Here is a 115343-nt window from a genome sequence, read left to right on the forward strand (position 1 = left end):
GAATTGCCACAGTAGAGCCGTAGGCATCATCCCCTTGGGGTTCATCCACAACCGCTAAAATCACGTACTGCGGCTGCTCAAGGGGAAACACCGCTGCAAAACTGGTAATACGCTGATTTCCGTAGGTGCCGCCAACGGCTTTTTGCGCTGTCCCTGTTTTGCCGCCTAAGCGATAACCAGGAATATGGGCAGGCTTGCCGGTGCCTGAGCGCACCACCTCCCCCAGCATGTTGATTACCTCAGTGCTAGTACGCTCAGAAAAGACTCGTCGGGGTTCGGCGCGCCTTGGCTGCCGTTGCAGATGACCATTTTCATCGTAAAGCCCCTCAATGACGTGGGGAACCACCAGTTCGCCGCCGTTGGCGATCGCCCCCAGTAATTGCACTAAATGCAGAGGGGTCAGGGATAATCCTTGGCCAAAGGCAGCCGTGGCCGACTCAATGGGATAGTGAATAAACTGCTCCGCTGGCTTGAGTTGGGCGGCAGTTTCAAAGGGGAGATCGCTGCCCACTTTTTGGGTTAACCCCAACCGATGCAGATAGCGATAGTAATGGCGCCTGGGAATGCGGTTCATCATGTGAACCATTGCCACATTGCTCGAATAGCCCAAGACTTGGCTAATCGTCAGCGCACCACGCCCCCCCCGCTGGCTAAAGTCACTATTTTGGATCGGCCACCCACCCACCATAATTCGCCCCTCATCCGGAAGCACAGTATTGGGGGTAATGGCATTGAGTTCAAGGGCGATCGCCGTATTGATGGGCTTAAAGGTCGATCCCGGCTCATACAAATCTGAAACCGCCCAATTACGGAATAACGCTGGATCCGCACGGTAGTACTGATTGGGGTTGTAGGAGGGTTCAGACACCAGTGCCCGCAGTGCCCCCGAGGCTACCTCTAGAACCAAAACAGTGCCCCGCTTGGCATTAAATTTCCGCAACTGTTGCCGCAGGGCTTGGCGAGCCGTCTGCTGTAAGCGGCTATCCACCGTCAGGCGCACATGATAGCCCTGAGTGAGCACCTGAGGATCCGTGGGGGCAAGGGCTGGTAACCACTGCCCCAAGCCATTCATGGAGAGCAACGGTTGGGGGTTGCGCACTTGTAAAAAGTCATTTTGGCTAAACTCAATCCCCGCTTGTCCCTTGTGCTCCCGATCCACATAGCCAACGATGCCTGCCATTAACTCTTGCTGGGGGTAAATGCGCTGCCATGCCTGATTCAGTTCTAAGCCGTCGTAATTGAGGGCGCGAATTTTAGCTGCAACCTCCTCGCTCACCTCGTAGGCAATAGGCACGCCGGTGGGATAGGTGCCAAACTTCGCCAGCAGTTGAGTGGGGGACTGTCCTAGGAGTGGGGCTAGGGCATGGGCGATCGCCGTTGGCTCCACCTTAAAGTGAGATGGATGGGCAAAAAGGGTAAAAACAGGTCGATCTAGGGCAACAACCGTATCCCGGCGATCGGTGATCGGGTAGCGTGCCAAAGTTGGGGGGGTGTAGTGTTGCTGTTGCTGGCGGGCTTTTTCTGCTAGGGTGTCTCGTTCGAGAACCTGTAGATAGACTAGCCGTGCTGCGACACCGGCCATGGCACCCAGTAAAAAGATCAGAATCAGCCAAATACGACCAGCGGCGATGGGCTTTGGCGTGGCAACTGCTTTGGCCGTCGTCATCGGCACCCTCCCAGCAACACAACCACTAGTAACTAACCCGACGGTGGGGAGCAACTGCGACAGAGGGAATCTGGACGGGGAGCGTTGCCCCTGTTGAGGCTTGATTGGGAACAAACAAGACGCGCTGCGGATTCTGGGGAACTAGACCCTGCGGGGCTTGCTGCACCTGCTGAGTAACGCGGTAGCGTAGCGTTTCATGACTGACCAACAATTCGCGTTCCTGACGCTTTAGCTGCTCCAGTTGATGGTAGGCACGGCTCCACTGCTGCTCGCAAAGCGCTAGCCAACCGTACAAAGGCAGTAGTGCCACCATTGAGCTGGCTGCCGCCACCCCAGAGACCCATTGCAGACCCACCAAGGTTTTTTGCCATAGAGGCATGTGAGTCTTGGGAAGAGGGCGAATTTCGGTGAGGATCGGGGATGAGCCACTGCGCGATCGCAGCGAGCCAATCGAAGACTTTAGTTTAGGAGCAGCAACCATACACTCAAGCACTCCTCAGCATGTTAACGCCATGAATGATAGATGCATTGTAAAGATACCCACAAATAAAGCACTAATGCGGCGGTTCATGCAAAAGTGCGCGCTGCAATTCGCAACTTTGCCGATCGTGAGCGGGGGTTGCTCGCAACTTCTGTATCGTCGGCAACAATAGGTTTACGATTCAGCGCCGTCAATAGGGGGGTCTGCCGCCATGCTTGCTTTACCCGCCGATCTTCCAGACTGTGGAAGCTAATGATTGCAAGGCGACCTTGGGGAACCAACCAGCGGGGAGACAGCGCTAAGAACTGATCCAGCACCTCCAATTCCCGATTTACGTAAATGCGCAGCGCCTGAAACACCCGCGTGGCCGGATGAATGCGTTGGCGGGGCGACGATTTCAGGGTTCGTGCCACCAATTGTGCCAGTTCTTGGGTGGTGTGGAGGGGACGACGTGCCACAATGTGGCGGGCAATACGGCGGGAAAAGCGCTCTTCGCCATACTCGTAGAAAATATCGGCTAGATCCTGCTCACTGTAGTGGTTAATCACAGTGGCTGCAGTAAGGGACTGATTCGGGTTCATGCGCATATCCAACGGAGCGTCAAAACGGAAACTAAAGCCGCGATCGCCACGATCTAGCTGGGCTGAACTCACCCCCAAATCCGCTAAAATGCCATCAAACATGGGTTCAGTCACCCTAAAATCGGCAAAATTCCCCTGCCAAAACTGGACGCGATCGCCAAACGGCCTGAGGAACTCCTGGGCTGCCGCCAAGGCCATGGGGTCTTGATCGATCGCCACTACCCGACAGGTTGGTGCAGCGCTCAGTAGTAGCGCAGTATGCCCACCTCCCCCCACCGTCGCATCTAGATATAACCCACCCGCCTTAGGTTGAAGGGCATCGAGCACCGCAGCGGCCAGTACTGGCTGATGATAGCCTGAAAACTCTAGATTTTGCATGGTTGTCTATCAGTCTGCGTAGGATTTACCACAGCGTATCCCCTTGGAGAGCAGCATCCGTGAACGATCATCCCCTGAGCGCCCCCTCCCTCAACGTAGCCGATGAACTGCTGGTACGGGATCAGCTAGTGCAGCAGCTTTCAGAGGAACTGTATCAGTTAATGGTGCAGCACCCTGAGTTGTTTGTGCGCTTTTATCAAGCTCGCAAAGCAGAAGCAGCCAATGCTGAAGCACTACAGCGCCTACAGCAGCAAATTCAAGACGTTGAAGCGCGTATTGCCACCTACCAAGAGCAAATCCTTGCCTATCAGCAGCAAGCCCAGGAGCGGGAGTCGGAAGTCACTGCTCTGAAACAGCAAGTCATTGAACTGGGCGATCGCAACCAAATGCTAGAGCGAGTGATTCAGGAGATGCCCGAAGTCTATCGTCAAAAATTCAGTGAACGCCTGAAGCAAGTCCAACTGAAAGTCGAGCATCTACAAAAAGAAAATGATCAACTGCGCAGTGAACTGCGGCATATGCAAGCACTACTTGCAGCACAATCGCGCCAGCAGCAGCAGGGTCTTCCCTCCTTACAACCAGCTCGCGTGAGCCTGATTCCCAGCTTTGGCAATGCCTGATCCTCAAGCGCCGCTATGAGTGAGGCTACCGATTTAACTCGAGATTTATCAATTTTTGGTCAAGCCACGTATCTGAACGTACCTCGTTGTCAGTCTTATTGTAGGGATTTCAGAGTTATTGTTTATTGATTTAGTGCAGCGATTGCCTCATTTGACTGTCTTTGGCGGCTGCTGTGGCACAGATCACCGTCATGTGGCAGAAATTTGTCGCTTAGTTTTGCCCACCCCACGACCAATCCCCACTCCTAAGGGTTGAGGGCTGGTTGACTGACAAAATGTTGCCCTCTCATCCCCTCTCCCCTTGTGACAGTAGGAAGGCAACAGAGGTAACGCTGGGTGCGAAGCCCCTCTCCCCCTCTGCCAGAGGGGTTGGGGTGAGGGGTCTGCTGGATGAGCCTTAGGGCAGACGTTGAATTTCTGCCCGAAAGCCATTGACTTCCATGTAGGCTCGCAGTTCGCTGGCTTGAATTTCATTTTGGAAGCTGCCAACTTGGAGTGCCCGCTGCTGACCTGTGTTAATAGGTAAGACTTCTGGCACGAGCGATCGCAACCGTTCTTGATTGGCGATATCCCCCTCCCGCACGTCAAAAACAATCACTCGGAAGCGTCCGCCGGTGGTTAAAGATTGCCCTGACGGGGCTGTATCTATGCCAGTTGTATCCGGTGGTGGCGGTAACTGGTTCATGGTGACATCTGCCCCCACATACCCTATGGGAATTGGGGTACTGGGGACGGGCAAGCGCTCTAGGCGAGTATCAACGCTTTGTGGCTCTGGCGGCGAAATTGGAGCCAGTGTTGTCACTTCTGGCGGGGGCACGGGAATCGGAATCGGCTCTGCTGCCTGCACGCTAGTGCCCCAACCCAGTAGGATCAAACATAGGGAGCCAGCCCATGGCCATTGCTGGCGACAGGAGGAATGGTGGATTGTGTTAGCCGACGGTTTCATTGTGATTCAGACAACGCGTAACGATGGGTGTTGCTTATCCCTTTCTGCGGGGATGTGACAGGGTATGCAAGATTTAGCTCCCATTCTTTGCCACGCTAGGGTGTGCCGGATTTTGGATGCCAACCTCGATCGCGCCCGCGAAGGCCTACGGGTGATTGAGGAATGGTGTCGCTTGGGGTGTGAAGATGCCGAACTCACCGCCACCTGTAAAGAGCTACGGCAAACGCTGGCGGGTTACCATACGCCGGAATTGCGCTCAGCACGGCAAACCGATCACGATCCGGGTACAGCGTTGACGCATCCCCAGGAGCGCGATCGCCAGACGCTACAGGACGTCCTCACTGCTAACTTTGCCCGGGTTCAAGAGGCGCTGCGCGTCATCGAAGAGTATGCCAAACTCACTCACGCTGACCTAAGTGCGGCAGCAAAAACATTGCGCTATCGGGTGTATATCCTTGAACAAGCGTTATCCCCCCAGTCTCGGCAGGGACGTTTGCGACGCTTGCACCACGCACGGCTATACCTAGTGACCTCCCCAAGCGATCGCCTGCTTGAGCGTGTTGAAGCTGCCCTCAAAGGTGGGTTGCGACTGGTGCAGTACCGCGATAAAACGAATGATGACCAAACCCGCTTGAAGATCGCACAGCAGCTACAGGCTCTGTGCCAGCGTTATGGTGCCCTGTTTCTGGTGAACGATCGCGTCGATATTGCCGTGGGTGCCAATGCCGATGGGGTGCATTTGGGACAAACGGATCTTCCTATTGCCCTTGCTCGACAGATTCTAGGGGGCGATCGCCTAGTGGGATGCTCCACCACCAACCCCCAAGAACTCGAGCGCGCCTTGCAGGAGGGTGCAGACTACGTCGGTGTTGGCCCCGTTTTTGCCACCCCTACTAAACCTGGAAAAGCTGCGGTGGGGTTTGACTATCTTCAGTACGCCCGCCACCACTGCTCGATCCCCCAGTTTGCCATTGGCGGTATCGATGCCAGTACTATTGGCGAGGTTATTGCGGCGGGTGCCACCCATGTCGCAGTGGTACGCGCCATTATGGACGCTGCTGATCCACAACAGGCCACCCAAGACCTACTTCAACACTTGCACGAGGGGAACCAACCATGACATCTGCCGCTGAGATTACCGCTGCGGTACGGCAATTGTATAACACCTATCCGTTTCCGCCGGAACCCATTCTCGATGAGCCACCTCCGGGCTACAACTGGCGGTGGTCATGGCCAGCTGCCTATAGCTTTTGTACAGGACGCTATCCCTCCCGCTTAGATGTAGCGATTTTGGATGCGGGATGTGGCACAGGAGTGGGAACGGAGTACTTGGCGCATTTGAACCCCCACGCCCAAGTTATGGCAATTGATCTGAGTGAAGGAGCACTGGAGATTGCTCAGGAGCGTTGTCGGCGATCGCGCGCCCACAACGTGCAGTTTCAGCACCGCAGTCTTTACGATGTGGCTCACTTGGGGCAAACCTTTGACATGATTAACTGTGTGGGGGTGCTGCACCACCTGCCAGACCCCGCAAGAGGAATTCAAGCCCTAGCGAACGTGCTGGCACCCGGTGGGATTCTCCATGTTTTTGTCTATGGCGAACTGGGACGCTGGGAAATTAAGCTGATGCAGCGTGCCATTGCCTTGCTCCAAGGGAGCGATCGCAGCAACTATCCCCAAGGGGTTGCCATTGGTCGGCAGATCTTTGCTGCCCTGCCGGAGGGGAACCGCCTCAAAAAACGCGAACAGGAACGCTGGAGCCTAGACAATCAGCGGGATGAATGCTTTGCAGATATGTACGTTCATCCGCAGGAAATTGACTACACCATTGCCAGTCTCTTTGAGCTGATTGCCGCGTCGGGGCTAGAATTTGTGGGGTTTTCTAACCCGCGTCTGTGGCAGTTGGAGCGACTGTTGGGCACTCAGCCGGACTTACTAGCGCGAGCACAACACCTATCCCCCCTGGAGCAGTACCAACTAATTGAAGCCCTTGATCCGGAGGCCATGACCCACTACGAATTCTTCTTGGCGAAGCCACCCCTCGTGCGTCAGGACTGGTCAGCCGATGCTCAGGTCTTGGCAGCAATTCCTTACCGTCACCCCTGCTTAGATGGCTGGCCGGGGGGCTGTGTGTTTAATTGCCACTACGATGTCATTTACCTGAATGCAGCGGAGCAGCAGTTTCTGGCAGCGGCTAATGGCCAAGCTACCGTTGCCGATCTGTTGGCACAGCAGCCTGAGGTTTCCCTTGAACAGGTGCGATCGCTCCTTGAGCAGCAGTTGATTCTCTTGGCACCCGGAGGGGCATCATGGCCGACCTATTAACGACACTCACTACCCAAGGTGCTGTTTATGACTGCTCCCACTGGGGGCGGCTGCGCTTAACGGGGGCGATCGCCTCAAATTTCTGCACAACCAAACCTCCAATAACTGCCTAATCCTCAAACCGGGTCAAGGGGCAGATACGGTCTTTCTCACGTCCACTGCGCGCACTCTAGACTTGGCAACCGTCTTGGTGCATCAGGAGTGGGTCGATCTACTCGTCTCCCCCCAACGGCGGGCGTTTTTACTGCAATGGTTGGATAAATACATCTTCTTTGGCGATGACGTCCAAGTGAGCGATCTGACCGCCAGTAGCTATTGCTATCGGCTGTTTGGGGAGGTTGCCCACACCATTCGGCACACCCTTGGCCTGCCTGAGTTCACCACCCCTTACCAACACGTTACTGTGGCGCAGGGGGGCCGTTCCCTAACGGTGGCCGCCACGAGTGGCCTTGCCCTGCCGGGGTTCACCCTCTGGAGCGATCGCCCCCTCACAGATTGGCTTGGCACCTATCCCCAACTGCAAGACCCTGAATGGGAGCACATCCGCATTCGCCAAGGCCGACCTGCGGCAGATGCCGAACTCACCGAAGACTACAACCCCCTTGAAGCTCGCCTCGGCCATACCCTGTCTTTTGACAAGGGCTGCTACATTGGCCAAGAAACCATTGCTCGCCTTAACACCTACCAAGGGGTGAAGCAACACCTGTGGGGACTCGACCTCAACGGTTGCGTGACGGTACCCACCCCTCTATTTCTTGCGGGGGAAAAGGTTGGCCTACTAACCAGTTGCACCCCCCTAGGGAGCGGTGCTTTTGGCTTGGGCTATGTCCGCACCAAAGTGGGAGGGGCTGGGTTGACCTTACAGGTGAGCAGTAACCGTCAGGCGCAGGTGGTCGAGGTGCCCTTCTTAAGAACTGTTGCTTAAAAATACTCTGAACAGAGAATGTTATAATCCAATCGGTTCGTCCAGATATTCTACTCACCTTAGTGATCGTAAGGAAGGGAGCCTATGGCAACGGCACAGGTATTAGCGTTTATGCAAAAAACTGCCGAGGATGCTTCATTGCGGGATGAGTTAGAAGCCCTTTTAGGGGTTGGCGACGGCAACATTAGTGGTGCTGCTGAACTCGATACCGAGGAATTAGCCGCCCTCAAAGGAGAACTGGCGCCCAAGGTCGTTGACTTTGCCAATCAGCATGGCTTTGAATTTTCGACAACCGAACTGATTGACGTTGTGGACTCCTTCGCCCAGCACCAAGCAGGAGAGCTCAGTGACGATGAATTTTCGGGTATTTTGGGAGTGCCGATCAACAGCAATAAAGCGGATCACAAGGCCAATATAGCAAACCCATTGCAACGGCTGACCCGCTATCTCAGCAAGACCTATCTTGGCATCGGTGCGGATGAGGAGAGCGAATAAGGCTCGTCAACTTTCGGCAACTCTGCGACCTGCTCGCCGTAAATTGCGCCTCTGGTCTCAATGGTTGCTGCCAGGGCTACTGGTAAAGCGTTGGCTGTTAATTAGTACGGTTGGGGTACTCCTAGCGAGCCTTGGCCTAGCCATTAGCGTTAACCTAACCCCTGTTTTTTACACGCTACAGTTTATCGAGCAACTGCTGCAAACCTTGGCACGCTTTGTGCCCAGCTATGTGAGTGGTCCCCTCCTCTTTTTGGGTGGCATTGCCCTAATTTGGTGGGGCTATGCCCGTACCCTTGGCTCCATTACCCAAGTGCTGCTGCCGGACGATGACAAAGCGCTTGTGGAACGATTGCTGACCCATCGGCGCCTAGAGCGCGGACCTAAAATTGTGGCCATTGGCGGTGGCACGGGGCTATCGACCCTATTGCGGGGCTTAAAAGTGTTTAGTGCCAACATTACGGCCATTGTGACGATGGCGGACGATGGTGGCTCTTCAGGGCGACTGCGGCGGGAAATTGGGGTCTTGCCGCCAGGGGATATTCGCAACTGTTTAGCCGCCTTGGCGGATGAAGAAAAGTTAGTGACAGAGCTATTCCAGTATCGTTTTGATGCGGGGGATGGGTTGGCAGGCCATAGCTTTGGCAATTTATTTTTAACGGCCATGACCAACATTACGGGGGATCTCGAGCGGGCGATCGCCACCAGTTCTGCTGTGCTCGCCATTCGCGGTCAGGTTCTACCGGCCACTCTGACGGACATGACCCTTTGGGCACGCCTTGCGGATGGTCGTTTAATCCATGGCGAATCGAACATCACCGCAGCCAAAGGACAAATTGTTGAAATTGGCTGCTCGCCGCCTGCGCCGACTGCACTGCCGCGTGCGCTCCAAGCGATTCGCGATGCCGACTACATCATCCTTGGTCCGGGCAGCCTCTATACCAGTGTTATCCCCAACTTGCTGGTGCCGGATATTGCCCAAGCTCTTGCCGAGCGTCGCTGTCCCTGTGTTTACGTGTGTAACATCATGACACAGCCGGGGGAAACCGATGGGTATCGGGTGAGCGATCACGTGCGAGCCTTAGATAAGGTAACGGGCGATCGCCTCTTTGATGCCATTCTCGTCCAAAAATATCCCCCCAGTTCCGCCCACCTTAGCCACTATAGGCAACAAGGCAGCGACGTTGTAGCCATCGATCGCGACGAACTGGCACGCCTCAACTGCCGCTTAATTTTGGCGGATGTGATGGATGAAACCACCCCCACAGTGCGCCATGACTCGCAAAAGCTAGCGACGATCTTGATGCGTTGGTATGGTCGGGTGCAATCCCTGTGACAAGTCCCGCGTTGTAGCTGCCGCTTGCTTCCCGAAGGGTAAGGTCAGCGTCGAGAAGAGGTCACGACTTGTGTCAGCCAAAGGACATCACAGATAATAGATACCGTCCTAGTGGTGTAAATTGGCTGCCATGCCCCTTGAACTTCTGCGATCGCTAGTATGGATGGATTATCGCCTTGCCGTGCTCTTTACCGTGGTGCTGCCCCTGCTGTTGCTGTTGTGGGCCACCATCCAGAATGTGCCGGCGATTAGCCATCTGCTAGTGATTTATTGGCGTGTGGCGAGTTTGCTAGCAATTACGGTGTATCTGATGATGCCGCAGTGGCCGGTGGCCTACGTTACTGGTTTCATGGCCTTGGTGCTCATTCCCATTAGCCTTTGGTTTTGGGTCGATCTCAACGAAGAAATTAACGATCGCCAAGACTTAATCGGTCAAGTCTTTAGTAGTTGGCGGTGGGCAGTCACGCTCTACTGTGTCTTAGCAGCAGTCGGTCAAGCCTTTTATCTGCCCTGCGCCTTCGTACCCGGAGCGGTGGCAACCCCCAGTTGTCACGTGTGGCTAGAAGCACCCCTCCTGTTCAAGGATATGTTCCATGCCCAAGCGCGGCCGGGCACCCTTGGTTTCTTTGCCGCAGTGGCCTTAGTGATTTATGTGCTGTACCTGAGCTATTTTGTCTTTGTGCGGTTACCTAAGCAGGGGCGATCAGCCACTGGCCTATGAAACGATCGCGACGGCGGCCTCAGCCACAGCAGCCCAGCCAAAACCTTGACTCGTTTCTGGATGTGCTCACCAATACGGTGGGGGTCATGATCTTCGTCTGTCTGTTCGCCAGCTTAACGGCGGCAGTGTCTCCTGCCCTTGTGCGCACCCCCATTGCCCGCGAAACCCGTAAACAGGGCTACTTCTTTGAGTGCCGCGGGAATCGAGCCATCCCCCTCGATGAAGACAATGCCAGCGCGGCAATTCAGCAGTTCTTTCGGCGGGTGAATGACAATCCATTTGTAGATCCACAGCACCTCCAGCGGCAGTTTAGGGACTTTTCCCATAACACTCGCTACTACACTGTGCGGCTTAGTTTAGTCAATTTTGGGGGGCAACCCATTATTCAAACTCTATTTCAGCCCCGCGATCGCTTTGGTGGCGAGTCCGTTGCCAGCCTTGATACCTCAACCTCCACCTTCCGCCAAACCCTCCGTCGTCTTTCCCCTAGTCGCCATTCCCTGATCTTTTTTGTCCGCCCCGATAGTTTTGATTGTTTTCGCGCCGCACGGGCGATCGCTTGGCGCAATGGCTTTGACGTGGGTTGGGAGCCAATGACTGAGGATCGCGCCATTATTTTTGTCAGCGGTGGCGGTCGCCGCGTCACTGTACAGTAAAGTCTAGTCAATTGCTGAGTCTCAACACTCACCCGAGCAGGCGCCAGTCGTGTTGCACCCAGCATATACCCTAAGGAGGACTCATGCTTGCCAAACGAATACTCCCCTGTCTTGATGTCAAGGCTGGACGGGTCGTCAAGGGAGTGAATTTTGTCAATCTGCGGGATGCAGGCGATCCAGTGGAGCTAGCCCAAGCCTATAATGCAGCGGGAGCTGATGAACTGGTGTTTCTGGATATTACGGCAACCCACGAAGAACGAAATATTCTCATTGATGTGGTGTACCGTACAGCGGATCAAGTGTTTATTCCTCTCACTGTGGGCGGTGGTATTCAGTCCCTCAGCATGATTAAGGATCTTCTGCGTGCCGGAGCCGACAAAGTCAGCCTCAACTCCGCAGCGGTGCGGCAGCCAGATTTAGTGAATCAGGCCAGCGATCGCTTTGGTGCCCAATGTATTGTGGTCGCCATTGATGCTCGCCGCGTGCCCGGCACAGATCAGCCCCGCTGGCAGGTCTATGTACGGGGTGGACGGGAAGCCACAGGGTTAGATGCAGTGGCATGGGCAGTGGAAATGGCACAGCGAGGAGCAGGCGAACTGCTGATCACAAGTATGGATGCCGATGGCACTCAAGCGGGCTATGATCTGGCGCTCACCCGTGCCATTGCCGAGCAAGTGGAAATCCCCGTCATTGCGTCCGGTGGAGCGGGCACCTGTGATCACATTCGGGCAGCCCTGACCGAGGGCAAAGCTGAAGCAGCGCTGCTGGCTTCCCTCCTTCACTATGGCCAACTAACCATCGCCGAAATCAAAGCCCATTTGGCTCGCCATCAAGTGCCCGTGCGGCAATGACTCAGCTGTGACCTATTCAGTCTATAGCTCGCAGCCAAGCAGAGAGCTTGACGCAGACGTTTGCGAAAATTTGGAAAAAATCCCTTCGGCATCAAAGACATCCATACCATTTTCTGAAGCGACGGCTGCAGGATCTTTGATTTGAGCATTACCCTTTCGGTGTAACTTACCTTTTCGGGGATTTGAGTAGGGCTATGCGGGGGATTGATAGCCCGAACTGTCTATACTATAGCTGAACGAGCTGACGATGGCAACGACGTTGCTCGCTGAAACGGTTAAAAACTATTACTAAACTAGCACTGGACTGGGCATAGTAACCGTGTTTGCTTACCTCAAAGGTTGTGTCGTTGACCAGCAGCAAGATGGCTCAAACCGCTCTTTTTTGGTGCTGGAGGTTCAGGGAATTGGCTACCGCCTGAGTGTGACCTCCCATCTCCTCAGAGCCTACCCTCCCAGCAGTAAAGTGGTGCAAATTTTTACCCATCTGATTGTCCGTGACGATCAGCTAAGTTTGTACGGCTTTGGCAGTGCCGCAGAGCGGGAGATGTTTTCACGGTTAATTCGGGTGAATGGGGTGGGGCCCCAACTTGCGCTTGCCCTGTTGGATACGCTTCCCCTGCCGGATTTAGTGCAGGCCATTGTGAGTGGCAATACCCAGCGGCTGAGCCGCACTCCGGGGGTTGGCCAAAAAACCGCTGAGCGGATTGCCCTTGAGCTAAAAGCCTCCTTGGCAGCATGGCGACAGCACACTGCCCCCGCTGGGGTGCCCACAGCCTCTCTACAGGAGGAGCTAGAACTAACCTTACTGGCCTTGGGCTATAGCGATCGCGAGATTCAAGAGGCACTCATTGCCGTAGGCCAAACCACGAGCCTTGCCCAAACGAGTGATCCTGAAGCATGGTTACGGGAGGCGATCGCTTGGCTGAGTCGCTATGCATAAACATCAAAAGGCGCTGCAAAAATTTCTGAAATCCGCTACAACTTATACAATTAAGGTAGAGTGAGGTTCCTCGAGGAATCACAAATTATGATGCTTCCCCAAGATATTATTGGCCAAAAAGTATGGCTAGACGTTGACTCCGAGGATGCCTACTACCCCGGAGAGACGGTGCGGGTTCAAGCCGAGATCACCCAGCCGACTGCCCCGCCATGGTATTTTGCCCGCTACCTCAATGCCCCGCGCTGGCTGCGTACCCAGGGGCAGTGGTTGACCCACCACGAGGCAGAAATGGCCGTCCTGCTCAACCCAGTCCTCGAGGAACCAGAGTTGGTTGAGGGGGACGACGACTACGACAACTACGGCGACGAACTCACCAACGGGGGGTGCGATAGCCATCACTAAGGAATCCTCAGCGCTGCATGGCCTCCTTTTTAAGCTGTTTGCTATCTCGCTGAGCACTGGCCGCCAAATCGGCATCCAGTAGGGTTTGGCCAGTGGCAGCTAGGTAAACATCATCCAAGCTCGGGCGGGATTGCGCCAAGCTAAAGATGGGAAGCATTGCTGTTTCTAGGGCGGCTTGAATCTCCGCTAGGGCAACCGCAGCCTCCGTCACAACCAAGTTTAGGGAATTGCCTTGGTTACGGTTAATGACGACGGATTTTACGCAGGGCAATTGCATCAGTAACGCTTGGGTTGTCTGGGCTTCGCTGTAGGGGGTAAACTCCCGTATCCGCACTGTGATGCGATCGCCCCCAAGGTTAGCCTTGAGGTCAGCAGGGGAGCCACTGGCAATCACCCGCCCCCTATCAAGAATGGCAAGGCGATCGCTGAGGAGATCCACCTCTTCAAGGTAATGACTGGTGAGGATAATCGTTAACCCTTCGGCTTTAAGTTCCCGCAAGATGTCCCAGATCACCTGCCGACTTTCAATGTCTAGTCCGACCGTCGGTTCATCTAAAATCAGAACTTGGGGTTGATGCAGCAACCCCGCCGCCAGATCAAAGCGCTTGCGAATCCCCCCGGAATAGGTGCCACACTTGCGATCGCGCCATTGCCGCAGATCCAGACGCTCCAGCACTGCTTCAATGCGTTGGGGAATCAGGGCGCGGGGAATATGGTAGAGCGCCGCTTGCAGTTCTAAAAACTCCTGACCCGTGAGAATCTTATCGAGTGCCACCTCCTGAGCCACATAGCCCAGCTTTTGGCGCACCAAGTGAGGCTGAGTGGTCACCGAGAGGCCACAGACTTCCAAGTGTCCCGCATCTGCCTGCGAGAGCGTACATAAACAGCGTAGAGTCGTCGTTTTACCGGAACCATTGGGGCCAAGCAGGCCAAAAATTTCAGCTGCCTCAACGGTGAAAGACACATCCTCAACCGCCGTCACCGCGCCGTAGGACTTTTTGAGATGTTCAACCTTGACCGTGACTGACATGGCACTTGTAACCTCAACGCCGTCATCTTCACATTCTGACAGAATTCCCCACGGCTTTTGGGTACATGCTAGAACAACGGTAGAGCCTTCTGAGAGGAATCGCCATGGCTGCTGCTGACACTGCCCCGATTGCTGAAGTGATGCACCTCACGGGCGATCGCCTCCGCCTGCGGATTCAAGAGCTAAAACGTGAGCCGGCCTTTCGAGACTCCCTAGTTGCTTACCTCCACACCCTAGAAGGCATCAGAGCCGTTCACTGTAATCCCCTTGCCGCTTCCCTTACCCTTGAGTATCAACTAGAGCAGATTACCCCCCTGCAACTGCTGGCAGCCATTCAATTGTGGGGGGATGTGCAAATTGTTGGCCAAGGCAACCAAGGACTGCAAAACCTGACCCGCGCCTTTGCCCTAGAACCCGAAGAGGTAGGGCACAAAGCCACAGCCATGGGGGGCTTTGTGGTGGGGGGGTACCTTGGGGATATGGTGGGAGGGATGGTGGGTGCCACAGCGGGGGGGGTGTTTATGGGGCCTGCCGGAGCCGTCATGGGGGTACAAGTGGGCACCTTTGTGGGTGGAGTGATTGGTGCCCGTCTGGGGATGAGCACCACCGAACAAATTAGCCAATTGCAGTTTACCTCCTTTGAGCAGACCCCCCAGCAAGTTGCTAAAGCCCTAGAGGTTCGCACTGGCGATAAAATTGGCGAAACCGCTGGGGAAATTGCCGGGGGTCTCGCTGGGCAAGTGGTGATGGGGCCTGTGGGAGAAACCGTAGGGCGAGTTCTCGGCAGCATGATTGGCTCTCAGGTGGGCGAAGACCTTGGCCGCCAGATAGCCGAACCCACCCCTGTTGACCCCACTCCCCCCTCCGTTGACGTGGTACTGGAGTGGTGGTTGAAGGCCAGTCGCTCCTTTGTGGGAGAAACCCTGTGGGCAACCTTGGGGGGCTTACTGGCGCGGCTCACCCTAGGTCCCCACGCAGAGGCCGTTGGCATCCGCGCTGGCACCCGCATCAGTCGGCAGTTAGACATGAGCGAGCCAGCCCTGACAACCGCCCCCCAGAAGAAGGAAGTATAATCCATAAAGTAACGGCTTATGGATCGTCCAGCACGGCAGGAGCAAACCGATGCTCGATACACTTTTACTCCTCATTATTGTGGTGATGGGGATTGCCGTTGGCTTCAATAGCATTGACCTATTGCCAACGACGGTGCTTGATCAAGTTGCGAACGTTAGGGGCTTACAGTGGGTCACCGCAGGGTTTGGTGGGCTAGTGGGCATTGCCCTTGGCCTGTTATTGCAAACCCTCTACCATCGCCTTGAGCGCAATATTCGTCAGCTCCCTGCTGATACCTTACTATCGCGAGCTGTAGGGCTAGTGGTGGGGTTGCTATTGGCCAACCTGATGCTGGCTCCTATTTTTCTGTTGCCGATTCCTAGGGATTTTTCCTTTATTAAACCCTTGGTGGCTGTTCTCACCAGTATTGTCTTTGCCTATTCCGGGACAACCTTGGCCGATAGTCATGGTCGCGCCCTACTGCGGCTGGTCAACCCTAACTCCGTTGAAAGCAGCCTCTTGGCAGAAGGAATGATCAAACCTGCCCGTGCTAAGGTCTTGGATACCAGTTGCATCATCGATGGTCGCATTGAAGCTCTGTTGAACTTAGGGGTGCTAGAGGGGCAAATTATTGTGCCTCAGTTCGTGCTGCAAGAACTGCAACTGATTGCGGATGCCGCCAATGATCAAAAGCGCAGTCGGGGTCGCCGCGGCCTAGATGTACTGAACCGCATCCAAGCTAACCTAGGCGATCGCATTGTCATTCACTCCGCAGACTACCCAGACTTGACTACGGTGGATGCCAAACTGGTGCGCCTATGCCAAGAAATTAACGGCACCCTTGTCACCAACGACTTTAACCTTAACAAAGTAGCTCGCTTCCAAAAAGTTGATGTCTTTAACGTCAACGAACTGGCTCAAGCCCTACGCCCCATCTACTTACCCGGAGATACGCTGGAACTCAAAATTCTCAAAGAGGGCAAGGAACCGGCTCAAGGGATTGGCTACCTAGAAGACGGCACCATGGTGGTGGTCGAGGAGGGCGTTGATCACATCGGCGATCAGTTGTCAGTGGTGGTCACCAGTGCCCTGCAAACCTCTGCCGGTCGGATGATTTTTGCCCGCCTGCAAATGCCGACCATTGCCTAGCTTTGTAGCTAACCCATGACTCAAGAACCGCACTCAAGACCAGCGTCCCCCCCGCAACTGGTGTCACCGTGGGTATGGGGCTTTCTGGTTTTGAGTGTGCTGACCCTCGTGGCGGTGCTGTTGGCCACGGTCTGGCAGCCAACCCTATTTCCCATTGGGCTGGTTAATCCTGATCAGTTACGACCCCTGCCCGAACTGCTGCAACTGCCACGGGATGATCTCAGTCAGTGGTGGCCTTTAGTCATTGCAGCGTTGGTGGCGCTCTCTCTCAACATCATTCCCAGTAATAATGTTACCCGCCTTGTCATTCGCTTGATTGTGATCCTGTTTGGCTTTCGCTATCTGCTATGGCGCGGTTTGGCGACTCTCAACACGACCCATTGGTTTAGCGCCATTGCCAGTATTAGCTTCTATGGGCTAGAGGTTCTGTATTTCATTACCTATGTGCTCTACGTTTACCAAACGGCATGGCTCACCGATCGCCAGCGCTCCCGCGAGGCAAATTACTATCAAGCGGCTGTCCTTGCAGGGGAATATTGCCCCAGTGTTGATATCTTTATTCCCACCTATAACGAACCTCCCTACATTTTGCGCCGCACTATTGTTGCCTGTCAGGGGATTAACTACCGCAATAAAACCATTTACATCCTAGATGATGGCCGCCGTTCGGAAGTCGCAGATCTATGCGCTCAACTGGGGGTGCACTACATTACCCGCCCTACCAACGAACACCGCAAGGCAGGCAACCTCAACCATGCCCTCCAGCAAACCAACGGTGAACTTATTGCTGTCTTTGATGCTGACTTTATCCCTTTCCAAAACTTTCTAAGCCGTACCGTTGGCTTTTTTCAAAATGACCAAATTTCCATGGTGCAAACCCCCCAACACTTTTTTAACCCCGATTACCACGCCCAAAACTTAGGGATTGAATTCATGATGCCGGGGGATATGGAGTACTTTTTTGGCTTTATTCAGCCCGGGCGCGATTTTGGCAACGCTATTATCTGCTGCGGTACCTCCTACGTCGTGCGCCGTCGCGATCTTGAGGCGGTGGGGGGCTACTACACCCGCTGTGTTGTCGAAGACTTCCAAACCGGCACCAAGATGCAGATTGCCGGTTACCGCTTGATCTATCTCAACGAAATTCTGAGCTTAGGGGAGTCTCCCCGTAACTTCCGCGATCACCTAGAGCAGCGCTTGCGTTGGCTGCAAGGCAATATGCAGATCTATTTCTGTGGTGATGATTTACCTATTTGGTCAACGCTGTCGTGGTTTCAGCGCAGTTGTCACCTATCGCTCCTGTTGTACAACTTTAACCCCTTTACTCGCGCTTGTTTTCTGGTGGGTCCCTTTGTGAGCCTGATGACAGGGGTGTCTCTCACGGTAGCCACCTTTTGGGAATATCTTTACTTTGCTATCCCCTATACACTGTTAACGCTGGCAACCTTTAGCTGGGCGACGGAGGGGCGTTACTTTTCGCTGTGGGGTGAAGTGTATGAGGTGATGTTTGCCTTTCCTGGGATGGTGCAGTTAATAAAAATTCTACGCAATCCCTTTGGCAAAATTGGCAGCGTTGTGACGAACAAAGGAACCCTCTCAAATCGCAAACATCTGAATTTGGCGTTTACCTGGCCGCTGCTCCTGTTGGTGCTAGCTTCGGTTTTTGGGATTTTTGTCCGTTATGGGGGCTATTGGTTTGGGGTGTGGCCGCCGCTGGAGTACGAGCGCGCTGGCCTAGAGGTCATGCTGGCCTGGACGGTTTATAATGCCGTAATTGCTTTGATTGCGGTGCTAGCAGCAATTGATCAGCCGACGCGCCGTCAAAGCGATCGCTTTCCTATCTGTACCGTGTGTCGGTTTGATCTGGGGTCACAAACGTTCTGGGGCTATACCCGCGATCTTTCGGAAACCGGGGCAGCGCTACTGCTAACCGCCGGGCGGCAGGTTCCCCCGCAGCCGATCCTCACTGGAACCCTGACCTTTTTAGAGCAAGACTTTAAGGTTCAGGCAGCAGTTGTGCGGATGCGGCAGGAGGATGAGCGCAGTTGTCTTTATCTGCGGTTTTTAGAGGTTGATGAGGCCGCTAGCCGTGGCCTTGTCCAACTTCTGTACGGCGGCTTGACGTGGTGGCACAAACCCAAGGCACCCCATGCAATTGATGCCTTTGGGGCGATGCTGCGGCGACTGTTTGACTTTCGCTCCCTCTTTACGCTGTACAGTTAACCACGTAGGTTTGGCTTTGACACTCCCACCGACTAAAGTCGGGGGATTCTTACGCAGTCCACAAACGAACTCGTAAAGGCGTGAGCAAACCGCCCCTACACAGTTCCTTGAGGCAAAGCCCCAAAGTTCTGCTTACTTGTAACAACTGTCGCCGATTGGGTTTTTCACCAAGGATGGCGATTAAGTATAGATTAGCACAGAGCAACTAAAGTTGCTAGGTAGCTTTTCCTCCCCGTACTAAAGTACGGGGCTACCAAGCTATCCCTCTGTGTCGCTCAAGCGCTAATTGCACGAGCCGATGCACCAGTTCTGGAAACGATAGGCCACTGGCAGCCCACAACTGCGGGTACATACTCAGTGCCGTAAACCCTGGTAAGGTATTGACTTCGTTAATTAAAATTTGGCCATTGTCTGGGAGGTAAAAAAAGTCAAACCGTGCTAGACCAGCCCCATCCAAGGCTGTAAAGGCTTTCAGCGCCATGTCCTGAATGGTGTTACTCACCGTCGCTGGAATATCTGCCGGAATCTTCAGATCAGCTCGGCCATCCGTATATTTGGTTTCGTAGTCGTAGAATTCGCTACTGTAGGTGATTTCACCCACGACTGAGGCTTGGGGGGCATCATTGCCGAGGACGGCACACTCGAGTTCTCGCGCTACTACCCCCGCTTCCACAATGATGCGCCGATCTAGTTCGGCGGCGGTTTCTAGGGCAGTGGTCAACTGTTGGCGATTCTTGGCTTTAGAAATGCCCACTGATGAGCCAAGGTTGGCCGGCTTGACAAAGCAGGGGTAGCCCAATTCGGTTTCGATGCGATCGCACACCTGACGATAGCGGCACGGATCCGACCAAAGTTCTGAGCGGCTGATCGCCACATACTGCACTTGCGGTAGCCCCACCGCTCCAAAAAACGTTTTCATTAAAATTTTATCCATGCCAATGGCGGAGGCCGCCACCCCAGACCCCACGTAGGGACGTTGCATCATTTCCAACAGTCCTTGAATTGTGCCATCTTCACCGTTGGGGCCGTGGAGAATGGGGAACCAAACATCAATGGTTTCTGCCACTGCCGGAAATGACCACAGCGATTGATTATCTAGAGAAGGTGCTGGCGCACTGACGGTTTCGGTACACCGCCAACGACCATCTTTTTGAATATAAATGGGCACCACCTCATAGCGATCGCCATTGAGAGGATCGGCAAAGGCTTGGGCAATTGCCGCCGCCGATACAACCGAGACCTCGTGCTCCCGCGAGCGACCGCCAAATAGTAACCCAACCCGCAGACGACCCATAATGTAAACCTGTGTTAACGCGACCGTTTCTTGGTACGATTTTCAAGGATTATACAAACTTTGGGAGTTGCTATGGACGTGGGGCAAAAAGTGCGCGTCTGCCGGATTCGCGATCGCGTCGCCCAAGAAGTGCTCAAAAAACTGGGTCAAGTCGGTCAAGTCACGGGCTTTAAGATGACTGACGGCAGTGGAGTCGGGGTGGTGGTCACCTTTGATGATCGCTCCAGTACATGGTTTTTTGAAGACGAAATCGAAGCCGTTGGCTAGCCCCCTGTTGCCCCATTAGTGGTACGTTGTATTGTGGTGCTTTTGCGGGCACAGCGTCATTCTCCATTTAGGTTTGATCGTCCGCTCTCATGTGTGAACCCTTTCGCTCACAGATGATGGCCTGAAGCGATCGCCAGTTACAAAAAATGAACTTACCAAGACAGTAGGCAGAGTCCATGGTCACAACAGCAGAACGAACCAATGTAGGCTTTATTACCCAAGTTATCGGGCCAGTCATTGACATTGAATTTCCCAGTGGCAAAATGCCCGCCATTTATAATGCCCTCCGCATTCAAGGGAAAAACGCAGCGGGATTGGACGTTGCCGTCACCTGCGAAGTGCAGCAACTCCTTGGCGATAATCGTGTCCGTGCCGTTGCCATGAGCAGCACCGATGGCCTTGTACGAGGCATGGAAGCAGTCGATACCGGTGCCCCCATTAGCGTTCCCGTTGGCACCGCCACCCTTGGCCGCATCTTTAATGTGTTGGGGGAACCCGTCGATGAAAAAGGGGAGGTCAACATCAGTGAAACCTTGCCGATTCACCGTCCTGCCCCTAGCTTTACAGAACTGGAAACGAAGCCCTCGGTCTTTGAAACCGGCATCAAGGTGATCGATCTGCTGACTCCCTATCGCCGTGGCGGTAAAATTGGCCTGTTTGGCGGTGCGGGTGTGGGCAAAACTGTCATCATGATGGAACTGATCAACAACATTGCCACCCAACACGGCGGCGTTTCAGTGTTTGCGGGGGTGGGCGAGCGCACCCGCGAAGGCAACGACCTCTACAACGAAATGATTGAATCGGGAGTCATTGATAAAGACGATCCCAGCAAATCGAAAATTGCCTTGGTCTATGGCCAGATGAACGAGCCGCCCGGGGCACGGATGCGGGTGGGCTTATCTGGGTTGACCATGGCGGAATACTTCCGCGATGTGAACAAGCAGGATGTGCTGCTCTTTGTTGATAATATTTTCCGCTTTGTCCAAGCTGGCTCGGAAGTGTCAGCCCTCTTGGGTCGGATGCCCTCGGCAGTGGGGTATCAGCCTACCCTAGGCACCGATGTGGGGGCGCTCCAGGAGCGGATTACCTCGACCATGGAAGGCTCTATTACCTCCATCCAAGCGGTGTATGTGCCCGCGGACGACTTGACTGACCCCGCTCCAGCTACAACCTTTGCCCACCTCGACGGTACCACTGTGCTCTCGCGGGGGTTAGCCGCTAAAGGGATTTACCCCGCCGTGGATCCACTGGGTTCCACCTCGAATATGTTGCAGCCCGATATTGTCGGATCTGAGCACTACCAAACTGCCCGAGCGGTGCAAGCCACGCTGCAACGCTACAAGGAACTCCAAGACATCATTGCCATTTTGGGGTTAGATGAACTCTCCGAAGAAGACCGCCTGACGGTGGCACGGGCACGGAAAGTAGAGCGGTTCCTATCGCAGCCGTTCTTTGTGGCAGAAGTGTTCACCGGTGCCCCCGGCAAGTATGTCACCCTCGAAGAGACCATCAAAGGCTTCCAGATGATCCTCAGCGGGGAGCTAGATGATCTGCCAGAGCAAGCCTTCTATATGGTGGGCAACATCGAAGAAGCCAAAGCCAAAGCTGAAAAACTCAAAGCTTAGGCAAGTAACGATTGGTCGGCAACAGTGGGGTGGGGCTTCCCACCCTAAGAATAAGAATTATCACTTAAGAAGGGAAAGGCTATGGTGATGACCGTACGGGTGATTGCACCCGATAAGACCGTTTGGGATGCCCCAGCAGAAGAAGTGATTCTACCCAGTACAACGGGACAACTGGGCATTCTCTCAAATCATGCGCCCCTGCTGACGGCGCTGGAAACTGGGGTGATGCGGGTTCGCCAAGAGCGAGAGTGGGTGGCGATCGCCCTGATGGGGGGCTTTGCCGAGGTGGAAAATAACGAAGTCACGGTTTTGGTGAATGCGGCTGAGCGGGGCGACACCATTGACCTAGAGACAGCCAAACGGGAATTTAGCGAAGCTCAGGCGGCGGTGGCAAAAGCAGCTCAAAGCGGCTCCAAGCAAGCTCAGATTCAAGCAGCTCAAGCCTTTCGGCGTGCCCGAGCACGGCTACAGGCAGCAGGGGGTGTCGTTGAAATTTAATTGATTTCAAAGGTCACTTTGCCGGTATAACCCACGTAGCAGAAGTTGCCCTCCCTCCAAGCATCACTCACATCCAATTCCACTCGCACTTGGCTTTGCCGTGGGTAGTTTTCAGGGATAGGGATGACCATGTCATCCCCGGGGTTGAGGCGACCCAGCCCTGAGCGGATGCTGGAGACTCTGCCGCGCAAGGTCACCCATTTATCACCGTACAATTCAATCCTAGCTCGTGTACCTGGATGCACAAGACGCAGCATTTTCTCATCCAAGAAGACATCGACCCAGCGGCGTTGGCAGTCTAGGACTTGCAAAATGAGATCGCCTTTGCCGAGGAATGCCCCCTGCCGCGCCTCCACTCGCCAGACGTAGCCTGCCACCGGTGTGTTAATGGGAACAACTTGACGCTGGGCAACTTCCCGCTCTGCTTGGGCTAACTGCTCCTGCTGGGCAGCAATTTCCGCTTCAATACCGCGGATGGCGGCCTTTTGCTCAGCAATTTGCAACTTAAGTTCCTGTAGGCGCAAGCGAGGATCGTAATTACTGCGGGTGTTGCGCAGGGTTAAACCCAACTGTGCCGCCTGTGCTTCCGCAGCTAATGCTTCTACGGTGCGCGCCGCTGCATCAACAGTGCGTTGATGGTTGACCACCTGAGCTTGGCTTTGTTTGAGTTCTGTGCGCGCGGCATCTGCTTGAGACTGAGGTACTGCTCCCTGTTGGGCAAGGGAGACGAAGCGCTCATAGTTAATTTGCGCGAGTTCCTGCCGTGCTTTGGCATTGGCAAGCTGTGCCCGTGCGGCAGCCAGTTCCGCTTGCGCAGCCGCAAGTCGGCGATCGCTCTCAGTCACTTCTAGATGGTGCTGATGGGTGTCATCTGCTTGGGCAGAGGCCAATAAGCTTTCGAGTTCAGCTAATTTAGCCTTGGCGGCTCCTAACTCCCCCCGGCGCCGTTGCAGCCATGTTTTTACATCCTTAGGGGTCATGGCAGTGGTACGGTCGTTCTTTAAGATAGCCACCGCCCCCTCTGACGGCTCAACTATCTCGCCCACTTAGGCGTGAAGATCCACTAGCGTTCCCTCTTCTGGGGCACGGACATTGACAATAACCCCGTTGATTACGGCGTCGCGGCTGGTAACGCTTGTTAGGTGGCGAAATAGAAAGATCCCTGTAAATGCTAGAACACCCACTCCTGTTGCGATCACCACCCCATTGGCAAGGAGCGATCGCCGCACCTTAAGTCGCTGAGCAGAAACAACTTGAGCCCTTGAGGCAGCAGGGATGTCTTGGGATTGCAAGTCTTTTGGCATAGGCCTAAACAAAGATCGTTGACGCATGGTGTACTTCCCCTACTTCCTTAAGCACTCCAGAAACCTACGCCTCGATGTCTTAGGAGAGGGCTAGCCTTGGTCTAGAGAGAGTTTACCGCAGGCTTTACTACCTCTATTGAAGTTGATAATTCACGGGTGTGGCATCCGTAAATGTACTAATTTCCTCCGCCCTTGCTCTCAGGAATGCATATCATGGAAGTATGAACGGCACGCGTCTATGACCGGTTCTTTCGATCTCGCAAAGCAAGCATGGCTAGTGGTGCGCTCCCAAGGAATCATTGTTGGTAAGTATCACTTGGCCGGCAAAGCATTCTGGAGCATTGGCCGCTCTAAGGAGTGCGATGTTATTATTAATGACCCCTTTATTTCCCGCCATCAAGCCACGATTGAACTACGCCCCCGGGGCAGTGATTTAATTTATTTGATCCGCGATACAGGGAGTCGCAATGGTACCTTGGTCAATGGTAGTCCCATTGCAGAGGAACGGGTATTGCACCACGGGGACATTATTATGATGGGCGATACGGACTTGACCTTCCGCTACAGCGGCAGAACACCGTCACTCAACTCTGACTTACTGAAAGGGGCGTGAGGGGGGGGTGTGTCACCGCTAGATGAATTTCTCTGGGCGGTTTTGGGGTTACTGCTCACGGTTGCTGGCACCTTTATGGAGGCAGCGATCGCCATTCCTAATCTGTTAAGTGATGACGGGCAATTGGTGCTACCCAGTTCATGGAGTGCAATCCCCGTCTATTCCTTACCGGTCTCCTACCAAGTGGCGGCAGTGCTACTGGTGGGGTGCATGGGAGGACGACAAGCGGCAGCACTCTCGCAGGTGGCCTATCTGATCCTTGGCCTCAGTGGTTTTCAGGTATTTTCCCAAGGCGGAGGGCTAGACTATTGGCGGGAGCCAACCTTTGGCTATCTGTTGGGGTTTGTTCCTGGGGCGTGGGTCTGTGGCTGGTTAGCGTTTCGCTCAGGAGCGGCTGCTCGCATTGAGTGGCTCGCCCTCAGTGGGTTGGCAGGGTTAGCGATCATTCATAGCTGTGGGTTGCTGTACCTTTGCGCCTTGGCACTCGTTGGCCAGTTAAGTCAGCCCTTAGTAGAACTCATACAGCAATACTCCCTGTGGGCGCTGCCCGGACAATTGGTGATTGTCTGTTTAGTGGCGCTGGTGGCGCGGATTCTGCGACTGGTGTTACTGTACTAGAGCGTGGGGGGTAGCTTAGAGTAAACCCAACATATGCAGCGGGCCTTGACCACTAATCAGTTCAATAATGAGGGCAAGGAACCCCAGCATGGCTAAGCGCCCATTCCAGCGTTCCGCCGCAGAGGTCATCCCCCACTCCCAACGTTCTTGGGGGTAGAGTTTCACCCGCTTGCGCAAGGTATTGACATCGGCAAAGGTACGGGGCGGCGCAGCAAGGGACTCTTTCACCAACTGGGCTAAGGCAACAATAAACCCAGGGTGATCATTGAGCGCCGGAACCCGCCGAAAAATTTCAATACCAGCTTCTTCTGCAAGTTCTCGGTATTCGATATCAATTTCTTGCAATGTCTCGATGTGCTCCGAAATAAAGCTGATGGGCACCACAACAAGGGTTTTGACACCTTGAGCCGCTAGCTCCGGAATAATGTCTTCGGTGTAGGGTTGCAGCCATTCCACCGGCCCGACCCGACTTTGATAGGCTAAAACGTGGGGGTTGGGTCGCCCCAGCGCGTTCATGATCAATCTGACACAGGCTTCAATTTGCTCCTGGTAGGGATCCCCCGCCTCAGTAACGTAGCTTTTGGGGACACCGTGGGCGCTGAAGAACACCATGGCAGTGTCGGGGTTGGGGCATTGATCGAGTTCCCGACGGATCAGTTCCGCCATGGCAGCGACGTAGCCCGGATGGTTATACCACGATGGAATGAGGGTGTAGTGAATTTGACGGAGGGCGGGATCATTTTCCCAGAGGGCTTCGAGCAATCGGAAACTAGAGCCACTCGTGCTGATGGAATACTGGGGATAGAGGGGCAGGATGACGAGTTGGCGAATGTTATCAAGTTTAATTTGGGCGATCGCCTCTTCGGTAAAGGGGTGCCAGTAGCGCATGCCAATGTAGAGGTTCGCTTCGATGCCAAGGTCAGCGAGAGCCGCTTTGAGGGCTTTGGCTTGCTGCTCGGTAATGCGCCGTAGGGGTGAGCCGCCACCAATTTGGGCATAGTTTGCCTGAGACTTGCGGGCGCGGCTGGTGGAAATGAACCACGCTAGCGGCTTTTGCAACCAGCGAAAGGGCAGGCGAATAATTTCCGGATCTGAGAAGAGGTTATACAGGAAGGGGCGGACATCTTCTGGCCGATCTGGCCCGCCAAGGTTCAGTAGTAGTACACCAGTTTGCCCCATAATCCTAGAAATCACCTACATATCTTTGCGATCGCTCCCTTATTTTGACATACTCCTAGGGGTTCAGAGGAGCAGAACTCACTATCTTAGGATAAGGGGTTTAGCGAGAATAGGTTGAGGGCGCTGTGACCTACGCGATTGATTTTGGTACCAGTAACACCCTAGTAACCCGCTGGAACTATGCGGCTCAGGTGGCAGAACCCGTGACAGTGGCCGGGCTGTCGCTGGGGTTTGGGGAGGTGCCAGCGCTGATTCCCAGTTTGGCCTACGTTGAGGATGCCAAGTTGCCTTTGGTGGTGGTGGGGCAGCAGGTGCGGGATCGGGGGTTTGATGTGGCCGGCGATCGCCGCTTTTTCTCGCGGTTTAAGCGGGGGATTGGCGCAACGGTGCAGGGCTACCTGCCGGAATTAGATGGGTGCCCGATCACTTTTGAAGCGATAGGAACGTGGTTTTTGCGCACGCTGCTGACGGCGTTAAAGCACAGTGCCGGGGATTTTGGCGACTCCCTGATTTTTACCGTGCCCGTGGATAGTTTTGAAACCTATCGCCGGTGGTTATTGCAGGTGTGCGATGGCTTTGCCATTGACCAGATTCGCCTTGTGGATGAACCTACAGCGGCGGCGCTGGGCTATGGTGTGGCCGAGCGTCCCGTGATCCTTGTGATTGATTTTGGCGGTGGTACCCTTGATCTGTCCTTAGTGGAACTGAAAACAAACGACCAGCAGCGCTCACCCTTGGGTTTTATCCTGAAGTGGGGCGATCGCCAGTGGGCCGATAGTGATCATCAACGCCCGCGTACAGCCCGAGTTCTCGGCAAAGCTGGAGTGAACCTTGGCGGAACCGATATTGATCACTGGATTGTGGATTATTGGGGGCAGCAGGGGATTGCCGCCAACCGTTTGCTGCTGCGCTTAGCGGAGCGCTTAAAAATTCAACTCTCCCAGCATCCGCGCGCCCAAGAGGTATATTTTGACCCAGACACCTTTGCTACTCTGGAGCTAAGCCTAGAGCGTGCTGAGCTAGAGGCAATTCTGCACCAACAGCAGTTCTTTGAACGGTTGGAGAAGGCGCTTTTGCAGGTACTTCAGCAGGGTCGCCGCCAAGGGATTGCCCCAGAGGACATTGAGGCGGTGCTATTGGTGGGGGGCACCACCCAAATCCCCGCCGTGCAAGCTTGGGTTGGCGAGTATTTTGAGCGCAGCAAAATCAGCAGCCATCAGCCCTTTACCGCCGTTGCCATGGGTGCGTTGGCTCTGAGCCAAGGCCTAGACCTCAAGGATTTTCTGTACCATAGCTACGGCATCCGTTTTTGGGATCGCAAGCTGAATCGCCATGGTTGGCATCCCATCATTCAGCGGGGACAGCCCTACCCGATGCGCGAACCGGTGGAACTGATTCTAGGCGCTTCTACAGAAGGACAACCCAAGATTGAACTGGTGATTGGCGAGCTAGGGGATGAGCAAGGGGGCGTGGAAATTTTTTTTGATGGCGATCGCCTCATTACCCGTACCTGCGGGCAACTGACCGTTCAGCCTCTGAATGACACCCCCCAAGGCAAAACCCTTGCCACCCTTGACCCCCCCGGCTACCCCGGTAGCGATCGTCTAAAAGTTCTCTTCTACGTGGATGGCGATCGCCAACTGCGGATAACCGTGGAAGATTTGCTCACCCAAGAGCAACTGGTCACCAACCAAGTTGTTGCTGAACTACGCTGAACCATGGCTGCCTTACCCCAAACAATCGCCCATGTTCGGATTACTGCCCAAAATTGGCAGGAAGGGCACCTGCGCGGTCAAGTATGCGCCAGTCACTACGAGTGGGACTTTTGCTGGCTGTTCAAAGCCAAAACGCTGATTATCTCGCCCGCTTTGGGCCGAGCACTGATCAAAGAACCCCTGAGCCGCTTTCTTGAGCAACAGGACTATCAACTGGAACCGGGAGGCGATTATCAATTTGTGCTTCGCTCAAAATTTTAAATTTTGCTTCTAGCTGCTGCAACCACTCCACCAAAATCGGGTTCACCAACTCAGGGCGATCGTCGTGGGGGCAGTGCCCCGTATCGGCAAGACGCTCAATACGGATGGGAATGCGCTCTTGGTGGGCTTCAAAATGCTTCACCCCAGACACGGGGGTCCACGGATCCACTTCCCCCCACAGCACTAGGATCGGAACCTGAATCGCTGGCAACAGATCGACAATTTTGGGTCCCGGCGGTGCAGAAATCACCCGCGCAAACACCTCCTTTGCCCCCGTATCCAGAGCTGGGCGATGCAATAGCTCCACCAGTTCATCGGTAATGGCATCTGGATTGGCGTACACTTGGCCGAGGGTTTTGCGGATCCGCTCCGGCTGGCGAATTTGATCGAAAATCAAATGCCCAATCACAGGCGCAGCGACCAAGGTGCGAAACAGGTTCGTAAACAGCGTCTGCATCCAGTTAAGTTCGTTAGGGCGATGATTGAGACCGCCCGCACAGTTGAGAACACTCACCCCTCGGCAGGTATGCCCATAGTCCGCTGCCATCCGTAAACAGAGCAAGCCGCCAATGGAGTTCCCCACCCACACCACGGGTTCAGCAATGTGTGCCTGCCAAAAATCGGCCAGTAATTCTGCCCACAGATCCATACTGTAGGCTAGGTTAGGTTTCGCTGAAGCCCCAAACCCCAGTAAATCGAGGGCATAGACGCGATAGCCCGCCTCTCGCAAAGCAGGAATGGTTTTGCGCCAATGGCCAATGGAGGCACCAAACCCATGCACCAGCACAACGGGTGCCCCTGTACCACTCATGCTGTAGCGAATGCGATGGCCGCGCCATTCCCAATCAGCGGTGGGGAAGGCAGCCATGGCCGAAAGGGTTGAGGTCATAGGAACGCCGTGCCAATTTTCAAAGTAGGTTACTCTCTAAGATAACAATCTTTACGTTTCGCAACAATTATGCCAACTGCATTGATTACCGGTGCGACGGGAGGCTTAGGACAAGCCTTTGCCGCAGCCCTTGCCGATCGCCACTACGATTTAATTTTGACCGCTCGTTCTGCTGCTGCCCTAGACACCTTGGCCAAGGAACTAACGACCTCACGGACGGTGCAAGTGATTACCCTGCCGCAAGATTTGAGCATTTCAGGGGCAGCCGCACAGCTTTATGAGCAGGTGGAGGCACGGGGGGTAAGGGTCGATCTGCTCGTTAACAATGCTGGATTTGGGGACTACGGGGCGTTTGGCGATCGCGATCGCTCCCGTTTGGTGGCCATGGTACAGGTCAACATCACCGCCCTCATGGAACTAACCCATTTGGTTTTGCCCCAGATGCGTCAGCGCCACAGTGGCACGATCATTAACGTCAGTTCCATTGCTGCCTTTCAGCCCCTACCCTATCTCGCGGTATATGCGGCCACTAAAGCCTTTGTGCGCCACTTTAGCGAAGCCCTGTGGGCAGAACTCAAGCCCCTTGGCATTCGGGTGCTGGGGGTGTGCCCAGGTCCAACGGCCACTCAATTTTTTGAGCGCGCCGATATGATGGGCAACCCGGCATTGATAGGTTCCCAAGACTCCCCCGCCCATATTGTGGCCGAAACCCTCGCCGCCTTGGATCACGATGTGGCTACCCTCATTCCCGGTCAAGCCAGTAATCGCCTCTTGGCATTTGCTGGTCGATGGGTGCCTCGGCAATGGCTGGTGCAGCAGCTAGAACCCCGCTTCCGTCCCCCCGCTCAGTAGCAGCAGCCCCAAAAACGAGCCACTATTCCAAATGCCATGCAGAATCATGGCCGCCCCTAGGTTTTGCGATCGCCAGTAGGTGTAGCTCAGCACCGTACCCAAGACCGTCAAGGGCAAGAGATCTGCAAGGTTCAGGTGCGCCACCGCAAACAACAGCCCCGTCAACACCATCGCGCTACCAAGGGGCAGATAGCTTTGCAGCGATCGGAAAAAGAAGCCGCGAAAGAGTACCTCCTCAAACAGCGGCGCCATGACCGCCACCATGAGGTAGAGCAGTGCAAAGGTGCGATAGTCTTGGCTTTGTAAAATGACCTCCAAGAGCGGATTCCCTCCCCCTTGATTTTTCAGCAGTCCTTGGGACAGCAACGAGGTCAACAGTACCAACGGTAAAGCTGCTAGGTAACCGCCACTGCCCCACAGGACGGCACTGCGCCACCCCCCTTGCCACCGTAACCACTGCCATGGGGGCTTACCAAAGCGGTTTAACAGCCACCACAGCAAGCCATACCCAGCCACCATCATCACCCCATAGGTAGCCAACGCATAAAGGGTTTGGCCAAACGCCGAGGTCAAGAGCTGTCCCCCAGTCACCAGCGCACGCAGGAGAGGCATCACCACAAGGCTAAGGGCAAAAAAGGTGGCAAACCAACTCACCATCACCTCCCAAACGGTCGCCCAGCCCCACGGCACCGGCGCAAAGGCTGGTAAGGGGCTGCCCTGTTGTCGCCGTCGCACATGCTGGTAAATCCACACCAGCCACAGCACCACCCCCAACCCACTACCGATCAGGGGCGTACTGCCCACCAATATTAAGCGTTGAAACGCTGCCTGCGCCTGCACCTGCTCTGCGGTTGCTAAGGCCATCAGAGCCTCGGGGCGCTGTTGCAGTTCGTAGAGCCGCTCAAGGGCACGGTTGCGAAACCACCCCCGTAGCGTCGTTTTAATCAGCGATTCAGCCTCCGGTAAAAGCTGCGGTGGCGTATCCCATAGCCCAATTAACACCTCTGCCGTGCGGCGAGGGGTGCCCTGAGCCATAGTTGTTAATGGCTGCCATGTCTCAAGGGCGCGATCGCGATCGCCCTGATCCGCGTACAGCAACCCCAATTCGAGGCGCAAGCGCTGGTTTTGCGGGGTGGGTGGCTCCAGCGCTGCGGTGTAGGCACGGATCGCCCCTTGTGTATCGCCCAAGAGGCGATCGCGCGTCCAAGCATCACCAATGCCTTGCCATTCCCTCGCTTGCAGTGTCAAATGGGTCTGCAGAAGATTAATTTGGCTTTGGGGTTGGGGTTCCAGATAGCTACTTAATAGAGACAGGCTCACCAGAGCAGCCACAAGAATTGTCAGAGCGGCCAGTACAAACTGCTTCACAGACATAGAATTGCTAAGAAGGGGGCTTTCAAAACCTTAGCGGAAAATCAGTCTCGATAAAGAACTCAACCCCTTGGCTGGGGTGTAGAGGCACCAGAACCAACACACATTTGCGTATATTTACGGTTGGCGCTGTACAGACCCGGTGATAGTCTGCAAAATAACACTTATTTAAAGATTCAAGGTCAGCAGTTCTGTGCTTTGCAATGATTCAGGGGAGGGCTACAGAAAGTCCGCGTTCTATGCGCTAGGATGAGCACCGGCTGGTTTACTGTTCCACCTGTGGTCATACCGCTGAGCGATACTAAAGCTAGCTATGCTAGTTCCTCATCGCTGCTGTTGTGTGTTTTCAAGGAGAAACAACTATGTCCTTTGCGTTTCAGCTAACACTCAGACAAATTATTCTAGGGTTATTTCTAACGGCTGCCAGTGGCGTTTTACCCATTCTGCTAGCCCAAGCCGCTAAAGCTCAAAGCGTAACCGATAACTTGCAGATTCAGGCCACTGTTAAGGCTTCCTGCAAAATTAGTAGCGTCACCAACATTAACTTTGGTACCTACGATGCCTTGGGTACCCATTACACAACCCCTCTAGATAGTCAAGGGTCGGTCAGCGTCAGTTGCCTGCCAAAGGTTAAAGCCAGCATCCAGCTTGAGAAGGGTCTCTATCCGATAGCGGGTTCGACCTGTACAGCTCCCGCTCGCCAAATGAAAGGACCAAGCGCCACAGCCTTGCTACCCTACGGCCTATTTCAGGATGCAGCACGCACCCAAACCTGGGGATGCACTGCCGCCACGGGGGTAGATTATACCGCTGCCTCGGCTGCAGCAACCTCCTTTGATATCTATGGCCGTATTCCAGCGGCGAACAGTATGCTAGGCATTCTGGATACCCTTGAGCCAGGTGCCTACAGTGATACGGTGCAAATTGTAGTCTCCTTCTAAGGTGCGGTTGCGTTATTGGGTCTTGGCCAGCCTTTGGGCAGTAGCGGCAATTGTAGGGATGCCGTTGCGCTTAGGGGCGCAGTCCACAGAGTTTTACCTGAATGCGGTGCAGGTGTTTCTGTCGCCGCGACAACGAACAGTACTGCTTACCCTTACCAATACCGGCGAAACACCCCTTAACTTTGAAATTAGTCTGCGCAAGTGGCAGCAAACCCCTGATGGCCAAGATGAACTCAGCGAGGCGGATGGCGGTGTTGTGGCTTTTCCCCTGCTGCTGTCGGTGCCGCCAGGGGAGCAGCGTAGCTTACGGGTGGGGGTGCGGCAGCCGCCCCTTGAGCAGGAGAACACCTATCGGCTGTTGGTGGCAGAGTTGCCGTCCCCTAATATCCCCAACACCCAAGGGGCACAGTTGCGCATTATTAAAACCTTGAGCTTACCAGTTTTTATTGAGCCAGTCACCCCCCAACGCCAAGGAGAGTTTGTCAATGCCAGCATCCAGCAAGGGCGGCTGAGTGTGACGCTGCGCAACACAGGCAATGTGCATATTCAAACCCTTGGCATCATAGTACGGGGAAAGAGTGATCAAGGAGCTGTGATTTTCGAGCAAACGCTAGACTCCGTTTATGTGCTGGCCAATCGTCAACGGGATTTTCGCAACCTTCTCTTACCCCAGACAAACTGTGCCCAAGTCCGCCAAGTTACCCTACAAACAGTGGCAACCTCCCCTACAATTACGACAACCATTCCCACCCCTAACGGCATTTGTTCTTAGGGGCAGTGCTCTTCCCCTGTTCTTGGCGACTGTGCCGCCGCTCTACGCTCAAGCTCCCAGTGAAACGTCTGCAATTTATAGCCTTGAAGTTAATCGCGTTGCCCGTGGCGATGTCATTGTGTTTCTGAGGGGTGACGATGTACTCATCCCATGGCAAGACCTGTTGCAGGCTGGCCTCACGGAAGTGGGTGGCAGCCGTGAAATGATTCAGGGCATTGAGCACGTTTCTTTGCAGTCTCTGGCGCCTGCGATTACCTTTGAGCGGGATGATGCGGCGCTGACCTTACGGATTCAGGTGGCTGCCGATCTGCTGCCCGCCAATGTGATTGACTTTAACCCAGACAATGCGCCACCGGGGATCCGCTACAGCCAACCCCTGAGTGCCTACCTTAACTATGGTGTCTTTTGGAATAATGTTGAGACCCTCACTGCCGCTGCGGAAATGGCAGTCAGCTTTGGCGGGAATGCCCTCACTTCGACGGTCGGGTTGACTGCGAATGGAGAGTTGCAGCGGGGTTTAACCGCCCTGATCTTGGATAACCGCCGTCAGTTGACCACGTTGACGCTGGGGGATAGTTTTGTTACTACGGATCTGCTGGGGGGGGGCGGTTTGTGGGGCGGCATTCGCTGGGAGCGCAACTTTGGCCTGAGTCCCTACCTCATTCGCCAACCCGCCTTTGATATGCAAGGGGAACTGGCAACCCCCGGCACTGCCGAAATTTATATCAATGGCTTCCTGACGCGCCGTGTGAGCTTGCTGCCGGGGTCGTTTACGCTTAAGAATTTGCCCTTTAGCGGTGGCTTTAATCGGGTGCGGGTGGTGGTTACCGACGCAGAGGGTAAGCAGCAGGTGTTTACTCAAGGGTATGTGCAGTCGGCGAGCTTACTGCAACCCGGCCTGTCTGAGTTTATTGTGGCGGCGGGGGTCGAGCGCCAAGGCTTGGGGGTGGATAACTTTAACTATGATGGCTCAGTGCAGATGGTAGCCGCCTATCGGCAAGGCGTGCTCAATAACCTGACGCTGGGGGGACGCATTGAGGGGAACGCCCACCTGCTCAATGGCGGGCTGAACTTGAGTACAGCGTTACCCATTGGTACTCTCGATGTGGCGGCGGCCTTAAGTACCACTCAAGGGAAGCTGGGTACCGCGGTGGCGGCGGCCTATAACTATCCAGGGGCGATCGCCTTCAGTGGTGGGGTACGGCTGCGCAGCCCAGATTATGTCACAACTAGCTTACCCCTAGAGGACGATCGCTCGCTGTTGGATGGATTTGTGAGTACAACCTTTAACCTTGGTTCACGGATTAATATTAGTGGTCAATATTTTTTTAATAATCCTCGCGATCAAGTGATTGGTCAGCAGGCTAGTGTGCTAGCACAGGTGCGCTTGCACCGGAACCTCAGCCTGTTATTGCAGGGATCGCGGTCTTTTTTTGGCGATCAAGCACCCGTGAACCAATTTAGCGTGACGCTTAACTATTTTCTCAATAATCAGGTGAACCTCAATACCGGTTGGGTACAGCGGGGTAATCAGGGGGTGCCTTTTGTCAATGTGTCGCGATCGCTCCCCTTGGGGGTGGGCTACGGGTATCAAGGTCAGGTGTCCCCCGTCAGTGACCAAGGGTTAGCTAGTGGGTTGTTTCAGTACAATACCCCGTGGAGTCGCTATCAAGTTGGCTATTCCCAAGCAGGCAACAGCGGCCAAACCTCATTAGGGGTAGAAGGCGGGATCGTGGCCATTGGTGGTCAGCTATTTTTCACCCGCCCAGTTCAGGGCAGTTTTGCCCTCGTGCAAGTACCCAATGTGGCCGGTGTGCGCACCTACTTGAGTAATCAGGAAATTGGTCGCACTAATCGCCGTGGGCAAATCCTGATTCCCGATCTGCTGCCCTACTATGCCAATGACTTACGTATCGAGGATCAAGACGTGCCCCTTGATTTTGCCATTGGCCGAAGTCAACAGTTCATTGCACCGCCATTTCGAGGTGGGGCGATCGCCCGTTTTGATGTGCGCCTCAATCGGAGCTATGTAGGGCGAGCTATTTTAGTGCGCGGCAGTACTCGCATTGTTCCCAGCTTGGGGCAACTGACGCTCAAAAAAGATGACCAAGCGGCGGTTTCGCCCCTGAGTACTAATGGCGAGTTTTACTTTGATACCTTGGAAGCAGGTACCTATGCAGCAGAATTGGCCTATGAGCAGGTACAGTGTAATTTTACGGTGACCCTACCCAAGGCTGACGATCTCTTTACCGATGTGGGGGAATTGATATGTCAACTACCCGATTGATCTATCTAGGAGTGCCCCTCCTGTGGCTCTTAGCAGGACTCTCCGCCTATGGCCAAGGCACTGGCTGTCAGTTTCAGAGTGTTACGGCGGTGAACTTTGGGGTTTACGATCCCTTTGCCCCAGCGGCCTTGGATGGCACCGGCCAACTGCGCTTTGTCTGTAGCGGCGGTGGTACAGGCAGCTTTAATAACCGATCCATTACCATTCAGATTAGCCAAGGCAATAGTAACAGCTTTACACCGCGGCAGATGAGCAGTGGCAGCAGCCGATTGAACTATAACCTCTACCTCGATAGCGATCGCAGCCTCATTTGGGGGAATGGCACCGGCGGCAGTTATCAGCGTGGGCCGTTTATTCCGGGTAACAATGTAGTGAATACTATCCCTATTTATGGCCGCATTCCAGCCCAGCAATGGGTTGCCCCTGGCGCCTACAGTGACTCGCTGCAGGTCGTCATCCAATTTTAGCATATAACTGCAAGAATTATTTTATTCACTGCTGCTACTGTGCCAGCCAGTTATGTAATTCGCTACATTGTAGGGATTGTCAGAGATACTTTACTGAATTATTAACATTTATGGAAGCTGGACGGCAGGATACACGACGATATCAAGAATATATCCATTAGCACGTACAGCGATTCAGCATTGAACAAGTTAGTCGAGCAGAACCATTAAGTTTTGAGCGAATTGAAGGAATTTTCAAGCATCAGTATGCTCAGAAAAAAACCTAGATGGAACGGAGTCAGACGGATTGGAATCGATGAGGTCAGTAAGCGCAAATGACATCAGAACTTCGCTACCGTTATCAGAGATATTAAAACTGGAAAACTCATCGAAGTCATTGACAGCCATCAACAGGAAGAGCTCATTGAAGTGCTAAAGCAGCAGTCTTTTGAGGTGAGAGCACAGGTGGAAGAGGTGGACGTGGCGTTCGGTGGCTCAACTCAGTTCTCGTAAGGTGATGTCTTCGGCAACGGTTAACTCAACTTGCAAGGGAGCAGGCATATGGAATGGTAAGAAGGGATGAAGTTCTCACTATTTTATAACTGCGGTGTCTATCTTCAGGCCTCGAGTAGCTCATTACAGGAACCGTGAAGGTTGCTAAATGTGAGATCGGTGATTTGCTACAGTGGCAGTAGAGTATCCCAATAGTGAGGCTAGCTATTGCGGCGATGACTTATTCTACTGCTGGCTCTGCAACCCTCAGTCTGCCAACAGTTCTAGATGTTCAGGAACTGAGCATTTACTACCATAATCAGCAAGTGGTCGATACAGTTAATCTCACAATTCCCGAAAAACAACTGGTGGCTTTTATTGGGCCGTCGGGTTCTGGCAAGAGTACGGTTCTGCGCTGCTTTAATCGCCTGACGGATTTGATCCCGCAACTTCGGGTGACAGGGCGTATCTTCTATAGAGGCAAGGATCTTTACGATCCCCAGTGGGACGTTACGAGTATCCGTCGCCAGATTGGCATGATTTTTCAGCAACCCAACCCATTTCCAAAGTCAATTTATGACAATATTGCCTTTGGTGCCCGGGTCAATGGCTACGCTGGTAACATCGATGAGCTAGTAGAGTGGTCGCTGCAACAGGTACATCTGTGGGACAGTGTTAAGGATCGGCTCTCAGTTAATGCAATGGCATTGACCATCGGTCAACAGCAACATCTGTGTATTGCTCGGGCGATCGCCCTTGACCCAGCAGTGCTCCTGTTAGATAACCCCACCGTCAATCTTGACACCTGCTCTAGCAGCCACCTCGAAGAACTATTGAGCCAACTAAAAAAACGCTACACCCTGATTATGACGACCCATAATCTCCGACAGGCCGCGCGGATCTCTGACTATACAGCTTTTTTTGGTACCAAAATGAACACCAGCGGCCATTCGATAGGTTACTTGGTAGAGTATGCACCTACCAGTCTCCTGTTTCAGCGGCCACAGCAAGCACTGACCCAGCGCTATGTCACAGGACGGGTGCTCTGAGCGTCCTTATCCTTTGGCTCATCAGGGCGATCCTAGGCTCAATAAACACCTAAAACACCTAATTGTCCATAATTTCCTATAATTAAGGTCAAGTTTTGTTAAAAATTGTAGTGGCTCCCTTTGGTCTTTGACCCCCCATTCCTTAGATCAGGCGCCAGAGCAACCTTTCAGGCTTTAGTTTTAAGAAAGTATTTTTATATAACGTGTATATTATTGAGAGAGTCAAAGCTAACCTAACTATAGTGGAGATAAGCAAAGAAGTGACTCTTGCCCCTCTTGTTCACTCTTTCTGAGAAAAGGTGGGTACATTAGTCTCAAGATGGTTGGAACGGCTGTGGAATAGGGCGTCATGACTATGATTATCTGTTCTGAGTGCTGCCACCCCAATCCAGTTGGTGCTGTTCAGTGTGAAGCCTGCTTTTCCCCAATGCCTGATATGAATACTTGTCCAAATTGTGGTGCACCGGTTCAGTCAGATGCGAATTTCTGCGGTCAGTGTGGTTTTAACGTGCGCCAGTTTGCTATGAATTCATCCTCCGTAGCAGAAGTGCCGGATTTAGCTGCTACTGCTGCTCCAGCGGTGGAACTTACCGCTACTGTACCGGGACGGGGGACGACCCTCTCTCCCCCCCCGCCCCCCCGCCGCATCTGTTTCCAGCCACAGCGGTTCCAGCAACGCCAATCTATGCCAAATTAATCCATGTACAGACCCGCACTGAGCTAAACATTCCCCCCGGCCGGGTGGTGGTTCACATTGGCAAGCCCAACGATCGCATTCCCCCGGACATTGATGTTGCTGGGTTTCCTAATTCTGAGGTGGTCTCCCGCATCCATGCCGATATTCGAGTGGAGGGAAATGCCCACTACATTGAGGATGTGGGCAGTGCTAATGGTACGTATATCAACAATACTGCGCTGTATCCGGGCAATCGGCACCGTTTGGCACCTGGCGATCGCATTGCCCTTGGCAAAGGAGATTTAGTGACGTTTATCTATGAACTCACTTCCTAGGAACCCTTTAGCGTATCGACAGGCAAGAGGCGGTAATAAAACATGATTACATTGACACTTCTACATCCAGTCCAAGCAACCCCCGTCCAGAGCTGGACGTTTGACAGTGAAGCTGTGATCCGCATTGGTCGTGCTGTGGATAATCATGTTGTCCTCTACAGTGCGGTGGTCTCGCGTCACCACGTTGAACTGCGGCGAAATGGGCTGCAGTGGGAGGTTGTCAACCTAGGTACCAATGGCACGTATTTAGATGGCAAACGGGTACAGCAAGCCCCGCTTTTAGATGGCGGTATCCTGCGGTTGGCTCGATCCGGTCCCAACATTCAAGTCCGCCTTAGCGCTGACCATCAACCTATGCCCCCCAACGCTAGGATGGCAACGATTCCCGAAACAGCTCGTACTGATGTGGAGAAAGGCACCTACTCAGGGGAGGAGGAAGCCGTGGGCACCGACAATGCCGAACCCCCAGGCACCGCAGCAACCGGGATGAGTTATCAGGGCATCATTACCGAAGAGGACGACGATGAGGAGGAAAATTTTGCGGTACAGGGGGAGTTACCGGCGCAACTATTAGCTGAGTGGCGCGCCCCTCCCGACTGTAGCCACAGCCGTGCCGAAGCTGATGATATATTCTGCATTGAGTGTGGCGTGCCCCTCAAGGTATGGAAGACCCTTGGCAACTATCAAATTATTAAAGCCTTAGGCCAAAGTAATACCTATTTGGGTTGGCGCAATGGCCAGACAGCAGTTGTCAAAGGGCACAGCTTGGCAGCCTCTAAGCGCGAAATTCGTGCCTTTCAGCGGCAAGTGCGGCAGTTATGCCAGATGAGCCATCCGGTTCTGCCTAAGTTTTGGGAGGGGTTTCAGTACGGCACAGACTCCTACCTTGTCTCGGAAATGGTCTATGGTCATTCCCTTAAGCAATGGATTAATGATCATGGCGTGATGAATGTTGTTGAAGCGAGCCGTTGGCTGATACCGATTTGCGATCTCTTGACGCTACTTCACCAGCAAGATCCCCCCATTTTGCATTTGCATATTCGCCCATCCAACCTCATCCATCCCTATGTCAGCCGTGAGGCTACTAATGTTGTGCTGGTTGGGTGGGGCAAGGCATCGGTGCTCACCTCAGAGTCTGGTACCTTTATTGGCACGGTGGGCTATTCTGCCCCTGAGCAGCAAGAAGGGAAACCGGAACCGGCGTCAGATTTGTACGGCCTTGGTGCCACTATTGTGTACTTGCTCACAGGGAATGAGCCAGACACCTATTTCCGCTGGGGTGCGCGGGAATACCGCCTGTATGCTGAAGATATTCCCCATCTTGATCCCCTGATGGTGGATTTAATTAACTGTTTGACTCACCCAGACCCGCGGGAACGTTATCCCAATGCCGCAGCTGTGAAGCAGCGGCTAGAGCAAATTGCGACTATAGCTATGCCTGCTCCGCCAGTTTCCAGTGCCCTATGATGCCGCCTCATGGAGGGGCAACGGCGTGAGGTTTTACGCGCGAAGGCGATCGCCAAAATAACGGCGATACAGTTCACAGCGAACCTTAGCAAGGCTGCCATTCAAGCTAATTAGCCCCAAACTGTGGAGCTTAAAGCCAGTGGTTGCTTCGACGGTAACGCCACTCTCGCTACTGACAATATCGGCAAAGGCCGGTACCAGTTCTTGGCGTTGATGGAGGTGCCACCATTGTCCCCGTAAATGATCGCGGTACAGACCCGTTTCAGAGGCAGCGTTGGCCATGAGTTCCGGCCACGTTACATCGTTACGGGCTAAGTGGTATAGCGTGAGTCGAATTAAGTAGGGATGTCCCCCTACCAACTGCTGGAGTTCCTTGAGATGGTCTGGGTCTAGGTTAAGGCCGTGCAGACGGCTTAACTCACAAATTTGGTCGTGGTTAAACTCTGGTAAATCAATGGCGAGGCCGACGTTAAAGGGGGACTGGTTAATATCGAGGGGGATATACACTTCCGTACCATGGACAACAATTAAGCGCAGATTGCGCCAAATGTCGCGGTTTTTCCCCTCCTCATGCCATGCCCGTAGTAGCCCGAAGAAATCACTGGCCACGTCAGGGTATTCAAACACGCGATCAACTTCATCCAAGCCCAATACTAGGGGGCGACCCGCCATCTGGGTGCCGGGTTTCTGACAGTTGGGCAGTAGATATTCTTCAAAATAAGCTGTGCAGTTATACTTACTGCCAAAAATATCGTCCCAGTAGTCCTTAAGGCGGTTTTCTAGCCCCAGCCGCCGCCCAACTCCGGCACACAGCCAGCGCAGCAGCTTGTCAAGGTCGCTGAAGACGTGGGCATCAGCCAATTGAAAGCTCAACGGGACGGTGCCATAGCCCTCTTGGGTGGCTCGATACATCAGCCGTGCCATCAAGGAGGTTTTGCCCATTTGCCGGGGGGCTTTAATGCGAATGAGGGAACCGGGTTGTAGGAGGGTTTCGCGGCAGCGCTGCTCGATGGGAGGGCGCTCGATATAAAAGGCAGAGGCTACTTCTACTTGCCCTTCTGGTAGTTCAGGTTCAGCCACCGGCACAGGGGCACCATCTCCCACTAGGGTGCCAGTTTGCCCTTGCTCTACAGCGGTTTCGTGAATCCCATCACTGGTGGGCAGCACTGGATCAGCAGTGGCATTCACGAGGTCAAGGACTTCTTGAACTAGGCTCGCAGTGTCTGCTGGCGATCGCCAAAAGCGTTGCTGCAACCGATGCAAGTAGCCGCGTAATTCGTAGTTTAGGGGTAGGTCTAGGGGAAAGTTGACCCGCACCGGCAGGATGAACGGACGGCGATCGCTGCGCTGAGATTGCAGTTGCTTAACACTACGGACTTCTTCAAGTACCATCTCACTCTGGGCGGCGGCTTGGGAGAGAAGCAGTAAAAAGAAATCGCACTGCTTCAGAGCGTGATCAATGCGCTCTGCCCATCCTTCTCCCATGCGGATACTTTGGCTGGCCATAAAGGGATGATGCCCTGCGTTTTGGAGCGCTTCTTGCAGCGCCGTGGCCAGTTGCAGATCGGTGCCATCGCTGGAATGGCTGATAAATACGTGTCGTCCCCGAGGCGGAATTGCAGCGGTAGGAGCGGGGGTGCTGGGTAAGGGTTGGGGGGGTGGGGTGGTTGAGGCGATCGCAGTACTACTCGTTGAAGGAGCCGCGTTGCTAACCGGCGATCGCCAGAGGTCTTGAATCGGGGTTTTCAGAAAGGAGCCAAGGCGCTGCCAGAGGGATTTGGGAAGTTCCACCTGCTGCAAGCTTGCCAGTGCCTCTGCCGCTGTGGCAAAGCGTTCGTAAGGCGACGGATGAATCAGTTTATTGACAAACTGGACGAGGCGATCGTTGATCGGATGGACTGGCTCCCAATGCCAGCAACCGTAGGGGTCTTGGGTGAGCTGCAAGGGATTTAACCCCGTCAACGCCTGTACAGCAATCATGCCCAAGGCGTAGAGGTCACTGGCGGGGCGAGGTCGCCCTTGGGCCTGCTCAGGTGCCATGTAGCCCGGTGTGCCAATGGCGATCGTTTGGGCGGTGGCGTCCCCCACCAAGGTGCCACCCCCAATAGAAACCCCCATTTCCTTGACCGCGCCAAAATCAATCAGGACAAGGCGATAATCCGATTGCCGCCGGATCAGGTTATCGGGCTTAATGTCGCGGTGAATCACGCCGCACTGGTGCACAAAGGCCAGAATTCCCAAAGCATCTTGAAGAAAGTAGAGGACTTCCGCCTCCGACCACGTGGCACCGGGTACGAGTTGCTGGCGCAAGACCTGTCCTTCAATAAAGTCTTGGACAAGGTAAAATTCACTGTCTTCCTCAAAGTAGGCTAACAGGCGGGGAATTTGATCATGACTGCCGAGCCGTTCAAGGGTTTGCGCCTCCCGCTGAAAAAGAGAGCGTGCCAAGGGTAAAAAACTAGGATCGGTGCGTGCGGGTCGCAGATACTTGACGACGCATTTTGCCCGCACAGGACGGTGAGTGTCCTCCGCTAAGAAAGTTTGGCCAAAGTTCCCCGCTCCCAAGACGCGAATCAGTTTGTAACGACTGCCAAGGGTTTTACCAATCATGACCACTTCTGCTACGTTGCTTGTTTGTACTGTAACCCAGTTACAGAGGGTTAGTGGCAGCCGCTCAAATTGCCTAATGGCTGTTGATATGGCTACACTGAGGAGTATTAACGAGTTAGACTTCAGCGGTTGACAAGCATTGGCATGGTCTTAATTTCTCCTTTACACTTTGCATGGCTCGATGGTGTGTGGGATGGGGTATTTTCCACCCAAGGCATCATGATTATGCTCCTGATGGCCTATGCCGGAGCGATGTGGCTGTTTCTCTCAAGTGCGCCCAAGGTGTTTACGGTTATGGTGTCAGATTTAGAGCATGCCCGCCAGTTTTACGAGCAGGAGTTACGGTTACCCGTTGCTGATGTGCCACTCCATTACTACTACAACTATGAGCAAACTTTGGGCATCGCCTCGATGGATCCGCTCTATGTGCCGTCAGCCCTGAGCTACAGCAGCCCCAAACGCCCCAGCCCCAGTGATGGGTTGTGGTATCAACTGAAAAAAAACACTCAACTGCACGTGATTGGCGGTGCTAGCAAGGGGGAGCGCAACCGCCAGCGCCATGTGTGTTTTGACCGCGAATGCTTAGAAATGATTTTGTTGCGGGTGCAACGTCGCCAACTGCGCTACAAAATGCGCAGCGATCGCCCGTTGAACTTTTTGGTTAAGGACTATGATGATCGGGTGATTGAGATGGCTGAAATTACCGCACGACCATGACAGAGCTTGAATCATTGCCCAGTCGGGGGCATTTGCTGACAGAGCAGATCAATCCTGCCAGTATCAATCTTGATCAGCTGTCGCCGCTGGCACTGGTGGATCTATTTAACCGCGAAGATCAAGCAACCTTGACGGCAATCGCCAACGCCCGCGATGCCTTAGCACAAACCATTGCCGAGACGGCCGCCAGACTGCGGCAAGGGGGGCGGCTCTTTTATGTGGGGGCAGGCACCAGTGGGCGGCTAGGGGTGCTGGATGCGGCTGAGTGCCCACCGACCTTTTGCAGTCCACCGGATCTGGTACAGGGGATCTTAGCTGGGGGAGAGTCTGCCTTAGTACGAAGTTCTGAAGGGCTAGAGGATTGCTATGCGGATGGGGTTGCCGTGGTGGGCGATCGCCACATCAATGGCAAAGACGTGGTGATCGGGATTACGGCTGGGGGCACCACCCCCTACGTTCATGGTGCCCTAGATGCTGCTCAAGCGGTCGGAGCCTTAACCGTATTTATGGCCTGCGTCCCCCTTTCCCAAGTGCAACGCCAAGCCGACATTGATCTTCGTCTGGTCGTGGGACCAGAAGTTTTGGCGGGTTCAACCCGCCTTAAGGCAGGCACCGTCACCAAAATGGCACTGAATATCATCTCTACGGGGGTGATGGTTCAACTGGGCAAGGTTTATGGTAACCGCATGGTGGATGTGGCTGTCACCAATCGCAAGTTATTGGATCGCGCCCTGCGAATTCTCAGTGATGTAACTGGCATTGAGCGTCCAGAGGCAGCGGCACTGTTAGAGCGCAGTGGGCATAACGTCAAACGGGCCCTGCTGATGTACTGGAGCGGACTAGACGCGATCGCCGCTCAAGAACTACTGGATCAGCACCAAGGGCACCTTCATGCCGCCAAAGCAGCAGCTACCAAAGCTGGGGTGACTAGTTGAAATGGCTCTAAAACTTGTCCTAGAATAGGGAATTTTTGGTAGTCCCGCACTAAAGTAGGGGGTGGAAAAGCCGTAAAGCGGTGTTAGTCGCCAATTGATGTTATAGGAGTGATGTGGGCGGGCTAAAACCCCTCCGCTTTAGCGAGGGGATACAGCCAACTCAGGGGGCTTTAGCCCTCTCTATGTGTTAAACTAGAGACGTGGAAAGTAGGCGTATCAACTACGCGAAGAAACATCCTAGTACGGAGAAATCCCGGCAAGTAAGTCACTACCGCTTTGGCGGCAAGCCTAAACCACTGCAAGCAATGGCAGGATGTTGAGCGTATCGAATTGGCTAGTGTTGAAAAGCGCGAAACCACGAACCGAAACATAAACGTAGTCCCAATAGCAGAAATGCTTGAGGTGAGTAGGGGGTCTTTGACTGCCCCCACCCGCATTAAGTTGTGGGTGACAGCTCAAGGGAAAAGCGAAGCAACGCGGCTTCAGCCCGTTGCGTAGCATCCTTTGGGAATCCCCTCTCTTTCAAGGAGGGGAGAAGTCAATCCGATACTAATCGCTAAAAACTTGGTGAAAAACCCAACCGGCGGTATTAGTAAACGGTATCCGTAAAAAGTAAGCAGAACCCTAGGGTTTAGCCTTGAGGAACTGTGTAGCGGTGGCTTGAGTGCTATTAGCGCTGTTGGCGCAAAAAATCAAGCCGCCCTTGACACCGTTGATCCGTTGGCTCAAGACGCAGAACGTATTCATAGTGGGCGATCGCCGAGTTTACATCTCCCAGTTGCTCTTCGATCCATGCCAAATTGCGGTAATAATTGAGTTCTGTTGGCACAAGGGCAATGAGCTTGATGAGTGTCTCACGAGCAGCGGCTAACTGGTTGGTTAGGTACAGTGCCAAGACTAATTTGGCATAGGGCTTAGGCGCCTCTGGTGCCGCAGCAATAGCGTTTTTTAGTTTTTGAATAGCTTTGCCTAGGGTTTGCTGCTGTTCGGTCGAAAGCGCCAGCCGCAGATGGGCGATTGACCACAGCAGCATATTTTCATTCAAACTCACAGGCGTGGCCTGAGCAGATGCCGTTGTCACAGGAGAGATACCGGCATTTAGCAATTTTTGAACACGTTTCACCAACTCCTGTGGTGTCACTGGCTTAGTAATGTAGTCCACAGCACCTACCCCCCGAGCGCGAATACGGTGCACCGGATCATCTTTGGCCGTTAACATCACAATTGGCACGTGTTCAAGACTGGGCGATCGCCGTAACTGACGGCAAATTTCGTAGCCATCCACCCCAGGTAAATTAATATCCAGCAGAATTAAGTGTGGTGGCTCAGCAATGAGGCGAGGAACCGCAGCCGCAGGATCGGTCAGCGTCAGGACTTGGTAACCAGACCGTTCTAAAATCAAAGAGACTTGGCGCTGTACCGTACGGCTATCGTCAATACAGGCAATCAAAGGACGTTGCTGCCTCCGAACCATACTGCCACCTCACTTTGGAACAAACACAACAGTTGAATGCTTTGTATCGTATCTAACTATCTTGGTCAAAAGCGTGATGTTGTTCGCTCGCTGATGTGATCCTTGTCACCTCCGTAGAGGCCTTAAAACAGGCTGTCGTAGTGCTCAAGCAGATCAAAATTAGGTTAAACTAGTAAAGCTGCGGACGTGGCGGAATTGGCAGACGCGCTAGATTTAGGTTCTAGTACCGCAAGGTGTGTGGGTTCAAGTCCCTCCGTCCGCATTCTTAAAAAAAATGGGGGCAACGCCCCCACTCTAAACATGCATATTCAACTATTCGAATTATTGGTATGGTATGAGCTAGCTAATCGTGACCTCCCGTGGTTCTTCAGGGCTACCCGCATTCGCTTTTTGTTCCATCATTTCTGAGCGAGCCTCAGCCACAAGGTCTTGAAAAGACTCACTGGCTTCGGCAACTGCAGTTTGGGCTTTCTCATAGGTCTCAAACGCCCACATCAAGCCGGACTTGGCAGCATTGCGAGCCTGTTCGGTGAGATTATGACCTGTCATTGAATCCACAGCCCCCACTACAGGAGCAACGGCAACTGCCCCCACACCCAATGCAAGGACAGTCAGTGGCTCTAAACCAAGCAATAGGGCTTCAAACTCCATGCTGCGGCATCCTCCAAAAGCAATGTAAAGGCAAGAACATCGCACCCATCATAGCAAACCCTAGTGAAGTGCAATGGCCTAGTATGGATCAATCGTCGGACTGCCCTCGTTATGCAGTCCTGAGCCAAGAACAGCGACAGACGCTCCCAATGCAAGCATATAGGGTGTTGCTGGATGTGGCTATGAATTGCCCTCATTCCCAACCCTTGTATCTTAAAACTAGAGAGACAGACCGTCACCCCTTAGATGCGAGACATCGTGGAGAAGCTAGGGTCATCTCTCTGATGCAACAGGTCAAACTCGAATCATCGGTTGGGACAGTAGAACCCGCATGACGCAAGATGGATTGGCATTGATGTGTGTAAGCGGTGGCTAGATGTACATCTACGCCCCCAGAAGCAGAGTTTTCGCGTGAGCAACACCGCGAGTGGGATTCGCGAACTTCTGACTCACCTGTGTCCGCCTGAGGCGGTCGCTCGGGTGATTCTAGAATCCACTGGCGGCTATGAGCGGTCAGTGGCGTTGGTGCTGTCCACGCTAGCCTATCCCGTGGTCGTGATTAATGCTCGGCAAGCGCGAAACGTTGCCAAAGCTGCCAATCAACTGGCTAAAACCGATCCGGTCGATGCCGCGATTTTAGCCTAGTTTGGCGAAGCGATGAAACCGCCGATTCGGCCATTGGCCAGCGAAGCGGACGCAGAACTTCAGGACTTGGTCACCCGCAGGCGGCAACTGGTAGACCTCCTGACTGCTGAACAAAACCGCTTGTCAGGCTTACGCGGAACAGCCCAAGCAGATATAGCAGCTCACATTGCATGGCGCAAAGACCGCATTCAGCAACTAGACGAGCAGATCGACACCCAAATCCATCCATGTCAGAGGGACTACGCCTTTTGACCTGCGGGACGCGGGGCAACGCCTATCGCCCAGATGTAAGACCTAGTCATAGAGGCCGCAAGAAATTTACGATTGGGCAATCTGTTGGGTAGGAAGCCGCTATTGTAATTCTTGGTTCAATAGCGGTAGTTCACTGGGTTATAGCCTTGAAACCCTGATCGGAGCGGCGGGATTTGAACCCACGACCCCCACTACCCCAAAGTGGTGCGCTACCAAGCTGCGCTACGCCCCGTTAAGCTTTACTAGTATAGCACTAGATGTCGGCAAAAGGGCAAAAGAATTCGTGGTGCAAAATGCGTTTGTGGCTCTTGCCCAATACGTCACTGATTCGGGGTGGCAATTCCCCTACAATGGTAGGCAAAATTTTTAGGTCGCGGACAGGGTTATTCACGGTGATGAGGAGCCTCGGAATCCAATGAAAGCAACGCAGTTTTGGCAAAAGTGGTTCCGGCGTGCTCCTAAAACTTCGGACTTGGCGATCGCCGCACCGGGTTCCCTACTCTTGCGCTGGCAATACCTGCAACAGCACCTTTTACAGTATGAGGGGTGGCCATGGCTCATTCCCTTTTTGATGGCTGGTGCAACAGTGATCACCGCAAGTTCGTGGATTCTGCTGTTACCACCACTGCCGGATTGTCGTCATCTGTCGCTGCTGACAAGTGATGGCGATCGCCTTTACTGTGCTGATCAAGCAGCCCGTAACGGCAACTTGCCTTCCTTGGCTCAAGCCATTGAAACCGTGAGTCAGTGGCCGACGGATCATCCCCTGTTTCCCCAAGCGAAGCGGCGGGTGGATGAGTGGTCGTTGGCACTGTTGGTCATTGCGCGGCAGCAACTCAGCCAAGGCAATATTGAGTTGGCCACCATGCTCTTACAAAAAATTCCTAAGACAGCGATTGCTTACGACCAAGCCCAAGAGCTACTGACGGCAACAAATATAGGTGAGGGGGGCAACCTCTTGAGTGCGGCGGAAGCGGCTATCCGGCAGCAAGATTGGGGGTTGGCACTGCTACAAGTGAAGTTAATGAATCAGCTTGGTACCGATTATTGGCAGGAGCAGGCACAAAAACTCTCAACCCGCATTTCCCAAGAGCAGGATGCATGGGGAACCCTAGTGCAGGCTAGGGATCTGGCAGGGTGGCTAACGGCAAACGAGTTGGCAGAAGCAGTGATGCTCGCCCTGAGTATTCCCCGGAATGCCGTTGTCTATGGGGAGGCACAGGCAGACATTCGCCGCTGGATTCCTGAAGTGTTTGAGTATGCGCAGGAGCGGTTGAACAATGGGGATACGGTCGGTGCTCTTGCCCTCATTGAAAAAATTGCCCCAGCCCTTGATGTGTCCTATCACGATCGCCCCATTGTCATTCTTGGTCAGGCCAAGGCACTCGCAGCACAAGACACCGTTCTAGGCTACTGGGAGGCGATCGCCCGGGTGCAGCAAATTCCTGCCAATGATCCCTTTTATGGGGCAGCGCGGGAGTACCTAGCACAATGGCAGCAGCAGCTTCAGAGTGCTAGTCAATTACAACTGTCCACATGGTTCGCTAGCAGTCACTGGCGCTGGGGCTATGAACTCGCTATTCAACAGGCTCAGCAGATTCCCCTTGGGCAGCCTAAACGACCCCAAGCCCAAGGCTTAATTGCCCAATGGCGGCGGGACTTGCGTACCATTGACGAGCAACCCATCCTCAACGCGGCAATCGCCCTTGCCGAACAAAAAGAGTATGCCGCTGCTATTCAAATTGTTGAGCGCTTGCCCGCGAATGCTGCCCTGTTGGCGATCGCGCAGCAGCATCGTCAGGATTGGCAAATCAAACTCGAAGAGTTAGTGGATCGGCCAATACTAGATCGCGCTATTACCATTGCCCGCGAAGGGAAATTAGAGGAGGCTATTACAACCGCCGCCCAAATCAAGTGGGATCGTTATCTTTACCGCGAGGCGCAGAACAAAATTTGGCAGTGGGAGTACGAACTTGCCGTGCGATCGCGGCGGCAGGAACAGCAGACCCCTGCCGAGTCATGGTGGGAGGCTCCCCCGCCAACTGTCCCTGAGACCGCCGTCTCAAGCCCTGAACCAACAGCCTCTCCAGATACGGCACCTGAGCCAGAATTACCATCGCCAACCCCAACAGCCACTGAGCCACCTCCTCCCAGCCCTAGCCCAGAGGCCAACGCGACCCCGCCCAGCGTACCGCCAGAGCCTGTTCCCAGTGAGGCTGTCCCTGAAAACTAGGTGGGGGTATTGATTGTAAGGGCAGTGTTACTCGCGAGGGTATGTGCTAGAGATGCTTCAAGGTCGGATAGGCCAGTAGCAGTTCATCAGCGGTGAGGGTATCGCCAATCGCTTGGGGTTGCCACAGGATCTCGACCGCCAGTAGGCGATCGCTTCCAATTCCCCCTAGCCCTTGCAGCACGTGCCGCAAATCCAAATCGTTGTTGATCGTGGGTAGCGCTAGCTTGCCCGTAGCCGCAACAATGAGGGTGACCACAATATAGTCGCCAACCTCTTGGGTGGTGGTAGGGGCAATGTCTCGCTGTTGAATCGTTTGGCGATAGTTCGAGAGGGTTTCTGCCGTGAGCTTGCTGCGTTCGCTCAGCGCCCGTTGGTTAAAGATCGTTTCCGCCTGTAGCAAGCGTGTATCTTGGCAACTGGCATCGGCATAGACCCAATACTCAGGATGGCGGAGGAGCGCAAGGGTTGCCTCCTGCAGAACGTTTGCTAACCCCGCTGGCGTTTGGGTGTCAGCACTTAAGGCAAGCTTGTTTAAGTCGTTTTGCAGTTCCCGGGCTTGAGCAAGCAAGCCAACATGAAGCGTATGCACCGACACCACAGGATTATCGATCTGCTCGTCTTCCCCCGCTGCCCGAAACTGTCGAAATGCTGAAACCAAGAAATTGGCAACGACACCAAGCAAAATAATAGTGAATAGGCCGCCAAAGCCACCACCAAAGCCAAAGAAGGGAATTAAAAACGGAAAGCCAAACCCACCGCCATAGACCGGCTGGGAATAACGATAGTCACTGCGGGGGGCACTGCGATAGGAACGGGTGGGTGCCGGACGGCTAAACGAGCCACCGCCAATGCGACCGCCACTGCGCGCTGCCCACGCTGCGCCACTGTCAAGAACAAGGTGCGCCACCAGCACCACGATTAACACAGTTGCCAAGAAAGAGTTTAAAATGCGCCAACGCTTTTTCATGGTTATATGTACCAGAAGACAATCAGCCAATAGTAGTGTTTTCCTCAGTGTACCCTTCACGCATGGAGGAGGGGGAGGGCGGGTAACCGATACTGGAGCCACAACCTTTGTTATAGGAGTGATGTGGGCGGGCTAAAACCCCTCCGCTTTAGCGAGGGGATACAGCCAACTCAGGGGGCTTTAGCCCTCTCTATGTGTTAAACTAGAGACGTGGAAAGTAGGCGTATCAACTACGCGAAGAAACATCCTAGTACGGAGAAATCCCGGCAAGTAAGTCACTACCGCTTTGGCGGCAAGCCTAAACCACTGCAAGCAATGGCAGGATGTTGAGCGTATCGAATTGGCTAGTGTTGAAAAGCGCGAAACCACGAACCGAAACATAAACGTAGTCCCAATAGCAGAAATGCTTGAGGTGAGTAGGGGGTCTTTGACTGCCCCCACCCGCATTAAGTTGTGGGTGACAGCTCAAGGGAAAAGCGAAGCAACGCGGCTTCAGCCCGTTGCGTAGCATCCTTTGGGAATCCCCTCTCTTTCAAGGAGGGGAGAAGTCAAGTTGGCCTCCCTCAGGATCTCAAGTCTAGGATAAGTTGCCATTGCGCCTCGGTGACCGGTTGCACCGAAAGGCGACACCCTTTTTGTAGGAGGAGCATCGTTTCTAAGCCCTTGGTGCGCCGGAGTTCTGGCAAGGTAACGGGAGGATCAAGATCACGGCGGTATTGAATATCTACCATGAACCACCGCGGCATATCAGGGGTACTTTTGGGGTCAAAATACTTACTTTGGGGATCCCAAGCAAAATGGTCAGGGTAGGCGGCCTTGACAACGGCGGCAATCCCCATAATGGCCGGAGGATTGGCATTACTGTGATAAAACAGCACGCGATCGCCCACCGCCATTTGATCCCGCAGAAAGTTACGCGCTTGGTAGTTCCGTACCCCTTCCCAGCAGGTGGTTTGGTTCGGAGCTGCTTTCAGGTCATCCCACGAAAAAACCGTTGGTTCCGATTTCAGTAGCCAAATACCAGCCATTGCTAGCGATGACACCGCAGCAAATCCGCCACCGTCCCACAGTAGGGAGTCAGACCCAGTTGCTGAGGGTTCAGAATAGTATCGTAGGTAAAGTTACGGTAGTTCAGGCAAAAGTAATCCCACGGTGACATTTGAATCCGGAAAAGCTTAATAAACATATTAACAAGGGCAGGGGTAAGGGGAATCAGGCCATACCAACGCAAGTTACGCCCTTGGCAAAGCTGAGTCAATAGGTCGTTCACGGTAATTGCGGGGTTGCCTAGGGCAACACGGCGGGGCACAGGATACTCAGGATGCTCAATGAGGTAAAGCACAACTTGGCCAATATCCCGGGCATGGACAAAGTGAAAACTGGCCTCAACCCGAAAAAAGCGCGCAAGCCATAGCCACTTTAATACTTGCTGCATGCCTTTAGTAATAAAGGAGGGGCGTTTACCATCTATACCGCCGCCAAAGACCATTGTCGGAAATAACTCCACAACGCGATCGCCCACGGGCAGCTTTTCTATCGCCTGCAAGCACTGGTACTTCGAGCGAATGTAAGCAGTTCCTAGGGTAGCCGCTTCCGGTAGCGGGGTCATCTGCCGAGTCAGGATACTGGCTGTGGAGAAGTAAAAGACCCGCTGGCAGCGCTGGGGGTCTAATTGTTGCAGGAGTGCGCAGGTTTGCTCAAAATTAATGGCCATGGCATTCTTGCCTCCCCAAGCCGCAGCGGTGAGAATCACCACATCAAGGGTTGGCAACAGATCCTGCAGGGGGGATAAATCTCGGAGATCCCCTTGCACAAGGTGTACCCCTTGGCGCTGCTGAGGATCAACGGTCAGCTTGCTAGGAGTCCGCACAAACAGAAACAGGTCGTGCTCTGTCTGGGTGATCAGTGCCTCAGTAATGTACTGGCCAATACAGCCACTTGCCCCAGTAATCAGAATGCGCATTAGCCGAGGGACTTAACGAGATCAAACAGATAGGCTACATTTTCTTCCGGTGTTCCTTGTAGCACGCCATGCCCAAGGTTAAAGATATACGACCCCCTGCGGCCAGCCTCAATAATCGCTAGGGCACGCTCCTTCAGCACCGCTTGGGGGGCAAAGAGCAAAACCGGATCCAGATTCCCCTGAAGCCCCACACTGGCGGGAAACTGCTGGCGAATGGTACCAATATCTACTGTCCAGTCAAGGCTGACAATATCTACCCCTGTCGCTGCCATCCGATCCACGACTGCGGCGCTGCCATTGATATAAAGAATCATTGGCACGTCAGGATAGACTGCTTTCACCTGCTGTACGACCTGTTTTTGGTACGGTAGAGCAAAGGTATCGTAATCTTGGCGACTCAGTTGCCCCGCCCACGAATCAAAGAGCTGAACGACTTGGGCACCGCAATCGATTTGATAGCATAGATAGTCGGCAATGGCAGTGGCTAAATGGCTCAGGAACTTGTGCAGCAGGTCTGGCTCCCGGTATGCCATGGTCTTAATTTCGATGTAGTCTTTGGAGCTTTTGCCCTCAATGGCGTAAGCTGCAAGGGTCCAAGGGGCGCCCGCAAAGCCTAATACCGTGGCGCGATCGCCGACCTCTTGGCGCAGGGTGGATAAAATTGGGCGAATGAAGGGGCAGGCGGCTTCGGGTTCAAGGGGATGTAACTGCTGCACCTGCTCAAGGGTGCGAATTGGCGGATCAATAATGGGGCCTTTACTCTCGATAATATCGAAGGGAATGCCAATGCCCGGCAGCGGTGTCAAAATATCGGAAAACAGGATAACTCCATCCGGCGCAAAGGCACGGAAGGGCTGAAGGGAAATTTCGATGGCAAGTTCAGGAATTTCCGATCGCTCACGAAAGGAAGGGTGGCGATCGCGCAAGTCACGATAGACCTTCATGTAGCGTCCTGCTTGGCGCATCAACCAAATGGGTGGACGCTCAACACGTTCACCGCGGGCAGCACGTAGGAGTAAAGGGGTAGTCATGCTAAATTACAGTTTCAAGGGTTGGCATTTTAGGCACTTGCCCCCTCATCTCTGGAGTTTCTAAGCGTACTCCTAGGCAGGGGTAGCAGACCGTCAATCTTACAATTATACCCTATTGCTACAACGCCCCATGTTCAGCACAGCATCCGCTACATCACCTTAGACGCTACCGAGGGGGAGGCCACTGTTCAAGGTGCATCGCGTTGAATGCTTATAGGAGTGATGTGGGCGGGCTAAAACCCCTCCGCTTTAGCGAGGGGATACAGCCAACTCAGGGGGCTTTAGCCCTCTCTATGTGTTAAACTAGAGACGTGGAAAGTAGGCGTATCAACTACGCGAAGAAACATCCTAGTACGGAGAGATCCCGGCAAGTAAGTCACTACCGCTTTGGCGGCAAGCCTAAACCACTGCAAGCAATGGCAGGATGTTGAGCGTATCGAACTGGCTAGTGTTGAAAAGTGCGAAACCACGAACCGAAACATAAACGTAGTCCCAATAGCAGAGATGCTTGAGGTGAGTAGGGGGTCTTTGACTGCCCCCACCCGCATTAAGTTGTGGGTGACAGCTCAAGGGAAAAGCGAAGCAACGCGGCTTCAGCCCGTTGCGTAGCATCCTTTGGGAATCCCCTCTCTTTCAAGGAGGGGAGAAGTCAATGTTAGGGGTAATCAGCTGCAGAAAGTAATCCTTGTTCGTGCGTTCAGCTTTGCTGCCGCTTAGCCCTTCATACCCACAGAGACCATTGCTGGACTGTCCTAACCGGCCTATGCAGCGGCTCAGCTAAGGGATGGGGGCATATCCCAATTTCAGGGGGGCAGCAAATATGTTACAAGTCCTAAAGAGACCTGCCAACTCTCTCACTGAGGAGCACACTGTGGCGCATACGATTGTTACCAACACCTGCGAAGGGATTGCCGATTGCGTTGAAGCCTGCCCAGTTGCCTGTATTCACGAAGGGCCGGGCAAGAATGCCAAGGGAACCAATTGGTTCTGGATTGATTTTGCAACCTGTATCGACTGTGGCATTTGTCTGCAAGTTTGTCCGGTGGCCGGAGCAATTGTGCCGGAAGAACGCCCCGATCTGCAAGCCACCCCATGATGAATGCCTCTTCACAATGGCTGGATCGCGTGCGTATTCCTGGGTGCGATCGCCTACAGCAAGTTAAATTATCTGCAGGCCGCATTACAGATATCGGCATCGATTTAATTCCGCCGGGCACACCGGAGGTGATTGACTTTCAGGGCGATTACCTGTCCTTGGGAGGCGTTGATCTGCAAATTAATGGGGCGTTGGGCTACCCGTTTCCGTGGCTGACAACCCCTGAACCCCTCGAAAAAATTAGTGCCTATCTCTGGCAGCAAGGGATTGATGCCTACGCACCCACTATTGTCACGGCTCCCTTAACAGATATTCATCGTGCCTTGGCAGCGATTAGCCAGTTTCAACCCCCTACAAACCAGCCGAGCGCCCATATTCTGGGGGTGCATTTAGAAGGGCCATTTCTTAATCCGGCGAAGTGCGGTGCCCATCCGCCAGCCTATTTACAGCCCCTCACCCTTGAAGCGCTTCAGCAGGTGCTTGGTTCCTTCAGCAGTGCTGTTGCCATCGTGACCCTTGCCCCGGAACTAGATGCCAGCGGTAGCGTGCTCTCCTATTTGCACTCCCTAAGCATCACTGTCAGTGTAGGACACTCCCTTGCCACTGCGGCGGAAGCAGAGGCAGCCTTTGCCACAGGAGCCACCATGGTGACCCATGCCTTTAATGCCATGCCGCCATTGCATCACCGGGAGCCGGGACTATTGGCGGCAGCACTTGTCAATCCACGTGTGTGGTGTGGTGTGATTGCCGATGGCATTCATGTGCACCCCTTAATGCTAAAGGTGCTCTATGAGTGCGCGGGCGATCGCCTGTTTCTGGTGAGTGATGCCCTTGCACCCCTAGGGCTGGGGGATGGGGTTTATCCGTGGGATAACCGCCAGATTCAGGTTAAAGAGGGTACGGCTCGCCTTGAAGATGGGACGCTGTGCGGCACCACCGTTCCCCTGCTGGCCATGGTAGGACGCTTGGTGGACTGGGGCGTGTGTGGGTTTGAAAGTGCCCTGCGGTTAGCAACCGTTCAGCCCCGCCATGCCCTTGGCCTGCCTTCAGAATTGCTCCAGCAACCCATGACGAACCTGTTGCGGTGGCGATCGCCCCACCATTATGAACGCCTCATAATCCCTTGAAACAAATTGGAGGAGCGGCTTAGAGCGTTGTTCCCACCCCTGTGGGGGGAATCACCGTATCGTGTAGCCCTAAGTCTTTAGCAGCACAGACTCCTGCGACCTATGCTGAACGGCAGATTTTTGATCTACAATAAAGAACGCTCCTTAGGGGAGAGATGGCTGAGTGGTCGAAAGCGGCAGATTGCTAATCTGTTGATAGGCAGGTAACTCCTATCCGAGGGTTCGAATCCCTCTCTCTCCGTTGCCAACAGTTACTTCTAGCGCTATGGTAGGCGACCGTACTGATCCTCAAAGCGGACAATATCATCTTCGCCAAGGTAGGCTCCGGATTGCACTTCGATCATTTCAAGGGGAATCTTGCCAGGATTCGCCAAACGGTGAATGGCACCAATAGGAATATAGGTGGACTCATTTTCAGTCAGCAAAAAGGTTTTGCCGTCACAGGTTACTTCCGCTGTGCCACTCACCACAATCCAGTGCTCGGCGCGGTGGTGGTGCTGCTGTAGGGATAGGCTGGCACCGGGTTTGACGGTAATCCGCTTCACCTGAAAGCGATGACCATGATCAATAGAATCGTAGGCACCCCATGGACGATATACCAGCCGGTGGGAGTGAACTTCAGGGCGCTCAAGGCGCTGTAATTCCTCAACTAAGTGCTTAACGTCCTGAGATGCCTCCTGCTGCGCAATAAGAACTGCATCGGTGGTTTCCACAACAATCAAGTTCTCTACCCCAAGGAGGGTGACAAGGCGATGCTGACTGTGCACAAAACAGTTTTTGCTGCCGTAGGTGAGAACATCTCCCCGACAACTGTTACCCAATTCATCTTTGGGGGTTACCTCCCAGAGGCTCGACCACGACCCGACATCACTCCAGCCGCATTCAAGGGGAACAGTCGCCGCTTTGGTTGTCCGCTCCATAACCGCATAGTCCACAGAAATACTGGGACATTGGCTAAACGGCTCTTGGGCAAGACGGGTAAAGTCTAAATCCTGCCGTCCGTGCTGGAGGGCAAGGCGACACTGCTGCAAAATCTGTGGTTGTTGTTGCCCTAGCTGCTCTAAAAACGTTTGGGCACGGAAGAGGAATATACCGCTATTCCACAGGTAATTTCCGGCCTGCACGTACGCCTCGGCAGTGGCTCCATCGGGCTTTTCGACAAACTTGGTGACGCGGTGGGCGTGGGGTTCCGGTAGCGGCTCACCACAGCAAATGTAGCCATAGCCGGTGTGGGGACGGGTAGGGGTAATGCCAAAGGTGACTAACCAGTCTGCTAGGGCGGGTGCCATTGCCCACTCAAGGCTTTGTTGGAATGCTGCAACATCTTGGATCAAGTGATCCGCTGGCAGCACCAACAGTAGGGCATCGGTTTCTAAAATATCTGTGATGTAAAGGGCGGCGATCGCAATGGCCGGTGCCGTATTGCGTCCCACCGGTTCCAACAAAATTTGGGTTGGCGTGACTCCTAATTGCTGGAACTGCTCCGCCACCAAAAAGCGATGGTTTTCATTGGCAATAATCAGGGGAGGCTGGACAGTGGCTAACCCTTGCAACCGCTGCCATGTTTGCTGGAGGAGGCTGCTGCCATCGCTGGTTAAGGCTATAAACTGCTTGGGGTGAGTCTGGCGAGACAGCGGCCACAGGCGACTGCCCGATCCCCCCGACAAGATCACGGGAATACAGTCCATCCTCCCTCCCTAGGTCTAAGTCATTGATTAGCAGTGCTCAGCATTCTATTATGGCGACAATTCCTTAGCTTGACACGATGTTTAAGTTAATTACGGTTTTTTGGGCATTTATTTTTCTCGGTGTATTGTTGCTGCTGGGGCGAATAGTGCGCCAACGCTGGCCGTTGATGCAGTCGCTCTATATGCCTAGTTCCGTTATTGCTGGGGTGATTGGGTTGCTACTTGGCCCTGCGGTGCTGGGGGCGATCGCTGGACGAATCAGTCCCGATTCAGCATGGGTGAATGGCATTTTTGCCGAGGATATCCGAGAGGTGTGGCGGCAGTCCCCCAGCATTTTCATTAATATTGTCTTTGCCTGCTTATTCCTTGGGGAGGTCATCCCCAGTCCCCGCGAGATTTGGCAAAAAGCCTCACCCCAGGTGGCCTTTGGCCAGATTTTGGCCTGGGGGCAGTACGTGGTGGGGTTGGGCTTGACGCTGGTGATCCTTGTTCCCCTGTTTCAGGTCGATCCGATTGCGGGGGCACTCATTGAAGTTGCCTTTGAGGGGGGCACGGCACTGCTGCGGGGATGGCAGAAACTTTTACAGCGCTCAATTTTGCTGCAGGGGCAGATATGGCGCTGGGGTTGGCCACTGTGGGACTGGTGTCTGGGGTCGTCGCTGGGGTGGTACTCATTAACTGGGCACGACGGACGAATCGGTTACAGGTGGCCGGGGCGATCGCCCCTACTGAAACCGATCTTGAGGATCCACACCCTCACGATGATCCCGAAACCCGAGTGGCACGGCAACAACTTCGGCGGAATCTGCTCATTGATCCGTTGTCATTGAACTTTTGCTTTGTCGGGCTGGCGATTATTGTGGGCTGGCTCATCCTAGAAACCCTGCGCTGGCTAGAGAGATTGACTTGGGGGCAAACGGGTGTGACCTTAATGACCTATGTGCCACTCTTTCCCCTTGCCTTGATTGGTGGAATTCTCGTGCAGGTGGGACTGGTGCGATTACGCAAGCCATACCTCATTAGCCGCCCCCTCATCAACCATATTGGTGGGGTGGCCTTAGATGTCACGATTATAACGGCCTTGGCGACGCTCTCCCTTGCCGCTATTGGCAAAAATCTATTACCGTTTCTAGTCTTGAGTTTTGGCGGTATCTTCTGGAACCTGTTTGTGATGCTCTACTTGGGGCCACGTATTTTACCCGTCTTCTGGTTTGAGCGCGGCATTGGTGATATGGGGCAGTCAATGGGGGTGACCTCAACGGGGCTGCTGCTAATTCGCATGGTGGATCCCCATAATCAATCGGGAGCCTTAGAAAGCTTTGCCTACAAGCAAATTCTTTTTGAACCCATTGTGGGGGGAGGGTTGTTTACCGCTGCGGCTCCCATCTTAATTCGCAATGTTGGCGTGGTGCCTGTGCTCTTGTTAACGACGCTGCTGCTCCTGTTTTGGTTAGGGTTTGGGCTGTGGAACTGTCACCAAATCCGGCGATCGCCCTAGGGCAAACGCATACTCCAGACGCAGTATCCTGAACTTGCTCGCCCAAGACGCTTCTAAGGGGTCGAAGAGGGCGAAACCACTCAACGCAGGATGGGATAATGACTTTCTCGTTCACGTTGTACTTGCCTGAGTAGGGGTGTGCCCTGAGCAATGACCCTTGGCCAATCCCAACCCTAATTAAGGTAAAGAGATCCTGTACTTGTCTGGAAAGCTGGAGCAATCGCGGTAGAACTAAGGCAAGGGCCGATTATTCACCGCGTAGTTTGCGAGGATTCCCACAATGACCAGTTTAATTCCACCTGGTTGCCCGACGGTGCTTACAGAAGACGATCGCACCGGTACAAGTGTTGAAACATTGCGCCGCGCCTTCATGGATAACCTGTTCTTTGTCCAAGGACGGTTTCCAGAAGTTGCCACAAAAAATGATCATTACCTTGCCCTTGCCTACACTGTGCGCGATCGCCTCCTCTTGCGCTGGCTCAACTCTGCCAAAACCTATCGCGATCAATTCAGTCGCACCGTTTGCTACCTCTCGGCAGAATTCTTGCTTGGCCCGCACCTTGGTAACAACCTCATTAACTTAGGGTTGTACGATGCCGTTGCCGAAGCCATGCAGCAAACAGGCCTAGATCTCAACGTACTCCTCGATCAAGAAGAAGAACCCGGACTTGGGAACGGGGGGTTGGGTCGCCTTGCCGCCTGTTATATGGACTCATTAGCCACCCTAGAAATTCCGGCCATTGGCTATGGTATTCGCTACGAGTATGGCATCTTTGACCAAGAAATCCGCGATGGTTGGCAAGTAGAAATCACCGACAAGTGGTTACGCTACGGTAATCCGTGGGAAATTGCCCGTCCTGAAATCACTCTGCCAGTTAAGTTTGGTGGCTCCACCTACAGCTACACCGACGATCAGGGGCGCTACCGCGTCGTTTGGCAACCCCATCAGATGGTGCAGGGAATTGCCTACGATACCCCCATTCTTGGCTATAAAGTCAACACCGCCAACCTGCTGCGGCTGTGGCGGGCAGAGGCCATTGAATCCTTTGACTTCCAAGCCTTTAACACCGGTGACTATTACGGGGCGGTGAACGAGAAAATTGCCTCAGAAAACATCACCAAAGTGCTCTACCCCAACGACGAGCAACTCCAAGGCAAAGAACTGCGCCTGATGCAGCAGTATTTCTTGTGCTCCTGTGCCCTTCAGGACATGATCCGGCTCTATTTACAGTGCTCCTCAGATTTAACCCGTTTCCATCACAAGTTCACCGTCCAGCTGAACGATACCCACCCAGCCATCTCCGTGGCGGAGCTAATGCGCCTATTGGTGGATGAGCACCTGCTACCTTGGGACACAGCGTGGGATATTACCCGCCAAACCTTTGCCTATACTAACCACACCTTACTGCCTGAAGCCCTTGAAAAATGGCCACTCCCCCTCTTTGGGTCTTTGCTGCCACGGCACCTGCAAATTATCTACGAAATTAACCAGCGGTTTCTTGATCAGGTGCGGCTTGCCTATCCCGGTGATCAGGAGCGATTAGCGCGGCTTTCGATTATTGATGAAAGTGAGTGCCGCTATGTGCGCATGGCCAACTTAGCCTGTGTGGGGAGCCATGCCATCAATGGGGTGGCAGCCCTGCACTCAGAACTGCTTAAACAAACAGTACTGCGAGACTTTTACGAACTCACCCCTGAAAAGTTTTCCAATAAAACCAATGGGGTAACCCCCCGTCGCTGGATGGTGCTGAGTAATCCGGGGCTAACCCGACTGATCAGTAACCATATCGGTGAGGATTGGATTAAGCACCTCGATCAACTGCGGCGGCTTGAACCTCTTGCCGAGGATGCAGGGTTTGCCGCCGAGTGGCACGCGGTCAAACACAAAAACAAAGTGCGCCTAGCCGAGTATATTCAGCAGCGGGTGGGTATTAGCGTTGACCCCAGTTCGATTTTTGATATTTTGGTGAAACGCATTCACGAGTATAAGCGGCAACACCTGTGCGTTCTCAATATCATTACTCTTTACCAACGCCTCAAAGATCATCCGAACCTCGACATTACACCGCACACATTTATTTTTGGCGGCAAGGCGGCTCCTGGTTACTACAAGGCCAAGCTGATTATTAAACTCATTAACTCTGTAGCAGAGGTGGTCAACACCGATCCGACAGTGGCCGATCGCCTGAAGGTCGTCTTTTTGCCAGACTATAACGTTACCTGTGGTCAGCGAGTGTATCCGGCTGCCGATCTCTCTGAGCAAATTTCCACGGCGGGCTATGAAGCCTCAGGCACTGGCAACATGAAATTTGCCCTCAATGGTGCGCTGACCATTGGTACCCTCGATGGCGCCAATGTCGAAATTCGTGAAGAAGTGGGGGCTGAAAACTTCTTCCTCTTTGGCAATACCGTTGAACAGCTACAGGAGATCTGGCGCAACGGCTATCGGCCATGGGAGATTGCCAACAATAACCCCATGCTCAAGCGAGTGCTGGATCTCATCAGTTGTGGTCACTTTTCCCACGGCGATACAGAGCTATTTCGCCCCATTGTTGAGCACCTATGGCAAAACGATCGCTACTGCCTACTGGCAGATTACCAAAGCTATGTCGACTGCCAAGAGCAGGCTACGCGCCTCTATCGCGACCAAAAACAGTGGGTGAAAATGTCAATCCTGAACGTAGCACGCATGGGTAAGTTCTCCAGCGATCGCGCCATTCGTGAGTACTGCGAAGACATTTGGCGGGTACAGCCCGTTCATGTGCCCCTAGCAGACACCTCCTATATTGCCCAATGACCTAGGGTGCCCCCTCAGCATCTTGACATACTCCGCGCAGCTAAAACTGGGGGATTCTGGTTACTGGTTCTACGACAGCACTTACGTCCTTGGATTGCCCCGCAGACACAGAGGTGCGTGTTGCCTGTACCGTAGCTCAGGTTTTGAGCCATACTCTGGGGAACCTGCCACTGCGCTTTATAATCATTTACGTAATGCTGGGCAAGAAACGCTATGACGGACACCCCTGATTCAACCACACCGGCAGTAGAGACCGCGGCAGCGGCGCGGCAACTTTTGGGCATGAAGGGTGCCAAAAGCGGAGAAACCAATATCTGGAAAATTCGCCTCCAGTTAATGAAACCCATTACCTGGATTCCTCTAATCTGGGGGGTGGTGTGTGGGGCGGCCTCCTCCGGTGGCTTTACGTGGAGCCTTGAAGATATTTTGAAGGCGGCAACCTGTATGTTGCTCTCTGGGCCGTTGATGGCGGGCTATACCCAAACCCTCAACGACTATTACGATCGCGAGATCGATGCCATTAATGAGCCGTACCGCCCAATTCCTTCAGGTGCTATTTCCCTTAACCAAGTGCGTGCCCAGATTATTTTTCTGGTAGTGGCAGGTTTGGGGTTGGCTGTACTCTTGGATGTATGGGCGAATCATCCCACCTTGCCCGTCACAAAAATTGCCCTGCTTGGTGGGTTTCTGGCCTACATCTATTCCGCGCCCCCCCTCAAGCTGAAGAAAAATGGCTGGCTGGGGAACTATGCCTTGGGAGCCAGTTACATTGCTCTGCCGTGGTGGGCGGGTCATGCCCTTTTTGGTGAATTAACACCAACGATTGTGGTACTGACCCTGATTTATAGTTTGGCGGGGTTGGGCATTGCCATTGTCAATGATTTCAAAAGTGTCGAGGGCGATCGCCAACTGGGATTGGCTTCCCTGCCGGTAATGTTTGGGGTGGGCACAGCGGCGTGGATTTGTGTCCTGATGATTGATATTTTTCAGTTGGGGATTGCGGGTTACCTTATAGCCTTGCACGCGAATCTCTACGCCGTGATTTTAATTCTGCTGGTGATTCCGCAAATTGTCTTTCAGGATATGTACTTTCTGCGGGATCCCCTAAAAAATGATGTCAAGTACCAAGCCAGTGCTCAGCCCTTTTTAGTTTTGGGAATGCTAGTGGTTGGCTTGGCGTTGGGGCACACCCTTGTTTAATTCTAGGCATGGCCACAACCCTAACCCTCACGGTTGAACAGGGGGGCGATCGCCTCGATACATTTTTAGCCCAGCACCAGCCGCAACTCTCCCGCTCCCGCTGGCAACAACTCATTCAGCAGGGGCAGGTACGCATTAATCACCGCATCTGCGATCGCAAAAACCACCCCCTCAGTGGCGGAGACGTCTTAGAAATTACCCTGCCGGAGCCAGAACCCCTAGCGCTTGAGCCGGAAGCGCTCCCCTTAGACATTCTCTACGAGGATAGCGATCTGCTGATCCTCAATAAGCCGGTAGGTCTAGTCGTGCATCCAGCACCGGGTCATCCCCACGGTACCCTAGTGCATGGTCTGTTGGCGCACTGTCCCGATTTGGCTGGGATTGGCGGCATCAAGCGGCCAGGCATTGTCCATCGCCTCGATAAAGATACCTCAGGGGCAATGGTAGTAGCTAAAACCGAGGCCGCCCTCCATCATCTACAAGCCCAACTCAAATCCCGCCAAATGCAGCGGCACTACCTCGGCGTGGTCTATGGACAACCCAGCACCGAAACGGGCAGCATTACTGCTCCCATCGGTCGCCATGAGCGCGATCGCAAAAAAATGGCCGTTGTCTCACTCCCCAAAGGACGCATTGCCACAACTCACTGGCAGGTTCAAGAACGCTTTCGCCACTGTGCCCTTGTGGAATTTCACCTAGACACCGGACGCACCCACCAGATTCGGGTGCACGCAGCACATCTGGGGTGGCCTTTAGTGGGGGATCCCCTCTACGGTAGAGGCTCCCCTGTGAAGATGAACCTTCCCGGGCAAGCCCTCCATGCCTTCCGGTTACAGCTGATCCACCCGCGAACCGGTGACCCGATCGTGGCGATCGCCCCCCTGCCAGCGCACCTAGAAAAACTCCTGCGCCTGCTACGGTGCTAACGCATTGCCCCGCAGTAAACTACCAATGGTTTTAGCAGTAATTTTCAACTGCACTAGGGGATTTGCAGGCACCACAGTTTTGTAGAGGTAGCTGTCAAAGGTAAGCTTTTGCACATCCACATCGCTACACATCTCCACAAACGCCTCGCGGGTGGCATCCGAGCGGTAAAAGACCCGTTGCAGCAAATCCAACACGAGGTACGTCATACCGTAGGCCTTATCCCAACGCTTGAGATAAACCTTCAAATCAGCTTCTGTGGGGATGCGACGGCCATTGTTAGACGTCTCGACAATGGTTTCAGCGCACATCCGTGCCGACTTAGCCGCAAAATAAATCCCTTCCCCAGAGGACTTGGTTACCGTACCGGCAGCATCCCCCACGAGGGCAACCCGCCCCACCACCCGTCGCGGACGGGGATGTTCTGGAATTGGATGGGCTTCGACTTTAATAATTTGCCCTCCTTCCAGTTTGGCCGCCGCGCGCGCCCGAATGCCTGCCTGTAGCTCACGAATACGATCTTTATTCACCTTCATGGTGCCGGTGCCCACGGCCACGTGGTCGTACTTCGGAAACACCCACGCATAAAAATCAGGGGAGACATCATCGCCCACATACATCTCCGCCAACTCGTCGTAATAGGCCATTTTGTCAGCAGGTAAGCGAATCCGCTCTTGAAAGGCAATGGCATAGTTGTAATCACCAGCATCAATTTCCTTGGCAATGCGGGAATTTGCCCCATCCGCGCCAATGACGAGATCCACCTCAAGGGTCTGGGTGCTACCATCCCCTAGGACATAGTGCAGGGTATAGGGCTGATCACTGCCGCTGGGTTGCTCCAGCTTAAACACCGTGCCATTGATGAGGTTTGTGCCCAAATCCGCCGCCCGGTTGCGCATAAAGGTGTCTAGAACCTCACGGCGACACATACCAATGTACTCATCATCCTTGAGGGTTTGGCCGATATTCACCTCAATGTTGGAGGGGGAAATCATTTTCATTTTCCGTACCCGCCGATCAATAATTTCGGGGGGCAACTCAAATTCACTGACCATGCACAGGGGGATGGCTCCGCCACAGGGCTTGGCATTGTCTAACTTGCGCTCAAAGAGATAGGTCTCAATTCCAGCCTTGGCTAAAATTTCGGCGGCGGAGGAACCCGCTGGACCACCACCAACAACGGCTACCCGAAGTGACAACGGACAACTCCCAATCACTGCTAACAAACAACAGTTTGGATGGTATCACGGCAATTTTTTGTCTTCAAGGATTTAATCCTCAAAGGGCACAACTGTAACACTTTTCAATATTTGGTCACGATGTCACCGGCCTTGCAAAGGGTATTGGTAACTTTACGCAGGCACACAAGAGCATTTTCTGGAGGAGTCGCTGGCAAGAGGCTGCTCTTTAGCGACACCCGAGAGATTTATAGGAGTGATGTGGGCGGGCTAAAACCCCTCCGCTTTAGCGAGGGGATACAGCCAACTCAGGGGGCTTTAGCCCTCTCTATGTGTTAACCTAAAAACGTGGAAAGTAGGCGTATCAACTACGCGAAGAGACATCCTAGTACGGAGAAATCCCGGCAAGTAAGTCACTACCGCTTTAGCGGCAAGCCTAAACCACTGCAAGCAATGGCAGGATGTTGAGCGTATCGAATTGGCTAGTGTTGAAAAGCGCGAAACCACGAACCGAAACATAAACGTAGTCCCAATAGCGGAAATGCTTGAGGTGAGTAGGGGGTCTTTGACTGCCCCCACCCGCATTAAGTTGTGGGTGACAGCTCAAGGGAAAAGCGAAGCAACGCGGCTTCAGCCCGTTGCGTAGCATCCTTTGGGAATCCCCTCTCTTTCAAGGAGGGGAGAAGTCAAGTCCCAGATGGTTGGAGAACTGGATGAATTGGAACCCTTTGTCAGCGCTACAAAAACAAAATCTGGCTGTGGACAGCCGTTAACCACTTTAGAAAAGGAATTTTAGACCGTTCCGGAAGAACCCAATTAATTACGATAGGAGTACACCGTTTGCAAAATAAATGCTTCTAGGGATTTTAGCCCTTCTTGATCTGCCATCACTCGAGGTAAATTGGTCTGAATCTGCTGGCGAATCCATTCACGGTACGCCACATTCTGGCCGAGCTCAATCGCTTTGTGGATATAGTCCCTCACGGTCGGCGCAATGAGTTCCGGTAGCCCCAGTTGGGTCAAAATCCCTGCGGTGTGCCGCCCCCGCATAAATCGTCCGGGAGTGGTCACGATAGGGAGTTGGGCATAGTTCAGGGCTTCTAGGGTTGTACAACCCCCCGACCACTCAATAGAATCCAGAAAAATATCGAGGCAGTGCAGCATGGAGGTAAACCCATAGAAATTCAAAGGCCGGGAGATAAAGCAATAGTCTTGCCAGTGCAAGTTCTTGGCAGAAAATGCTCGCTCAAGGCGGGCTTCAAACCGCTGGCGGCTATGCTTGGTCATATGATGACTGATAAAGACAAATTGGCAGTTGCCGACGGCAGCGGCAATCTCTGGATAAATATAATCAAACTGTGGCAGATACTTAAACACCGACTGTAAACAACCATACAGTACTGCATCAGGCTTTAATCCGTACTCCTGTCGCGTAATCGGTGCCCTTTCATCTTCTGGTAAGGGACTGAACTGAATCCCTAAATTTTTAAGCCGTACTAATTGTTCACAATACTCTGAATCACCCGTTTCTGGCTCCATTAATTCGCTACTTAGAAAATAATCGATTGTGGGCAAACCAGAGGTATCTGGGTGTCCCCACGACATGCACTGAATGGGAGCTAACCACAGACTAGCTAGTTTAATCACGTCTAAGTCCATGCCAATTTCCGGGAATAACATCAGATGTAGTTGGTCTGATCTAATCAATTCAAACCATGATTCAAGCGGGCGGATTCCCATCTCGAATTTATGACAGTAGCGCTTAATTTTTTCGGTACATTGATCGGTATAGTCCTGTGGGTAGTAAGCATAGATTTTAATTTTTTCATTGTTTAAGTATTTAATCCAGTTATGGAGCATTAATTTCCAGACCGTATGCATGCGAAAAAAGCCACAGAGAATGCCCACTCGCACCGGTATGTCTGGAGAGAGCTTTGGCATTGCAGGGCGCTCTTTGCCCTTGGGAATGATCTTTGTCATGACATCATGAATAAACTGACCATACATCTGTTGCAGATGACGAGTGGGCAATCCCTGATAGGGGAGCAGAAACATTCCTACATAGCCAATCCAGTGATGCAGTTGCCCGATTTCTTCAACAGATGCATTTTGAAAAGCCGTGTAAAATTCAAAAAAGGCTTTTTCAAATTGTTGATGACAGACTAACACTTCTTCTGGCGTATCATAAACATTGAGTAAATAGCTAAAGCACCGTATAAATTCAATACCAAGTTTCCAGTCTGGTTGCAAAGAAAGCGCAACCTCATAGGCATGCCGAGATTGTTCTAAGTTACTGTCAGAGCTACTGAGAATGCCTAAGCTACACCATGCTGTAGCAAGGTGAGAATCTAAGGAGAGGGCGTGCTTAAAACTAGCAATGGCCTTATTAAGCTCTTTATTTTGCCATTGCTTCTTTGCAAATTTCTCCCAGCCTTTCGCAAATGCAGGATGGGGACTTCGCAAGGCAAGTTGAAGATAGTCCATAGGTATGACGGTTCAAGTTGCAAGGGGGGTAAGTGTGTGTTCCTCACGCTACCCGATTGGGGGTGACTGGGTCTCCGACCAATTGCCGCAGGTTTTGGGTGCGAATAAGGTCGTTCACTTCAAGCACAGGTCGGCGCTCAAGGGTCGCCACATGCTCGATAGCGGCAAGTAGAGCTGCTGCTGCTTCGGCTTCGCTGTATCCCCGGCGTTGCGCCAGCTGTAAGGCGTGGCGATCGGCCGCCACTTCCACAGCCACACCGCGTGTATTCTGCCACACTTGGAGGGCACCAAAGGCGGTTAGACCCCCCGCGACGATCGCCCCCACTGCATCTGCTTGCAGGAATTGCAAGACGGTGCCAAGGGCGCCCGCAACGGTTACCCCCTGATACAGATCTAATTTGATTAATCCCGTTGCGTTAAACCAAGCTACGGCTCGCAAGATCAGTAGATCCCGCTCGCGAGTATCTAACCGGCTCCAGAGGCGGAAATTAATTTCAATGGGGCGATCGCCCCACGGCAGGGCTGGCCGATAGGTAATGACCTGTGCCTGCTGCGGACGGGAGACCAATTTACAGCGCATCCGAGCGGAGGCGGGCATGAGGTCTAGAAGACGGCGAATCTCGGAGTCTGGGGTCACGGCGTAACCTCTGTGGCAACGGTGGAAACGACATGAGAGTTCGTCAACGTTCCGCGCTTCGTTGCAGCTGCAAGGAGACCATAAAACAGTGGGTGCGGTTGATTGGGACGAGAGCGAAATTCCGGATGAAACTGCACCGCAATAAAGAAGGGGTGTGCTGGATATTCAATGATTTCGACTAAGCGGCCATCGGGGGAGGTACCGCTAATGACGTAACCCGTTTCTAAGAAAAGGCTGCGGTAAGCATTATTAAACTCATAGCGGTGGCGATGCCGCTCATAGATCACAGTTTCACCGTAGAGTTGCTCAGCAAGGGAGTGAGCCACCAGCCGACAGGCGTACAACCCTAGGCGCATGGTGCCCCCCAAATCCACAATATCCTGCTGCTCCGGCAATAGGTGAATAACGGGATGGGCGGTATTGGGGTCAAACTCGGCGCTGTTGGCGTTTTCTAGGCCAGCAATATGGCGTGCCCATTCAATCACGGCGCACTGCATCCCTAGGCACAGCCCCAAAAGGGGAATGTTCTGCTCGCGGGCGTACTGAATGGCAGCAATTTTGCCCTCCACACCGCGAATGCCAAAGCCGCCGGGGACAACCACTGCCGCCACGTTTTCGAGGTAAGCCGCTGCGCCATTTTCCGCAATCTCTTCGGAGTTCACCCAGCGAATGTGTAACTCTTGATCGAGGGCGATCGCCGAGTGCCGTAACGCTTCCACAACCGAGAGGTACGCATCACTCAAACGGACATACTTACCGACAATCGCCACCTCTATGGGAGCTTGGGGACGGTAGAGCCGCTCCACTAGGGCTTGCCACTGACTCAGATCGGGGGAGCGTTGCTCAAGGTTCAACAGCCTTAGCACTTGGGTGGCCAACCCCTCCCGTTCCAGCAGCAGCGGTACTTCGTAAATACTCTTGGCATCTGCTGAGGGAATGACCGCATCGACGGGCACATCACAAAATTGCGAGAGTTTTTCCTTAATGCCCGGCACCAAGGGGCGATCGCAGCGACAGATGAGAATATCCGGCTGAATCCCAATCGAGCGCAACTCCTTCACCGAATGCTGCGTGGGCTTTGTTTTCATTTCCCCCGCCGACGGAATCCAAGGCACCAGCGTAACGTGCATAAACAGAACATGGTGCCGCCCCACCTCTGTGCGAAACTGCCGGATAGCTTCAAGGAACGGTAAAGACTCGATATCCCCAACCGTGCCGCCAATCTCAATAATCACAACATCGGGGTTCTTATCCTTCGCAACCCGCAAAATCCGTTCCTTAATTTCATTCGTAATGTGGGGAATCACCTGTACTGTGCCCCCCATATAATCGCCCCGCCGCTCCTTATTGATGACCGCTTGATAAATCGAGCCAGTGGTAACACTATTCAGCCGCGACATCGGGGTATCGGTAAACCGCTCGTAATGGCCAAGATCCAGATCCGTTTCCGCCCCATCATCCGTCACAAACACTTCTCCGTGCTGAAACGGACTCATGGTTCCCGGATCCACATTGATATAGGGATCTAGCTTCAGAATTGAAACAGAATATTGCCGCGATTTGAGCAGTCGCCCTAAGCTGGCAGCGACAATACCCTTGCCAATACTTGAGACAACGCCGCCCGTAACAAACACATATTTAGTCATCATGCTTCAGTGAGTTGCTACCCCGTACCCATTAGATTACTGTACCTTGGGTTTCTACCAAGGACTACCAATGGTCGTAAACGCCGCCCAAAAGTACGGATGCGAGAGTTGGCGTGTCCCATTAGTAGCTAACCCTTCCGGCAGGGGAATGGCTAGCTCCCCCCGCACACCGGTACTCCGCAGACTATTACCTTCGATCACAACTGCCCCTTTGATCATGGCAATTTGAGCTTGGCGCAAGGCTTCTGCCTTAATGGGTGCCGAACCCAAGTGCTTATAAAACTCCGTCATCAAAGCGAGGGTGCCCTCATCACTGACGTACCACAGACTGGCCACGGAGGTTTTTACCCCCGCTTGCAGTGCCAACCCTGCAAACCCTAGCTCGGCCTCGCGGCTCCCCACCGCTGTGCGACAAGCACTGAGGGTCATTAGCTCTGTAGGTGGCCGGAACAAGCGTAACTGCCGTAGCTGGGCGATCGAAAGCTGACTATCCCAAAACTGGATGTAGGAATTGTCGGGTTTACCCGGATTAAACTCAGCGTGGGTGGCCAGATGCAAAATTGGAAATTGACTACGGCGACGCTGCGTCTCTAGATTTAGAACTGTAAACTGTTCGTTAAGGAATTCGGTACCCCGTCCCACCAGTTGGGTAACGGTGCGTAACTCGATGGGAACCGCCGGTAGTGGACTTTGCTTTTGAAATTCAGACGCTCCCATCGCCAGAATTTGCGCATTTTGTAGCGGCTGATAGCGGGTATCCACAAGGTTAATGCTGGGAATTAGACCCAGATTGTAGCGCTCCACTAAGAACTGGCCATTGGGTCCCATAGGTACATCCGTCACCGTAGAAGACACTAAGTTAGAGCCAGTGTGCAGCGCGGCGATCGGCAGTCCTCGCAACCCCTGATCCATCGCAAAGACAAGCGTAGTAATCCCCCGAGCTTGCAGTTCAGGATCTACACTGCCCAAAATCCACTGGTACAGTTGCTGCGCAAAGGGCAAATAGGAGTCTGTATTCGTTTTAGCCGGATCCCGCACCTCTCGGTTAAAGGCAGAAATCACCCGCTGGAGTTCCTCCTGAGAGACACGCACCGCCTGATAAATGGGTTCCCCCGTCGGTGTCACAATAAAAATATCCAGTTGGCCGGGTCGCCAAAAAACATACGTGAGGGCGGGAGTTTGTCCGGTTTCTGCCGCCATTCGAGCTAGCAATGCTTGAATTTGAGCAATATCAAGATTTTGTAGCCCCTCCTGACCAGGGGTGTTAAACAGTTCACCAAAATACTCACTGAACTCAAAAGTATAAAGCTGCTCCAAAAGCTTAACCGCCGTTGCATAATCGCCTTGATCAAAGGCATTGGCAATTTGCTGGCGAATAATGTCAACCCCCGGAAAATAGAGCACTTGGGCAACTGTTTCCGGAAATTCCGGATTTTGCACTTCCTCGCCAAAGAAAATTTTGCCTAGATCTTCATCGATTTCAGATTGGGACGGTGGCGCGGGAGGCTCTGACGGTGGTGCGGGAGGCTCTGACGGTGGTGCGGGAGGCTCTGACGGTGGCGCGGGAGCAGAGACCCGGTACAGGAATCCTGAGCCGCCAAACAAGGGAGCACCTGGGTAGGTTGTATCAAACTGCTCGGCACCCGTAAGGCCGCCTTTCACATCAAGACTGGGATCTGTGGAATAGACCAACCAGCGCCCATTGGGGTTCGTAAAGACCGTTGAGCCAAAATTATTAATAAAATTGTTGCCAGCCACGAGCACAATGGCATCTCCAGAGCCAAAGGCGGTAATCGGTGCATTCAGAACAATGTTACCCGTCAAGGTTTGCAGAAAAATAGTGCGACCTGTAATCCCTGTAGGATTGACGGTACCAACGGTGAGGGTGCCGTTGTTCACCAACTGAAAGTCACTGGAACTGTTTAACTGAGCAGCAACTGTGCCGATTTGGTTACTGGGGTTTAGGAGGGTGACGCTGCCATTTTGTAGGGTTGCCCCTAAACTCCCCACTTGCAGCGGAGCCGTTTGGGTAAGGTTGCCAGTGGCTAAATTTACAATGAAAGGGTTACCGTTCGTGCTCAAGCCAGTTGTCAGGCCATTGACCCCATTATTAAAGCTAGTGATAGCAAGCCCCCCTTGGTTGCTGAGGGTGACCCCGCCATTAACATTGCCCGATAGTGCTTGCAGTTGGTTATTGGGGTTGCTGAGGGTGACGTTGCCTTGGCCGAGCAGTTGTAGGGTGTTGGCAGCAATGGCATGACTGCCTTGGCTGACACCGCCGCCACTGTTGAGGGTTAGGTTGCGCCCATTCAGAGTTGTGACCCCAGAGCCATTAAACTGAATCCCAGCGGAACCAGCACCGGGAGTTTGCAAGGCAAGGTTATAGCTCAAACTCAAGGGACGCACATCCATTAGGCCAGTACCACTGGGATGACCAATGGTCACGAGGGAAAACCCACCACTAATGCGATCCAGCAGTGTCTGATCGATCAATAAGCTGCCCGTTGCACCATTTCCCACGCCAACTGTGGTACTGGCAAGCACGGGTTGAAAGACTAAACGACCGCTGCCATTAGAGGCGATGAATATATTAGCTGGATTGTCAGCCCACAAAGAGGTACTACCTAACGCCGCAAAGGTTAAGGTTCCATTCTCTACTTGAAAGCGAGCAACACCATCGTCATAGGAATTAATTTCAATGCCAGTTCCAGATTCGCTACTGCGGCCATCAATTAAAAGGTTTCCAGAGCCACCAGCCTGAATAATGGTTGTAGAGGGTAGCCCAGAAGAAATTTCAACTCCAGTTCCATCTGGCTTAGCGATTCCCAGAATCTGAACATTGCCAGTGCTACTGCTAATTAGCATCGTTCCATCAAATTCACTGGAAATTGACACCCCTCGGTTCAAAAAGAAATCATTTCCAGTTCCAGAGCGCCCCTCTAGTAAAATATTTCCCGATGCGTTTGTAATGGAGGAATCAGTGATCTCAATCCCTTGACTCAATCCTTCTGGGATGGGATCGCCACCCGTACCGAATATTTCAATATTGCCACTGCCTGTTGTTGTCACTATGGCATCCGTCATCTCAATACCACGGCTACTCCATCCACCATCAGAGCCCTGACCAGTCAGGGTAATATGACCACCCCCAGCATTTAAGGTTGAATCGGAAATCAAAACACCGGTGCTACTACCAGTACCAGTGATGTTAATGTTCCCTCCTTGTGATAAAAGACTGGAGAGTTGGATCAGAACCGCCGCCGAACCACCTCCAGTACCATTAATAGTAATGCTCCCCCCGTTTGAATCAAGTATCGAGTTGCCGATATTAATTCCACTACTGTTACTTGAAAGTAAAATGTTGGCGGATCCTGATGTTGCTTGAATACTGGCGTTGCTAAGTCCAATCAACGTTTCCGCTTTCAAAGTAATTGAACCGACTCCTGAGCCAGTGTAGTTAATTGATGACGATGGAGCGACAAAAATAGATCCTGTTTGGGACTGAAGAGTAATATTGCCACCTGCCGATAGATTTCCTGTCAGCGAGTTAATGGTAACACTATTTGTATTTACAAAAGAGATGGCTCCACCAACCGTTCCAGCTAGTTCAGACACATCATTGGCTGCAGTTAAGTTAAAGGTTCCATTGCCAGAGAGCCTTAAAATATCTGCAGTGATTGTGCCGCTACTACTTTGACTGATGAGGCCATTTCCTTGCAAACTAACAGTTGTTGTGTTGCCAGACGAAGCTTCTAGGTTAATTGGGGCATTGAGGGTAATATTGTTGCCAGAATTAAAGCGAAGCGTAACAGAGGAGCCTGAGAACGCATCTATAGGTGCATCGACCGTAATATTGCTGCCAGTGATTTCAACATTTGTACCCCCAGAGAGCCGACTTTCAATTGTTTGATTGCCGACCGTTGCATTGGCAATGGGGGTAAAAATATCAGGATCGCCACCAGAATAACCACCATTATTAACGACATTACTATCAACGATGGTGACATCAAAGGGATCAAGCAGCCATGTTCCAGCTTTGCCATTGATAGCGCTGGCATCCACAACGCCAAAGGCATTCAGGACGTTGCGCCCGGAGGTTTCTACAAAGCCACCATCGCCTCGGAGTTGGCCACCACGCGCCGTAATGGTGCCATAGAACTGGGTGGCATTATCGGCCCAGGCAATGATGGTACCGCCATTGCCATCGCTGAGGGCATCCGCTGCAATGATGCTGCCACGGTTAATAAAAAGGTTTTGAGCATTGAAGCTGCTATCAAGGCGATGGGTGCCTGTTGTGCCCCCTAGATAGTCGCCGCCGATCAGAATTGTGCCACCACCAAACTGGCCGGAGGCATTGAGGTTGGCATTCAGGAGAGCGGTGTTTTGCCCCGTGACGGTGATTTGCCCACCGATGCCGTTGGGGTTGGTAACGGATACATTACCCCCCACCACGGCGGTGCTGCTGCCCATTGGCACCTTGGCAGGGTCGTGCACGAGACTAATGGTGCCATCAGGGTGCTGGATGACGCTGTTGACGGTGGGATAGGTGCCACCGCCGGTGAGTAGATTGGGTAGATCTATGGCGGTAATGATGCCGTCTGCGGGGAGTCGCTCTTGAGGAATTTCGAGGCTGAGGAGCATCCCCTCTTGTGAGACCCGCACCATGCCACTTTCGGGAACGGCAATGAGGTGAATCGTCCCGGCAGGGGCAACAAGGCTACCGGTGTTAATGACGTGGTGCGCCATTAAACTCAGGGTTTGGCCACTGCCGACGGCCAGATGACCTTCGTTGATGATGATGCCTTTGTTGAGGAATTCAAAGCCAGTGGGGTTGCTGTTGAGTTGACTGTAAGTGTTATTACCGTTGAGATCAAACACACCACCATCGAAATGCACCCGCTGCGCTGTGCTGGCATGAAAGGCAGCGGGCAGGTTGAGGCGGGCATTGGCGCCAAAGACGATTCCGGCAGGGTTGAGCAAGTACAGGTTGCTGTTGCCACCGCTAATTTGCAGAAGGCCGTTGATGTAACTGGCATTGCCGCCATTGACTCCGGCCAGAATATTGCGAATTTGAGGATTCGAGAGGAAGTTAGCGGTTTGGCCACTGCCAACGTTAAAGTCCCGAAAGATGTGAAAGAGGTTTCTGCCGTTGCCGGATAGGGTGCCACCCCCAATATCAAATTGTTGACCGGTTTGGGTGACGGTGGTGCCGGTAGCATTGGGGGCAGGGGTGATTTGACCGGCTACTGTGCTTGTGAACATCCCCCAGCACAGCACGGTCAGCGGGAGCGATCGCCATGTCCAGTTCATAAATAGCCTCTACTTAGATGTGGCTTGGCATGTTTACCGAAAACGCCGTAAAGCCCCTGCCTTCAGGCATGGGGATATAAGGCGCATGTTGTGTTATCGAAAATTTTAGGCCTAAAAACTCGTCTTTTAGAGTGGTTTTAGATTAAACTAAAACCAGAGGTAAGGGTAATCAACCTCTCTAAAAACCCAATAGCCTAACGGCTAGAAAACAACCTAAGTTTTTTTGGTTGGTTTAACAGTACCTTTGGGCAAAAGGGAACTGCCCCGCAAGGGGGAACGCTTGGGGAGATAAGCACCGCTGTCGTAGCAGGACAACCTGATGCGATAGGTGCTGTCGCAGAACCAAGAACAAGAATCCCCTGCCTTTAGGCATGGGGAGTATGTCAAAGATGGCGAAATACTAATCTCCAATAGTTTCGGTTGATCACCGGAACAGGGCACAGCGTTACCCTTGCTAAAGGTGGCGCGTAAGTATGTGCGCAAATATCCAAAGGTAGGGAGACTGCTTGAAACTGCACTGCTACAGTAGGCATGGCACAAACACAATTAGGTATTGTTGTTCAAGGCTCGTTGAGTCAAGGCTTAGAGGTTCGCCTCAGTGGCGATGTGGCTGTTGAAGAACTGCGGGTAGGGCAATTTCTGGTTGTGCAAGGCCGCCGCAATCGTTTTTTTTTGCCTCCTTACGGATGTGGTTCTCGACACGGCTAATCCGCGTATCTTGCTAAATCCACCGGCGTTGGACGATACGTTTTTGCAAGAGGTGTTGGCGGGGACGGGTACCTTTGCCACTCTCAGTCTGGCGCCGATGCTGATGATTGGCGAGGCGGGCAGTGATTTACTTCCGGTGAAAACCATTCCCGGTCATTTTAGCCCGGTTTATGAAGCGAGTGATCAGGACTTTCGTGCGGTCTTTGGCTGGGAGGGGGATCCACAGCGGCGCAATTTTGCCATTGGTTATCCCCTTGAGATGCAGGTGCCCATTTGCTTGGATTTGGATCGCTTTGTCGAGCGCAGTAATGGCGTTTTTGGTAAGTCGGGTACCGGAAAATCCTTTTTGACTCGCCTGCTCCTGTCGGGCATTATCCGCAAGCAGGCGGCGGTAAACCTCATTTTTGATATGCACTCGGAGTATGGCTGGGAAGCAACCTGCGAAGGCAAGCACTTTAGCACTGTCAAGGGTCTGCGGCAACTATTTCCTCACTGTGTGAAAATTTATACCTTAGACCCAGAGTCCACCCAGCGGCGGGGGGTGCGAGATGCCCAAGAGCTTTATATTGGTTTTGACCAAATTGAAGTCGAGGACCTTGCCCTTGTCCAAGCGGAGCTGAATCTGTCGGAAGCAAGTCTTGAAAATGCGATCATCCTGCGCAATGAATTTGGCAGAAGCTGGATTAGCCGTCTGCTGGGGATGACAAACCAAGAGATTCAAGAGTTTTGTGAAACCAAGATGGGCAGCAAAGCCTCGATTATGGCCTTGCAGCGTAAGCTCACGCGGCTGGAGCAACTGAAGTACCTACGCAATAGTTGTGCAAAGAACTATATTGGTCAAATTCTTGATACCCTTGCTGCTGGGCAGCATGTGGTTATTGAGTTTGGCTCTCAAGCCAATATGCTCTCCTATATGTTGGCGACCAATATTATTGCGCGGCGAATTCACCATGCCTATGTGCAACAGTCCGAGGTCTTTTTGCAAACGAAAAACCCCAGCGATCGCCCCCATCAATTGGTGATTACCATTGAAGAAGCCCATCGCTTTTTAGACCCTGCCACAGTAAAGCAAACCATTTTTGGCACCATTGCCCGCGAAATGCGCAAGTACTTTGTCACCTTGCTCGTGGTGGATCAGCGCCCCTCTGGCATTGACAGTGAGATTATGTCCCAGATTGGCACCCGCATTACTGCTCTGCTTAACGATGAAAAGGATATTGAAGCTATTTTTACGGGGGTGGCAGGTTCTCAGCAATTGCGCTCTGTTTTAGCTAAACTCGACTCAAAGCAGCAGGCACTGGTGTTGGGTCATGCCGTGCCCATGCCAGTGGTGATCCAAACCCGTAGTTATGATGAAACCTTTTATGAAGAGATGGCGGATATTCCTTGGCCAGAGTTACCCACACCGTTATTGTTAGAGGCGGCTCAAGCTGCTAAAGCTGACTTAGGTCTTTAATTGACTCTTGGGGAGGTTGAGCACACTGTACCTAGTGGCTCAGCGTCGAGAGAAACGGTTACGGTAAGATACAAAAAGTATGAGATGGCAGCAGTGGTGCATACCTCCTCTAGGTGCGGTAGTCGCTGGTTCAGTGGCGATCGCCTTTGTGCGGCAACCCATGCCGATTGTAGCGGTGAGTTCTGCTGGTGCGTTGGTCGGCAGTTGGCTGAGCGATCGCCAACGAACTCACGCCTCCGATTCAGCTATGCATACCTTTGAGATGGCCTTAGCCGCTGTTGAGCGCAAACTAGCTGATGTAGAAACTAAACTGGATCGTCTGCCTGCTTCTAGTGCAACCCGTCGCACAGCAATCTTTTATGATATTGAAAACCTGATTAAGGGCTACAACATTAGAACTTCTGATGTTGCCAAAATTTCTCTGAAGTCTATCCAAGAGCGCATTACTGAAGTCTATCCCATTGAGCGGGTACTGTTGCAGCGAGCCTATGCCAACTGGAGCGATACCCGCTTAGGCCCCCTACGACGGGAAATGCACCAACTGGGAATTGAGCCCGTACAAGTCTTTGGATTTTCTTACGAAAATCGTAAAAATGCCGCTGATATTCAGTTGGCCATTGATGTGACCGATGCAATCTTCCAAGATCCGCAGCTAGACACCTTTGTGATTGTCTCTGGCGACGGCGGGTTTGGTTCCCTTGCTAAAAAACTGCGGCAGTACGGCAAAACCGTGATTGGCTGTGCCTACGAAGATGCGGCGGGCAAAAGCTTCCAAGCGATTTGTGATGTCTTTGTTCACATTCCAGACCCTACCCTAGCACGGCAGTCCGAACCGCCGTTGGCTGCACCTCCTGCGATTGCTAGTCCCCCTGTTCTCAAGGCGCTGCCTGCGGATCCAGATAATCAACGGCTTTGTCAGGCTCTCAGGGGCAGCGCTACCTGTCAAGCAGAAGGGGCGATCGCCAAAACCCGTGAAGTGCTTGAGTGGTACCGTCGCGATCCTCACTGTGCTGCTATGCTGCGGCAAGAGGGGCTAGCAATCAGTAAAGTTCAAGAAGCGGTGCAGGCGCTGCTACCCCAGTTTCATATCCTGCAACTGGGGATGGTTAAATTTTCGGAGTATCTGCGTTACGTTTGCAAAAATACGGTGTTTTGTGTGTTTCATCTCCAGGGCAGCCCTAACCAACTGAAGCTAGGATTGCGCGAGTCTTTGCCCCCAGGGGCGATCGCCGTAGCCAACTTTGAGAAACGTCCGCTCCATAGCTTGGCCACCTATCGGGCACTATTGGCACAACAACGATGTACCTTAGCCCTCCCCGCTACCTTTGCCGAGGTCTTGCCATGGTTGCTTCAGCACCGTGATGTGGCGGCTCAGTTACCAGAGCTTGCTGCCCTATTCCTCAAAACTACATCAACACAGCTAACACCAAGCCACGTTGAAACGGCCTTAGTTAATTGTCAAGAGGCGGGTATTCTGGTGCCGGCGCCAGAAGGGGGCGATCGCTACTTTGTAGCTGCATCGATTACCGATGAAGCTCAGTGCCAAGCGTCCTTACGACAGTGGATTGGTCAACTGCTTCAGCCTCATCTGCACCCCTTGCAAGAGCACCCAAAGCCAGAACTATTAGAGGAACTCTTGCCGTTTAAGTCCCCGAAGCCGCCATCAGTGTCTAGCCAGCGTGAGAGCTAGATGAGTCAGCCCCTCCCCCCGTGGTTGACTTGGTTAGAGACCTGCGACAGTACGAATACGTGGGCATTGCGCCATGCCAATAGTCTCTATCACGGCCAAGTTATTTATACCCGCAATCAAACCCACGGTCGCGGCCAGTATGGACGACAGTGGCGCTCAGGAGGTTTTACTGCCTCCTTTGTGGTGACCGCCTCTCCAGCGATCGTTGCCCCCAGCTTGGTGGCGGGGTTAGCAGTCGTGCAGGCGGTTGAATCTGTGGTGCCCTCGTTGCGGCAGCAGCTACAACTCAAGTGGCCTAACGATGTTATGGCCCAGGGGAAAAAATTAGCGGGTCTTCTGTGTGAGCACCATCAAGGATGGCTAGTGGTCGGGGTTGGTCTTAACCTCAGCAAAGATGAGCTGCCGCAAGCCATTAGTTTGCAAACCCTAGTGGCCGAAGCAACCGCAGTACCGACGGAACTAGACTTGTTAATGGCCATTCGCGAGGAACTGTTATGGTGTTGGGAGAGTTCCATCGACTGGTTGAGCGCCGTGAGTCAGCGGGACTTTTTGCGGGGTCGCGCCATTAAAGTTACAGAGGTCACACAACAACAGAAGATAGCCCCCGCTCTGTGGCAAGGAGAAGGCGCTGGCATCAATACCAAGGGTCATCTACAGTTGCGGTTGGCCGGTGGTGAGGTCGTTACGGTTGCCAGTGGTCATATAATTTACGAGTAATTTACGAGGCGTTGTGGCATGATTAGGAAAACGGTCAGAGCTACCTAGTCTTGGTATTAAGCTTTAACCTTGTAGCTCTCGGGCTTCGCGATCGGAATCATGCAGTTGAGCGCAGCACATTTGACGACATGACGCGAGTTGAGGGAGAAAACACGCGATTTCGACACTATCTTGCTTGGTTGCATCGGAAGACATTGTGCTAGTCCAAGTCCCTAGACATGCTGAAGCACCCAATTCGATTGCTACGTCAGTCCCTCAAATTCCGTGATGTGCCCATCTTACAGGAAATCATGTTCCTATTCAGCAACGCCGCAAAGGCTATATAGGAGGTGCTTCACTGGGGTCTGTTAACACTGCTGCTTCAGCCCGAGTTGACGCATCGGGTTGCTCCGCCTGCCAGCAATCGAGAATGTCCTTAAGAACAATTTCACTAAACCATATCTGGCCAACAATGACTAAGGGCAAGGCCAAAAGTAAGCCTAGAAAACCAAAGAAAATGGCAAAGACAATTTGTGAGACTAGGGTCACAGCAGGGAGTAAATCCACCTGTTTTGCCATGACGAGGGGCACAAGAAGGTACTGTTCTAGTTGCTGAATGACAATGTAGGCCGCCAGTACAGCAGCGGCTCGCCATGGCTCGTCAATAAAGGCGATGATCATTGGTGGAATCACACTTAAGGCTGGGCCAATATTAGGGATTGCCTCAAGCAGTCCGGCTAAGAAGGCGTTCGCTAAGACTAAGCGCACCCCTAGCAGGGCTAGTACTAGACCACTAACTACGCCAATCACAAGCATATTTAGGCCTGTTCCTGCTAGCCATGCCAGCAATGCCTGCTCGCTTTGGGTGAGAATTGCATTAATGCGAGAGCGGTAAAACGCGGGAAAGAGGCGTACAAAGCCGTTGCGATAGGGCTGGGGATTGATCACCAGCATCACCGTTAGCACAAGAACCAAAAGGGTATTCAACAACACCGCTAAGGTATTGGAAAAAAGGGCAAAGAAGTTATTAAAAATGCGGTCTAGAAACGGCTCCAGTTGAGTGACAAGGCGGTTTAACAAGGGAGTATCATCCAACCCCGTATTCGGTAGCATATGATTCATGTCGTCGAGCCATTGCTCTACCCGTCCCAAGCCCTTGGGAATGAGCACGCCTAACTGCTGTGCTTCTTGGAGAAAGGGGGGAATGATAATTAGAAAGAAGCCAGCAATGAGGAAAAAACTGAGGCTAATACTGATGGCGATCGCCCGACCTCTGCGGAACCCTAAGCGTTGCAAATGCAGTTGGAACCAGTTGAGGGCAGTTGCTAGTACCACCGCCAAAAAAACCAACAATAGTACTTGGCGGATCTCCCAGAGGATGTATAGGCATACCCCCAAGACCAGTAAGCCAATCCATTGGCCGAATGTCACAGTTTTGCTTCCTAACGGGGTCAACTGCTAATCATAATCTAGACCAATCTACTCTAAAGACGATGCAGCTTAGAGGCGCATCGCTCACGGCAAGATTTGCCAGCTACCGGATGGGGTAGTTCATCCATACTCTGCCTCAATAATCCGCCAGCGAATGGATACAACCCCTGGCTCAAGGCTCAGGCGACTGACGATTTGCTCTAGTCGTTCGTCGTTCCGCTCTTGAGTGGTGAGCTCGGCCTGTACCTGAACATAGTCTGGTTTATCTTCCAAATCTTCGCTAAACAGCGATCGCAGCGTGAGTTTAGTATTACCGATGGATTGCAAAAATAACGCACGGATCAAGGCTTCGCTCTGGCTATGGCAGATCACATCGCAGCGATAGCACAGTTCTAACTCTGTGCCCTTGAGGGGTTGTTGGTTAATCCGATAGCCTAGGGGACGCAATACTAAGTTAGCGGCCAAGACGGCGATCGCCCCTAACGTTGCCTGATAGAGCAAACCAGCTCCACTCAGTGATCCCACTGCCGCTGCGCACCACAGCGTTGCCGCTGTGTTTAGCCCCCGCACAGACAGTCCTTCCCGTAGGATGACACCACCGCCCAAAAAACCAATCCCCGAAACAACTTGCGCTGCCACCCGAGTGGGGCTGGCATCTCCGGGCGTGAGTGCCGAGAGCATCACAAAGAGAGCCGCCCCCGTCGCTACAAGGGTATTGGTGCGCAACCCTGCCATGCGTTGTCGCCATTGCCGCTCTAGACCTAGAGCTGCCCCTAGGCAGAACGCCACGACAAGACGCACGATAAAATCAGTAGTTGTCATGGATCAAGCCGATATGCCAAGGAACAGGCTGACAAGATAAAAGTACAACAGTAACCCCGTAAAGTCCTTGATGGTTGTGATAAAAATTGCCACAGCCACAACGGCTTCCAGCACCTCCTCAAAAAGCTATGGAATGGCCTGAGATTGACCAGCCAAGATACGACAATCCAAGGGAACGTACTTATCGCAGAGGATAGTGCGCATGATTCATCTCCGTATTGCAGTGAACCTGCTGCTGATCTGAGCGATCGCCCCGTGAATACCGCTCCATCTATGGCAGGGGTCTTCGTTAGCAGGAATGGATTCTTGAGAAGCAACACTTTGGTTACTACTAGAATCCATACGTGGTTTCTCCTAAGGTCTAAAATGGCAGTAGTTGGCGTTAACCCCCTTAATGCCATGGCATAGTATAAATACTGTTGCCAACGTTGTCAATGTTATTTGCGCTACATTGAGTGCAGTAACCGGAACCCGTGAGTCAAAGGCAACATGGATATTGGTGAAAGTATTCGCATGGCGATCGCCACCCTCAAGGCCAACCGCCTGCGCAGTGGTCTAACCATGCTGGGCATTATGATTGGCAATGCTGCGGTCATTGCGATGGTGGGGGTGGGGCAAGGAGCACAGCGGTATGCAGCAGGACAGTTTGAGTCCCTCGGCCCAAATACGCTATTTATTGTGCCGGGAACCCCCCAAGCCCGTAACCGTACCTTTGAAGTGCCGCAAACCCTTGTGCTAGAGGATGCCAAGGCGATCGCCACGCAAATTCCCACCGTGGCTGAAGTCGCTCCCCAAATTCAAGTGCAACAGCGCATCACCTATCGTGGGCGCAATACGAACGCCCTGATTGTGGGCACCACCCCCACCTTTCCCTCGGTACGCAACTTTACTGTTGAGCGGGGACGGTTTATTTCCGACCAAGATTTGGAGCGGCATCGGCGGGTGGTGATTTTGGGATCCGACCTAGCCAAAAAGCTATTTATTAACGAAAACCCTATTGGACAACAGGTTCGCATTAAAAATCTGTCCTTTGAAGTCATCGGGGTAATGGCAGAAAAGGGAGCCTTTCTTGGGAATAACCAAGATGAAGCCGCCTACATTCCTATTACGACGATGGCCTCACGGATTGTTGGCCAGCGATCGCCCTATGGTATTTCCTTAACCTTTATTTCTGTATCGGCGCGGGATGAGCAAAGTATTGATGCCGCAAAGTTCCAGATTACTAACCTGCTGCGCCTGCGGCACCAAATTGTGGATGAGGATGACTTTACCATCCAAACCCAAAAAGAAGCCCTGCAAATCATTGGGAACATTAGCAATGCCCTCACCCTGATGCTGGCGGCGATCGCCGGCATTTCTCTGCTGGTGGGCGGGATTGGCATTATGAACATCATGCTGGTTTCAGTGACAGAACGCACCCAAGAAATTGGCCTCCGTAAAGCCATTGGTGCCACACAGCGGGATATTCTGGCACAGTTTATGATTGAGGCCATTATCCTCTCGGCTCTAGGGGGCTTACTGGGAACCGGGCTAGGGGTGGGTGGTGTGCTCTTGGTGGCTGCCCTCACACCCCTAGAGGCAGGTGTTGCCCCCGTCGCTGTTGTCTTAGCCGTTGGCGTCTCCGGCAGTATCGGTCTATTTTTTGGGGTCGTTCCCGCCCAACGCGCCGCCCAGCTTGACCCCATTGTGGCCTTACGAAGTGCCTAGGCTCTCTATTAGAAGCCGCAAAGGAGCCGATGGTTCAGCGTAGCTAGTGTCTTGGCATAGTATTTGAGATCATCGCACTGCCTAACCTACTGCGGTAGTACCTTGCGGCTCTGAGGTCAGCATTGTCATCACGAACTTGAGAATTTTAGCCACACTCTCGTCAATACTTTCCAGATGGGTGCAGCATTCAACATCTGGATGGAGGGGGGGTTCGTAGGGATCATCAATTCCCGTAAAGTTGCGAATTTCCCCAGCCCGCGCCCGTTTGTATAGCCCTTTCACATCCCGCTGTTCACACACCATCAGGGGGGCGTTGACAAACACTTCCACAAAGCGACCAATTTTAGCCCGCACCTCCTCCCGTACCTCGCGGTAAGGGGAAATGGCCGAGACAATGACAATCACCCCATGCCGGGTGAGCAGTTCAGCCACAAAGCCAATCCGGCGAATATTTTCATCTCGGTCCTCTTTAGAAAATCCCAGCCCCTTGGTCAAGTGTTGACGGATAATATCGCCATCCAACATCTCGACAGGATAGCCTGCTTCGCAAAGATGTTTGAAAACGTAGTGGGCAAGGGTTGTCTTACCCGCCCCAGAGAGACCGGTGAACCACACCGTTAAACCTTGGCGTTGTGTCATAGGTTAGGTACAAAGTGAGATTTGAGCTATTCTACGCCAAAATATCCAGCGCAATTCTCTTAGAGCTAGGCGTGGGCTGACTCAGCACTGCCGGCAGTTGTAGCAGATGTCGCTGTTCTTGGAAAATTTGCTCAATGGGTAGCATCTCCCCTGTGGTGGTCATAAAGCGATGATCGGGGGTGGCACGGATCGTCGAGCCATTGGCGAGGGTATATTCTACAATTGGCCGGAACCCCTGAAAATGCCACTGGGCAATGGGCTGAGTATAGAGGTGACCATGGGGATCAAGGCTATAGACATGGCACTGTAAACGCTCAGTTACTAGCTGCTCAATGGGTAATGCCCCATACTCAACCGTCATCACTGCTGTGTCGCCACTGAGGCAGTACTCGGCAAAGTCCAGCATCTGCTTAAAAAGTTCCTGCGCCACGGCACTGGGCACACCATTTTTAGCGGCGCCTTCAATAAAAAGGGCTTGGTGCTTTTCCATTTCTTCTTTTTTCTTTTTGCCCATGGCGCGCCGCAGTAGATCCGCTTGGCCGAGGGAGTAGCCCGCAAGGTCTTGTGCCATCCGCATGATCTGCTCTTGATAGCAAAGAACCCCATAGGTTTCCTTGAGAATGGGCTGGAGGAGTTCGTGCTGGTAGGCGATCGGCTCACGGCCATGCTTACGGTTAATAAACTTAGGAATCAAGCCAGCATCCAACGGTCCCGGACGATAGAGCGCCAAGACCGAAGAAATGTCCTCAAGGTTGGAGGGTTTGAGATCCCGCACAATCTGGCGCATTCCTGAGGATTCAAGCTGAAAGATCCCTTCTAACTTGCCCTCGGCCAAAATTTGGTAGGTTTTAGGATCATCCAAGGGTAAGGCATCCACATCAAGGGACTGACCACGGTTTTGCTGCACCAGATCGCAGGTTTTTTGAATCATGGTCAAGTTCCTCAGCCCAAGGAAATCCATCTTGAGGAGGCCAAGGGACTCTAAATCTTCCATGAAGTATTGGGTAATGACTGCCCCATCATTGTTCCGTTGCAGAGGCACAATTTGATCTAATGGCTCGGAGGCAATGACCACGCCAGCGGCATGCACCCCATAGGTTTTGTTGGTACCCTCAATCCGCATGGCCATGTCCACCCAGCGGCGCACGTCAGGATCGCTGTCGTACTTTTCTTTGAATTCTGGCGAAGGGGTGTCATCGGAAATCATCACCGCGAGTTTGGTGGGTTTGCCACGGACAATGGGAATGAGCTTGGCCATCTGATCGGCTTGGCCGTAGGGAATATCTAACACTCGGGCAACGTCTTTGAGGACGGCTTTTGAGGTCATGCGGTTAAAGGTAATAATTTGGGCGACGCGATCGCTGCCATACTTTTGGGTCACGTACTGGATAACTTCTTCGCGGCGTTCAATGCAAAAATCAGTGTCAATATCCGGCATGGATTTGCGTTCGGGGTTAAGAAACCGCTCAAACAGCAAGCCGTGGTGGACAGGGTCAATATTGGTAATGCGCAGGGCGTAGGCAACCAAGGAGCCGGCGGCGGAGCCTCGCCCAGGGCCGACGGGAATGCCGTTATCCCGAGCGTACTTGATATAGTCCCAAACAACTAAAAAGTAGGTGGAAAAGCCCATCTGCTGAAGCATTTTCAGCTCGTACTCCAGCCGCTGCCGATAGGTGGGGTCAAGGGCATCCCGCTGTTGAACTTGGAACCGTGCCATCAGACCTTGCCAAGCGACTTGCTCGAGGTAGGTATCGGCCGTATGGCCTGAAGGAACGGGAAAGTCTGGGCTTTGGGGTTCACGGAAAATATTGTAGGACTCGACCTTGTCAGCAACCTTGAGGGTATTGGCTAGGGCGGTTTGGATCACGTCCTCTGGCAGGTGATCGCGAAACAGCCGTGCCATTTCCGCCGACGATTTTAGGTACTCTGTGCCGCTGTAGCGCAAGCGCTTCTCATCGGTGAGGAGCTTGCCGGTTTGAATGCACAGAAGGGCATCGTGGGCTTCGACATCGTAGCAGGAGATAAAGTGGGAATCGTTGGTGGCAATAATCTCGATGCCAAGTTCCTGCCCGATGCGCACCAGTTCAACGTTGACAATGCGATCTTCTTGGGAGCCATGGTCTTGAATTTCAAGGTAAAAGTCATTGCCAAAAGTTGCTTGGTACCAGCGGGCAACGCTGCGGGCAACCTCCGGCTTCCCTTGGAGGATCGCTTGGGGGATTTCACCCCCAAGGCAGGCACTGGTGACAATTAAGCCCTCCCGATACTGAGCCAATAGCTCTTTGTTAATACAGGGGCGGGCAAAAATGCCCTTGCCCTGAAACCCTTGTAAGTGGGAAATGCTAGTGAGCTTACATAGATTGTGATAACCCTGTTTATTTTTGGCTAAGACCACTTGGTGATAGCGGGGGTTGCGCTCCTGCTTGGTAATGTCGCCATTGATGACGTACATTTCATTGCCGATAATTGGCTTGAGGGGCTTGCCCCGGCAGAGTTTGAGTAACTCTACTGCGCCGTACATCACCCCATGATCCGTCAGGGCGATCGCTGGCATCCCCAGTTCTATTGCCCGTGCCACTAAGTCTGGAAGCTGACTGGCACCATCGAGGAGGCTGTAATCACTATGAATATGCAGGCCGACAAAGGACATGGGCAATGGGGATAACGCAACAGAGGTCTTTTAGGATAGCTTTGGCAAACTATTGAGGTAGGCGTTAAAGTCTGCGGTAGCATCGCGAAACCCTTCTTGGGCAAGGGGAACGCTGTTGAGATCAGCCGCTTGATCAATTTTTAGGAAGTCTTCTGTTAGGGCGCGGGTGAGGGCTGTGGGGGTAGGTTGATCTTTGGCGAGGAGATTGCGGTTCAGGGCGCGCATATCCATGAGCATTTCTCCGAGGCTGCCGCGCATAATATTGCCCGCTTCTTGCCAGTCTGCTTTAGCAATGCTTGCTTCGAGGTCGGCGAACCGCTCCGCATTTTTCTCAATGTCACTGAGGTAGTCGTTAATACGGGTGATCTGTAGGTCGCTGTAGGTGGGGGGCACAGTAGTGGTGGCACTAGGGCCGCCGCACCCCACTAGCACGACCGCTACGAGGGTGAGAATTAGTGAGATCAAGGAGGTTCGATTGAGGCGCACCATAAAACCTAGGCTTCCATAGCAATTAAAAATACGCCTCTATTTTGCCATGGTTCTTAGGGCTGGCGATCGCCCTCGCCAGAGGTTACGACGGCCAAACCTATCTCGCAGCATAAATTAACACTCCCTAGGTTGATTTTTTATAAGTAGGGAATTATCATGCACTCAAAACTTTACTCTGAAATCTCCTAAAATCAGAAACACTACCCTAAGTCAATCGCAATAGTCCTCATTGCTTACTGCCTAGGGGCTTAATGGTGAACCTCAACAATTACCTACAGCGACTTGCATCGGAGTAAAGTTAAGGGGTATGGGGAATTTCGTCCCTAATGCCAATTGTGCCTACGTTATTAATGGTTTGCTGTTCACTAACCTAGCCGACCTATTGTTTAAGAACTGATTTGGGGGGCAATCTAAGGACAGTCTTGCACGCGGATCACAAAGGTTCAGGCAATGAAACTCGAAGACATCTATACGTTTTTTCGGCAGCCGCCACCGATTTACCTGAGTAAGGAAGTTGCAGTTTGCTACGTTCTCTATACCCTTGTTGAGAAGGGGGATTCCTACGGCACCGCCCTGATTCAAGCCATTGAAAACGAGTATCCCTTCTATCGGTTGTCCGATACGGTGCTCTACAGTGCCCTGAAATTTCTAGAGGATGAGGGGATTATTGATGGTTACTGGAAAAAGGTCGAAGGTCGCGGGCGGCCACGGCGAATGTACCACATTGTCAGCGAGAAGGTGCCGCAGGCGCGAGAGCTGTCGGAACTGTGGCTACGCTACTTACAGGAGCACCCCCGCAATCCTGATTAGCCCCACCTGCGGTGCTACCCCAACTGGCGAAGGCGATCGCGCACCCTCTGTATATCCTGCCATGTCAACCACTTGGGGCTGCCGGGTTCCCGGGAATTATTGCGCAATAGGTAAGCCGGATGAAAGATCGGCATACACCAACGGCCTTGCCACTCTAGCCACTGACCACGGATTTTTGTAATTGCTTGCGGGTCTTGCAATAACCCCCGCACGGCTGTTGCTCCCGCCAAAAGAATAATTTTCGGATCCACCAAGCGAATTTGCTCTAGCAGGTAGGGTAAACAGGCGGCAATCTCAGCCGGTTCAGGCACCCGATTCCCGGGCGGGCGGCACTTCACAATATTGCAAATGTAGGCATCTTCCTCACTGTCTAAGTTAACCGAGGCAAGAATTTTATCCAAGAGTTGCCCCGCTTTCCCCACAAAGGGGCGGCCACTTTCATCCTCTGCTTGGCCGGGGCCTTCACCAATAATCATCAGTTTTGCCTTTGGATTACCTCGGCTCACCACCACATGGGTGCGGGTTGCCCCTAAAGCACAGCGCCGGCAGGTTTGGCAGTGGCTGTTTAAGGCGGCCAGATCAGCGTAGGTGCCCGCAGGAATCGCCACGTCAGCCCGCTGGGGAATTTGGGCATAGGTATCGGCATCCAACGGCGGGCTGCTCACGGCTTCAGCCCTAGGGAACGGATCAAATAAGCTGAACTGCACAGGCTCGGTCATGGTTCCAGTTACTTCCTGAGAATAATGTTAAAAAATCTTCATCAAACTTAGGAAAAACTTAGGGTGAACTGGGGCGCTTTTATGGCGATCGCCCCAAATTTAATTTATCTGAATAAAGTATTTTACAAATTAATAACTATTCCGAAACAGACTTCCCACCGCATTGTATAAGAAATACCTGAAGGGTTTAACAGCACCGTTGTTGCGTACCTCACTGAATTTCACGAGCGTTCAGCACTCAGCGGTCAGAACCGTTCCGGCGTACCTTGCTTTAGGGCTTGAGGCCGCCGTTACCCTAACTCTGCACACGAAGTCCTGACTTCTTTAATTAAGGAGAATTGATCCATGCTAGATGCATTTGCCAAAGTTGTCGCTCAGGCCGATGCCCGGGGTGAATTTCTCACCAGTGCCCAATTCGATGCCCTGTCCAACTTGGTGAAAGAAGGCAACAAGCGGCTGGATACCGTCAACCGGATCACCAGCAACGCCTCGACCATTGTTGCCAACGCAGCTCGTGCACTTTTTGCAGAGCAACCCCAACTGATTCAACCCGGTGGGAATGCTTACACCAACCGTCGTATGGCTGCTTGCCTGCGCGACATGGAAATCATCTTGCGCTATGTCACCTACGCTATTTTGGCTGGGGACTCCAGTGTGCTGGATGATCGTTGCTTAAATGGTCTGCGGGAAACCTACCAAGCCTTGGGTACCCCCGGTTCTTCCGTAGCTGTTGCTATCCAGAAAATGAAAGAGGCCGCCATTGCGATCGCCAACGATCCCAACGGGATTACTCCCGGCGATTGCAGCGCCCTGATGTCGGAAGTGGCTGGCTACTTTGATCGTGCCGCTGCTGCCGTTGCCTAGGCCACAATTGCAAACCGTATCTTTGACCGTTTTGAAACGAAAACTCTAGGGAGACATCTTATCCATGAAAACACCGATTACTGAAGCCATTGCTGCAGCCGATACTCAAGGCCGTTTCTTGAGCAATACTGAACTGCAAGCGGCTGATGGTCGCTTCAAGCGTGCCGTTGCCAGCATGGAAGCAGCTCGTGCTCTCACCAACAATGCGCAAAGCCTGATCGATGGTGCTGCCCAAGCGGTGTATCAAAAATTCCCCTACACCACCACCATGCAAGGCTCTCAGTATGCATCGACCCCCGAAGGCAAAGCCAAGTGTGCTCGGGACATCGGCTACTATCTGCGGATGGTGACCTACTGTCTTGTCGCCGGTGGTACCGGCCCAATGGATGAGTACCTGATTGCTGGTTTGGCAGAAATCAACAGCACCTTTGATCTGTCCCCCAGCTGGTACGTGGAAGCCCTGAAGTACATCAAAGCTAACCATGGGTTGAGCGGCCAGGCAGCGGTGGAAGCCAACGCCTACATCGACTACGCCATTAACGCCCTCAGCTAATTGGCGTAAGCCCTTGTCGCCCGGTGAGGTAAGCAGATGTCGGCATTTGGCTGACCCTTTGTTTACAACGCCGGGCTTGTTTGTACCCCTTGATGTTTCAGGAGTTTTGTACCGTGGCTATTACTGCTGCTGCTTCGCGCTTAGGTACCTCCGCCTTCAGTAACGCCCCGCGGGTGGAGCTACGCCCCAACTGGAGCGAGGAAGATGTGGAAACGGTGATCCGCGCCGTTTACCGTCAGGTCTTAGGCAATGACTATGTAATGGAGTCGGAACGCTTGGTAAGTGCCGAGTCGTTGTTGCGCAATGGCAAAATTAGCGTGCGCGAATTTGTGCGGGCGGTTGCCAAGTCGGAGCTATACAAAGAGAAATTTTTCTACGGCAGTTTTCAGACCCGCGTTATTGAGTTGAACTACAAGCATCTGTTGGGTCGCCCCCCCTACAACGAGACTGAGGTGATTTTTCACTTAGACCTCTATGAAAATGAAGGGTTTGATGCCGACATTGACTCCTACATTGATTCTCAGGAATACACCGATGCCTTTGGCGACTCAGTGGTTCCCTACTATCGGGATTTTGAATTTCATCCCGGACAAGTCAGTGTTTCCTTTGGGCGGATGTTTCGCCTCTATCGCGGCTATGCCAGCAGCGATCGCTCCCAAGTGGAAGGAACCATGTCTCGGTTAGCGCGGGACTTGGCCACCAATGCCCCGACTACCGTGATCCCCCCTTCGGGCAGTGATACTGCCTTTGCGTATTATGCTGCCAGTGCCGATGTGCCACCACGTGCTTGCTTGGGTGGTTCCTTTGGTCAGAGTGGCCGCGTCTATCGCATTGAAGTCTCTGGTATTCGTCAGCCCGGTTATCCGGGGGTGCGTCGCAGCAGCACTGCTTTCTTGGTGCCCTACGAACAACTGTCGAGCAAAATGCAGCAGTTACAACGTACGGGTGCACGCATTGTCAGTGTGAAGCCTGCCTAGGGGCAGTTTGTTGTTGAGTCACGTTTGAGATTGGAGTCAGTTGCTATGTTTGGTCAAACCGCTGCTGGTAGTGCTGCCAACAGTCCTTCCGGTGCCCGTGTCTTCCGTTATGAGGTCGTGGGGTTACGACAGAATGATGAAACCGATAAAATGGGCTTTCCGATCCGTCGGAGTGGCAGTACCTTCATTACTGTGCCCTACAGCCGCATGAACGAAGAGATGCAGCGCATTGCCCGTATGGGGGGCAAAATTGTCTCCATTACGCCTATTGCCGCCTCCTAACGTTTGGGGTTCTATGGTAATGGCCTCAGTGTCGGACGCAACCTCCCTAACGGTTCCTGAGATGCTAAAACAGCTTCAAGGAGAGGATGCCAGTCTTCGCTACTATGCAGCATGGTGGTTGGGAAAGTTTGGGGTGGATGTGGCGACGGTGGCTGAGCGTCAGTCGATTGTCAGTGCCCTGATTGCAGCTCTGACAGATGAGTGCGATCGCACCGAACTGGGGGGCTACCCCCTGCGGCGCAATGCTGCCCGTGCCCTCGGCAAGCTTGGCGATCGCCGCGCCGTACCGTCCTTGGTTGCCTGTTTAGAGTGCGAGGACTTTTATGTGCGTGAAGCCGCCGCAGTCGCGCTGGGGCAGATCGGAGATACCGCTGCGGTTGATCCGCTCAAAGCCCTCCTTGCGGGCGGTGTAGCCATGGCTACTCTGGTTCCGGGGCGCCCTCACCTTGTCCAGCCCGTGGAAGCCACCATCGAGAGCCTAGGACAACTTGGGTGTCCGAGTGCCATTCCCCTGATCGAGCCGTTTTTGGCGCACGAGATGCCGCGGGTACAGTTTGCCGCTGCCCGGGCGCTGTTTCAGCTAACAGCGGCTCCGATCTATGGCGATCGCCTCATTGCCGCCCTCAGCAACGAGGATGTACAACTGCGGCGCAGCGCCTTGCTCGATCTGGGAGCCATGGGCTACTTGCCAGCAGCATCCGCCATTGTCACAGCCGCTGTGGAAACAAGCTTTAAGCTGATTGCCCTCCACGGTATTCTGAGCAAGCAATTGGCAATGGATGCGCCCACCACAGAACCCTTGTTCCAAGCCTTGGATCAACTCCTGTGAAGGAGAATGCCGATGGTTGACATTGCGCCTTACTGCCACGCCGTCACTGCTGCTACCACTGCTGAGGCGCTCACTGATGCCGTTGTCGCCCTAGCCGCACAGCAGGATGTCGCTGCTATCCCCACCCTGATTGACGTGTTGGGATACAATAACCCGGCCGCTGCTCAAGCCGCTGTCGACGGTTTGATTCAGCTTGGGGATGCGGCGGTTGAGCCTCTCCTTGACCGGCTTGATGATTACAACTATGGTGCTCGCGCCTACGAGGTACGGGTACTGGGTGCCATTGGTCATCCTGCGGCACTCAGGGTATTGCTAGGGGCAGCACAATCAGATTTTGCGCCCAGCGTGCGGCGAGCCGCCACCAAAGCGCTTGGCACCCTGCGTTGGCATCTCATTGAGGGGGAGCAGGAGCGTCGCCTTGGCCTTGAGCAGGTTCTACAGGTACTTCAGCGGAACACGGATGCTGCGGATTGGGCCGTGCGGTATGCCGTTGCTGTTGCCCTAGAGCACCTCCGTCAACAGCCTGCTGCCGCCATAATCCAGCCCTCAGTTGTGGCGCTGTTAACTGCCCTCGGCGATCGCGACCCCGATATTGTTGTGCGTTCCCGCTGCCAACTGGCCCTCAAAAGGGACACCGTCCATCTGTCCATGCATACCTAGAGGATTTGGAAGTTATGTCGTTACCCTTGCTGGGTGTTAAACCCAAAACCCTCAACCAGCGGGTTGTTAGCTACGAAGTGCCCGCTGAGGATGATCCCGTTATTTACCGCCTCACTGATGCAACCGACGCGGCGGACGTGGATGCCCTGATTTGGGCCGCCTACCGACAAATTTTTAGCGAGCATCTGATTCTAGAGTCCTACCGTCAGCCATTTCTAGAGTCGCAACTGCGCAACCGAGCCATTTCCGTCCAAGACTTTATTCGCGGTCTTGGCAAGTCCGAGGTCTATCGCGACCAAGTGGCGGCAGTCAATTCCAACTATCGCTTAGTGGATCTCTCCTTTAAGCGATTTTTGGGTCGTCCCACCTATAGCCAGCAAGAACAAATTGCTTGGTCAATTATTCTGGCAACCCAAGGGCTAGAAGGCTTCATTGATGCCCTTATCGAAAGTGATGAGTACCAGCAGAACTTTGGGGCAGATATTGTTCCCTACCAACGGCGGCGGCGCATGGCACGACCGTTTAACCTTGTTAACCCCCGCTATAGTGACTACTGGCGCAACAAAGAAATGTCCCTCAGTGGGCGCTCTTACTATCAAGTGCGCTACTATACTGCTGGCCCGCTAGACAAAACAGTCATCCGTGGTGCCATTCCCGCCAACTTTCTCTCCATGGCTCGGTCACTGGTGGTGCCCACCCTCGACAGCCAACGCCACGTTGCCCGCGCCACCTCCAGTTTGGTAACCGTCCCCAGCACAACCCTAGAGCGAGACTTGCCCCCCACTCCTGTCAAGCCAGTTCCGGTTGCGCTGCCCTATCGTTATTTGCCCTCTCAACCTACGGTGTAAGTCATGACCATTCCCTTGCTTGCCTATCCCCCCAGCTCGCAAAACCAGCGAGTTGCGGGCTACGAAGTTCCCAGTGACGAAACCCCACGGCGCTACTCCCTTGAGGACGCAACGGATCAGTCCACGATCAACGAATTAATTTGGGCTGCCTACCGCCAAGTGTTTAGTGAGCACGTCCTGCTGCAAAGTAGCCGTCAGCTTCATCTGGAGTCGCAGTTGAGCAACCGCACCATTTCAGTTCGAGACTTTATCCGTGGCTTAGCCAAGTCCGATGTCTTCCGCAAATTGGTGGTGGAAACCAATTCCAACTATCGGATTGTGGAACTTGCCTTGAAGCGTCTTTTGGGGCGGGCACCCTACAACAAGGATGAGGAACTGGCGTGGTCTATCCGTATTGCCACCGACGGCTGGCAGCGATTTGTGGATACCCTGATTGACAGTGACGAGTACACCCAAAACTTTGGTGACAATACCGTACCTTACCAGCGCCGCCGCTACAAGGATCGCCCCTTTAACTTGGTCACCCCTCGCTATAGCGACTACTGGCGCGATAAATTAGAAAGCAGTCGCTATAAGTGGGGCGATATTCGCAACTTCTTGGATATGGCGCGATCCGTCACGATTACGCCGGTGCAGTTTCGAGCGGTTTCCACTGCGAATGTGAGTATCCCTGATACCACCCGTAGCGATCGCCCGGCAGTTCCGGCCTCCATCAATCCCACGGCCACCTTTCCGCTGCGCTAGCTGTTGACCATTCACCTCTTTGACTTGGGAGAGACTCATGGATTTACCCTTACTGACGTACAAGCCGACAACTCAAAACCATCGTGTGGTGAGTTTTGGTACTGCTGATCTCAATGAAGATACCCCCTACATCTATCGCTTAGAGGATGCTGCTTCCTATCCTGAGATTCGCGACGTGATTTGGGCCTGTTATCGGCAAGTGTTTAGCGAACATGCTACCTTGGCCTTTAACCGGCAGATTACCCTTGAATCGCAGTTGGTGAACCGGGTCATAACGGTGCGGGACTTCATTCGCGGTCTGGCCAAATCCGAGCGGTTCTATAACACCGTTGTGGCGGTGAACGACAACTATCGCCTAGTCGAAGTGTGTCTGCGGCGGTTCCTCGGACGTAGTGCCTACAATCAAGATGAGAAAATTGCTTGGTCAATTAAAATTGGCACCCTAGGCTTCTCAGGGTTTGTCGATGCCTTGCTTGACAGTGAGGAATATACCCAAGCCTTTGGCGACTTTACGGTGCCTTACCAGCGCAAGCGAATGGAGGGTCGTCCCTTTAACCTAGTGACCCCCCGCTACGGCTATGAGTATCGCGATAAAGTGGGCACTACCACCACCGATTGGCGCTTTACTATCGAGAAATTCTACAACCGGAAGTTCCAAGAGCGGCGGTTGCCCGAAGGGGATCCCCGTAAATATCGTGAGCTGGCAGCGGCGATCGCGCCTAAGACGCGCTACGCCCAGCAACTGCGAGCCTCAGACCTAGACTATCTTGCCAAAGTGCCCCGTCGTCGCTAAAGGTCATACCCATTTTTGAGGTGATGACGTTGTAAGCTATAGCCGTTAGTTTTCAAGAAACTGGCGGCTTTTTTAAGCAAAACCGCCGCGCATCCTACGAAGTAAGCATGGATGAAATACCAGATTGCACCAATATGACTTTCTAGAGATTTTGAGAAGGATAAGGTTTGGCGGACTCATCGAGACACCCGTTGCCTCAGGGTGTTCTTCAATCGCAGGCAATGACTCCCACATGTGACGAGCAGCCGTTTCATCCCGTGCTCCAATATACTCCCCCAATTTCATGAGAGTCCGCATCAATCGCTAGCCATACCCACTATTTATTTCCCGTGCTACCCACAAACGACCATAACTCATCGCATTGAATGGTTAGCCGCCCTTTTTTTCGATGTCACCTACATATAACAGGGCACCGTCGCATATTTATCATTGACATAGGTTTGTAACCATCGGTCTGACACTTGGGCAGCACGGGCAATCCCCGCTAGGGGGACCCGTTCGAGTAGCAAGCGGTCAATCAATACACGAGTGTCTTGGTGAATGACTTTTTTTGCTAGGTTGCTCAATGAACTGTCGTCCGCACTCATGGCATTTTTTGTTTGACACTTGGGCACCGACGTTAGCATAGGTTGATGCTTAGATCCGTTGATGATACAGTGTACACTCTTTAGATAGTCTTCCACCATGAGACAGGTGCTAGCCTCTCACCAAATGCTGTGTTATCCGTTGGGGGTACTGCTGTCTGCTAGTGTGGCGATCGCCCCGGTTGAACCGCTTCATGCCAACGGTACTAGCAACCCTCAAGAATTACCCGTGTCCGTAGCAGCCGCGATCGCCATGCCAGTTGTGCTGAGTCGTGCAGTATTGAGCGAGGAACCTTCAGAGAGTGGCTTAACGGTTCCAAGTTTGTGGTGGGCCGTGCAGCAGTTTGGTGGCACCACCGTGCAACGATGGCAAGCCTATCCCGCCGAAGAGGGCGTTGGTGGACGGGTGGATCTCTTTATTTCACCGCCGGCGTGGGGACGCATGTCGTACCTACAACGGTTTGCCTTGGTGAACCAGTTGGGTAACTCCAGCCGCAGCTTTGGCTATAACCTGATTCTGCGCGATCGCCGGGACGTGATCTACGGTGCCTACACCTGCTCCTTTACAGCCGTAGCACAACAATATTTACCCCACGCCATTGATGCCACCGGCAATCCAGTACCCCTGTTCTTACCCCAGACCGAACTCGACTGTAGCGTTTGGATTAACCCCAACATTCCCGTAAGCGTGTTTTAAAACAAGTGTTGGCTAGGCGTTCAAGGGACTGATTTTAGGCTATAATAACTACGCTACGCGGATGTGGCGGAATTGGTATACGCGCACGTTTGAGGGGCGTGTGGCTTTGCCTTGCGAGTTCGAGTCTCGCCATCCGCATTGCTCATATTTACATAGAGCACGCTAAAAAAAGAGGCTGACCCTAACGGAGCCAGCCAGTTGTTTACTTGGGAACGCGCGCTAGACAGTACAAAGCAATTGAGAACAGGATTAGCTATGTACCACAAGTTTGACATTGGCATTCTGAAGGCCGGGGCGCTTCACCTCTGCCAAGGTTTTGTTGATGGCATACTTTTGGTTAATCGAATTAATTAGCTCAGTCTGGTTGTGCTTTTTAGCAACACCCCAGAGGTCAGCAATCAAGTCGAAGGTGCCATCCGCATTGCGAGACCAGCCCAGATCGTACTCCCCTTCGAGAACAGCGACGATGTCAGAGCGAACTCGCTGGCCATTGTAGCCACGCACATCAGCATCGGTTTTCACTGAAATGCCCAGATCCCGCAGAGACGCTTTGAGAATTTCAGCATCAGTGATTTTGGTGCGCAGAGTGCTGAAGTGAGACATAGTTGGATTTCCTCCAGATTGAGACAAAAAACAAAGAGACATTGGACTGAATGACCCACAATTTATGGAGAACCAAACCCTTGTGGCGGGGCCTTTCTTCTATCGACCGACAGAAGGAAGCTTGTTAAAACTCCAGTCGCTGGTATTCAGCCACTGAAGCAGCCGCTGGGCGAGCACGCTGCCGTGCCCAATCCCGCAGTGCGGTTACCTGTTCGTGCATCGTCTTGGAAAGAGGCTGGGTTGCACGACTGGCAGCAATAATATCGAGCTGAGTAAACTCTCGTCCTTGGGCGAAGGCCTCGTACATGGCAGCCACAATGGCCTGCTCAATTTCAGCCCCTGAGAACCCATCACAAATATTTGCTAACTGCTCTAGATCAAAGCGGTCAATGTCCCGCCGCCGCTTAGCCAAGTGAATGCGGAAAATCTCTCGCCGCTCTTCAGCATTTGGCAGATCAACAAAAAAGATTTCATCAAACCGCCCCTTGCGCAGAAACTCGCCTGGGAGTCGCTCCACGCGGTTAGCCGTTGCTAGCACAAACACCGGCGAGGTTTTTTCCTGCATCCAAGTCAAAAAGGAACCAAAAATACGGCTTGAGGTACCACCGTCAGAATCCGAAGACCCCGCCCCCCCGGCAAAGGCTTTGTCCATTTCGTCAATAAACAGAATGGCTGGGGAAATAGACTCAGCAGTCTTTAGGGCATTGCGCAAATTAGCTTCCGATCGCCCCACCATGGAGCCATCATAGACCCGCCCCATATCAAGGCGCAGCAGAGGCAGCCCCCAAAGGCGAGAGGTGGTTTTTGCAATCAAGGATTTACCACAGCCAGGCACACCCAAGATCAACATCCCCTTGGGTTGCGGCAGACCATACTCACGCGCCTTCTCGCTAAAGGCATTGTCTCGCTGCCGCAGCCACACCTTCAGTTCTTCGAGACCACCCACTGCGTCAATGGTCTCATCCACCTCCATGTACTCGAGAATGCCGTTGCGCCGGATAAGCTGCTTTTTCTCAGAGAGGATAATATCAACTTCCGCTTCAGTGAGGCGACCCGCCGTCACGGTGGCTTTACGGAAGACTTTTTCTGCCTCATCGCGGGTGAGACCAAGGGTGGCTTTGACGAGCTTTTCGCGAGCCTCGGGGCTAAGGCGGCGGTTACGCGGCTCAAGCTGAGCAGCTAACACCTCATCGAGTTCGCTGATACTGGGTAGCGGATAGTCAACAACAACGATTTCTTTTTCCAATTCAACGGGAATACGCTGCGCCGCCTCCGGAGACATGAGAATAATCGTCTTATTGGTATTCTTAAAACTGGCGATCGCGTCGCGCAGAGAGCGGGTGACTGGCGGTGAGTCAATGAACGGGTGTAAATCTTTGAAGACGTATATCCCCGGTTCGCGCTGATGCACCACCCACTGAATGGCTGCTTCTGGAGACACGGTATTGTGGTGACTATTGTTGCGAGCATGGCCATACTCCACCATGCCTTGGGTCACCGTCCAAAAGTAGAGCTTACGAGGGGTACGGCCTTGGCCTTGGGACTGGGCGATCGCCGCAATCGCTTGTTCTGCCCGCTCTTCTTCAGAGGTCAGGAGGTAGATCAGTGGGTACTGTGCTTGAATTAGGATACTGAGTTCTTCTTGCAAGGCAATCACCTCCTTCTTCAGTCAATCCAACGTGGACAATAGATGCGATAGAGCGAGTTTAACGCGCTGAGACTAGTTCAACAGGTAAGGAGGGAACACTCAAGCTGTCGTCATCAATCACCGTGGGTTGATTGACAAGGGCTGCTAATTCACCCCCCCGCAGCACAAGGGCACTGGCACACTCGGGGCAGCGATAAACACGATGGACATTACCGTGCTTCTGCTCGGCATACTCTGCCAGCACCTCTGGGTGCTCCAGCAAAAACTCAATGGCACGCTCCGCAAGGGTGGACATGGTTTCCTGCTCGACCACCGCGGCAATTTTTAATTGGCGATGGACATCGGCGGAGAGATACAATGTAACCTTTTGCTTGTCTTCCATAGGGGTAGGGTGAAGAAACGTACCTAGGTATGTGTGCCAGTGTAGTCATCCCATCTTTAGGGTGTCAAGGCAGTGTACCGTCAAAATGGCAATTTTGTAATATTTAGTTACATTTTTAGTTACATTCGGTGACCTGATAGTTGATGGCATCCTATGGGTGGTTTTTGTAGATCTTGGACAAGGCAGGGGCAGCGGGTTAGCCTTATGTCGCGGAATTTCCATCCGCCCGTGCAGCGGCGTCGTGAATCGCCAGTGCTATTAGAGCTATTAGAAGAGATTACAATTATCGGAATAGACTGAATGCCCTCTAGAGAGCCGCTTGCCTTGGTCGTGTATGTCTTTTCTTGACTATCTCCATGCTGAACCCCGCCGTGTCATTGTATTTGACGGTGCCATGGGCACAAACCTACAGTACCAAAACCTGACAGCAGCGGATTTTGGTGGCAAAGAGTATGAAGGGTGCAATGAATACTTAGTTATAAGCAAGCCAGAGGCAGTTGCCAAGGTTCACCGCGACTTTTTGGCGGCAGGGGCAGATGTCATTGAAACAAATACCTTTGGCTCGTCTTCGGTGGTGTTGAGTGAGTATAACTTGGGCGATCGCGCCTACGAGATTAGTTATAAAGCAGCCGCCTTGGCAAAATCTGTGGCCGCCGAGTTTAGTACTCCCGAAAAACCTCGATTTGTTGCTGGTTCCATGGGGCCTGGCACAAAACTCCCCACCCTTGGCCACATTGACTACGACAGCCTTTACGCAGCGTTTAAGGAGCAGGCGGCTGGCCTCTTTGACGGCGGGGTTGATTTGTTTATTATTGAGACCTGCCAAGATGTACTGCAAATTAAAGCCGCCTTGAACGGGGTGATGGCGGTGTTTGCCGAACGGGGAGAACAGCGCCCGTTGATGGTGTCGATCACGATGGAGCAGCAGGGCACCATGCTAGTAGGGTCAGACATTGGTGCTGCCCTGACGATCCTTGAACCCTACCCCATTGACATTTTAGGGTTGAACTGTGCCACTGGGCCTGACCTGATGGCAGAGCATATTCGCTACCTGTCAGCCCACTCACCCTTTGTGATCTCCTGCATTCCCAATGCAGGCTTGCCAGAAAATGTGGGAGGACACGCCCACTATAAGCTGACCCCAATGGAGTTGCGTCTGGCGCTGACGCGCTTTGTTGAAGACCTAGGGGTTCAAGTGATTGGCGGCTGTTGTGGCACCCGCCCCGATCACATTGCTGCCCTTGCCAGCATTGCTGCCACCCTTACCCCCAAAGCACGCACGCCCCAGCGTATTCCAGCGGCAGCCTCTATTTACAGTCCCCAACCCTACGACCAAGACAATTCCTTCTTAATTATTGGCGAGCGTCTGAATGCCAGTGGCTCGAAAAAGTGCCGTGATCTGCTGAATGCGGAAGACTGGGATGGTTTGGTGGCGCTCGGTCGCGCCCAAGTGCGTGAAGGTGCCCATATTCTTGATGTCAACGTCGATTATGTGGGACGCGATGGCGTGCGGGACATGCACGAGCTGGTCTCCCGCCTAGTTACCAACGTCACCCTGCCGCTGATGCTGGACTCTACTGAGTGGCAAAAGATGGAGGCGGGGTTGAAGGTTGCCGGGGGCAAGTGCTTACTCAACTCCACCAACTTTGAAGATGGTGAGCCGCGGTTTTACAAGGTTCTTGAACTGGCGAAAACCTACGGTGCGGGGGTGGTGGTGGGCACAATTGATGAAGAGGGGATGGCGCGAACGGCAGCGAAGAAGTTTGCCATTGCCAAGCGTGCCTACGATGCGGCGATCGCCTACGGTATCCCCCCTTACGAGCTATTCTTTGATCCCTTAGCCCTGCCCATTTCCACCGGCATTGAAGAGGATCGTGCCAACGGCAAGGCCACCATTGAGGCCATTCGCCAAATTCGGGCTGAACTTCCCGGCTGTCATATCCTCTTGGGGGTGTCGAATATTTCCTTTGGCCTAAATCCGGCCGCCCGTCAAGTTTTGAATTCAATGTTTTTACACGAGGCCATACAGGCGGGAATGGATGCGGCGATTGTCAGTGCGGCCAAAATTCTCCCCCTTGCTAAAATTGACCCAGAGCACCAAGACCTTTGCCGGGATCTCATTGAGGATCGACGGCGGTTTGAGGGAGGGGTCTGTGTCTATGACCCCCTCGCCGAACTCACGCGCCTATTTGCTGATAAAACCACCAAACACAATCGCGCCGACGTTGCTAACCTGCCGATTGAGGAGCGGTTAAAGCGGCATATTATCGATGGCGATCGCCAAGGATTAGACGAGACCCTTGCCAAAGCCCTTGAGACCTATGCCCCCCTTGACATCATCAATACCTTTTTACTGGAAGGCATGAAGGTGGTGGGGGAACTATTTGGGTCTGGGCAAATGCAACTCCCCTTTGTGCTCCAGTCCGCTGAAACCATGAAAGCCGCCGTGGCCTACCTTGAACCCTTTATGGAAAAGTCTGAAACCGGCAGCAATGCGAAGGGGACGGTGATTATTGCCACAGTCAAAGGGGATGTTCACGACATCGGTAAAAACCTAGTGGATATTATCCTCACCAACAACGGCTATCGGGTGATTAACCTTGGCATTAAGCAGCCGGTGGAAAACATTATCCAAGCCTACGAAGAACACAAGGCCGATTGCATTGCCATGAGTGGCCTGCTGGTTAAGTCCACGGCGTTTATGAAAGAGAACCTCGAACGCTTTAATGAGCGGGGGATTACGGTGCCTGTCATTTTGGGAGGGGCTGCCCTAACGCCTAAGTTTGTGTACGAGGACTGTCAGGCCACCTATCAGGGGCAAGTCATCTACGGTAAAGATGCCTTTGCGGATCTTCATTTTATGGATCGCTTGATGCCTGCCAAAGCGGCTGGCAAATGGAGCGATCGCCATGGCTTTTTAGATCAGGATGCCCCCCGCCAAGAATCATTATCGCCGCCTGACGAGCCACCCGTTGCCCCAGACAACAGTGGGCAGCCATCAGAACTGAGTTCACCGGTGGTGGATACGCGCCGCTCCGATGCTGTGGCCATCGATATTCCTCGACCCAAGCCGCCTTTTTGGGGCATTCGCCATCTCAAAGCCGATCAGATTCCCCTATCAGAGGTCTTTGCCTACTTGGATCTGCAGGCTCTGATTGCCGGACAGTGGCAGTTTCGCAAACCAAAGGAGCAGTCCCGTGCTGAGTACGATAGCTTCTTAGCGCAGACCGTGTACCCCATTTTGGAGTCTTGGAAGCAGCGCATCTTAGACGAGAACTTACTGCACCCTGAACTGATCTACGGGTACTTTCCCTGCCAAAGCCAAGGGAATACGCTGTACCTCTACGATCCAGCAGCAATGGCAGATGCCGCAGCCTTCACTCCAGAAGGGGCGATCGCCCAGTTCACGTTTCCCCGTCAAGCCAAGGGGCGACGGCTGTGTATTGCCGACTTCTTTGCACCCGTTGAATCAGGTATTATCGATGTCTTTCCCATGCAAGCAGTAACCGTCGGTGAGATTGCCACGGAAGTCGCTCAGCGCCTCTTTGCTGCCAACCAGTACACCGACTACCTCTACTTCCACGGCATGGCTGTTCAAACTGCCGAAGCCTTGGCGGAATGGTGTCATGCCCGCATTCGCCGCGAATTGGGCTGCACCCCGGATCCGACATCCATTCGCGACATTCTTGCCCAACGCTATCAAGGATCCCGCTATAGCTTTGGCTATCCCGCCTGCCCCAATATGCAGGATCAATATACGCAATTGCGGCTCTTGCAAGCCGAGCGCATGGGGATGTACATGGATGACAGCGAGCAACTCTATCCTGAGCAGTCAACAACTGCGATTATTTGCTACCATCCGGCTGCCAAATATTTCAGTGTTTGATGATGATAAAAGGCTTTTGACCCCTTAGTGGCCGATGACCTTGCCCTAGTAGCGCGATCGCGGTCGGTGGTTGGCCACGGAAAGCACCAGACCCAAGCCAATGTAGGTTGCCAACAACGCCGATCGCCCATAACTGAGAAAAGGAAGGGGAATACCAGTCACCGGAAACAGATTGACGGTCATGCCAATATTGACAACCGCTTGAAACACCAGCATCGAAAACAACCCGATCGCCAACAGCGACCCAAAATCAGTGCGAGCACTGTTAGCGATTTGCAGCAGCCGTAGGCCAATAAACCAGAAGAGAAAAAGAATCAGCAGGCCGCCAGCAAACCCCAATTCCTCACCAATGGCCGAAAAAATAAAGTCAGTATGCTGCTCTGGAATAAAGCCCAACTGGGTTTGGGTGCCCTGAAAAATCCCGCGTCCCCATAGGCCCCCTGCACCGATAGCAATCCGCGACTGAATCAAGTGATACCCCGCCCCCAATGGATCTTTATCGGGGTCTAAAAACATCAAAAGACGATTTTTCTGATACTCCTTAAGGACACTCCACAGCAGTTGCCCCAGTCCGGCTCCGGACAAATTGAGCACAATGCCACCAATGGCACCAATCCACCCTAAAGGTAAGCTGCGCCATGCCACAATCCCCATCGCCAAGGTCCACAGTAACCAGACCCATAGGTTCAATTCGTAAGGCAGGGGAAGGGCAAATAAAATGGCCGCCACCAAGGGCGAGAGCATGAGGATAATCCAGCCGAGGCGGGCATTGGCCCAGTAGAGCATTCCTAGGGTGATGGCACCAAACACTAGGGAGGTGCCCAGATCCGGCTCGGTTAAAATGAGCAACAACGGCGGAGCCGTAGCGATAAAGACGCGCAGGATGCCCGCCAGTCCATTGGCCGGTACCCGATGCAGCAGAGCCGCTTGGGTAAGAATAATTGAAATTTTGGCAAACTCTGAGGGTTGTAAGTTAAAGCCAGCGATGGGCAGCCAACTCTGAGCACCGTTGGCCTCAACGCCGAATAAACTCACGGCCAGCAGCAGCGCACAGCTTAGGCCATAGACAAACCAGTGGACACCTATAAATGCTGACTCCGGAATACGCGCCAAGGTGAGGGCAAGAACCGTTCCCACGATTGCCACGGCCACGTGTTGGAAGCCATCTTTGTCGCCGATGTGCAGTTCAGCACTGTGAATAAACAGAGCACCGATCAGTGTAATGAGCCACACCGCAATTAGCAGTGACCAATCGACCCCCCGCCACGGGTATAACCATGCCTGCCAGCGACGTTGGCGCAGGAGCGTTGTCCAAAACATAGTCAATATCCCTCGTTTCGCACTAGGCTGGAACAAAGCCAACAGATTCAAGCCCTCATTGTATCCCTATCGAGGAAGTTCATGTTCGATTGGCAGCAGCGGTTTTCTAAACTCCTATGGTCTATTTCCGGCCGGTTATTGGTCGTCATGCTGCTGACCTCGCTGCTTCCTATGGGAGCAGTGGTACTCTACAACCAGTCGGAAAGTAGCTTGATGATGGAGGATGCCGAAATCCAAGCCTTGAAACTACTAGCCATTGGCAAAGCTCGTTCCCTTGATCAGTTGATTAATGATGTGCTCAGTGATGCCAGGCTAGTGGCGGAAGACTATGAAATTCAGCGGTTTCTGAGGGATGCGATTGACTTTCCTAGCGATCACACCTCTATCCAGAGCCTGCTGCGCAGTGTGAACAATCTCAGCCACACCTACAACGACGTGATCCTCTTAACCCGTGAGGGGCGCTCCATCCAAGCAACTGACCCTGCCTTGATTGGCGATGACTATTCGCAAACGGAGCTTTGGCAGCGGGGCATTCAAGAGAATAATTTCGTCTCGACGGTGAAGATCAAAAGCACGATCGCCAATGAACCAGTATTTGTTGTCTTTCAGCGCATTCGGGACAACAATCAAAGATTGCTAGGGGCGGTCTTACTAACGCTGCGTGCCGCTGCCATTAAAGACATCATTACCTATCTGGTGCCGGATATTCGCGGCGAGTCGTTTCTAATTGATCATCATGGCCTGATGCTCAGCAGCACCAACCCCAATATTGATTTGCACAGTTTAGAACCACTGTCCGAGCCAGTTATCCGCTCTTATTTCCTCTTTGTGCCGCCCCAACCCATTCCTACCTTGAGCGATCGCTCCAATAAGCGGCTGCGGGACGTGATTTTCGGCTCGAATCGTCCCGGAACGTTAGCCTATTCAGAAAATGACGATCGCCGCCCAGACCATGTGTTAGCCTATGCGCCACTGGCTCGAAAACAAGCAGCAGTGGTGGTTAGTGTGCGCCTACAGGAGTTTCTCGCTCCCCTCGATGCCTTAGCGATGCGGGGCTTAGTGAGTTTGCTATTTGTGGGCGGCGGGGTTATTGTCATCTCCTTAGTTGTGGCGCAATCCATTACGAGACCGATTCGGGCGATCGCCACAGCTGCTCGCAACCTCAAAAACGATCGATTTGACGCCAGCGTTCTTACGCCCTATACCCACTCTCAGGATGATATGGGGGAACTCGCACAAACATTTTTAGAAATGGCTCTAGAAGTAGAGCACCGCCACCACCAATTGCAACAGCAGCTCAGTGATCTCAAGATTGAAATTGATCAAGAGAAACGCAAAAAAGCAGTTGCAGAAATTACCGAAACAGATTATTTCCAAACCTTGCGCGATCGCGCCCATGCCCTACGGCAACAGGCAAAATCTGCCCCAACTCATCCTAGCGCAGCGGGCAATGACCCCCAGTCTCAGGAGACCCCCAACCATGAGTCCTAGCTCGAACCCAACACCCACCATCCCTGCCTTAGCCACCTTGCCGCGCCATCCCTACATTGACGCTGCTGGCCAAGTGGCACCCAACCTACAGAGCTGCATTGGGGTCTATGCCATTTTTGATGCTGCCGAGGTATTGCAGTACATTGGCTATTCCCGGGATATACGGCTGAGCCTCCAGCAGCACCTTGTCCGCTGCCCCAACGAGTGCGTGAGCTACGCCGTCGTTAGCATCGATCGCCCCGATCGCCCGTGGTTGCAGGCCATTCAAGCACAATGGATAGCTGAAGTAGGGGCAATTCCCATTGGCAATGCCCAAGAGCGAGCGCGCTGGGAGCAGGCCATTGATGTGCGCCCCCTGATGAGCGTCGCTGAGGCAGAAGCTCTCGCCACCGCAGACCCATTGCAGCAACCAAAACTCCTGAAACAGGTTGCACGGCGGGTTGAGGCCGACATTCTTAAGCAGTTGCACCAGCGATCGCTGCGAGAAACCTTAGTGTTTAACCCAAAACTCAAGGAGAGCGGACGACTAGACCTCAAGTCATAGACATTCTCTAAAGAAAGCATTAGCCTGAAACAGGCACACATTAGCCTTTAGGAGACGTCTATGGCGGAAACACCCGTCCCCCCTGAAACCGTCCTGCACCAGTTACAATGGCGGTACGCCACAAAAAAATTTGATCCCAGCCGACCCATTCCCGATAGTCTTTGGCAGGTTCTCTGTCAAAGCTTAGTTTTGGCTCCCTCATCCTTTGGCTTGCAGCCGTGGAAGTTTTTTGTGATTACCACCCCTGACCTTCGGCAGGCGCTTTTACCCCATACCTGGAATCAACGCCAAGTAGTTGATGCCTCTCATTTAGTAGTGTTTGCCATTAAAACAGGGATTAACGCCGCAGATGTGGATCGCTACTTGGCTCGCCAAGCCGAAGTGCACAACACCAGCGTAGAAAACTTACAAAAGTACGGCGACATCGTCAAAGGATTTCTGCAATCGCCGCCCTACCCTCTCAACCTCGATGAGTGGTCAACTCGCCAAGTGTATATTGCCCTGAGCCAGTTTATGGTCACCGCCGCCATGCTGGGCATAGATACCTGCCCCATGGAAGGATTCCTACCGCAGGAATACGACCGCGTGCTAGGCTTACCCGATCAGGGCTACCATGCCGTTGTGGTTTGCGCTGCTGGCTATCGCGCCGCCGATGACAAGTATGCCACCTTACCTAAGGTGCGCTATCCCCTTGAGGCCGTGATAGAAGTTCGTTAACTTAGGTGCAAAAAAGGGCAGCTCCGTAGAACTGCCCTCAATCAATTGAGAATTAAATCAAGTATCGGCAAACCTTAGAACGTGAAGGTTGTCCGAATGACGCCTTGAAGAATTGGCTGACCAGAAATAAGCCCAGCACCATTGGTGTTGTTGGGGTTAATGATCGCCGTGAAGATAGGCGTAATGCTGATGTTGTCGCTGATGGGGAACTTGTAGAAAGCTTCAACGTTAACTTGGTTAGCATTGTTGATAAAGCCAGCGGAAGGAGCACTGTTAATAAACGGTGCGCCCGCAGCAGCCGCCAACACAGACCCCGGAACCAACAAGTCTTTGTAGCCAATCCCCGCCATGAAGGAGTAGGCCATCATACCAGAGGCAGGGAACCCTAGGAAGGAGTAGGGCAAGGGAGACATCCGTGGATTGTAGCTCGCCGGAATACCGGCAACACCAGCACGACCAAAAATCCCTAAGCGACCAAGGTTGAGCTCAAAGTTAAGACCACCGGCACGGCTTTCGACCCCATAGGTTTTGGAGTAGGTGCCTTGCAGTTTAACAGCATAGCTGTTGCGGCCATTGCCAAAGGTGTTGGCATACTCTAACTCAAGCGATCCTTGGAAGGGATCACCTGCAAAGCCACCGCTGGGAAGCGCGCCAGAGAAGGGGTTACCTGCATTGGCAGCAATGTAGAGCGCCCGAGCAGTAAATGGTCCTTCATTGGGGTTCCACTGAATCGCAGCACCCGCACCACCCAAGAAGTTCAAGGCATAGGGCACGATGAAGGGGTTGTTGATGAAGAAGTAGGTGCCAAAGTCACTGGCTGGGGAGTTGGCCCAACTGTTGGTGTCGATGATGTCGCTAGGATAGAACTGCGGACCGGCGGTAATCGTAACGTCCTGCGTAGGCTTGAAGCTATAGGCCAAGCGGTACAAGTTTACACCAGGACCAAAACCGGACCAGTAGTACTGGCTAGGGCTGAAGTAGGGCAAGGGAGCACCAAAGGTAGCTGTTGGGTTACCACCAATCCCAGTGCCGTAGGCGAAGGGGTTCTGGTTGAGACCAACCCCATAGGTACTGATAGCATCCAACCCACCATTCCCTGTCGAAAGACTGGTTTGCAGCAGGTCAGTGCCTGTGAAGCTGGTATTCAGGTTGAGAATAACCGCCGCAATAACTGTTGGATTAGTTTGGGTTGGCGTAAAAGAGACAATCGGGAAAAATCCAGGAGGTGAAGTACTCCCCGGAACGGTACTGCTGGGAACACCCGAACCAAGGCTAAAGGGTGGGTTGGCGGTAAGCGCACTGCTGCTAAAGCGGCCACCGTATTGCACCGACATCACGGCAGTACCGGTGAGTTTAGTAGTGGTCGAAAATTGAGTCGCTTCGAGGGCAGCAGTCCGTGCTTCAAGGTTATCGACACGACCGCGTAGGGTGGCCAGTTCAGCAGCGAACTCATCCATCAGTTTTTGCAGGGTGGCGAGTTCTTCTTTGGTGGCAAAGCGATCGCTAATAACGTCCAAGCAGGCGTTCAGGGCAGCAGCCATTTCGTAACGGGTGGCGGCACGGTTGCCACGGAAGGTGCCATCGGGATAACCCGCAATACAACCATATTTTTCAACGAGGGATGCCAAGGCTTGGTACGCCCAGTCCGTTGGGCGAACATCTGACAACTGAGATACCGAGGTCACCTGACCCATGGATTCTTCGTTTGCCAATAGCTGGTTGACTGAAGTGATGGCACCAGAGGCATCCGCAATGGCATTGGGGGCAGGCAACGCTTCGGAAACTTGTAGATTTTGGGGTTCGGCCGCAATCAGATTTTCAAAGGAAGCGGGTTCATTAGCTGTAGCAATGTTGGCCCCTGCAACAACACCCAGTAGGCTCAAGCTACCCGCTAAAAGGTACGTTTTTTTCACAATGTTACTCCTCACTCACGAGCATTCTGGGTAGGCAGAGCGAAAACTCAGTCTGCTATCCCCTAATACCTAGCTTACACAATATAGCTTAGTCGAGTGGCTAGCTTATTATGCAAACCTTGGTAGATTCTAGTCTCTCCGTTGGGAATTCGTCAATTGTTTTTTTACTTTTCTAGAATTGTTTTCTAGAATTCTTTTTTTGTACAGGGGCGGTGTTCCATACAATTAGTTTAAGCGCCAGACCAAAGCGACAATGTGGAGTGTGCCTTGAACAAGTCCCCTTTGAGCGCAATGGAGGTGTTAGCTCGCTACCGCCGTGGCGATCGCCAGTTTATGGGGGCGAACCTCACCGGTATCGACCTCGAAGGCGCGGATCTGCGGGGTGTGAACTTGCAGGGCGCGAATCTGAGCCAAGCGAACCTTGCCCATGCCAACCTTGAAGGAGCGAACCTGAGTGCGGCTAACTTAGATCAGGCCAATGTGGTTGGCGCACATCTGAGGGGGGCAAATCTTGAGAATGCGCTGCTGGGCACCATTATCCGTTATCCACTCCCACCAGCCCCCTTGACCCCGCCGCTCACTGTGGCAGAGATTCTCCAGCAGTACCAACGCGGGGTTCGCCAGTTCCATGGCTTAGATCTAAGTCAATTTGATTTTGAAGGGGAAGACCTGAGCGGTATTGATTTTGCAGGCTGCTGCTTAGAGGGCAGTAACTTTAAGTTGGCTATTCTCCAGGACGCGAATTTTGCAGGGGCGAACTTGCGATCGGCCAGCTTGGCCATGGCGGATCTGCAGCAGGCTAACTTTGCGGGGGCAGATCTGCGGGGTTGTTCCCTCAAGGGTGCCGATCGCCGTGGGGCACGCTACGATGGCAAGACGCAATTTGATCCGGACTTTGATCCGAAAAAAGGAGGGATGCGGCAGGTTAATTAAGCTAGGCTTAGGTAAGCTAATTTGAACCGTTTGTCAAGTCATCAAGGGCTGGTTTATCGAATGTGAGCGAACAACCCCGTCCGCTTGCAGTGGGGAGGATGTCAAAGGGTTGCCGTGCCCACTTGATCCAGCACTCGAATTGGGCCTGTGACATCCCCTGTGAGAAACTGCCGCAGGTAAGGATTGTCTGTTGTTTTCGCTTCGGCGCGGCTGCCCTGCCAGCAAATACGTCCTTGATAGAGCAAGATGAGGCGATCGCCCGTGCGCTCGATGGTACTGTTTTGGTGAGTCACAATAGCGTAGGCATGACCTGTGCGTTCCTTAAGATCGCGGATGAGCTGCTCCACGACGGTTGAGGCAATGGGGTCTAAGCCTGCGGTGGGTTCGTCGTACAGCAGTAATCGCGGATCATCCTCGGTATCATCGGGATTGTCAGCAATGGCACGGGCTAAACTCACCCGCTTGCGCATACCGCCAGAGAGTTGCGCTGGATAGAGGTCTTCCATCCCAGATAAGCCCACCATCGCTAGTTTTTCACTGACAATCTCGCGGATGCGTGCCTCCGGCAGTCGTGTGTGGTGATACAGATAAAAGCCGACATTTTCGCCAACTGTAAGCGAGTCAAACAGCGCCGACTGTTGGAATACCATACTCATGCGCACGTGGTGATGGCCGTCTTGCAGCAATCCTTGCCGCCGCTCCCCCGCAATATAAATCTCACCGCTATCCGGCTCCAGTAACCCTGCAATGAGGCGCAAAACCGTGGACTTGCCTGTTCCCGACGGCCCTAAAATGGCCAAGGCATCATCAGGATAAATGCAAAGATCGATGTTGTCTAAGACTCGCTGGTTGCCAAAGGCTTTCGAGATGCCTCGTAGTTCGACCAATGGCTCGGGCATGGTTACTGTCCCTACCTATGCAAATGGCTCACACTCAAGGTCTTCGATGGCTTGCAGACCCCGCGCATCCCCTAGCTTAAAGAGAGCGGCTTTGGCATCTTCTTGAACCCCCATATCACTGTCGTGCAGGGCAGCAATCAGGTGATCAATAGCCTCGGTATAAAGTTGCCCTAGGGGAATTTTGCGGCAAGCGTGCCCCAGCGCCCAAGCGCAGTTACTGCGAACGGCAGCAATGGTATCCTGCGCAAGGGCAAGGGCAAGGGCAGGAATGACGGTGGCCGCTGCGTCTTCACTGGCTTCAGCGACCTGTCCGAGGGAACTAGCTGCCCACAAACGCACCGCGGAAATGTCGGTCTGCAAGGCACGAATCAAGGGTTCTAGGGTGCGGCGATAAATTTCGGGAAAGGGAAAGCGGACACCACAGTTTCCCAACGCCCAGACAATCCCTTTGCGAACATAGCCATTCCAGTCTCGCTCGAGTTGCTGAATGAGCGCGTCCACAGCGGCGGTACTCAGGTTGCGCCCTAGGGCGTAGGCTGCACTGACCCGCACGAGGGGACAGGATTCCTGCAATAGGTGAATGAGGTGGGGGGTGGCACGCTCATCCTGTAGTTCACAAAAGGCACGGGCGGCTAGCATCCGCTCAGTGACATCTTCAGAGGTCAGCAGCCCCAGCATTATTTCTGGATCGGGGCGATCGCCTTCCTCACTCGGGAGCGCCGCTAGCGCATCTTCTGTGTCTGGGGTATCGAGGAAAGGAAAATCATTGTCATCCATAGTATTCCTACTGTACAGGATGGCATTAATCCCGACTAGCCCCTAGGATGCGGGATCAAGGGCGCTGTTCACTAGGCCTCTAAACCCATAGATGTGACGGCACCCCCCATAAGCCACTAACTGTACTGAGCGCTCATCTCCCGGCTCAAAGCGAATAGCCGTGCCCGCAGGAATATCTAAGCGCATCCCCTTTGCCTGCTCGCGGTCAAAGTGCAGGGCAGCATTCACTTCATAGAAATGGTAGTGAGATCCCACTTGGATGGGGCGATCGCCCGTGTTGGCCACCGTCAAGGTCACCGTGGGGCGACCAGCATTGAGTTCAAGGGTCCCCTCAGCGGGAATCAGTTCACCAGGAATCATGATGCCTCCAACATTTGCAACGTATGCATTGACATACTCCCCTGCCTAAAGGCAGGGGATTCTTGTTCTTGGTTCTGCGAGCGCACTTACTTCATCAGGTTGCCCATCAAAAGCAGAGGTGCATCTCTCCCCAAGCGTTCCCTCTTGCGAGGTGGTTCCCTTTTGCCCAAAGGTACCGTTGAGCCACTCCATTCCCAAGATGCTTAGTCCCTTCTTGAGGATGTTCAGAGCCGCGTTCTGGTCTCTGTCCATCTCAAACCCACACCTAGGACAACTATGGGTTCTAGTGGATAAGGTTTTCACGACCCTATGCCCACAGTTACTGCAATCCTGCGTGGTGTACTGCGGCGGCACGCTGACTACTGCCTTGTCCCATACCTTACCGTAGTAGTCTAGCCAAGCAGTGAATTGAGACCAGCCAGCATCATGGATGGATTTGGCAAGATGATGATTCTTAACTAGATTCTTCACCTGCAAGTCTTCATACGCCACGACATCGTGAGATGCCACCACGCACCGTGCCTGCTTAATTGCCCAGTCTTTACGCTGGCGTTGAACTTTCAGATGTACTTTGCCTAGTCGCTTTCTTTGCTTGTGGTAGTTCTTGGATTGAGGTTTCGCCCCTTTCCTGAACTTCCGACTTAACCTGCGTTGATGCTGTTTTAACCTCCGTTCACTACGTCTTAAAAACTTAGGACAATCGACCGTGTTTCCGTTCTGGTCGGTGTAAAAGTGTTTTAACCCCAAGTCAATACCGATGACATTGCCTGTGTATTGTCCTTGCTCTTTGCGCTCTACATCCAAGCAGAATTGAGCATAGTACCCATCTGCCCTGCGTATCACCCGCACCCGATTGATTTTGGAGTTCAGGATATGGTGTCTTGCTTCTCCATTGCAGTACAGAGCAAACGAACCAGCATTAAAGTCATCAGTGAAGGTGATGGACATTCCATCTCCTGACAGCTTCCAGCCCGATACCTTGTATTCCACAGAACGGCAATGCTTCTTAAACTTGGGATACCCTTTCTTGATCGCCTTGTTTCTGCAGTTGGTATAGAAGCGAGAGATGGAAGCCCAAGCTCGCTCTGCACTTGCCTGCCTTGCTGATGAGTTTAACTTCTTGGCAAAGGCAAACTCTTTAGATAAGTCTTTGCAGTGGGCATAGAGAACAGCTTTGTTTACGCTCTTGTTGTCCATCCAGTACCGCACACATTTGTTTCTGACAAACTGAGCGGTGCGGATGGCTTCATCCAGAGCCTGATACTGCTCTGCTGTGCCGTTTAGTAGCTTGGCTTCTCTGACTAACATAATGATATTTTATTACAAAAAAACGCCGTAAAGCCCCTGCCTTCAGGCATGGGGATATAAGGCGCATGTTGTGTTATCAAAAATTTTGGGTCTAAAAACTTGTCTTTTAGAGTGGTTTTAGATTAAACTAAAACCAGAGGTAAGGGTAATCAACCTCTCTAAAAACCCAATAGCCTAACGGCTAGAAAACAACCTAAGTTTTTTTGGTTGGTTTAACAGTACCTTTGGGCAAAAGGGAACTGCCCCGAAAGGGGGAACGCTTGGGGAGATAAGCACCGCTGCCGTGGAGGGGAAACCCGAAATGGTAAGTGCTGTCGCAGAACCAAGAACAAGAATCCCCTGCCTTTAGGCATGGGGAGTATGTCAAGAGGAATGAATATCAATCTTTTCAATGAACGTGCGAATCTCGTTGAGGTCAATGTAGCGATCAGTGGCGTTACGCAGTTCGCGGGCAATCATGCCTTCTGTCGAAACAACAGTAATGTGAGTATTTTTTGACCGGAGTAATTCGATGGCGCGCTCAAAGTCACCATCACCGCTGAATAGAACAACGCGATCGTACTGGCCAACAGTGTTAAACATATCAATGACGATCTCAATATCTAAATTTGCTTTTTGGGAGTATTTGCCAACACTTTCGTCGTAGTACTCCTTCAGCAGTTTGGTGCGCACCGTATAGCCCAAGTTAATCAAGGCATCCCGAAAGGATCGCTGATCTTGGCTGTCTTTGAGGCCGGTGTACCAAAATGCATTCACAAGGACAATATTAGGATCCCGCGTAAAAAATTCAAGCACGCGGCGAGGGTCAAAAAACCAGCCATTTTTTTGCTGGGCATAAAACATATTATTCCCATCGATAAAAATAGAAAGACGTTCTTGATGGGGGAGCATAGAGAGGTAACCTAGAGAAAGATCAATCGGTTGACAACACCATGAATAATGGAATTAGGGTCGCTTAGATATACGCATCACTGGTAACAAAGATTTAGATTTACAAGTACAGTTTTATCTGTGATTTTATCAAGATCAAGTTTTATCAGAAAAGAGCGATGCCCTTGTGACAGAGAAATGCCATAAAAAGTTCACGGCAAACACTTTTTAGAGAAACTTACTTAAAGTTTAATAACTGTAAACTATTGTAATGGAATTCAGCGAAACCGACTAGAGGGTGCGCTGATTTGTGCTGGTAAAACGTAGGGATTAGAGGATCAAATCAATATCCCAAGTTGTAATATCCCATGTTTCTAAAACGTAGCCTTGATCGCTGCTGCGAATGAGCCACAATTGGCGATCGCCAGTAAAGCCCACACCGTGAATCTCCTGCTCACTTTCGGCAGTGCCAACAATTTCGCCATGGTAGGTTACAACGTTCAGGCTGCGGCGACCTGCCACCACATACCCCCACGGAGTTGAGCAGAGAAACCGCGGACGAAAGCGTAGCCCTAAGCGTTGCACGCGCCACGGTCGAAAATTCACCAGCACCAGCAAAGGCTGCTGGGGATGATCTTCAAAGGCAGCAAGCTGCCACTCCCGTTGTAGTGCAGGGGTTATGAGGCTCAAGTTTACCGGCAGTTGCGTTTGCAGTAACCAATGCCCGCGGCGCTGAAACAAATCAAACTGGGTGCTGATGTGTTCCGTTTTGGGACACTGGTAGCGACTGACCACCAGACCGTAACGACGGTTAAGGAGGAATGTACCGAGCCATTCGCCGCCATGCCAATCCCAAACAAGGGTTTGCTGCCGTACCCCATGGAGTAGATGGAGGTGCAGTAGGAGCTGTTGCTCGTGGACAAGGGTTTCTGCACACCAGTAGCCACTCGCATCGATGGCGAAGGTATGGGCAGCCATTGAGAGGGGACAGGGTACGGGAATGATGTTGTCCTGTACCCACAGCAGTTGTGGTGTTGGCAGGCTCAACCGTAACCAACAGCTTGACTGACTGGTGAAAATCTCTGTCGTCTGCTGCGTCACAGGCCATTGCTGCTGGATCGCTGGCATACCCTGCGCTGCTGACCAAGCAATGAGCTGATCGCCTATGAGACCATAGACCGCAGATTCAGTACTCAGCAGCTGTCGTGGGAGGCTGGCTAAGCGGTGCCCCTGAGGGGGTGATAGGAGATAGGCT

Annotated in this window: 98 protein-coding genes, 4 tRNA genes and 7 pseudogenes (2 of these 109 cut by a window edge); 66 read left to right on the top strand and 43 right to left on the bottom strand. The window is 53.0% G+C overall.

Annotated elements, in window-relative coordinates:
• The 3 genes from BRW62_RS10610 to rsmH all read right to left on the bottom strand — a co-directional run.
• Positions 1 to 1666 carry the 5' portion of a peptidoglycan D,D-transpeptidase FtsI family protein gene (locus tag BRW62_RS10610; RefSeq protein ID WP_099799399.1) on the bottom strand. The gene continues 182 nt to the left of window position 1, outside the view, so 1666 of the gene's 1848 nt are visible here — the first part of the coding sequence; its start codon is at positions 1664 to 1666; the stop codon falls past the left edge of the window.
• Positions 1667 to 1691: 25 nt separating this feature from the next.
• Positions 1692 to 2147 carry a hypothetical protein gene (locus BRW62_RS10615; protein ID WP_198406016.1) on the bottom strand — a complete coding sequence of 152 codons (456 nt, stop codon included), beginning with the start codon at positions 2145 to 2147 and terminating at the stop codon, positions 1692 to 1694.
• 86 nt (positions 2148 to 2233) lie between these two features.
• Complete coding sequence (gene rsmH / locus BRW62_RS10620) at positions 2234 to 3106, bottom strand: 16S rRNA (cytosine(1402)-N(4))-methyltransferase RsmH (RefSeq protein WP_099799400.1); 873 nt, start codon at positions 3104 to 3106, stop codon at positions 2234 to 2236.
• A gap of 59 nt (positions 3107 to 3165) precedes the next feature.
• On the opposite strand from rsmH, the gene BRW62_RS10625 reads away from it, so the two are divergent.
• Complete coding sequence (locus BRW62_RS10625; RefSeq protein WP_198406017.1) at positions 3166 to 3726, top strand: Npun_F5560 family protein; 561 nt, start codon at positions 3166 to 3168, stop codon at positions 3724 to 3726.
• A 397-nt stretch (positions 3727 to 4123) separates the two neighbouring features.
• Here the strand turns inward: BRW62_RS10625 and BRW62_RS10630 are convergent, their stop codons facing one another.
• On the bottom strand, positions 4124 to 4672 hold the full coding sequence (locus tag BRW62_RS10630; protein ID WP_198406018.1) for a hypothetical protein: 549 nt from the start codon (positions 4670 to 4672) through the stop codon (positions 4124 to 4126).
• 64 nt (positions 4673 to 4736) lie between these two features.
• Between BRW62_RS10630 and BRW62_RS10635 the strand changes: the two genes are divergently transcribed.
• The 10 genes from BRW62_RS10635 (at position 4737) to BRW62_RS10680 (ending at position 13320) form a co-directional block, all read left to right on the top strand.
• Positions 4737 to 5792 carry a thiamine phosphate synthase gene (locus tag BRW62_RS10635; RefSeq protein WP_099799401.1) on the top strand — a complete coding sequence of 352 codons (1056 nt, stop codon included), beginning with the start codon at positions 4737 to 4739 and terminating at the stop codon, positions 5790 to 5792.
• Entirely contained in the window at positions 5789 to 6997 is a 1209-nt protein-coding gene (locus BRW62_RS10640) for a class I SAM-dependent methyltransferase (protein ID WP_099799402.1), read from the top strand. Before BRW62_RS10635 ends, BRW62_RS10640 begins: the two co-directional genes overlap by 4 nt.
• Before the next feature lie 175 nt (positions 6998 to 7172).
• The gene (gene ygfZ / locus BRW62_RS10645) at positions 7173 to 7922 is read left to right on the top strand and encodes a CAF17-like 4Fe-4S cluster assembly/insertion protein YgfZ (protein ID WP_338064267.1); all 750 of its coding nucleotides are present in this window, start codon (positions 7173 to 7175) and stop codon (positions 7920 to 7922) included.
• Positions 7923 to 8006: 84 nt separating this feature from the next.
• Positions 8007 to 8417: a hypothetical protein gene (locus BRW62_RS10650; RefSeq protein WP_099799403.1), complete on the top strand. Its 411-nt coding sequence runs from the start codon at positions 8007 to 8009 to the stop codon at positions 8415 to 8417.
• A complete protein-coding gene (locus BRW62_RS10655; RefSeq protein ID WP_198406019.1) occupies positions 8401 to 9750 on the top strand; it encodes a gluconeogenesis factor YvcK family protein in 1350 nt (449 codons plus the stop codon). The genes BRW62_RS10650 and BRW62_RS10655 overlap by 17 nt, the downstream gene beginning before the upstream one ends.
• Before the next feature lie 130 nt (positions 9751 to 9880).
• A complete protein-coding gene (locus BRW62_RS10660; RefSeq protein ID WP_099799405.1) occupies positions 9881 to 10471 on the top strand; it encodes a DUF3177 family protein in 591 nt (196 codons plus the stop codon).
• Entirely contained in the window at positions 10468 to 11127 is a 660-nt protein-coding gene (locus BRW62_RS10665) for a hypothetical protein (RefSeq protein WP_099799406.1), read from the top strand. The genes BRW62_RS10660 and BRW62_RS10665 overlap by 4 nt, the downstream gene beginning before the upstream one ends.
• 83 nt (positions 11128 to 11210) lie before the next feature.
• Positions 11211 to 11978 (top strand): imidazole glycerol phosphate synthase subunit HisF, encoded by a 768-nt coding sequence (gene hisF / locus BRW62_RS10670; protein WP_099799407.1) that lies wholly within the window; start codon positions 11211 to 11213, stop codon positions 11976 to 11978.
• A gap of 319 nt (positions 11979 to 12297) precedes the next feature.
• Positions 12298 to 12918 (top strand): Holliday junction branch migration protein RuvA, encoded by a 621-nt coding sequence (ruvA, locus tag BRW62_RS10675; RefSeq protein WP_099799408.1) that lies wholly within the window; start codon positions 12298 to 12300, stop codon positions 12916 to 12918.
• 87 nt (positions 12919 to 13005) lie between these two features.
• A complete protein-coding gene (locus tag BRW62_RS10680; RefSeq protein WP_099799409.1) occupies positions 13006 to 13320 on the top strand; it encodes a hypothetical protein in 315 nt (104 codons plus the stop codon).
• 7 nt (positions 13321 to 13327) lie between these two features.
• Here BRW62_RS10680 and BRW62_RS10685 read toward each other — a convergent pair whose 3' ends face one another.
• Complete coding sequence (locus BRW62_RS10685) at positions 13328 to 14350, bottom strand: ABC transporter ATP-binding protein (protein ID WP_099799410.1); 1023 nt, start codon at positions 14348 to 14350, stop codon at positions 13328 to 13330.
• A gap of 104 nt (positions 14351 to 14454) precedes the next feature.
• Between BRW62_RS10685 and BRW62_RS10690 the strand changes: the two genes are divergently transcribed.
• From BRW62_RS10690 to BRW62_RS10700, 3 genes are read left to right on the top strand one after another with little or no spacing between them, the layout of a single operon-like run.
• Entirely contained in the window at positions 14455 to 15423 is a 969-nt protein-coding gene (locus tag BRW62_RS10690; protein WP_099799411.1) for an HMA2 domain-containing protein, read from the top strand.
• Positions 15424 to 15472: 49 nt separating this feature from the next.
• A complete protein-coding gene (locus BRW62_RS10695) occupies positions 15473 to 16552 on the top strand; it encodes a PIN/TRAM domain-containing protein (RefSeq protein ID WP_099799412.1) in 1080 nt (359 codons plus the stop codon).
• Positions 16553 to 16567: 15 nt separating this feature from the next.
• The gene (locus BRW62_RS10700) at positions 16568 to 18775 is read left to right on the top strand and encodes a glycosyltransferase (protein WP_099799413.1); all 2208 of its coding nucleotides are present in this window, start codon (positions 16568 to 16570) and stop codon (positions 18773 to 18775) included.
• 250 nt (positions 18776 to 19025) lie between these two features.
• Here the strand turns inward: BRW62_RS10700 and BRW62_RS10705 are convergent, their stop codons facing one another.
• On the bottom strand, positions 19026 to 20069 hold the full coding sequence (locus tag BRW62_RS10705) for a D-alanine--D-alanine ligase family protein (RefSeq protein WP_099799414.1): 1044 nt from the start codon (positions 20067 to 20069) through the stop codon (positions 19026 to 19028).
• A gap of 72 nt (positions 20070 to 20141) precedes the next feature.
• Between BRW62_RS10705 and petP the strand changes: the two genes are divergently transcribed.
• From petP to atpC, 3 genes are all read left to right on the top strand, one after another.
• Positions 20142 to 20336, top strand: a complete 195-nt coding sequence (petP, locus tag BRW62_RS10710; RefSeq protein ID WP_099799415.1) for a cytochrome b6f subunit PetP — start codon at positions 20142 to 20144, stop codon at positions 20334 to 20336.
• A gap of 176 nt (positions 20337 to 20512) precedes the next feature.
• Positions 20513 to 21961, top strand: a complete 1449-nt coding sequence (atpD, locus tag BRW62_RS10715) for a F0F1 ATP synthase subunit beta (RefSeq protein WP_099799416.1) — start codon at positions 20513 to 20515, stop codon at positions 21959 to 21961.
• Positions 21962 to 22042: 81 nt separating this feature from the next.
• Positions 22043 to 22459, top strand: a complete 417-nt coding sequence (gene atpC / locus BRW62_RS10720; protein WP_099799417.1) for an ATP synthase F1 subunit epsilon — start codon at positions 22043 to 22045, stop codon at positions 22457 to 22459.
• Here the strand turns inward: atpC and BRW62_RS10725 are convergent.
• Positions 22456 to 23505 carry an HlyD family secretion protein gene (locus BRW62_RS10725; protein WP_198406020.1) on the bottom strand — a complete coding sequence of 350 codons (1050 nt, stop codon included), beginning with the start codon at positions 23503 to 23505 and terminating at the stop codon, positions 22456 to 22458. The genes atpC and BRW62_RS10725 overlap by 4 nt on opposite strands.
• Positions 23506 to 23763: a hypothetical protein gene (locus BRW62_RS13490; protein ID WP_198406021.1), complete on the bottom strand. Its 258-nt coding sequence runs from the start codon at positions 23761 to 23763 to the stop codon at positions 23506 to 23508.
• Between the two features lie 238 nt (positions 23764 to 24001).
• On the opposite strand from BRW62_RS13490, the gene BRW62_RS10730 reads away from it, so the two are divergent.
• Together BRW62_RS10730 and BRW62_RS10735 are read left to right on the top strand one after the other, a co-directional pair.
• Positions 24002 to 24376, top strand: a complete 375-nt coding sequence (locus tag BRW62_RS10730; protein ID WP_099799418.1) for an FHA domain-containing protein — start codon at positions 24002 to 24004, stop codon at positions 24374 to 24376.
• Between the two features lie 75 nt (positions 24377 to 24451).
• Positions 24452 to 24994, top strand: coding sequence for a biotin transporter BioY (locus BRW62_RS10735; RefSeq protein WP_099799933.1), 543 nt, complete (start codon positions 24452 to 24454; stop codon positions 24992 to 24994).
• Between the two features lie 15 nt (positions 24995 to 25009).
• On the opposite strand, the gene hemH is transcribed toward BRW62_RS10735, so the two are convergent.
• Positions 25010 to 26173, bottom strand: coding sequence for a ferrochelatase (hemH, locus tag BRW62_RS10740; RefSeq protein ID WP_099799419.1), 1164 nt, complete (start codon positions 26171 to 26173; stop codon positions 25010 to 25012).
• 125 nt (positions 26174 to 26298) lie between these two features.
• On the opposite strand from hemH, the gene BRW62_RS10745 reads away from it, so the two are divergent.
• Positions 26299 to 27888, top strand: coding sequence for an Hsp70 family protein (locus tag BRW62_RS10745; RefSeq protein WP_099799420.1), 1590 nt, complete (start codon positions 26299 to 26301; stop codon positions 27886 to 27888).
• Between the two features lie 3 nt (positions 27889 to 27891).
• Positions 27892 to 28149, top strand: coding sequence for a DUF3146 family protein (locus BRW62_RS10750; RefSeq protein WP_099799421.1), 258 nt, complete (start codon positions 27892 to 27894; stop codon positions 28147 to 28149).
• On the opposite strand, the gene BRW62_RS10755 is transcribed toward BRW62_RS10750, so the two are convergent.
• Positions 28058 to 29038, bottom strand: a complete 981-nt coding sequence (locus BRW62_RS10755) for an alpha/beta fold hydrolase (RefSeq protein ID WP_099799422.1) — start codon at positions 29036 to 29038, stop codon at positions 28058 to 28060. The genes BRW62_RS10750 and BRW62_RS10755 overlap by 92 nt on opposite strands.
• Before the next feature lie 69 nt (positions 29039 to 29107).
• On the opposite strand from BRW62_RS10755, the gene BRW62_RS10760 reads away from it, so the two are divergent.
• Positions 29108 to 29890: an SDR family NAD(P)-dependent oxidoreductase gene (locus BRW62_RS10760; protein ID WP_099799423.1), complete on the top strand. Its 783-nt coding sequence runs from the start codon at positions 29108 to 29110 to the stop codon at positions 29888 to 29890.
• Here the strand turns inward: BRW62_RS10760 and BRW62_RS10765 are convergent.
• Positions 29858 to 31264: a type II CAAX endopeptidase family protein gene (locus BRW62_RS10765; protein ID WP_099799424.1), complete on the bottom strand. Its 1407-nt coding sequence runs from the start codon at positions 31262 to 31264 to the stop codon at positions 29858 to 29860. The genes BRW62_RS10760 and BRW62_RS10765 overlap by 33 nt on opposite strands.
• A gap of 359 nt (positions 31265 to 31623) precedes the next feature.
• On the opposite strand from BRW62_RS10765, the gene BRW62_RS10770 reads away from it, so the two are divergent.
• The 9 genes and pseudogenes from BRW62_RS10770 (at position 31624) to BRW62_RS10800 (ending at position 39726) form a co-directional block, all read left to right on the top strand.
• Positions 31624 to 32202, top strand: coding sequence for a Csu type fimbrial protein (locus tag BRW62_RS10770; RefSeq protein WP_099799425.1), 579 nt, complete (start codon positions 31624 to 31626; stop codon positions 32200 to 32202).
• Position 32203: 1 nt separating this feature from the next.
• Complete coding sequence (locus BRW62_RS10775; RefSeq protein WP_099799426.1) at positions 32204 to 32974, top strand: fimbrial biogenesis chaperone; 771 nt, start codon at positions 32204 to 32206, stop codon at positions 32972 to 32974.
• A 31-nt stretch (positions 32975 to 33005) separates the two neighbouring features.
• A complete protein-coding gene (locus tag BRW62_RS10780; RefSeq protein ID WP_227517683.1) occupies positions 33006 to 35261 on the top strand; it encodes a fimbria/pilus outer membrane usher protein in 2256 nt (751 codons plus the stop codon).
• On the top strand, positions 35243 to 35728 hold the full coding sequence (locus BRW62_RS10785; RefSeq protein ID WP_099799428.1) for a Csu type fimbrial protein: 486 nt from the start codon (positions 35243 to 35245) through the stop codon (positions 35726 to 35728). The genes BRW62_RS10780 and BRW62_RS10785 overlap by 19 nt, the downstream gene beginning before the upstream one ends.
• A 707-nt stretch (positions 35729 to 36435) precedes the next feature.
• Positions 36436 to 37248 carry a phosphate ABC transporter ATP-binding protein gene (locus BRW62_RS10790; RefSeq protein WP_099799429.1) on the top strand — a complete coding sequence of 271 codons (813 nt, stop codon included), beginning with the start codon at positions 36436 to 36438 and terminating at the stop codon, positions 37246 to 37248.
• Positions 37249 to 37603: 355 nt separating this feature from the next.
• Positions 37604 to 37729: pseudogene (locus BRW62_RS15450) on the top strand (double zinc ribbon domain-containing protein); the annotation flags it as partial.
• Between the two features lie 42 nt (positions 37730 to 37771).
• The gene (locus BRW62_RS15455) at positions 37772 to 37945 is read left to right on the top strand and encodes a hypothetical protein (protein WP_227517701.1); all 174 of its coding nucleotides are present in this window, start codon (positions 37772 to 37774) and stop codon (positions 37943 to 37945) included.
• 44 nt (positions 37946 to 37989) lie between these two features.
• Positions 37990 to 38259 carry an FHA domain-containing protein gene (locus BRW62_RS15460; RefSeq protein ID WP_227517377.1) on the top strand — a complete coding sequence of 90 codons (270 nt, stop codon included), beginning with the start codon at positions 37990 to 37992 and terminating at the stop codon, positions 38257 to 38259.
• A 42-nt stretch (positions 38260 to 38301) separates the two neighbouring features.
• The gene (locus tag BRW62_RS10800) at positions 38302 to 39726 is read left to right on the top strand and encodes a protein kinase domain-containing protein (protein ID WP_099799430.1); all 1425 of its coding nucleotides are present in this window, start codon (positions 38302 to 38304) and stop codon (positions 39724 to 39726) included.
• 33 nt (positions 39727 to 39759) lie between these two features.
• Here BRW62_RS10800 and BRW62_RS10805 read toward each other — a convergent pair whose 3' ends face one another.
• A complete protein-coding gene (locus BRW62_RS10805) occupies positions 39760 to 42336 on the bottom strand; it encodes an AAA-like domain-containing protein (protein ID WP_099799431.1) in 2577 nt (858 codons plus the stop codon).
• 144 nt (positions 42337 to 42480) lie between these two features.
• On the opposite strand from BRW62_RS10805, the gene BRW62_RS10810 reads away from it, so the two are divergent.
• Together BRW62_RS10810 and murQ are read left to right on the top strand one after the other, a co-directional pair.
• Positions 42481 to 43053 carry a glyoxalase-like domain protein gene (locus BRW62_RS10810; protein WP_099799432.1) on the top strand — a complete coding sequence of 191 codons (573 nt, stop codon included), beginning with the start codon at positions 42481 to 42483 and terminating at the stop codon, positions 43051 to 43053.
• Positions 43050 to 43988 carry an N-acetylmuramic acid 6-phosphate etherase gene (gene murQ / locus BRW62_RS10815; RefSeq protein WP_099799433.1) on the top strand — a complete coding sequence of 313 codons (939 nt, stop codon included), beginning with the start codon at positions 43050 to 43052 and terminating at the stop codon, positions 43986 to 43988. The genes BRW62_RS10810 and murQ overlap by 4 nt, the downstream gene beginning before the upstream one ends.
• Positions 43989 to 44658: 670 nt before the next feature.
• Here murQ and BRW62_RS10820 read toward each other — a convergent pair.
• Positions 44659 to 45462: a response regulator gene (locus BRW62_RS10820; RefSeq protein ID WP_099799434.1), complete on the bottom strand. Its 804-nt coding sequence runs from the start codon at positions 45460 to 45462 to the stop codon at positions 44659 to 44661.
• A 180-nt stretch (positions 45463 to 45642) separates the two neighbouring features.
• Here BRW62_RS10820 and BRW62_RS10825 point away from each other — a divergent pair.
• Positions 45643 to 45724, top strand: a tRNA-Leu gene (locus BRW62_RS10825).
• A 77-nt stretch (positions 45725 to 45801) separates the two neighbouring features.
• On the opposite strand, the gene BRW62_RS10830 is transcribed toward BRW62_RS10825, so the two are convergent.
• Positions 45802 to 46113, bottom strand: a complete 312-nt coding sequence (locus tag BRW62_RS10830; protein ID WP_198406024.1) for a DUF5132 domain-containing protein — start codon at positions 46111 to 46113, stop codon at positions 45802 to 45804.
• A 345-nt stretch (positions 46114 to 46458) separates the two neighbouring features.
• Between BRW62_RS10830 and BRW62_RS15525 the strand changes: the two are divergent.
• Positions 46459 to 46992 (top strand): annotated as a pseudogene (locus BRW62_RS15525) (IS110 family transposase); the annotation flags it as partial.
• Positions 46993 to 47168: 176 nt separating this feature from the next.
• Here the strand turns inward: BRW62_RS15525 and BRW62_RS10845 are convergent.
• Positions 47169 to 47242, bottom strand: a tRNA-Pro gene (locus tag BRW62_RS10845).
• Between the two features lie 183 nt (positions 47243 to 47425).
• On the opposite strand from BRW62_RS10845, the gene BRW62_RS13495 reads away from it, so the two are divergent.
• Positions 47426 to 49243, top strand: coding sequence for a hypothetical protein (locus tag BRW62_RS13495; RefSeq protein WP_198406025.1), 1818 nt, complete (start codon positions 47426 to 47428; stop codon positions 49241 to 49243).
• A 46-nt stretch (positions 49244 to 49289) separates the two neighbouring features.
• On the opposite strand, the gene BRW62_RS10855 is transcribed toward BRW62_RS13495, so the two are convergent.
• The 4 genes from BRW62_RS10855 to hemE all read right to left on the bottom strand — a co-directional run bounded on the left by BRW62_RS10855 (position 49290) and on the right by hemE (position 53204).
• The gene (locus tag BRW62_RS10855; protein WP_099799438.1) at positions 49290 to 50210 is read right to left on the bottom strand and encodes a DUF1517 domain-containing protein; all 921 of its coding nucleotides are present in this window, start codon (positions 50208 to 50210) and stop codon (positions 49290 to 49292) included.
• 563 nt (positions 50211 to 50773) lie between these two features.
• Positions 50774 to 51238 carry an EVE domain-containing protein gene (locus BRW62_RS10860; RefSeq protein WP_099799439.1) on the bottom strand — a complete coding sequence of 155 codons (465 nt, stop codon included), beginning with the start codon at positions 51236 to 51238 and terminating at the stop codon, positions 50774 to 50776.
• Positions 51239 to 51240: 2 nt separating this feature from the next.
• Entirely contained in the window at positions 51241 to 52173 is a 933-nt protein-coding gene (locus tag BRW62_RS10865) for an NAD-dependent epimerase/dehydratase family protein (protein WP_099799440.1), read from the bottom strand.
• The gene (gene hemE, locus BRW62_RS10870; RefSeq protein WP_099799441.1) at positions 52173 to 53204 is read right to left on the bottom strand and encodes a uroporphyrinogen decarboxylase; all 1032 of its coding nucleotides are present in this window, start codon (positions 53202 to 53204) and stop codon (positions 52173 to 52175) included. Before hemE ends, BRW62_RS10865 begins: the two co-directional genes overlap by 1 nt.
• An 871-nt stretch (positions 53205 to 54075) precedes the next feature.
• Here hemE and BRW62_RS10875 point away from each other — a divergent pair.
• The 3 genes from BRW62_RS10875 to BRW62_RS10885 all read left to right on the top strand — a co-directional run bounded on the left by BRW62_RS10875 (position 54076) and on the right by BRW62_RS10885 (position 55668).
• Complete coding sequence (locus tag BRW62_RS10875) at positions 54076 to 54300, top strand: indolepyruvate ferredoxin oxidoreductase subunit alpha (protein ID WP_099799934.1); 225 nt, start codon at positions 54076 to 54078, stop codon at positions 54298 to 54300.
• The gene (nagA, locus tag BRW62_RS10880) at positions 54297 to 55427 is read left to right on the top strand and encodes an N-acetylglucosamine-6-phosphate deacetylase (RefSeq protein ID WP_099799442.1); all 1131 of its coding nucleotides are present in this window, start codon (positions 54297 to 54299) and stop codon (positions 55425 to 55427) included. The genes BRW62_RS10875 and nagA overlap by 4 nt, the downstream gene beginning before the upstream one ends.
• A 149-nt stretch (positions 55428 to 55576) precedes the next feature.
• A tRNA-Ser gene (locus BRW62_RS10885) sits at positions 55577 to 55668 on the top strand.
• Between the two features lie 22 nt (positions 55669 to 55690).
• On the opposite strand, the gene BRW62_RS10890 is transcribed toward BRW62_RS10885, so the two are convergent.
• Complete coding sequence (locus BRW62_RS10890) at positions 55691 to 57115, bottom strand: mannose-1-phosphate guanylyltransferase/mannose-6-phosphate isomerase (protein ID WP_099799443.1); 1425 nt, start codon at positions 57113 to 57115, stop codon at positions 55691 to 55693.
• Positions 57116 to 57192: 77 nt separating this feature from the next.
• Between BRW62_RS10890 and BRW62_RS15355 the strand changes: the two are divergent.
• The 4 genes and pseudogenes from BRW62_RS15355 to BRW62_RS10910 all read left to right on the top strand — a co-directional run bounded on the left by BRW62_RS15355 (position 57193) and on the right by BRW62_RS10910 (position 63536).
• Positions 57193 to 58613, top strand: a pseudogene (locus BRW62_RS15355) (sodium/glutamate symporter).
• 280 nt (positions 58614 to 58893) lie between these two features.
• Entirely contained in the window at positions 58894 to 61410 is a 2517-nt protein-coding gene (locus BRW62_RS10900) for a glycogen/starch/alpha-glucan phosphorylase (RefSeq protein ID WP_099799444.1), read from the top strand.
• A gap of 213 nt (positions 61411 to 61623) precedes the next feature.
• Entirely contained in the window at positions 61624 to 62610 is a 987-nt protein-coding gene (gene chlG / locus BRW62_RS10905) for a chlorophyll synthase ChlG (protein WP_099799445.1), read from the top strand.
• 8 nt (positions 62611 to 62618) lie between these two features.
• The gene (locus BRW62_RS10910; RefSeq protein ID WP_099799446.1) at positions 62619 to 63536 is read left to right on the top strand and encodes an RluA family pseudouridine synthase; all 918 of its coding nucleotides are present in this window, start codon (positions 62619 to 62621) and stop codon (positions 63534 to 63536) included.
• Here the strand turns inward: BRW62_RS10910 and chlP are convergent.
• A complete protein-coding gene (gene chlP, locus BRW62_RS10915; RefSeq protein ID WP_099799447.1) occupies positions 63525 to 64733 on the bottom strand; it encodes a geranylgeranyl reductase in 1209 nt (402 codons plus the stop codon). The two genes, BRW62_RS10910 and chlP, sit on opposite strands and share 12 nt — an antisense overlap.
• A gap of 679 nt (positions 64734 to 65412) precedes the next feature.
• Here chlP and BRW62_RS10920 point away from each other — a divergent pair.
• A pseudogene (locus BRW62_RS10920) lies at positions 65413 to 65507 on the top strand (IS1 family transposase); the annotation flags it as partial.
• A 21-nt stretch (positions 65508 to 65528) separates the two neighbouring features.
• Here BRW62_RS10920 and BRW62_RS10925 read toward each other — a convergent pair.
• The 4 genes from BRW62_RS10925 to BRW62_RS10940 are packed head-to-tail and all read right to left on the bottom strand — an operon-like array spanning position 65529 to position 74789.
• Complete coding sequence (locus BRW62_RS10925; protein WP_099799448.1) at positions 65529 to 67196, bottom strand: O-linked N-acetylglucosamine transferase, SPINDLY family protein; 1668 nt, start codon at positions 67194 to 67196, stop codon at positions 65529 to 65531.
• Positions 67197 to 67239: 43 nt separating this feature from the next.
• A complete protein-coding gene (locus BRW62_RS10930; RefSeq protein WP_099799449.1) occupies positions 67240 to 67833 on the bottom strand; it encodes a DUF3318 domain-containing protein in 594 nt (197 codons plus the stop codon).
• Positions 67830 to 69479, bottom strand: coding sequence for a CTP synthase (locus BRW62_RS10935; protein ID WP_099799935.1), 1650 nt, complete (start codon positions 69477 to 69479; stop codon positions 67830 to 67832). Before BRW62_RS10935 ends, BRW62_RS10930 begins: the two co-directional genes overlap by 4 nt.
• Before the next feature lie 54 nt (positions 69480 to 69533).
• A complete protein-coding gene (locus tag BRW62_RS10940; protein WP_099799450.1) occupies positions 69534 to 74789 on the bottom strand; it encodes a CHAT domain-containing protein in 5256 nt (1751 codons plus the stop codon).
• Between the two features lie 531 nt (positions 74790 to 75320).
• Here BRW62_RS10940 and BRW62_RS10950 point away from each other — a divergent pair.
• The 4 genes and pseudogenes from BRW62_RS10950 to BRW62_RS10965 form a co-directional block, all read left to right on the top strand.
• Positions 75321 to 76953: pseudogene (locus BRW62_RS10950) on the top strand (helicase HerA domain-containing protein).
• A 79-nt stretch (positions 76954 to 77032) separates the two neighbouring features.
• Positions 77033 to 78643 (top strand): NYN domain-containing protein, encoded by a 1611-nt coding sequence (locus tag BRW62_RS10955; RefSeq protein ID WP_099799451.1) that lies wholly within the window; start codon positions 77033 to 77035, stop codon positions 78641 to 78643.
• Positions 78644 to 79360, top strand: coding sequence for a biotin--[acetyl-CoA-carboxylase] ligase (locus BRW62_RS10960; protein WP_099799452.1), 717 nt, complete (start codon positions 78644 to 78646; stop codon positions 79358 to 79360).
• Between the two features lie 128 nt (positions 79361 to 79488).
• Positions 79489 to 79686, top strand: a pseudogene (locus tag BRW62_RS10965) (hypothetical protein); the annotation flags it as partial.
• On the opposite strand, the gene BRW62_RS10970 reads toward BRW62_RS10965, so the two are convergent.
• The gene (locus tag BRW62_RS10970; protein WP_099799453.1) at positions 79679 to 80770 is read right to left on the bottom strand and encodes an AI-2E family transporter; all 1092 of its coding nucleotides are present in this window, start codon (positions 80768 to 80770) and stop codon (positions 79679 to 79681) included. The pseudogene BRW62_RS10965 and the gene BRW62_RS10970 sit on opposite strands and share 8 nt — an antisense overlap.
• A 120-nt stretch (positions 80771 to 80890) precedes the next feature.
• Positions 80891 to 81592: an MgtC/SapB family protein gene (locus BRW62_RS10975; RefSeq protein WP_099799454.1), complete on the bottom strand. Its 702-nt coding sequence runs from the start codon at positions 81590 to 81592 to the stop codon at positions 80891 to 80893.
• Positions 81593 to 82081: 489 nt separating this feature from the next.
• Here BRW62_RS10975 and BRW62_RS10980 point away from each other — a divergent pair, with 489 nt between their 5' ends.
• Positions 82082 to 83299, top strand: coding sequence for an ABC transporter permease (locus tag BRW62_RS10980; RefSeq protein WP_099799455.1), 1218 nt, complete (start codon positions 82082 to 82084; stop codon positions 83297 to 83299).
• Positions 83300 to 83380: 81 nt separating this feature from the next.
• Here the strand turns inward: BRW62_RS10980 and cysC are convergent, their stop codons facing one another.
• The 3 genes from cysC to psbQ are packed head-to-tail and all read right to left on the bottom strand — an operon-like array spanning position 83381 to position 87077.
• A complete protein-coding gene (gene cysC / locus BRW62_RS10985; protein ID WP_099799456.1) occupies positions 83381 to 83938 on the bottom strand; it encodes an adenylyl-sulfate kinase in 558 nt (185 codons plus the stop codon).
• Positions 83939 to 83969: 31 nt separating this feature from the next.
• Complete coding sequence (locus tag BRW62_RS10990; protein ID WP_099799457.1) at positions 83970 to 86588, bottom strand: DNA polymerase III subunit alpha; 2619 nt, start codon at positions 86586 to 86588, stop codon at positions 83970 to 83972.
• A 30-nt stretch (positions 86589 to 86618) separates the two neighbouring features.
• Positions 86619 to 87077 (bottom strand): photosystem II protein PsbQ, encoded by a 459-nt coding sequence (gene psbQ / locus BRW62_RS10995; RefSeq protein WP_099799458.1) that lies wholly within the window; start codon positions 87075 to 87077, stop codon positions 86619 to 86621.
• 450 nt (positions 87078 to 87527) lie between these two features.
• On the opposite strand from psbQ, the gene BRW62_RS11000 reads away from it, so the two are divergent.
• Entirely contained in the window at positions 87528 to 87887 is a 360-nt protein-coding gene (locus tag BRW62_RS11000; protein WP_099799459.1) for a PadR family transcriptional regulator, read from the top strand.
• A gap of 14 nt (positions 87888 to 87901) precedes the next feature.
• Here the strand turns inward: BRW62_RS11000 and BRW62_RS11005 are convergent, their stop codons facing one another.
• Positions 87902 to 88606: a uracil-DNA glycosylase gene (locus tag BRW62_RS11005; protein ID WP_099799460.1), complete on the bottom strand. Its 705-nt coding sequence runs from the start codon at positions 88604 to 88606 to the stop codon at positions 87902 to 87904.
• Between the two features lie 345 nt (positions 88607 to 88951).
• Between BRW62_RS11005 and BRW62_RS11010 the strand changes: the two genes are divergently transcribed.
• The 9 genes from BRW62_RS11010 (at position 88952) to BRW62_RS11050 (ending at position 95156) form a co-directional block, all read left to right on the top strand.
• Positions 88952 to 89470 carry a phycocyanin subunit beta gene (locus tag BRW62_RS11010; protein WP_099799461.1) on the top strand — a complete coding sequence of 173 codons (519 nt, stop codon included), beginning with the start codon at positions 88952 to 88954 and terminating at the stop codon, positions 89468 to 89470.
• Between the two features lie 64 nt (positions 89471 to 89534).
• Positions 89535 to 90023 (top strand): phycocyanin subunit alpha, encoded by a 489-nt coding sequence (gene cpcA / locus BRW62_RS11015; protein WP_099799462.1) that lies wholly within the window; start codon positions 89535 to 89537, stop codon positions 90021 to 90023.
• A 113-nt stretch (positions 90024 to 90136) separates the two neighbouring features.
• On the top strand, positions 90137 to 91000 hold the full coding sequence (locus BRW62_RS11020) for a phycobilisome linker polypeptide (protein WP_099799936.1): 864 nt from the start codon (positions 90137 to 90139) through the stop codon (positions 90998 to 91000).
• A gap of 45 nt (positions 91001 to 91045) precedes the next feature.
• Entirely contained in the window at positions 91046 to 91282 is a 237-nt protein-coding gene (locus BRW62_RS11025; RefSeq protein ID WP_099799463.1) for a phycobilisome linker polypeptide, read from the top strand.
• Positions 91283 to 91301: 19 nt separating this feature from the next.
• Positions 91302 to 92111: a HEAT repeat domain-containing protein gene (locus BRW62_RS11030; protein WP_227517382.1), complete on the top strand. Its 810-nt coding sequence runs from the start codon at positions 91302 to 91304 to the stop codon at positions 92109 to 92111.
• Between the two features lie 12 nt (positions 92112 to 92123).
• Complete coding sequence (locus BRW62_RS11035; protein ID WP_099799465.1) at positions 92124 to 92771, top strand: HEAT repeat domain-containing protein; 648 nt, start codon at positions 92124 to 92126, stop codon at positions 92769 to 92771.
• A 14-nt stretch (positions 92772 to 92785) separates the two neighbouring features.
• Positions 92786 to 93619, top strand: coding sequence for a phycobilisome rod-core linker polypeptide (locus BRW62_RS11040; RefSeq protein ID WP_099799466.1), 834 nt, complete (start codon positions 92786 to 92788; stop codon positions 93617 to 93619).
• A 3-nt stretch (positions 93620 to 93622) separates the two neighbouring features.
• Positions 93623 to 94363 carry a phycobilisome rod-core linker polypeptide gene (locus tag BRW62_RS11045; RefSeq protein WP_099799467.1) on the top strand — a complete coding sequence of 247 codons (741 nt, stop codon included), beginning with the start codon at positions 93623 to 93625 and terminating at the stop codon, positions 94361 to 94363.
• 37 nt (positions 94364 to 94400) lie between these two features.
• Complete coding sequence (locus BRW62_RS11050) at positions 94401 to 95156, top strand: phycobilisome rod-core linker polypeptide (protein ID WP_099799468.1); 756 nt, start codon at positions 94401 to 94403, stop codon at positions 95154 to 95156.
• 101 nt (positions 95157 to 95257) lie between these two features.
• Here BRW62_RS11050 and BRW62_RS15530 read toward each other — a convergent pair.
• A pseudogene (locus BRW62_RS15530) lies at positions 95258 to 95762 on the bottom strand (IS1 family transposase); the annotation flags it as partial.
• A gap of 78 nt (positions 95763 to 95840) precedes the next feature.
• On the opposite strand from BRW62_RS15530, the gene BRW62_RS11060 reads away from it, so the two are divergent.
• Positions 95841 to 96437, top strand: coding sequence for a hypothetical protein (locus BRW62_RS11060; protein WP_157768363.1), 597 nt, complete (start codon positions 95841 to 95843; stop codon positions 96435 to 96437).
• 57 nt (positions 96438 to 96494) lie between these two features.
• Positions 96495 to 96575, top strand: a tRNA-Leu gene (locus tag BRW62_RS11065).
• Between the two features lie 111 nt (positions 96576 to 96686).
• Here the strand turns inward: BRW62_RS11065 and BRW62_RS11070 are convergent.
• The 3 genes from BRW62_RS11070 to BRW62_RS11080 form a co-directional block, all read right to left on the bottom strand.
• Entirely contained in the window at positions 96687 to 97040 is a 354-nt protein-coding gene (locus BRW62_RS11070) for a DUF1257 domain-containing protein (RefSeq protein WP_099799471.1), read from the bottom strand.
• A 124-nt stretch (positions 97041 to 97164) separates the two neighbouring features.
• Positions 97165 to 98688, bottom strand: a complete 1524-nt coding sequence (gene ycf46, locus BRW62_RS11075) for a stress-responsive protein Ycf46 (protein ID WP_198406263.1) — start codon at positions 98686 to 98688, stop codon at positions 97165 to 97167.
• A gap of 58 nt (positions 98689 to 98746) precedes the next feature.
• Entirely contained in the window at positions 98747 to 99070 is a 324-nt protein-coding gene (locus BRW62_RS11080) for a hypothetical protein (protein ID WP_099799473.1), read from the bottom strand.
• 334 nt (positions 99071 to 99404) lie between these two features.
• Here BRW62_RS11080 and metH point away from each other — a divergent pair, with 334 nt between their 5' ends.
• Entirely contained in the window at positions 99405 to 102956 is a 3552-nt protein-coding gene (gene metH, locus BRW62_RS11085) for a methionine synthase (protein WP_099799474.1), read from the top strand.
• Between the two features lie 45 nt (positions 102957 to 103001).
• Here the strand turns inward: metH and rodA are convergent, their stop codons facing one another.
• Positions 103002 to 104276 carry a rod shape-determining protein RodA gene (gene rodA, locus BRW62_RS11090; protein WP_099799475.1) on the bottom strand — a complete coding sequence of 425 codons (1275 nt, stop codon included), beginning with the start codon at positions 104274 to 104276 and terminating at the stop codon, positions 103002 to 103004.
• An 81-nt stretch (positions 104277 to 104357) separates the two neighbouring features.
• Between rodA and BRW62_RS11095 the strand changes: the two genes are divergently transcribed.
• From BRW62_RS11095 to BRW62_RS11105, 3 genes are read left to right on the top strand one after another with little or no spacing between them, the layout of a single operon-like run.
• Positions 104358 to 105767, top strand: coding sequence for a cache domain-containing protein (locus BRW62_RS11095; RefSeq protein ID WP_099799476.1), 1410 nt, complete (start codon positions 104358 to 104360; stop codon positions 105765 to 105767).
• Positions 105757 to 106311, top strand: coding sequence for a GIY-YIG nuclease family protein (locus BRW62_RS11100; protein ID WP_099799477.1), 555 nt, complete (start codon positions 105757 to 105759; stop codon positions 106309 to 106311). The genes BRW62_RS11095 and BRW62_RS11100 overlap by 11 nt, the downstream gene beginning before the upstream one ends.
• 60 nt (positions 106312 to 106371) lie before the next feature.
• Positions 106372 to 107028 (top strand): NAD(P)H-dependent oxidoreductase, encoded by a 657-nt coding sequence (locus BRW62_RS11105; RefSeq protein ID WP_099799478.1) that lies wholly within the window; start codon positions 106372 to 106374, stop codon positions 107026 to 107028.
• A gap of 74 nt (positions 107029 to 107102) precedes the next feature.
• Here the strand turns inward: BRW62_RS11105 and BRW62_RS11110 are convergent, their stop codons facing one another.
• Positions 107103 to 108941, bottom strand: a complete 1839-nt coding sequence (locus BRW62_RS11110) for an iron uptake porin (protein ID WP_227517383.1) — start codon at positions 108939 to 108941, stop codon at positions 107103 to 107105.
• Positions 108942 to 109208: 267 nt separating this feature from the next.
• Here BRW62_RS11110 and BRW62_RS11115 point away from each other — a divergent pair, with 267 nt between their 5' ends.
• On the top strand, positions 109209 to 109874 hold the full coding sequence (locus BRW62_RS11115) for a pentapeptide repeat-containing protein (RefSeq protein ID WP_157768364.1): 666 nt from the start codon (positions 109209 to 109211) through the stop codon (positions 109872 to 109874).
• 101 nt (positions 109875 to 109975) lie between these two features.
• On the opposite strand, the gene BRW62_RS11120 is transcribed toward BRW62_RS11115, so the two are convergent.
• The 6 genes from BRW62_RS11120 to BRW62_RS11150 all read right to left on the bottom strand — a co-directional run.
• Entirely contained in the window at positions 109976 to 110773 is a 798-nt protein-coding gene (locus BRW62_RS11120) for an ABC transporter ATP-binding protein (protein ID WP_099799481.1), read from the bottom strand.
• Positions 110774 to 110788: 15 nt separating this feature from the next.
• The gene (locus BRW62_RS11125; RefSeq protein ID WP_099799482.1) at positions 110789 to 111550 is read right to left on the bottom strand and encodes a HEAT repeat domain-containing protein; all 762 of its coding nucleotides are present in this window, start codon (positions 111548 to 111550) and stop codon (positions 110789 to 110791) included.
• A 42-nt stretch (positions 111551 to 111592) separates the two neighbouring features.
• Complete coding sequence (locus BRW62_RS11130; RefSeq protein WP_099799483.1) at positions 111593 to 111910, bottom strand: urease subunit beta; 318 nt, start codon at positions 111908 to 111910, stop codon at positions 111593 to 111595.
• A gap of 45 nt (positions 111911 to 111955) precedes the next feature.
• On the bottom strand, positions 111956 to 113218 hold the full coding sequence (locus BRW62_RS11135) for an RNA-guided endonuclease InsQ/TnpB family protein (protein ID WP_099799484.1): 1263 nt from the start codon (positions 113216 to 113218) through the stop codon (positions 111956 to 111958).
• A 363-nt stretch (positions 113219 to 113581) separates the two neighbouring features.
• On the bottom strand, positions 113582 to 114109 hold the full coding sequence (locus BRW62_RS11145) for a LabA-like NYN domain-containing protein (protein ID WP_099799485.1): 528 nt from the start codon (positions 114107 to 114109) through the stop codon (positions 113582 to 113584).
• A gap of 309 nt (positions 114110 to 114418) precedes the next feature.
• Positions 114419 to 115343 carry the 3' portion of a serine/threonine-protein kinase gene (locus tag BRW62_RS11150; protein WP_198406026.1) on the bottom strand. The gene runs 866 nt beyond the window's last position, so 925 of the gene's 1791 nt are visible here — the last part of the coding sequence; its start codon lies beyond the right edge, outside the window — the gene reads right to left on this strand; the stop codon is at positions 114419 to 114421.

The organism is Thermostichus lividus PCC 6715 (assembly GCF_002754935.1).
Classification (GTDB): domain Bacteria; phylum Cyanobacteriota; class Cyanobacteriia; order Thermosynechococcales; family Thermosynechococcaceae; genus Thermosynechococcus; species Thermosynechococcus lividus.

Excerpts from the sequence above, each read along its gene's own strand:
- BRW62_RS10790 (WP_099799429.1), top strand. The coding sequence starts at position 36,436 with ATGACTTATTCTACTGCTGGCTCTGCAACCCTCAGTCTGCCAACAGTT.
- BRW62_RS10830 (WP_198406024.1), bottom strand. The coding sequence starts at position 46,113 with ATGGAGTTTGAAGCCCTATTGCTTGGTTTAGAGCCACTGACTGTCCTT.
- BRW62_RS10730 (WP_099799418.1), top strand. The coding sequence starts at position 24,002 with ATGACCGGTTCTTTCGATCTCGCAAAGCAAGCATGGCTAGTGGTGCGC.
- BRW62_RS10765 (WP_099799424.1), bottom strand. The coding sequence starts at position 31,264 with ATGTCTGTGAAGCAGTTTGTACTGGCCGCTCTGACAATTCTTGTGGCT.
- BRW62_RS10990 (WP_099799457.1), bottom strand. The coding sequence starts at position 86,588 with ATGTCCTTTGTCGGCCTGCATATTCATAGTGATTACAGCCTCCTCGAT.
- BRW62_RS11145 (WP_099799485.1), bottom strand. The coding sequence starts at position 114,109 with ATGCTCCCCCATCAAGAACGTCTTTCTATTTTTATCGATGGGAATAAT.
- BRW62_RS10630 (WP_198406018.1), bottom strand. The coding sequence starts at position 4,672 with ATGAAACCGTCGGCTAACACAATCCACCATTCCTCCTGTCGCCAGCAA.
- BRW62_RS10705 (WP_099799414.1), bottom strand. The coding sequence starts at position 20,069 with ATGGGTCGTCTGCGGGTTGGGTTACTATTTGGCGGTCGCTCGCGGGAG.
- BRW62_RS11060 (WP_157768363.1), top strand. The coding sequence starts at position 95,841 with ATGAGACAGGTGCTAGCCTCTCACCAAATGCTGTGTTATCCGTTGGGG.
- BRW62_RS10660 (WP_099799405.1), top strand. The coding sequence starts at position 9,881 with ATGCCCCTTGAACTTCTGCGATCGCTAGTATGGATGGATTATCGCCTT.
- BRW62_RS10685 (WP_099799410.1), bottom strand. The coding sequence starts at position 14,350 with ATGTCAGTCACGGTCAAGGTTGAACATCTCAAAAAGTCCTACGGCGCG.
- murQ (WP_099799433.1), top strand. The coding sequence starts at position 43,050 with ATGACAGAGCTTGAATCATTGCCCAGTCGGGGGCATTTGCTGACAGAG.
- BRW62_RS10615 (WP_198406016.1), bottom strand. The coding sequence starts at position 2,147 with ATGGTTGCTGCTCCTAAACTAAAGTCTTCGATTGGCTCGCTGCGATCG.
- BRW62_RS11010 (WP_099799461.1), top strand. The coding sequence starts at position 88,952 with ATGCTAGATGCATTTGCCAAAGTTGTCGCTCAGGCCGATGCCCGGGGT.
- BRW62_RS10910 (WP_099799446.1), top strand. The coding sequence starts at position 62,619 with ATGGCCACAACCCTAACCCTCACGGTTGAACAGGGGGGCGATCGCCTC.
- BRW62_RS11080 (WP_099799473.1), bottom strand. The coding sequence starts at position 99,070 with ATGGAAGACAAGCAAAAGGTTACATTGTATCTCTCCGCCGATGTCCAT.
- BRW62_RS10860 (WP_099799439.1), bottom strand. The coding sequence starts at position 51,238 with ATGGCTGGTATTTGGCTACTGAAATCGGAACCAACGGTTTTTTCGTGG.
- BRW62_RS10805 (WP_099799431.1), bottom strand. The coding sequence starts at position 42,336 with ATGATTGGTAAAACCCTTGGCAGTCGTTACAAACTGATTCGCGTCTTG.
- hemE (WP_099799441.1), bottom strand. The coding sequence starts at position 53,204 with ATGACTACCCCTTTACTCCTACGTGCTGCCCGCGGTGAACGTGTTGAG.
- hisF (WP_099799407.1), top strand. The coding sequence starts at position 11,211 with ATGCTTGCCAAACGAATACTCCCCTGTCTTGATGTCAAGGCTGGACGG.
- BRW62_RS10800 (WP_099799430.1), top strand. The coding sequence starts at position 38,302 with ATGATTACATTGACACTTCTACATCCAGTCCAAGCAACCCCCGTCCAG.
- BRW62_RS11120 (WP_099799481.1), bottom strand. The coding sequence starts at position 110,773 with ATGCCCGAGCCATTGGTCGAACTACGAGGCATCTCGAAAGCCTTTGGC.
- BRW62_RS11025 (WP_099799463.1), top strand. The coding sequence starts at position 91,046 with ATGTTTGGTCAAACCGCTGCTGGTAGTGCTGCCAACAGTCCTTCCGGT.
- BRW62_RS11035 (WP_099799465.1), top strand. The coding sequence starts at position 92,124 with ATGGTTGACATTGCGCCTTACTGCCACGCCGTCACTGCTGCTACCACT.
- BRW62_RS10935 (WP_099799935.1), bottom strand. The coding sequence starts at position 69,479 with ATGACTAAATATGTGTTTGTTACGGGCGGCGTTGTCTCAAGTATTGGC.
- BRW62_RS10975 (WP_099799454.1), bottom strand. The coding sequence starts at position 81,592 with ATGACAACTACTGATTTTATCGTGCGTCTTGTCGTGGCGTTCTGCCTA.
- chlG (WP_099799445.1), top strand. The coding sequence starts at position 61,624 with ATGACGGACACCCCTGATTCAACCACACCGGCAGTAGAGACCGCGGCA.
- petP (WP_099799415.1), top strand. The coding sequence starts at position 20,142 with ATGGACGTGGGGCAAAAAGTGCGCGTCTGCCGGATTCGCGATCGCGTC.
- BRW62_RS11005 (WP_099799460.1), bottom strand. The coding sequence starts at position 88,606 with ATGACCGAGCCTGTGCAGTTCAGCTTATTTGATCCGTTCCCTAGGGCT.
- BRW62_RS10785 (WP_099799428.1), top strand. The coding sequence starts at position 35,243 with ATGTCAACTACCCGATTGATCTATCTAGGAGTGCCCCTCCTGTGGCTC.
- BRW62_RS10695 (WP_099799412.1), top strand. The coding sequence starts at position 15,473 with ATGCTCGATACACTTTTACTCCTCATTATTGTGGTGATGGGGATTGCC.
- BRW62_RS10665 (WP_099799406.1), top strand. The coding sequence starts at position 10,468 with ATGAAACGATCGCGACGGCGGCCTCAGCCACAGCAGCCCAGCCAAAAC.
- BRW62_RS10635 (WP_099799401.1), top strand. The coding sequence starts at position 4,737 with ATGCAAGATTTAGCTCCCATTCTTTGCCACGCTAGGGTGTGCCGGATT.
- BRW62_RS13490 (WP_198406021.1), bottom strand. The coding sequence starts at position 23,763 with ATGCCAAAAGACTTGCAATCCCAAGACATCCCTGCTGCCTCAAGGGCT.
- psbQ (WP_099799458.1), bottom strand. The coding sequence starts at position 87,077 with ATGGTGCGCCTCAATCGAACCTCCTTGATCTCACTAATTCTCACCCTC.
- BRW62_RS11070 (WP_099799471.1), bottom strand. The coding sequence starts at position 97,040 with ATGTCTCACTTCAGCACTCTGCGCACCAAAATCACTGATGCTGAAATT.
- BRW62_RS10890 (WP_099799443.1), bottom strand. The coding sequence starts at position 57,115 with ATGGACTGTATTCCCGTGATCTTGTCGGGGGGATCGGGCAGTCGCCTG.
- BRW62_RS10980 (WP_099799455.1), top strand. The coding sequence starts at position 82,082 with ATGGATATTGGTGAAAGTATTCGCATGGCGATCGCCACCCTCAAGGCC.
- BRW62_RS10650 (WP_099799403.1), top strand. The coding sequence starts at position 8,007 with ATGGCAACGGCACAGGTATTAGCGTTTATGCAAAAAACTGCCGAGGAT.
- BRW62_RS10960 (WP_099799452.1), top strand. The coding sequence starts at position 78,644 with ATGAGTCAGCCCCTCCCCCCGTGGTTGACTTGGTTAGAGACCTGCGAC.
- BRW62_RS15455 (WP_227517701.1), top strand. The coding sequence starts at position 37,772 with ATGAATTCATCCTCCGTAGCAGAAGTGCCGGATTTAGCTGCTACTGCT.
- hemH (WP_099799419.1), bottom strand. The coding sequence starts at position 26,173 with ATGGGGCAAACTGGTGTACTACTACTGAACCTTGGCGGGCCAGATCGG.
- BRW62_RS10925 (WP_099799448.1), bottom strand. The coding sequence starts at position 67,196 with ATGGACTATCTTCAACTTGCCTTGCGAAGTCCCCATCCTGCATTTGCG.
- BRW62_RS10750 (WP_099799421.1), top strand. The coding sequence starts at position 27,892 with ATGGCTGCCTTACCCCAAACAATCGCCCATGTTCGGATTACTGCCCAA.
- BRW62_RS10700 (WP_099799413.1), top strand. The coding sequence starts at position 16,568 with ATGACTCAAGAACCGCACTCAAGACCAGCGTCCCCCCCGCAACTGGTG.
- atpC (WP_099799417.1), top strand. The coding sequence starts at position 22,043 with ATGGTGATGACCGTACGGGTGATTGCACCCGATAAGACCGTTTGGGAT.
- nagA (WP_099799442.1), top strand. The coding sequence starts at position 54,297 with ATGATGAATGCCTCTTCACAATGGCTGGATCGCGTGCGTATTCCTGGG.
- metH (WP_099799474.1), top strand. The coding sequence starts at position 99,405 with ATGTCTTTTCTTGACTATCTCCATGCTGAACCCCGCCGTGTCATTGTA.
- BRW62_RS11040 (WP_099799466.1), top strand. The coding sequence starts at position 92,786 with ATGTCGTTACCCTTGCTGGGTGTTAAACCCAAAACCCTCAACCAGCGG.
- BRW62_RS10955 (WP_099799451.1), top strand. The coding sequence starts at position 77,033 with ATGAGATGGCAGCAGTGGTGCATACCTCCTCTAGGTGCGGTAGTCGCT.
- BRW62_RS10855 (WP_099799438.1), bottom strand. The coding sequence starts at position 50,210 with ATGAAAAAGCGTTGGCGCATTTTAAACTCTTTCTTGGCAACTGTGTTA.
- BRW62_RS10655 (WP_198406019.1), top strand. The coding sequence starts at position 8,401 with ATGAGGAGAGCGAATAAGGCTCGTCAACTTTCGGCAACTCTGCGACCT.
- rsmH (WP_099799400.1), bottom strand. The coding sequence starts at position 3,106 with ATGCAAAATCTAGAGTTTTCAGGCTATCATCAGCCAGTACTGGCCGCT.
- BRW62_RS13495 (WP_198406025.1), top strand. The coding sequence starts at position 47,426 with ATGAAAGCAACGCAGTTTTGGCAAAAGTGGTTCCGGCGTGCTCCTAAA.
- cysC (WP_099799456.1), bottom strand. The coding sequence starts at position 83,938 with ATGACACAACGCCAAGGTTTAACGGTGTGGTTCACCGGTCTCTCTGGG.
- BRW62_RS11095 (WP_099799476.1), top strand. The coding sequence starts at position 104,358 with ATGTTCGATTGGCAGCAGCGGTTTTCTAAACTCCTATGGTCTATTTCC.
- BRW62_RS11125 (WP_099799482.1), bottom strand. The coding sequence starts at position 111,550 with ATGGATGACAATGATTTTCCTTTCCTCGATACCCCAGACACAGAAGAT.
- BRW62_RS10820 (WP_099799434.1), bottom strand. The coding sequence starts at position 45,462 with ATGGTTCGGAGGCAGCAACGTCCTTTGATTGCCTGTATTGACGATAGC.
- BRW62_RS11100 (WP_099799477.1), top strand. The coding sequence starts at position 105,757 with ATGAGTCCTAGCTCGAACCCAACACCCACCATCCCTGCCTTAGCCACC.
- BRW62_RS10640 (WP_099799402.1), top strand. The coding sequence starts at position 5,789 with ATGACATCTGCCGCTGAGATTACCGCTGCGGTACGGCAATTGTATAAC.
- atpD (WP_099799416.1), top strand. The coding sequence starts at position 20,513 with ATGGTCACAACAGCAGAACGAACCAATGTAGGCTTTATTACCCAAGTT.
- BRW62_RS11050 (WP_099799468.1), top strand. The coding sequence starts at position 94,401 with ATGGATTTACCCTTACTGACGTACAAGCCGACAACTCAAAACCATCGT.
- rodA (WP_099799475.1), bottom strand. The coding sequence starts at position 104,276 with ATGTTTTGGACAACGCTCCTGCGCCAACGTCGCTGGCAGGCATGGTTA.
- BRW62_RS10680 (WP_099799409.1), top strand. The coding sequence starts at position 13,006 with ATGATGCTTCCCCAAGATATTATTGGCCAAAAAGTATGGCTAGACGTT.
- BRW62_RS11135 (WP_099799484.1), bottom strand. The coding sequence starts at position 113,218 with ATGTTAGTCAGAGAAGCCAAGCTACTAAACGGCACAGCAGAGCAGTAT.
- BRW62_RS10940 (WP_099799450.1), bottom strand. The coding sequence starts at position 74,789 with ATGAACTGGACATGGCGATCGCTCCCGCTGACCGTGCTGTGCTGGGGG.
- BRW62_RS10865 (WP_099799440.1), bottom strand. The coding sequence starts at position 52,173 with ATGCGCATTCTGATTACTGGGGCAAGTGGCTGTATTGGCCAGTACATT.
- BRW62_RS11130 (WP_099799483.1), bottom strand. The coding sequence starts at position 111,910 with ATGATTCCTGGTGAACTGATTCCCGCTGAGGGGACCCTTGAACTCAAT.
- BRW62_RS10770 (WP_099799425.1), top strand. The coding sequence starts at position 31,624 with ATGTCCTTTGCGTTTCAGCTAACACTCAGACAAATTATTCTAGGGTTA.
- BRW62_RS10755 (WP_099799422.1), bottom strand. The coding sequence starts at position 29,038 with ATGACCTCAACCCTTTCGGCCATGGCTGCCTTCCCCACCGCTGATTGG.
- BRW62_RS10735 (WP_099799933.1), top strand. The coding sequence starts at position 24,452 with ATGGAGGCAGCGATCGCCATTCCTAATCTGTTAAGTGATGACGGGCAA.
- BRW62_RS11030 (WP_227517382.1), top strand. The coding sequence starts at position 91,302 with ATGGCCTCAGTGTCGGACGCAACCTCCCTAACGGTTCCTGAGATGCTA.
- cpcA (WP_099799462.1), top strand. The coding sequence starts at position 89,535 with ATGAAAACACCGATTACTGAAGCCATTGCTGCAGCCGATACTCAAGGC.
- BRW62_RS10900 (WP_099799444.1), top strand. The coding sequence starts at position 58,894 with ATGACCAGTTTAATTCCACCTGGTTGCCCGACGGTGCTTACAGAAGAC.
- BRW62_RS11105 (WP_099799478.1), top strand. The coding sequence starts at position 106,372 with ATGGCGGAAACACCCGTCCCCCCTGAAACCGTCCTGCACCAGTTACAA.
- BRW62_RS10810 (WP_099799432.1), top strand. The coding sequence starts at position 42,481 with ATGGTCTTAATTTCTCCTTTACACTTTGCATGGCTCGATGGTGTGTGG.
- BRW62_RS10690 (WP_099799411.1), top strand. The coding sequence starts at position 14,455 with ATGGCTGCTGCTGACACTGCCCCGATTGCTGAAGTGATGCACCTCACG.
- BRW62_RS11045 (WP_099799467.1), top strand. The coding sequence starts at position 93,623 with ATGACCATTCCCTTGCTTGCCTATCCCCCCAGCTCGCAAAACCAGCGA.
- BRW62_RS11000 (WP_099799459.1), top strand. The coding sequence starts at position 87,528 with ATGAAACTCGAAGACATCTATACGTTTTTTCGGCAGCCGCCACCGATT.
- BRW62_RS10760 (WP_099799423.1), top strand. The coding sequence starts at position 29,108 with ATGCCAACTGCATTGATTACCGGTGCGACGGGAGGCTTAGGACAAGCC.